This window comes from Bifidobacterium sp. LH_730 (assembly GCF_056355835.1).
In genome coordinates this window covers 57,672-173,014 of record NZ_JBKETB010000004.1, presented here as the reverse complement: position 1 = coordinate 173,014, position 115,343 = coordinate 57,672, and the positions used below count along the sequence as shown (strand labels likewise).

93 protein-coding genes, 5 tRNA genes and 2 pseudogenes (2 of these 100 cut by a window edge) are annotated in these 115,343 nt (G+C 64.5%); 32 read left to right on the top strand and 68 right to left on the bottom strand.

Features of this window, described 5'->3' with window-relative positions; translation table 11 throughout:
• The 4 genes from AC1AUD_RS07135 to AC1AUD_RS07120 form a co-directional block, all read right to left on the bottom strand.
• Positions 1-264, bottom strand: the 5' end (the start) of a protein-coding gene (locus AC1AUD_RS07135; RefSeq protein ID WP_476573442.1) for a tyrosine-type recombinase/integrase. It extends 978 nt beyond the left edge of the window; the window shows 264 of its 1,242 coding nt (coding positions 1-264); it begins with the start codon at positions 262-264; its stop codon lies beyond the left edge, outside the window.
• 166 nt (positions 265-430) lie between these two features.
• A complete protein-coding gene (ychF, locus tag AC1AUD_RS07130; protein ID WP_476573440.1) occupies positions 431-1,531 on the bottom strand; it encodes a redox-regulated ATPase YchF in 1,101 nt (366 codons plus the stop codon).
• Positions 1,532-1,689: 158 nt separating this feature from the next.
• The gene (gene proC, locus AC1AUD_RS07125) at positions 1,690-2,472 is read right to left on the bottom strand and encodes a pyrroline-5-carboxylate reductase (protein ID WP_476573438.1); all 783 of its coding nucleotides are present in this window, start codon (positions 2,470-2,472) and stop codon (positions 1,690-1,692) included.
• Positions 2,473-2,633: 161 nt separating this feature from the next.
• The gene (locus tag AC1AUD_RS07120; RefSeq protein WP_476573436.1) at positions 2,634-4,040 is read right to left on the bottom strand and encodes an alpha/beta fold hydrolase; all 1,407 of its coding nucleotides are present in this window, start codon (positions 4,038-4,040) and stop codon (positions 2,634-2,636) included.
• A 109-nt stretch (positions 4,041-4,149) separates the two neighbouring features.
• Between AC1AUD_RS07120 and AC1AUD_RS07115 the strand changes: the two genes are divergently transcribed.
• Both AC1AUD_RS07115 and AC1AUD_RS07110 read left to right on the top strand, forming a co-directional pair.
• Positions 4,150-6,783, top strand: coding sequence for a sensor histidine kinase (locus AC1AUD_RS07115; protein ID WP_476573434.1), 2,634 nt, complete (start codon positions 4,150-4,152; stop codon positions 6,781-6,783).
• Between the two features lie 54 nt (positions 6,784-6,837).
• Entirely contained in the window at positions 6,838-7,551 is a 714-nt protein-coding gene (locus tag AC1AUD_RS07110) for a response regulator (protein ID WP_476573432.1), read from the top strand.
• Between the two features lie 91 nt (positions 7,552-7,642).
• Here the strand turns inward: AC1AUD_RS07110 and AC1AUD_RS07105 are convergent, their stop codons facing one another.
• The 8 genes and pseudogenes from AC1AUD_RS07105 to AC1AUD_RS07070 all read right to left on the bottom strand — a co-directional run bounded on the left by AC1AUD_RS07105 (position 7,643) and on the right by AC1AUD_RS07070 (position 19,713).
• Complete coding sequence (locus AC1AUD_RS07105; RefSeq protein ID WP_476573430.1) at positions 7,643-9,385, bottom strand: FAD-dependent oxidoreductase; 1,743 nt, start codon at positions 9,383-9,385, stop codon at positions 7,643-7,645.
• Positions 9,385-9,948 carry an alkyl hydroperoxide reductase subunit C gene (gene ahpC, locus AC1AUD_RS07100; RefSeq protein ID WP_476573428.1) on the bottom strand — a complete coding sequence of 188 codons (564 nt, stop codon included), beginning with the start codon at positions 9,946-9,948 and terminating at the stop codon, positions 9,385-9,387. The genes AC1AUD_RS07105 and ahpC overlap by 1 nt, the downstream gene beginning before the upstream one ends.
• A 197-nt stretch (positions 9,949-10,145) precedes the next feature.
• Positions 10,146-10,622 carry a hypothetical protein gene (locus AC1AUD_RS07095; protein WP_476573426.1) on the bottom strand — a complete coding sequence of 159 codons (477 nt, stop codon included), beginning with the start codon at positions 10,620-10,622 and terminating at the stop codon, positions 10,146-10,148.
• The gene (locus tag AC1AUD_RS07090) at positions 10,612-11,550 is read right to left on the bottom strand and encodes a class C sortase (RefSeq protein WP_476573424.1); all 939 of its coding nucleotides are present in this window, start codon (positions 11,548-11,550) and stop codon (positions 10,612-10,614) included. Before AC1AUD_RS07090 ends, AC1AUD_RS07095 begins: the two co-directional genes overlap by 11 nt.
• A gap of 36 nt (positions 11,551-11,586) precedes the next feature.
• Positions 11,587-12,201, bottom strand: a pseudogene (locus AC1AUD_RS07085) (Cna B-type domain-containing protein).
• A gap of 636 nt (positions 12,202-12,837) precedes the next feature.
• Entirely contained in the window at positions 12,838-14,415 is a 1,578-nt protein-coding gene (locus tag AC1AUD_RS07080; protein ID WP_476573422.1) for a SpaH/EbpB family LPXTG-anchored major pilin, read from the bottom strand.
• Positions 14,416-14,536: 121 nt separating this feature from the next.
• Positions 14,537-17,986, bottom strand: a complete 3,450-nt coding sequence (locus AC1AUD_RS07075; RefSeq protein WP_476573420.1) for a SpaA isopeptide-forming pilin-related protein — start codon at positions 17,984-17,986, stop codon at positions 14,537-14,539.
• A gap of 473 nt (positions 17,987-18,459) precedes the next feature.
• Positions 18,460-19,713: a HipA family kinase gene (locus tag AC1AUD_RS07070; protein ID WP_476573418.1), complete on the bottom strand. Its 1,254-nt coding sequence runs from the start codon at positions 19,711-19,713 to the stop codon at positions 18,460-18,462.
• A gap of 170 nt (positions 19,714-19,883) precedes the next feature.
• Here AC1AUD_RS07070 and AC1AUD_RS07065 point away from each other — a divergent pair, with 170 nt between their 5' ends.
• From AC1AUD_RS07065 to AC1AUD_RS07050, 4 genes are all read left to right on the top strand, one after another.
• Positions 19,884-20,288 carry a hypothetical protein gene (locus AC1AUD_RS07065; protein WP_476573417.1) on the top strand — a complete coding sequence of 135 codons (405 nt, stop codon included), beginning with the start codon at positions 19,884-19,886 and terminating at the stop codon, positions 20,286-20,288.
• 85 nt (positions 20,289-20,373) lie between these two features.
• Positions 20,374-20,628, top strand: coding sequence for a hypothetical protein (locus AC1AUD_RS07060; RefSeq protein WP_476573415.1), 255 nt, complete (start codon positions 20,374-20,376; stop codon positions 20,626-20,628).
• Positions 20,629-20,639: 11 nt separating this feature from the next.
• Positions 20,640-20,963 (top strand): hypothetical protein, encoded by a 324-nt coding sequence (locus AC1AUD_RS07055; protein WP_476573413.1) that lies wholly within the window; start codon positions 20,640-20,642, stop codon positions 20,961-20,963.
• A 110-nt stretch (positions 20,964-21,073) separates the two neighbouring features.
• Positions 21,074-21,682 (top strand): toll/interleukin-1 receptor domain-containing protein, encoded by a 609-nt coding sequence (locus AC1AUD_RS07050; protein ID WP_476573411.1) that lies wholly within the window; start codon positions 21,074-21,076, stop codon positions 21,680-21,682.
• A gap of 416 nt (positions 21,683-22,098) precedes the next feature.
• Here AC1AUD_RS07050 and AC1AUD_RS07045 read toward each other — a convergent pair whose 3' ends face one another.
• Both AC1AUD_RS07045 and AC1AUD_RS07040 read right to left on the bottom strand, forming a co-directional pair.
• Positions 22,099-22,788 carry a Fic family protein gene (locus tag AC1AUD_RS07045; RefSeq protein ID WP_476573409.1) on the bottom strand — a complete coding sequence of 230 codons (690 nt, stop codon included), beginning with the start codon at positions 22,786-22,788 and terminating at the stop codon, positions 22,099-22,101.
• Positions 22,789-22,874: 86 nt separating this feature from the next.
• Positions 22,875-22,948 (bottom strand) — tRNA-Pro (locus AC1AUD_RS07040).
• 195 nt (positions 22,949-23,143) lie between these two features.
• On the opposite strand from AC1AUD_RS07040, the gene AC1AUD_RS07035 reads away from it, so the two are divergent.
• Complete coding sequence (locus tag AC1AUD_RS07035; RefSeq protein ID WP_476573407.1) at positions 23,144-24,286, top strand: ABC transporter permease; 1,143 nt, start codon at positions 23,144-23,146, stop codon at positions 24,284-24,286.
• Between the two features lie 15 nt (positions 24,287-24,301).
• On the opposite strand, the gene glgX is transcribed toward AC1AUD_RS07035, so the two are convergent.
• The 12 genes from glgX to AC1AUD_RS06975 all read right to left on the bottom strand — a co-directional run bounded on the left by glgX (position 24,302) and on the right by AC1AUD_RS06975 (position 40,262).
• Entirely contained in the window at positions 24,302-26,425 is a 2,124-nt protein-coding gene (gene glgX, locus AC1AUD_RS07030) for a glycogen debranching protein GlgX (protein ID WP_476573598.1), read from the bottom strand.
• 81 nt (positions 26,426-26,506) lie between these two features.
• Positions 26,507-27,160, bottom strand: a complete 654-nt coding sequence (locus AC1AUD_RS07025; RefSeq protein ID WP_476573596.1) for an NUDIX hydrolase — start codon at positions 27,158-27,160, stop codon at positions 26,507-26,509.
• Entirely contained in the window at positions 27,157-28,164 is a 1,008-nt protein-coding gene (locus AC1AUD_RS07020; protein ID WP_476573405.1) for a Nif3-like dinuclear metal center hexameric protein, read from the bottom strand. The genes AC1AUD_RS07025 and AC1AUD_RS07020 overlap by 4 nt, the downstream gene beginning before the upstream one ends.
• A 61-nt stretch (positions 28,165-28,225) precedes the next feature.
• The gene (polA, locus tag AC1AUD_RS07015) at positions 28,226-31,054 is read right to left on the bottom strand and encodes a DNA polymerase I (RefSeq protein WP_476573403.1); all 2,829 of its coding nucleotides are present in this window, start codon (positions 31,052-31,054) and stop codon (positions 28,226-28,228) included.
• A 9-nt stretch (positions 31,055-31,063) separates the two neighbouring features.
• Positions 31,064-31,834 carry an ANTAR domain-containing response regulator gene (locus tag AC1AUD_RS07010; protein WP_476573401.1) on the bottom strand — a complete coding sequence of 257 codons (771 nt, stop codon included), beginning with the start codon at positions 31,832-31,834 and terminating at the stop codon, positions 31,064-31,066.
• Positions 31,835-31,900: 66 nt separating this feature from the next.
• A tRNA-Leu gene (locus tag AC1AUD_RS07005) sits at positions 31,901-31,983 on the bottom strand.
• A 266-nt stretch (positions 31,984-32,249) separates the two neighbouring features.
• Complete coding sequence (gene pyk, locus AC1AUD_RS07000) at positions 32,250-33,698, bottom strand: pyruvate kinase (RefSeq protein WP_476573399.1); 1,449 nt, start codon at positions 33,696-33,698, stop codon at positions 32,250-32,252.
• A gap of 224 nt (positions 33,699-33,922) precedes the next feature.
• Positions 33,923-34,927: a TerC family protein gene (locus tag AC1AUD_RS06995; RefSeq protein ID WP_476573397.1), complete on the bottom strand. Its 1,005-nt coding sequence runs from the start codon at positions 34,925-34,927 to the stop codon at positions 33,923-33,925.
• Between the two features lie 39 nt (positions 34,928-34,966).
• Positions 34,967-37,078, bottom strand: coding sequence for an excinuclease ABC subunit UvrB (uvrB, locus tag AC1AUD_RS06990; protein WP_476573396.1), 2,112 nt, complete (start codon positions 37,076-37,078; stop codon positions 34,967-34,969).
• Positions 37,050-37,691: a dephospho-CoA kinase gene (gene coaE / locus AC1AUD_RS06985; protein WP_476573394.1), complete on the bottom strand. Its 642-nt coding sequence runs from the start codon at positions 37,689-37,691 to the stop codon at positions 37,050-37,052. The genes uvrB and coaE overlap by 29 nt, the downstream gene beginning before the upstream one ends.
• 96 nt (positions 37,692-37,787) lie before the next feature.
• On the bottom strand, positions 37,788-39,260 hold the full coding sequence (rpsA, locus tag AC1AUD_RS06980; RefSeq protein ID WP_476573393.1) for a 30S ribosomal protein S1: 1,473 nt from the start codon (positions 39,258-39,260) through the stop codon (positions 37,788-37,790).
• 111 nt (positions 39,261-39,371) lie between these two features.
• Positions 39,372-40,262, bottom strand: coding sequence for a bifunctional methylenetetrahydrofolate dehydrogenase/methenyltetrahydrofolate cyclohydrolase (locus AC1AUD_RS06975; protein ID WP_476573391.1), 891 nt, complete (start codon positions 40,260-40,262; stop codon positions 39,372-39,374).
• Between the two features lie 114 nt (positions 40,263-40,376).
• Between AC1AUD_RS06975 and AC1AUD_RS06970 the strand changes: the two genes are divergently transcribed.
• Genes AC1AUD_RS06970 through AC1AUD_RS06960 form a run of 3 tightly spaced genes read left to right on the top strand, consistent with a single transcriptional unit; the run spans position 40,377 to position 43,305 of the window.
• Complete coding sequence (locus AC1AUD_RS06970) at positions 40,377-41,468, top strand: metal ABC transporter solute-binding protein, Zn/Mn family (protein ID WP_476573390.1); 1,092 nt, start codon at positions 40,377-40,379, stop codon at positions 41,466-41,468.
• Positions 41,469-41,518: 50 nt separating this feature from the next.
• The gene (locus AC1AUD_RS06965; RefSeq protein WP_476573388.1) at positions 41,519-42,436 is read left to right on the top strand and encodes an ABC transporter ATP-binding protein; all 918 of its coding nucleotides are present in this window, start codon (positions 41,519-41,521) and stop codon (positions 42,434-42,436) included.
• Positions 42,433-43,305 (top strand): metal ABC transporter permease, encoded by an 873-nt coding sequence (locus tag AC1AUD_RS06960; protein ID WP_476573386.1) that lies wholly within the window; start codon positions 42,433-42,435, stop codon positions 43,303-43,305. The genes AC1AUD_RS06965 and AC1AUD_RS06960 overlap by 4 nt, the downstream gene beginning before the upstream one ends.
• 48 nt (positions 43,306-43,353) lie before the next feature.
• On the opposite strand, the gene ispF is transcribed toward AC1AUD_RS06960, so the two are convergent.
• Both ispF and AC1AUD_RS06950 read right to left on the bottom strand, forming a co-directional pair.
• Positions 43,354-43,842, bottom strand: a complete 489-nt coding sequence (gene ispF, locus AC1AUD_RS06955) for a 2-C-methyl-D-erythritol 2,4-cyclodiphosphate synthase (protein WP_476573384.1) — start codon at positions 43,840-43,842, stop codon at positions 43,354-43,356.
• 136 nt (positions 43,843-43,978) lie between these two features.
• The gene (locus AC1AUD_RS06950) at positions 43,979-44,572 is read right to left on the bottom strand and encodes a CarD family transcriptional regulator (RefSeq protein WP_476573382.1); all 594 of its coding nucleotides are present in this window, start codon (positions 44,570-44,572) and stop codon (positions 43,979-43,981) included.
• 141 nt (positions 44,573-44,713) lie between these two features.
• On the opposite strand from AC1AUD_RS06950, the gene glgB reads away from it, so the two are divergent.
• Genes glgB through AC1AUD_RS06930 form a run of 4 tightly spaced genes read left to right on the top strand, consistent with a single transcriptional unit; the run spans position 44,714 to position 49,277 of the window.
• The gene (gene glgB, locus AC1AUD_RS06945; protein ID WP_476573380.1) at positions 44,714-46,972 is read left to right on the top strand and encodes a 1,4-alpha-glucan branching protein GlgB; all 2,259 of its coding nucleotides are present in this window, start codon (positions 44,714-44,716) and stop codon (positions 46,970-46,972) included.
• Between the two features lie 13 nt (positions 46,973-46,985).
• Positions 46,986-47,726 carry a response regulator transcription factor gene (locus tag AC1AUD_RS06940; RefSeq protein WP_476573378.1) on the top strand — a complete coding sequence of 247 codons (741 nt, stop codon included), beginning with the start codon at positions 46,986-46,988 and terminating at the stop codon, positions 47,724-47,726.
• Between the two features lie 17 nt (positions 47,727-47,743).
• Complete coding sequence (locus AC1AUD_RS06935; RefSeq protein WP_476573376.1) at positions 47,744-48,811, top strand: sensor histidine kinase; 1,068 nt, start codon at positions 47,744-47,746, stop codon at positions 48,809-48,811.
• Entirely contained in the window at positions 48,753-49,277 is a 525-nt protein-coding gene (locus AC1AUD_RS06930; RefSeq protein ID WP_476573374.1) for a LexA family protein, read from the top strand. Before AC1AUD_RS06935 ends, AC1AUD_RS06930 begins: the two co-directional genes overlap by 59 nt.
• Here AC1AUD_RS06930 and AC1AUD_RS06925 read toward each other — a convergent pair.
• From AC1AUD_RS06925 to AC1AUD_RS06900, 6 genes are all read right to left on the bottom strand, one after another.
• Entirely contained in the window at positions 49,162-49,941 is a 780-nt protein-coding gene (locus tag AC1AUD_RS06925) for a ComF family protein (RefSeq protein WP_476573372.1), read from the bottom strand. The genes AC1AUD_RS06930 and AC1AUD_RS06925 overlap by 116 nt on opposite strands.
• A 46-nt stretch (positions 49,942-49,987) precedes the next feature.
• Positions 49,988-50,800, bottom strand: a complete 813-nt coding sequence (locus AC1AUD_RS06920; protein WP_476573370.1) for an HAD-IIB family hydrolase — start codon at positions 50,798-50,800, stop codon at positions 49,988-49,990.
• Positions 50,801-50,886: 86 nt separating this feature from the next.
• Positions 50,887-51,315 (bottom strand): metallopeptidase family protein, encoded by a 429-nt coding sequence (locus AC1AUD_RS06915; protein WP_476573368.1) that lies wholly within the window; start codon positions 51,313-51,315, stop codon positions 50,887-50,889.
• An 85-nt stretch (positions 51,316-51,400) separates the two neighbouring features.
• The gene (locus AC1AUD_RS06910) at positions 51,401-52,930 is read right to left on the bottom strand and encodes a DUF5719 family protein (RefSeq protein WP_476573366.1); all 1,530 of its coding nucleotides are present in this window, start codon (positions 52,928-52,930) and stop codon (positions 51,401-51,403) included.
• Positions 52,927-56,028 carry a glycosyltransferase family 2 protein gene (locus AC1AUD_RS06905; protein WP_476573364.1) on the bottom strand — a complete coding sequence of 1,034 codons (3,102 nt, stop codon included), beginning with the start codon at positions 56,026-56,028 and terminating at the stop codon, positions 52,927-52,929. The genes AC1AUD_RS06910 and AC1AUD_RS06905 overlap by 4 nt, the downstream gene beginning before the upstream one ends.
• Before the next feature lie 26 nt (positions 56,029-56,054).
• A complete protein-coding gene (locus AC1AUD_RS06900) occupies positions 56,055-56,354 on the bottom strand; it encodes a WhiB family transcriptional regulator (RefSeq protein ID WP_476573362.1) in 300 nt (99 codons plus the stop codon).
• Positions 56,355-56,642: 288 nt separating this feature from the next.
• On the opposite strand from AC1AUD_RS06900, the gene AC1AUD_RS06895 reads away from it, so the two are divergent.
• The 4 genes from AC1AUD_RS06895 (at position 56,643) to AC1AUD_RS06880 (ending at position 62,006) form a co-directional block, all read left to right on the top strand.
• Complete coding sequence (locus AC1AUD_RS06895; protein WP_476573360.1) at positions 56,643-58,121, top strand: LCP family protein; 1,479 nt, start codon at positions 56,643-56,645, stop codon at positions 58,119-58,121.
• A gap of 72 nt (positions 58,122-58,193) precedes the next feature.
• The gene (locus tag AC1AUD_RS06890; RefSeq protein WP_476573358.1) at positions 58,194-59,471 is read left to right on the top strand and encodes an LCP family protein; all 1,278 of its coding nucleotides are present in this window, start codon (positions 58,194-58,196) and stop codon (positions 59,469-59,471) included.
• 90 nt (positions 59,472-59,561) lie between these two features.
• Positions 59,562-61,661: an FtsK/SpoIIIE domain-containing protein gene (locus AC1AUD_RS06885; protein WP_476573356.1), complete on the top strand. Its 2,100-nt coding sequence runs from the start codon at positions 59,562-59,564 to the stop codon at positions 61,659-61,661.
• A gap of 66 nt (positions 61,662-61,727) precedes the next feature.
• The gene (locus tag AC1AUD_RS06880) at positions 61,728-62,006 is read left to right on the top strand and encodes a WhiB family transcriptional regulator (RefSeq protein ID WP_003835265.1); all 279 of its coding nucleotides are present in this window, start codon (positions 61,728-61,730) and stop codon (positions 62,004-62,006) included.
• Between the two features lie 128 nt (positions 62,007-62,134).
• On the opposite strand, the gene AC1AUD_RS06875 is transcribed toward AC1AUD_RS06880, so the two are convergent.
• Positions 62,135-63,619, bottom strand: a complete 1,485-nt coding sequence (locus AC1AUD_RS06875; RefSeq protein WP_476573354.1) for a sensor histidine kinase — start codon at positions 63,617-63,619, stop codon at positions 62,135-62,137.
• A 147-nt stretch (positions 63,620-63,766) separates the two neighbouring features.
• Between AC1AUD_RS06875 and trhA the strand changes: the two genes are divergently transcribed.
• Complete coding sequence (gene trhA, locus AC1AUD_RS06870; protein WP_476573352.1) at positions 63,767-64,657, top strand: PAQR family membrane homeostasis protein TrhA; 891 nt, start codon at positions 63,767-63,769, stop codon at positions 64,655-64,657.
• 58 nt (positions 64,658-64,715) lie between these two features.
• Here the strand turns inward: trhA and AC1AUD_RS06865 are convergent, their stop codons facing one another.
• The 9 genes from AC1AUD_RS06865 to AC1AUD_RS06825 form a co-directional block, all read right to left on the bottom strand.
• Positions 64,716-65,198 (bottom strand): GreA/GreB family elongation factor, encoded by a 483-nt coding sequence (locus tag AC1AUD_RS06865; protein WP_476573350.1) that lies wholly within the window; start codon positions 65,196-65,198, stop codon positions 64,716-64,718.
• Between the two features lie 128 nt (positions 65,199-65,326).
• Complete coding sequence (locus AC1AUD_RS06860) at positions 65,327-65,737, bottom strand: FKBP-type peptidyl-prolyl cis-trans isomerase (RefSeq protein ID WP_476573348.1); 411 nt, start codon at positions 65,735-65,737, stop codon at positions 65,327-65,329.
• A gap of 51 nt (positions 65,738-65,788) precedes the next feature.
• Positions 65,789-67,294, bottom strand: coding sequence for an L-serine ammonia-lyase (locus AC1AUD_RS06855; RefSeq protein ID WP_476573346.1), 1,506 nt, complete (start codon positions 67,292-67,294; stop codon positions 65,789-65,791).
• Positions 67,295-67,342: 48 nt separating this feature from the next.
• A tRNA-Leu gene (locus AC1AUD_RS06850) sits at positions 67,343-67,421 on the bottom strand.
• 64 nt (positions 67,422-67,485) lie between these two features.
• Positions 67,486-68,490, bottom strand: coding sequence for a Ppx/GppA phosphatase family protein (locus AC1AUD_RS06845; RefSeq protein WP_476573344.1), 1,005 nt, complete (start codon positions 68,488-68,490; stop codon positions 67,486-67,488).
• 56 nt (positions 68,491-68,546) lie between these two features.
• Entirely contained in the window at positions 68,547-69,116 is a 570-nt protein-coding gene (locus AC1AUD_RS06840) for a DUF501 domain-containing protein (RefSeq protein ID WP_476573342.1), read from the bottom strand.
• An 89-nt stretch (positions 69,117-69,205) separates the two neighbouring features.
• Positions 69,206-69,751: an FtsB family cell division protein gene (locus AC1AUD_RS06835; RefSeq protein ID WP_476573340.1), complete on the bottom strand. Its 546-nt coding sequence runs from the start codon at positions 69,749-69,751 to the stop codon at positions 69,206-69,208.
• 204 nt (positions 69,752-69,955) lie between these two features.
• A complete protein-coding gene (gene eno, locus AC1AUD_RS06830) occupies positions 69,956-71,248 on the bottom strand; it encodes a phosphopyruvate hydratase (RefSeq protein WP_476573338.1) in 1,293 nt (430 codons plus the stop codon).
• A 116-nt stretch (positions 71,249-71,364) separates the two neighbouring features.
• Positions 71,365-72,186: a formate/nitrite transporter family protein gene (locus AC1AUD_RS06825; RefSeq protein ID WP_476573336.1), complete on the bottom strand. Its 822-nt coding sequence runs from the start codon at positions 72,184-72,186 to the stop codon at positions 71,365-71,367.
• 161 nt (positions 72,187-72,347) lie between these two features.
• On the opposite strand from AC1AUD_RS06825, the gene AC1AUD_RS06820 reads away from it, so the two are divergent.
• Positions 72,348-73,328 (top strand): hypothetical protein, encoded by a 981-nt coding sequence (locus AC1AUD_RS06820; protein WP_476573335.1) that lies wholly within the window; start codon positions 72,348-72,350, stop codon positions 73,326-73,328.
• A 42-nt stretch (positions 73,329-73,370) separates the two neighbouring features.
• On the opposite strand, the gene AC1AUD_RS06815 is transcribed toward AC1AUD_RS06820, so the two are convergent.
• Both AC1AUD_RS06815 and AC1AUD_RS06810 read right to left on the bottom strand, forming a co-directional pair.
• Complete coding sequence (locus AC1AUD_RS06815; protein WP_476573334.1) at positions 73,371-73,859, bottom strand: N-acetyltransferase family protein; 489 nt, start codon at positions 73,857-73,859, stop codon at positions 73,371-73,373.
• A gap of 161 nt (positions 73,860-74,020) precedes the next feature.
• Positions 74,021-74,662 carry a hypothetical protein gene (locus tag AC1AUD_RS06810; protein WP_476573332.1) on the bottom strand — a complete coding sequence of 214 codons (642 nt, stop codon included), beginning with the start codon at positions 74,660-74,662 and terminating at the stop codon, positions 74,021-74,023.
• Between the two features lie 135 nt (positions 74,663-74,797).
• Here AC1AUD_RS06810 and AC1AUD_RS06805 point away from each other — a divergent pair, with 135 nt between their 5' ends.
• Positions 74,798-75,469, top strand: a complete 672-nt coding sequence (locus tag AC1AUD_RS06805; RefSeq protein ID WP_476573331.1) for a LuxR C-terminal-related transcriptional regulator — start codon at positions 74,798-74,800, stop codon at positions 75,467-75,469.
• A gap of 86 nt (positions 75,470-75,555) precedes the next feature.
• Positions 75,556-76,746 (top strand): hypothetical protein, encoded by a 1,191-nt coding sequence (locus tag AC1AUD_RS06800; RefSeq protein WP_476573329.1) that lies wholly within the window; start codon positions 75,556-75,558, stop codon positions 76,744-76,746.
• A gap of 312 nt (positions 76,747-77,058) precedes the next feature.
• On the opposite strand, the gene mfd is transcribed toward AC1AUD_RS06800, so the two are convergent.
• The 4 genes from mfd to AC1AUD_RS06780 all read right to left on the bottom strand — a co-directional run bounded on the left by mfd (position 77,059) and on the right by AC1AUD_RS06780 (position 85,418).
• Positions 77,059-80,601, bottom strand: a complete 3,543-nt coding sequence (gene mfd / locus AC1AUD_RS06795) for a transcription-repair coupling factor (protein WP_476573594.1) — start codon at positions 80,599-80,601, stop codon at positions 77,059-77,061.
• Between the two features lie 28 nt (positions 80,602-80,629).
• Positions 80,630-81,229: an aminoacyl-tRNA hydrolase gene (pth, locus tag AC1AUD_RS06790; protein ID WP_476573328.1), complete on the bottom strand. Its 600-nt coding sequence runs from the start codon at positions 81,227-81,229 to the stop codon at positions 80,630-80,632.
• Between the two features lie 238 nt (positions 81,230-81,467).
• The gene (locus tag AC1AUD_RS06785; RefSeq protein WP_476573327.1) at positions 81,468-81,977 is read right to left on the bottom strand and encodes an N-acetyltransferase family protein; all 510 of its coding nucleotides are present in this window, start codon (positions 81,975-81,977) and stop codon (positions 81,468-81,470) included.
• A 171-nt stretch (positions 81,978-82,148) separates the two neighbouring features.
• Positions 82,149-85,418, bottom strand: a complete 3,270-nt coding sequence (locus AC1AUD_RS06780; RefSeq protein ID WP_476573325.1) for a UPF0182 family membrane protein — start codon at positions 85,416-85,418, stop codon at positions 82,149-82,151.
• A gap of 99 nt (positions 85,419-85,517) precedes the next feature.
• Between AC1AUD_RS06780 and AC1AUD_RS06775 the strand changes: the two genes are divergently transcribed.
• On the top strand, positions 85,518-86,741 hold the full coding sequence (locus tag AC1AUD_RS06775; RefSeq protein WP_476573323.1) for a glycoside hydrolase family 3 N-terminal domain-containing protein: 1,224 nt from the start codon (positions 85,518-85,520) through the stop codon (positions 86,739-86,741).
• Between the two features lie 18 nt (positions 86,742-86,759).
• On the opposite strand, the gene nadD is transcribed toward AC1AUD_RS06775, so the two are convergent.
• From nadD to AC1AUD_RS06760, 3 genes are read right to left on the bottom strand one after another with little or no spacing between them, the layout of a single operon-like run.
• A complete protein-coding gene (nadD, locus tag AC1AUD_RS06770; RefSeq protein WP_476573321.1) occupies positions 86,760-87,461 on the bottom strand; it encodes a nicotinate-nucleotide adenylyltransferase in 702 nt (233 codons plus the stop codon).
• Positions 87,458-88,039 carry a phosphoribosylglycinamide synthetase gene (locus AC1AUD_RS06765; RefSeq protein WP_476573592.1) on the bottom strand — a complete coding sequence of 194 codons (582 nt, stop codon included), beginning with the start codon at positions 88,037-88,039 and terminating at the stop codon, positions 87,458-87,460. Before AC1AUD_RS06765 ends, nadD begins: the two co-directional genes overlap by 4 nt.
• A 17-nt stretch (positions 88,040-88,056) precedes the next feature.
• Positions 88,057-89,382, bottom strand: coding sequence for a glutamate-5-semialdehyde dehydrogenase (locus AC1AUD_RS06760; RefSeq protein WP_476573319.1), 1,326 nt, complete (start codon positions 89,380-89,382; stop codon positions 88,057-88,059).
• Positions 89,383-89,584: 202 nt separating this feature from the next.
• Between AC1AUD_RS06760 and thrC the strand changes: the two genes are divergently transcribed.
• Positions 89,585-91,072, top strand: a complete 1,488-nt coding sequence (gene thrC, locus AC1AUD_RS06755; RefSeq protein WP_476573590.1) for a threonine synthase — start codon at positions 89,585-89,587, stop codon at positions 91,070-91,072.
• Between the two features lie 125 nt (positions 91,073-91,197).
• On the opposite strand, the gene AC1AUD_RS06750 is transcribed toward thrC, so the two are convergent.
• The 3 genes from AC1AUD_RS06750 to AC1AUD_RS06740 form a co-directional block, all read right to left on the bottom strand.
• Complete coding sequence (locus AC1AUD_RS06750; protein ID WP_476573318.1) at positions 91,198-93,897, bottom strand: ABC transporter permease; 2,700 nt, start codon at positions 93,895-93,897, stop codon at positions 91,198-91,200.
• A gap of 24 nt (positions 93,898-93,921) precedes the next feature.
• Positions 93,922-94,839, bottom strand: coding sequence for an ABC transporter ATP-binding protein (locus tag AC1AUD_RS06745; protein WP_476573316.1), 918 nt, complete (start codon positions 94,837-94,839; stop codon positions 93,922-93,924).
• A gap of 306 nt (positions 94,840-95,145) precedes the next feature.
• Complete coding sequence (locus AC1AUD_RS06740; protein ID WP_476573315.1) at positions 95,146-96,462, bottom strand: O-acetylhomoserine aminocarboxypropyltransferase/cysteine synthase family protein; 1,317 nt, start codon at positions 96,460-96,462, stop codon at positions 95,146-95,148.
• A 193-nt stretch (positions 96,463-96,655) separates the two neighbouring features.
• Between AC1AUD_RS06740 and AC1AUD_RS06735 the strand changes: the two genes are divergently transcribed.
• A complete protein-coding gene (locus tag AC1AUD_RS06735) occupies positions 96,656-97,528 on the top strand; it encodes a bifunctional hydroxymethylpyrimidine kinase/phosphomethylpyrimidine kinase (protein WP_476573313.1) in 873 nt (290 codons plus the stop codon).
• 107 nt (positions 97,529-97,635) lie between these two features.
• Here the strand turns inward: AC1AUD_RS06735 and AC1AUD_RS06730 are convergent, their stop codons facing one another.
• The 3 genes from AC1AUD_RS06730 to AC1AUD_RS06720 form a co-directional block, all read right to left on the bottom strand.
• The gene (locus AC1AUD_RS06730) at positions 97,636-98,298 is read right to left on the bottom strand and encodes a hypothetical protein (protein ID WP_476573312.1); all 663 of its coding nucleotides are present in this window, start codon (positions 98,296-98,298) and stop codon (positions 97,636-97,638) included.
• 106 nt (positions 98,299-98,404) lie between these two features.
• Positions 98,405-99,925 carry a sensor histidine kinase gene (locus tag AC1AUD_RS06725; protein WP_476573310.1) on the bottom strand — a complete coding sequence of 507 codons (1,521 nt, stop codon included), beginning with the start codon at positions 99,923-99,925 and terminating at the stop codon, positions 98,405-98,407.
• Positions 99,922-100,623: a response regulator transcription factor gene (locus tag AC1AUD_RS06720; RefSeq protein ID WP_476573309.1), complete on the bottom strand. Its 702-nt coding sequence runs from the start codon at positions 100,621-100,623 to the stop codon at positions 99,922-99,924. Before AC1AUD_RS06720 ends, AC1AUD_RS06725 begins: the two co-directional genes overlap by 4 nt.
• A gap of 226 nt (positions 100,624-100,849) precedes the next feature.
• Here AC1AUD_RS06720 and AC1AUD_RS06715 point away from each other — a divergent pair, with 226 nt between their 5' ends.
• Genes AC1AUD_RS06715 through AC1AUD_RS06705 form a run of 3 tightly spaced genes read left to right on the top strand, consistent with a single transcriptional unit; the run spans position 100,850 to position 104,186 of the window.
• The gene (locus tag AC1AUD_RS06715; protein WP_476573588.1) at positions 100,850-101,269 is read left to right on the top strand and encodes a YraN family protein; all 420 of its coding nucleotides are present in this window, start codon (positions 100,850-100,852) and stop codon (positions 101,267-101,269) included.
• The gene (locus AC1AUD_RS06710) at positions 101,269-102,810 is read left to right on the top strand and encodes a YifB family Mg chelatase-like AAA ATPase (RefSeq protein WP_476573307.1); all 1,542 of its coding nucleotides are present in this window, start codon (positions 101,269-101,271) and stop codon (positions 102,808-102,810) included. The genes AC1AUD_RS06715 and AC1AUD_RS06710 overlap by 1 nt, the downstream gene beginning before the upstream one ends.
• Positions 102,810-104,186 (top strand): DNA-processing protein DprA, encoded by a 1,377-nt coding sequence (locus tag AC1AUD_RS06705; protein ID WP_476573305.1) that lies wholly within the window; start codon positions 102,810-102,812, stop codon positions 104,184-104,186. The genes AC1AUD_RS06710 and AC1AUD_RS06705 overlap by 1 nt, the downstream gene beginning before the upstream one ends.
• Here AC1AUD_RS06705 and AC1AUD_RS06700 read toward each other — a convergent pair.
• Positions 104,183-104,533, bottom strand: a complete 351-nt coding sequence (locus AC1AUD_RS06700; RefSeq protein WP_476573303.1) for an MGMT family protein — start codon at positions 104,531-104,533, stop codon at positions 104,183-104,185. The genes AC1AUD_RS06705 and AC1AUD_RS06700 overlap by 4 nt on opposite strands.
• Before the next feature lie 49 nt (positions 104,534-104,582).
• Between AC1AUD_RS06700 and AC1AUD_RS06695 the strand changes: the two genes are divergently transcribed.
• The 3 genes from AC1AUD_RS06695 (at position 104,583) to AC1AUD_RS06685 (ending at position 108,314) form a co-directional block, all read left to right on the top strand.
• Complete coding sequence (locus tag AC1AUD_RS06695; protein ID WP_476573302.1) at positions 104,583-106,520, top strand: FAD-binding protein; 1,938 nt, start codon at positions 104,583-104,585, stop codon at positions 106,518-106,520.
• A 69-nt stretch (positions 106,521-106,589) separates the two neighbouring features.
• Positions 106,590-107,612: a succinate dehydrogenase/fumarate reductase iron-sulfur subunit gene (locus AC1AUD_RS06690; protein ID WP_476573300.1), complete on the top strand. Its 1,023-nt coding sequence runs from the start codon at positions 106,590-106,592 to the stop codon at positions 107,610-107,612.
• Positions 107,613-107,645: 33 nt separating this feature from the next.
• Positions 107,646-108,314 (top strand): O-methyltransferase, encoded by a 669-nt coding sequence (locus AC1AUD_RS06685; RefSeq protein WP_476573298.1) that lies wholly within the window; start codon positions 107,646-107,648, stop codon positions 108,312-108,314.
• A gap of 29 nt (positions 108,315-108,343) precedes the next feature.
• On the opposite strand, the gene AC1AUD_RS06680 is transcribed toward AC1AUD_RS06685, so the two are convergent.
• The 8 genes and pseudogenes from AC1AUD_RS06680 to AC1AUD_RS06645 all read right to left on the bottom strand — a co-directional run bounded on the left by AC1AUD_RS06680 (position 108,344) and on the right by AC1AUD_RS06645 (position 114,398).
• Positions 108,344-109,126 carry an LOG family protein gene (locus AC1AUD_RS06680; protein ID WP_476573296.1) on the bottom strand — a complete coding sequence of 261 codons (783 nt, stop codon included), beginning with the start codon at positions 109,124-109,126 and terminating at the stop codon, positions 108,344-108,346.
• Between the two features lie 163 nt (positions 109,127-109,289).
• Positions 109,290-110,624: pseudogene (locus AC1AUD_RS06675) on the bottom strand (Na+/H+ antiporter NhaA); the annotation flags it as partial.
• Between the two features lie 147 nt (positions 110,625-110,771).
• A tRNA-Arg gene (locus AC1AUD_RS06670) sits at positions 110,772-110,845 on the bottom strand.
• Positions 110,846-110,879: 34 nt separating this feature from the next.
• Positions 110,880-110,953, bottom strand: a tRNA-Arg gene (locus tag AC1AUD_RS06665).
• A gap of 116 nt (positions 110,954-111,069) precedes the next feature.
• Entirely contained in the window at positions 111,070-112,413 is a 1,344-nt protein-coding gene (gene clpX, locus AC1AUD_RS06660) for an ATP-dependent Clp protease ATP-binding subunit ClpX (RefSeq protein WP_476573294.1), read from the bottom strand.
• A 144-nt stretch (positions 112,414-112,557) separates the two neighbouring features.
• Positions 112,558-113,262, bottom strand: coding sequence for an ATP-dependent Clp protease proteolytic subunit (locus AC1AUD_RS06655; protein ID WP_476573292.1), 705 nt, complete (start codon positions 113,260-113,262; stop codon positions 112,558-112,560).
• Between the two features lie 2 nt (positions 113,263-113,264).
• On the bottom strand, positions 113,265-113,849 hold the full coding sequence (locus AC1AUD_RS06650; RefSeq protein WP_476573586.1) for an ATP-dependent Clp protease proteolytic subunit: 585 nt from the start codon (positions 113,847-113,849) through the stop codon (positions 113,265-113,267).
• Between the two features lie 171 nt (positions 113,850-114,020).
• A complete protein-coding gene (locus tag AC1AUD_RS06645; RefSeq protein ID WP_476573290.1) occupies positions 114,021-114,398 on the bottom strand; it encodes a transcriptional regulator in 378 nt (125 codons plus the stop codon).
• A gap of 287 nt (positions 114,399-114,685) precedes the next feature.
• On the opposite strand from AC1AUD_RS06645, the gene AC1AUD_RS06640 reads away from it, so the two are divergent.
• Positions 114,686-115,343, top strand: partial view of a class I SAM-dependent DNA methyltransferase gene (locus AC1AUD_RS06640; RefSeq protein ID WP_476573288.1) — the 5' portion only. It continues 53 nt past the right edge of the window; the window shows 658 of its 711 coding nt (coding positions 1-658); its start codon is at positions 114,686-114,688; its stop codon lies beyond the right edge, outside the window.

Sequence of the window (115,343 nt, the reverse complement as noted above, 5' to 3'; positions counted from 1 at the left end):
AGTCCTGTAGTCCTCAAGCCAGCGCTCCACGTAATCCTTCAGATAGGGCGACTTCGCGCCGGGCATGAGGCCGGTGCGCTCCATCTCCGCCACCTTCGCCTCGAAGCGCTCGCGGGCCTCTGCCTTGGTCTTTCCCTTCGCCTCGATGCGTCTGGGCTTGCCCGTCGCCGGGTCGGCTCCGAGTTCGCGCCGGAAATGCCATGTGCCGTTCTTGTCACGGAACACGCTTCCCGCGCCCTTGGTGCGTCGTCTCGTCTCCGCCATGATGCCTCCGTTGTCTGCTCTGGAGGGCACCTTAAGGGCACCTTATCCAAGTGACAAACGGCCAGAAACGTGGAATAAACCGCCATTCCTGTTAAACGCAAAAACGGCGCATTTCCAACGCTCCGGAGACTGGAATCGTTGGAAAAACGCCGTTTTCAGAAGCTAGTTACTTGCCCTTGCTCACGTTGAATTTAAACTCGACGATATCGCCGTCGGCCATGACGTAGTCGCGGCCTTCCTGGCGGAGCTTGCCCTCCTCCTTGATCTTCGTCATCGAGCCGTCAGCGGCGACGAAGTCGTCGTAGGAGACGATGTCGGCTTTGATGAAGCCCTTTTCGAAGTCGGTGTGGATGACGCCGGCGGCCTGCGGGGCGGTGTAGCCCTTGTGGATCTGCCAGGCGCGCACTTCCTTCTCGCCGGCGGTGAGGAAGGTGGACAAACCGAGCGTGTCGTAGCCGACGCGCGCCAGCTGGTCGAGGCCGGATTCGGACAGGCCGGCGTCGGAAAGCATCTCGCGGGCGTCCGCCTCGTCGAGTTCGGTCAGGTCGGCCTCGAACTGCGCGTTGAGGAAGATCGCGGGCGCCGGCGCCACGGAATCGGCGAGCTTCTTCTTGAGCTCGTCGTTGGCCAGCTCGGCATCATCCACATTGAACACGTAGATGAACGGCTTGGCGGTCATCAGGTGCAGATCATAGACCGATTCCTTGTCGAAACGGCCCTCACGCGCGGCCTTGTCAAGCGTTTCGCCGGCCTCGAGGATGGTCTTGGCCTTCTTGACGGCCTCCATGTATTCCGGTTCGATCTTCTTGCCGCGCAGATCCTTCTCGAGCTTGGGCAGCGCGTTTTCGATGGTCTGCATATCGGCGAGGATCAGCTCGGTGTTGATCGTGTCGATGTCGTCGGCCGGGTCGACGTGTCCGTTGACGTGCACGATGTCATCGTCCTCGAAGGCGCGCACGACCTCGCAGATCGCGTCGGCCTCGCGGATGTTGGCGAGGAACTTGTTGCCCAGGCCCTCGCCCTCGGAGGCGCCCTTGACGATGCCGGCAATATCGACGAAGGTGACGGTGGCGGGCACGATCTTCTCGGTGTGCACGAGCTTGGCGAGCACGGGCAGGCGGTCGTCCGGCAGCGGCACGACGCCGGCGTTCGGCTCGATGGTGGCGAAGGGATAGTTCTCCGCGAGCACGTTGTTGCGGGTCAGGGCATTGAACATGGTGGACTTGCCGACATTGGGCAGTCCGACGATTCCGATGGTAAGAGACATGGTTCACAGCCTACATTCCCGCCACGTCAACCGTGGCGGTGTTCTGTTATGTCATCCTGAGCGAAGGCCGGAGGCCGGAGTCGAAGGATCCCGTGGTGCGAGATGCTTCGACTCCGCTCAGCATGACAATAGGGGCGCTCAGTGTGACAAGGAAGCGTTCAGCCGACGATGGCGTCGACGGCTTTGATGACGGCGCCACGGAACGCGCTTTCCTCGAGCGAGGCAACGCCCTTGATCGTGGTGCCGCCGGGCGAGCAGACGGCATCCTTCATCGCGCCCGGATGGTCGCCCGTCGCCAGATGCAGCGCACCGGTGCCTTCGATCATGCGTGCGGCAAGGCGATACGCGGCAGCGCGCTGCAGGCCGTGCTTGACGCCCGCGTCGCCCAGGGACTCCAGATACATATCGGTGAAGGCGGGCGCGCAGCCGGCGATGACCATGGCGATATCCATATGCGCGGTGTCGACGCGCTCGATGAGGCTGATCGGCGCGAACAGACGCTCGAAGGACTCCGTCTGCGCCCCGGTCAGCGTGTTGGCGGCCTCGGTGACGAGCACGCCTTTGCCGACAGCCATCGGCGTGTTCGGAATCGTGCACTGGATATGCGCATCCGCACCCAGCAACGCTTGGTAGCGTTCCAGATTCCAACCGGCGGCGATGGAGACGATCATCTTGGCCGGGTCGGCGAGCTGCGCCGCCAAGGGGCCGAGCACTGCTTCGATCTGATATGGCTTGATGGCCACGATGATGGTATCGGCCGCGGCCACGACTTCGGCCGCATCGACCAAGGAACGCACGCCGAGTTTGGCCGCGTTCTCCTTGAGCTTGTCGTAGTGCGCGGCGCAGGCGACGATATCGGTCGCCGGCACGACGCCAGACTCGACCCAGCCCTTTGCGATGGCCTGGGCCATGTTGCCGTATCCGATGAATCCGATGGTCATGTTTGAAATCCTTTCGTCATTTCCTCCCCTTGGAGGGGAGGTGCCGCGAAGCGGCGGAGGGGTAGATGATGCGTGTTGTGGCAATACGCGTGGGTCTCTCCCTCCGTCGCGCTGCGCGCGCCACCTCCCTCATCAGAGGGAGGATAAATGGCTATTCCAGCTTAGAAGAGTTCCTGCAGGTCGCCGCGGTTGAGGGCCTCTTGCCAGAGGCGGCCAAATACGACGGAGCCGTGCAGGCCGTCGTGTTCGAACTCGTTGGTGGTCCAGTAGTGGGAGCGGCCGATGCGGGAGAGCGTGTCGAGCTGCATCCCCGAATCGACGTACATATCGTCGAAGTAAACGGCGGACTGCAGCGGCACCTCGTTACGGGCGAGCTGCGCGAGGTCGTAGAGCCGCCCGAAATGCATGTCCTCCATGAGCAGGTCCATGGCCGGCTTGAACGGACGCAGCGCGGCTTCCTGTTCGAACATCCACGGGAACATCGCCTCGCCGGTGAACAGCAGCGGTCGTCGGCCCGCATCAAATTCAGGGTGAGTATCGCGCACACGCTGCGCAGCCCAGCGGATCGGGGACCATAGGTCTCCGTCGGCGTAGATGAACTCCTGCAGCGGCCAGTAGAGCGGACGCGAGGAGGTGGCGGTCATCACCTTGGCGAGGAATTCGTCGGAGAGCGGCGAATCCGCCGAGGCCGAACCGTCACCGTCGAGGAAGGCGGAGTCAAGAATCCAGTGGACGCGTTCGAAACTCGGCTTCATACCGAAGTCGGAGCCAAGGCACTGCAAACGTTCGACGGTGAATGGGTCACCGTTGGGCAGTAGCGGAACTTCGCGTCCATCAACAGACACCCAGTGCCCGTCCTCACCAAGCCGCACCTCGCCAGCGGCCGGCAGCCGGTAGGCAACGGCGGCCACGCGCTCGACATCCTGCGGATAGCGCTCGTAGAACTGCGCGGTTTTGCGCGCCATGCGCGGGAAGGTGTGCTCATAGACCTCGGTGGCGTCGGCCGGCACATGCGGGATGCCGCCGGTGGTGAACGAGGCGATGACGCTCTCGGGGAACAGGGAGAGGTAGCTCAGTGTGAGGAAGCCGCCATAGCTTTGTCCAAGCGTCACCCATCGACGTCCGCCGAATTCGGTCAAGCGCAGGTGCTCGAAGTCCCGCACAATCGAGTCGGCGAGGAAATGCTTGAGATACGCGGCCTGCGCCGCAGCGCCATCGTCGGAGTCGGCGAGCGCCGCCATAGTGTGCGTGTCGATGCGGTTGGAGCGTCCGGTGCCGCGCTGGTCGGGCAGGATCACGCGGAAATGCCTGATGGCCTCGGCGATCCAGCCATCGGAGGTCGGGTCGAGCGGGCGGGGCCCTTCGCCGCCGGGACCGCCCTGCAGGAAGACCAGCAGCGGCAGGTCGGCGCGCACGTTCTCGGGCGAGGTCAGCACACGGTAGAACAGGCGGATCGTCTCCCCGTCGAATCCCGCGCCGGGTTCGCGTCCGCTCCAATCCAGCGGCACGTCGATGGCATGTTCCTCGACGGCCAGTCCGGGCACATAGTAGGTGTGCAGCAGCGTCATATCCCTCCTATTCCTCGGGCGTTTCGTTCGCACTATAACTCATCCGCGCAACGAAATCGGCCTTGGGGATTATCGCGCGGACCCCGCGCGCCGGATTAGGCTATGAACCATGAATCCGTTCCGACGCGCCTTGGCATGGCTTGATCGCGACGTGCTGGCGGTGGACACGCTGCTGGCCGTCGTGCTGATGTTCCTCAGCGTGCCGTTCGCGGCGTCCACCACGGTGGGTTTCTCGGCCGGCCTGCTGTTCAACGCTTCGAACGCCGATCTGGTCTGGTGGACGCTGCCGACCGCCGTGCCGCTGGCGATGCGCCGTTGGCGTCCGCGGATGGCGGCATGGCTGTATGTCGCCGTCACGATACCCCATCTGTTCCTAGGACCGTTGATCACCTTCGGCGACATATGCTCGCTGATCATGCTGTATTCGGTGCTGGCTTATGGCGAGCGGCGCGGCTCGGGCCGTTTCGTCGTCGTGGCGCTGGCGATGGTCACGCTGACGTCCTTCATATGGTCGGTGGCGATCAATCTGGGCCCGATGTTCCCCGAGGGACGGGATTTCGCCCTCTGGCGGACGTCATGGCTGCCGACGGGCTCCACGATGCCGGTCTGTCCGGCGATGCAGGCCACGGCCGCCGTCCCCTATGCGGCGACCTGCGGCGAGAAAATCGTGCGTGACGCGGTCACGATGCTGCCGTTCATGGCACTGACGGTGCTGTCGGTGGCGGTGATGGGCTATTGGAAGCGTTCGCGTCTGGCGACGACGCGGGCGATGCGCGAGCGCAACGCCGCGATCGAGGCGCGACAGGACGAGGACCGTCGCATCGCGGCGTTGGCCGAGCGTGCGCGCATCGCCCGCGATATGCATGATGTGGTTGCGCATACGCTGTCGACGATCATCATCCAGTCGGATGGCGGGCGATATGCGGGCACGCATGATCTGGCACTGGCGCGCGACACGATGCATACGATCCGCCGCGAGGCCGTGCGCGCGAAACAGGATATGCGGCGCCTTTTCGGCACGGTCGGCACGACGTATGAGGTCGATCCGGCGACCGGTCCGGTCGATGCGTTTCATGCAGGCGCAGGCAGGGCAAACAGCGCCAACGCCAACGCCGCAGCCGTTGCAATCGGTATGCCCAGCGCTGCCAATGCATCCGAACCAACCGGCGCGCAGCCCTCGGACGACCGCATCGGATACCACGCCATATCCGCGCTGCTCGATGGCGCAGGCATTCCGGTGACGCGCCGGATCGACGGCCAGGCGCGCCCGGATCTGCTCTCCCCCGCCGCGGGCACTGCCGTATACCGCTTGGTGCAGGAGGCGCTGAGCAATGCGCGCAGGCACGCCGGACCGGGCGCGAAGGTGACGATCGATGAGCGATGGACCGGCGACGGTCTGTCGATCACGGTATCCGACGACGGACGCGGCGCGAAGTCAACCGTCGACGGGCACCAGCCCGGATACGGACTGATCGGCATGCGCGAGCGCGTCACGGCGGTCGGCGGCACGCTTGAGGCCGGCCCCGGTTCCAGCGGCGTGTTCCGGGTCGCCGCCGCCCTGCCCTTTGCACCCGGCGCGGCCACGTCCACCGTCAAGTTGGACCAGTCCGGGGACGGCCGCATGGACGACCCAACCACCGCACCAGCCGCATCCGCACACCGATCGATGGCGGAATTCATCGACCGCCTGCGCTCGATGCTCCGTGTGCTGCGGTCGCGTACCTTCGCCCAAGGCGACGACGCCGACGCCAACTGGATCGAACTGACCTCTCGCTGGACGGAACGCCATTATGTGCTGGTGGATATGCTGGAGGCGGCCTTCGTGGCCGTGATGTTCTTCCCCTCCACACTCAACGGCATGGCGGTTTCCGGCGACCCACTGATCTATATGCCGGGCTGGGGCGTCGTGCCTGCGGCGATAATCACCGCGGTGATACTGTTGCCGCTGGCGTTCCGGCGGCGTTTCCCGGAGGCCAGCGCGCTGGCGATGGCCGTGGCGGCGGCGTTGCAGCTCATGGTGCTGCCCTCGGTTCTGGGGTTGAATGTCTTCGCGTTGGTGTCGGTGTATTCGGCGGTGCTCTATGGCCGTCCCCAGGTACGGCGTTGGGTGATCGTGGCGCTGGCCGTCGATTCGGCGCTGTTCGGCGCGAAGGTGATGGCCGGATGGAACGGCTATGACACTCTTCTCGCCTTCATGGCGGGCTATGGCGGCGACGGCACGCGGCGCATGGCGATTCTGCTCAGCGCCGCGTTCCCGGGCGGCATGGTGTTCGTGATGGGCATGGGTTGCGTGGCGTCGGCGCTGTGGGCTCGTTCGCGTGGCTCGAACGCGTTGGTGCTGCGTCAGCGCGAGGAGGCGTTGCGGGCCGAACAGGAGCGGGTCAAGGTGCTGTCCGCCAATTTTGAGCGGGAGCGCATCGGAGCGGCGATCCAGGCCGAGGTCTCCGCCACGCTGGACACCGTTGTCATGCAGGCGGACGCGGGGCTCGCGCTGTTCGAGGGGCGAGGGCATGGTCAGACGGACGCGGACTCTCCCGCGCCCTCGCCTTCGCCGGAGGCGATCGCCGCGGCCTTCGAGGCGATCGGGCGGCGTGGGCGCGAGGCGTTGGCGCATATGCGCCAGTTGCTCGGCGTGCTGCGGGAAAGCGGCTTCTCCGACGAGGCGCATGCCGGCGCGCAGGCCTCTCCGAGGTTGGCCCCGGCCGAAAGCCTCGAGCAGCAGTTGGCGCGCGCTCAGGGTTAATTCAGGGTTTCGCTTCACTTTGGAGCCTGCTCAAGGCCGCTACAGTTGGAAGATATGAGCGATATGCAAAGGATTCGCGTGGCGATCGCCGACGACCAGGAGCTGGTGCGCGCCGGTTTCGCGATGGTGATCGGCTCACAGGCCGATATGCAGGTGGTCGGTCAGGCAGGGGATGGAGGCCAGGCCGTGGCGTTGGCCGAGCAACTGCATCCCGATGTGGTGTTGATGGATGTGCGCATGCCCGGCATGGATGGGCTTGAGGCGACCCGCCGCATCACGGCGTTGAACGCGGGCACCGACGAGAACACGGATGATGCGCGCCGCACGCGCGTGGTCATCCTCACGACCTTCGATCTCGACGAATATGTGATGGCCGCGATCAACGCGGGCGCCTCCGGATTCCTGTTGAAGGACACGGAACCCGAGACCTTGCTGAGCTCGATCCGCACCGTGTTCCAAGGCAACGCGATCATCGCGCCCTCCGCCACGCGCCGGCTCATCGAACGTATGGTGGCGAACGGCACCGCCGCCGCGCCTGCTCCCGAACCGAAGCCATATACGGATCCGGAACTCGACGATCTGACCGAACGCGAGCGCGAGGTGCTGGTCGAGATCGCGCATGGCCTATCCAATCAGGAGATCGCGGACAAACTCTTCATCTCCCTGCCCACGGTCAAAACGCATGTGGCGCATATCCTCGCCAAGATCAACGCGCGCGACCGTGTGCAGGCGGTCGTGTTCGCGTATGACAACCATCTCGTCAGCTAGGCACGCCGCATACGCCAATCCAATGCAAGTGAGGCCGTCCCCGTTTCGACAACAGGGGCGGCCTCACGATCAGAGGAGCCGAAGCAAAGGCTCAGGCGCCGATCAGGTCGAGCATCTGCGCAACGTTCTTCTTGCCGAATTCGACCTTCTGCTCGCCATTCCTGTTGATGACTATGCAGGGCACGCTCATCGCGCCATACTGGTCCTTGAGCTCCGGGAAGTGGGAGACGTCGTAGGCCTCTGCCTTCACATGAGCACTGCCGGCGGCGATGCGCTGCGAGGCGAGCACGGTCTCGGGGCACATCGTGCAGGTCAGGGAGACGAGGATCATGATGTCGGTCTCGTCGGTGATCGCGGCGATGCGCTGCTCGGAATCCTCGTCGAGCTGCTGGCCGGGACCGGCGGCGTTGTAGAGGCCGAGCACGAAGGAGTTGAACTCGTGTCCGGAGGGCACGCCGTGGAAGGCGAGTCCGGTGGGCTTGCCGTCGACGACGACGCGCACGCAGGGGCGGGCGCCCGGCAGCACGCCGGAGGCGTCGAAGCGGGCGCGGCCGTTGTCGTCGGCATCGGCCTGACCGGCCGCCTGCTCCACGACGACCTTGCCGTCGGACAGGCCCGCGACCTCGGAGACGAACTCCTTGAGACGGGCGGACAGACCGGTGCCGTCGAGTTCCAACGACAGCGTGACCGGACGCTCCATCTTGGAGAAGACCATCTTGAGCTGCTGCTTGGTCGAGTCGGAGAAGAGTTCGCCGGGCTTGCGCTCGTCGCCGCCACGCGAGGGGGCGGGCGAGGGCGTGGTGCCGGCCGGAGTCGATGCCTTCGCGTCGGCCTCATGCTTCTCATAGGCGGTGGCCGTCGGACGGGGCGGCACCAGACCGGTTTTCTCGCTCTTGGCCTTGGCCCAGCGCTCGAGTTCGACGGCGGCGATGGCGCCGTCGGCGGTGGCGGTGACGACCTGGCGCAGATTCTTCTGCCTCAGATCACCCGCCGCATAGACGCCGGGCACGGAGGTCGCGCCGAACTGGTCGGTGACCACGTAACCATGATCGTCGAGGTCGACCAGACCCTTGATCAGACCGGTGGCGGGCACATAGCCTGCGAAGACGAACACGCCGAAGCTGCCGCCGTCGGAGGGCTTCCAGATGGCGGGCTCATCGGTGTTGACGTTGCGGATATGCGCCTCGGCCAGACCTCCCTGACCGGCGATGACACCGTCGAGCACCGTGTTGTAGATGACCTCGATCTTCGGATTGTCCTTGGCCTGCTGGGCCACCGACGCGTCGCAGGTGAAATCGGGCTCGCGCACCAGCATCGTCACCTTCGTGGCGTATTTGGTGAGGAACACGGCCTCCTCCGCCGCGGCGAAACCGCCGCCGATGACGATGACCTCGCGGCCAGTGAAGAACTCGCCGTCGCAGGTGGCGCAGTATGCCACGCCACGACCGGCATATTCCGCCTCGCCCTCGAAGCCGAGCTTGCGCGGGGAGGCACCGGTGGCGACGAGCACGCCGAAGCATTTGAGGTCGCCTCGGCTGGTGTGCACGGTTTTGACATCGCCGTCGAGCTCAAGGCCGGTGACCTCGGCGGATTTGAACTCGGCGCCGAAGTCGGCGGCCTGCTGGCGCATGGTCGCGGTCAGAGCCTTGCCCGAGGTCAGCCCCACGCCGGGATAGTTGACGACCTCCTGGGTGATGGTGATCTGACCGCCGAAATCGGCCTTTTCGACGATCAGCACGCGATAGCGGGCGCGCGCCAGATACAGGCCCGCGGTCAGTCCCGCGGGGCCGCCGCCGATGACGACGACGTCGTAGAGATCCTTGGTATCGGTCATCAGAGCATACCCACAAGGTCCAAGCTGGGCTCGATGGTGTCGTCGCCGGGCTTCCAGTTGGCGGGGCAGACCTCGTCGCCGTGCTCATAGACGAACTGGGAGGCCTGCACGCGGCGCAGCAGCTCCTCGGCGTTACGGCCGACGTTGGAGGAGATGACCTCGTAGGCCACGACCTTGCCCTCGGGGTTGAGGATGAAGGTGCCGCGCTCGGCGGTGCCGTCGGCCTCATTGTAGGTGTCGAGGTCCTTGGCGAGGGTGGCGGTCGGGTCGGCGAGCATCGGGTATTCGATCTTGGCGATCTTCTCGTTGGCGTCGTGCCAAGCCTTGTGCACGAAGTGGGTGTCGCAGGAGACCGAGTAGATCTCGCAGCCGGCGTTCTTGAACTCGCCGTAATGCTCGGCCAGATCCTCGAGCTCGGTCGGGCACACGAAGGTGAAGTCGGCCGGGTAGAAGAAGAACACGGACCAGTGGCCGAGCACATCGGCCTTGGTCACATCGTGGAAGTCGTCGTTCTGGAAGGCCTTGGCCTTGAAGTCGCAGATCTCATGCTGGAGCATCGTCATGGTTGACTGTCCTTTCGGGCTGGGCATCGGCGGTGAAGTCCATTCCGGAGCCGACGCGATTCCATTTGCATACCCCAGCCTAGCCCCTCGGAATGCGAGCCATGGCCGATTTCGCCGTGACCTTATTCACAGATCAATATCATATCCATAATATGAGATAAAATATCTCATATTTAATTCATATGTCCACGGCCGCATCAGTCGCCGGATGTTTTGACGGCGACCTGCGGTTCGGAATCAGGACTCTCCCCCGGCTTCCCATTGTCCGCGAGCCGTTCGCGCAAAACCTCGATCTGTCGTTTCAGTTCGGCGATTTCAAGGGATTGCCGGCCAATGAGTTCGATGCAAAGATCCGCCTGCGAGCCGACGTCATCGACGCGTCCGTCATCCGCGACAGCATCCTGACGTCTCTCCTCACGGCGAGCGGGCATGACATCCGAGGCCTCGCGCCAGCGGGCGAAGGCGCGTTCGATGCGCTTGTATCCGATCAGTTTGGGGCTCATGCCGGCGTCCGCGAAGATCCGGCTCGGCGAGTCGCCGCCGGCATAGCGTTCCATGGCGTGCGTGCGGAACTCCATGGTGTAGTAGATGCGGCTGTCGGTCACCCGGGCCACGGCCGGCAGAGCCTCGAGATACCGGCGCGTCTCCGCGCTGAACGCAGTGCTATTCGCCATGATGGGCTCCTTTCATTGTGAGGGGTTCCGCGATATGACGCCCATGCCGCGGCGTGCCGAAACGCATATGTCGATATATGACCGCTCCCGCACCTATGAGAAGGAGGACGGCGAGGCCTGCGCCCGCGGCCAAGAGCAGGCGCCCCGGCCAGTCATAGTCGGTCGAGTCGGGCGCCACGGGGTTGGGGATGCGATGGCCGCGCACCAGCAGACGGTGCGAGTTGACGCCATACGGCGTGCAGGTGACCAGCGTCGCGTAGTCCTTGGCGGGGTCGACGGCCAGGTGCTTGAAATTGTCCGGCAGCACGACCTTGATCTGATCGACCTGGTAGGTCAGGGTTCTGCCGAGCACATGAAATGCGAATATGTCGCCTTTGCGCAGCTCATCCAAGCCGGTGAGCAGGCGGGCGCTCGGCAGTCCGGTGTGCCCAGAGACGACGGCATGCGTGCCCTTGCCACCCACCGGCAGACTGCTGCCCGGCAAGTGCCCGACCGCGATCTGCAGCACCGCGTCGTCTGTGCCATGGTAGATCGGCAGACGGGTCTTGAGCTTGGGAATCGTGACGTATCCCATGATGCCGGTGCCGGTCACGTCCAATATGGATTCATATGACCGCCGGTCCGCGTCGGAGGGGCGCATGGCGTCATACCAGCGCGCCATCTGGTCCGTCTGAGCGCCGGTTTCGAGCCGTTCGTTGTATTCGCGCGCCGCGCCCAGCAGTTGCCTGCGCTCCGCTTTGCCCATGTCCTCGGTTTGCCTGACATACGAGGACACCGCACGCGACTGATGCGCCCGGTTCCACCAATCCGCCACCGTCGGATACGCGATCAGCCCAAGGCCGACGATCAGCAACAGTACGAAGAAAGCGACCAGCCAGCGCGTGCCCCGCCCGCTGGGAACCGGCCTCGACCCCGACGCGGCTCTCATGACGAACCGCCTTTCCATGCAACCATGGGATCGCGCTCACCCACGCGTCTGTCCGCGTCCACGCGACGCTCTCAGCGCGATCACGCCGACGACGACCAGAGCCACGGCCAGCACGACCACACCTGCGATGGCCGAACCGGTCTTGCCGATCTCCTTGCCGGGAGTGCCAGGGGTTCCCGGCTCACCGGGCTTCCCAGGTTCGCCTGGTTCACCCGGTTCATTGGGCTCCTCCGGAGTGGGAGGTTCCTCCTCGTCATACGTGTTGACGATGGTGATGGTCGTGCCCTCACGATCGATGCTCGTCGTATAGCCATCGGGCACGGTCTTCTCGACCACCGTCCACTCACGGCCTTTGTCAAGATCGGTCCACTCGTGCGTCCAGTTATTCGACTCGTTGAGCTCGACCTCCTAGACCACCACGCCGTCCTTAAGCAGCTGGACGATCACCTTGGCGGGGCGCTTGCCGTCGGCGTTGTCGTTGTCCTTCCAGACCTTGACGACCTTGATATGCCCGTCCTCCTCGGGCGGTGTCGGCGGGTTGGGCGTGCAGCTGGTCTTCGGCTCGACTTTGACATTCGTACCCTCGGTCGTGTTGTCTCTGTCGGTGCTCGTCGGCAGCGAGACCAATAGCGCGCCGGAGTCACAGGTCATGTCACCGTCCGCGTAGCCGCCGTAGAGAATCAGATACAGACCGTCGGGCAGATTCTTAAACTTATGGACGCCATTGGCATCCGTCTCGCCCTTCTGCAGGGGCTCGACGTTGTCGCGCCGCACATAACCGGCCAACGTGTTCGCCAAATCGCGCAGCTCGTCCTGAGACATATCATTCAGCGACGGCCAATTCACCTTGTATCCTTCGAAGGCAACAGTGGGTTCGCCCTGCCAGTTCTTGTCCCACGTGGCGACCTGATGCAGCTCCACGCTCACACCGGGGATGGGGGTCTTGTCATGCTCGTAGGTGAACGTGATCGACCCGCCGCTGGCTGACTCCGCGGCCTCCGCCGTGGCGGTCGCAACAAAGCTCGTAAGCATCATGGCGAGAGCGGCGAGCAACGCCACCACACCACCGAGACTTCCCCGGTTTCTCCGGCCCTTGGACCATTCAGTCATAACCACTCTTTTCCCTCGAAACCAACGAATTGCAAATTCAACAGATTGAAGCCCATGCCCGGGCCGGAACCAAGCGGGCTCGACGACCCCGGCATGGAGGTTCGCCCCGTCATAACCCCGACGGGATCAGGGGTTCAGTTATCGATATTCAGCTGTCCCTAGATGAAATATCGTGAATCAACGCACATTCCGACGCTTGCGCAGGGTGATCGCCAAGCCGAGGGCAGCGGCGATCACAATGACCGCGCCAGTCGCATAGAGAATGGTCGTGCCCATGCCGCCGGCGGATGGCAGTTCGGAACCAGGCTTGTTCTCAATCTCAACCGTCTTGTCTTCGTCAGCGGCCGAATAATCATTCACATACACATTGCCTTTGCTGTCGATGACGATCTTGACCGGGTTCTCTAACTTGTCGTAGCCAGATGGGGCCTTGGCCTCAGTCAGGTAGTAAGTGCCGGAGTCCAGACCAATCAGGTGAATCTTTCCCGAAGCTGGAGTCGTGAACTCAGACGCCGCTTCCTCACCGGCTTTGGCGAGGCGATACTGGTCGACGCCATCCGCACCGGTCGGGCCCTTCACGAACTTCAACGTGTTGTCATCAGTGGCGGGGCTGCCAGTGGACAGCTTGAACGTCGCTCCAGCAAGCAGAATCCGATCATTCCCCTTCTGCGTGTATTTGAACACCTTGAACTCCCACACAAATGTGGTGGTCTTGTCATGCTCGGTCTTCTGGTTGTTGCCGTACTCCAGATATGTGTCGTTGGGATTGCCTGCGCCAGAGATAACTGCATCTTTGCTAACCGTGGCCGAATAAGTCACGACAATGTCGGTGCCTGCTAGATTAGCGACAAACGAGTCGGCAAAGCTCACGGTGAACGTATCCCCCTGGTCCGGGGTCTTCAGCAACTGCCATGTGTCCTCGTCTGCCTCTACTTCTGTGCCATTGACGTAAACCGTGACGGTGTTGTTGAACGTGAGTCCTTTGCTCAGCGTGTCATGAAGCCTATAGTTCTTCGCACCTTTCTTTACATGGATGATGGTCTTGAAGTTCACGGTATCGCCAATTGCAGCGTCGTTTTTATCGCCCCACTGATTACCTTCCTGAACTTGCTTGTCTATCGTCGGTCCATCATTTTTGTCCGTCGTGTCAGCGCTAGGCTGAGTGGTTGTCAGGCCTACCAGCGCTCCCGTGGTCGACTCAACGAGGTAGTAGCCGAGAGGCAGGTTATTGAAGCGCACAGATCCCATGCTTTCGCTGGAGTCCTGATAAGAAGCGTTTTCGGAATTTCCCTCGGTCGCGCCGACAGTGTAGTGACCGCTGTCCGCGATGTCTTTGCCATGTTTTTGGGCATAGGCGAGAGCAGCTTGGGCGAACGCCCGCTTGTCCGAGTCAGATGCCTGGATGCCATCCTCCTCCTTATTGGAATCTTTAATCCAAGTCACATAGCCATCGGCGTCAACGGAAACATAGGGATCAGCCGCATCACTGGTCAGAAAATCATCCCAACCATTGGCAGCCTTGTATTTGAACGCCGAATAATCCGCGTTCGTTTCCAAGGTCAGCATCTGGTAGACCCTGTATGTCTGTCCATCTTTCACTCTATGCACCGTCACCGAGCCGGTTTGTTCCGCAGCCGTCACCGCGCGGAACATCCCCGACTCGTCCGCACTGGCGGTGGCTGTCATCATGCCGCCGGTCAACAGCATCGCCACGGCCGCGGCAACGCCAGCCAAGGCTTTGAATATTCTCCTCATTGAAGTCTCTTTCTCTTGTTGGAACAATCTGCCTTGAATTGGGTGGATGCATAGGATTTGCCTATGGACAAAGGTTCATCCATCTCTCCCAGAAAATCCGGGTCTCGGAAACTCACCATGCTCACCACCGCCTGCGCGCATAGGCAAGACCGCTCAGGCTGATGCCGACAAGCAACAGTCCGCTCCACAACAGAGTTCTCGTGCCCATGCCTCCAGTGGCGGGAAGCTCGGGACCGGCATGGTTGGCGATTTGGATGGTGGTTGAGCCGGTGAACAGGTTGTTCAGCGAAATCGGTTTGTTTTGGGCATCAACAAGGTGCTGCTTGTTAATGCTTGACACACATCCCTTGATTCCCTCATCACCTGTCTGAATGCAGTAATCGTCGTAGTGCTGCGTGATCGACAGCGTGGACCAGCCGACATCGTTCATCAGCGTGACATCCTCATACGAGGGGCGCTGATCGGTCGAACCGGTGACACCGTATTCCAACAAGGCCGCGCTGTTCTTGTAGGACAGGTTCATGGAACCCGCGGAGGACTCGTCATTCCACGAATACTGCCAGCCTTTCTGCTGACTGTAGCTCGGCTCACCGCCTGTTCGCAGCTCGGCGATGATGTCGCTCAGCGTGGCATCGATCTGGTCGCTGGTTGCGAAACGCGCCATCGTCCTGACCAGCTGACCGACACCCGAACGCACACGCACGCCATCATTATCTTGACCAGCATCCGCGTAAACACCATCTGAAGTCACCACGACCTTGGTCAGACCGTCGTGCAACGTATACCCATCAGGAGCTTTGACTTCCTTGAGGTAATACGCTCCCTCCTCGAGCACCTTGCCATCGGAGGGGAATGCCGCGGCGCTGTCCATGATGTACTTGCCGTTGACGCTCAGCGACTTTTGGGTGGTGACCGTGTCATAGGGCCGAGCGTTATCGATGAGTTTGCCCTCCGAGTTCACCTGATCCGCCTTGTACAGCGCGAACTGCGCGGTGAGTTTCTCACCGCGTTTGGTGATCGGCTGATAATCCTCGTCGGTCTTCTGCACATACAGCGAGTTCTTGATATTCGGCACATGAAGGTTCACCGAGAACTTGCGCTGGTACGGCGCAGTCCCATTGGTGTCTTCGATGAAGAGCCGGTGCGTGTTCCCAGCATTCGCATCGGCCAGGGAACCGTCCGTGAAATAGTACGCCACGGTGTACTTCGTATTGCCTATGTCGCCACCGGTGCCCTTGAGCATGTTGTAATACGTGCTGATATCGCCCGGCAGCTCCTCGATATTGGTCTCATAGGAACCGCTGGAATTCAACAGGAAGCGATGTCCTTTTCCTTCCCTGGCCGCCTGGGCGATTGTGCCGATGTCAGTCACGCCGCTGCCTTCAGGTGCTGTCGTCCAACCGTTGAGTGAATCACCCGAGACGATCTTCCAATTATGCGTGTCATTGAGACCGGCCTTCCCAATCCCCTCGTATTTGAGCACCATGGCGAACAACGTGCCCTGCTTAAGGGATTCCTCGCTGATCTGCTCGCCCTTGGTGCCCACGGAACTCGCCTTATAGATGTCATGCGGCGCGGAGACCAACACACCCGCGTTGGCATAGGCACCGGTCTGCCATTCGTTGCCTTGCAGTGAGGTGACATAACCGCCGAACTCATTGGCATCCTCGGCGGGATGATATTCCAGCAGCACGTCCCCAGCCGAGCGATATCCCTGTGGAGGATTCACTTCGTGCAACCGGTAGCGAATGTAGCCCTTTTTGTCATACACCTCGTCGAAGGAAATGGGCGTCTCCGTCTGCGGATCGACCAACACCAAGGCACCGTTCTCATCCGTGGTGCCCTCGGCCACCAGCGTCTTTGCGCCGTCGACCCACGTGTCATTCTTGTCGTCATAGGTCTGCCCATACAGTTCGAAGGACACGCCCTCGATCGGATTGCCCACCTGATCGACCTTCACGATCTGACTCTCGGGCACCGTGACCAAGTTGAAGCGCAGCTTCATATTCGAGGCGAAGTTGCCGCGTTCCAAATAGAAGAACTTCAAGGTGTGGTACGTGTTATCGGCGAAGGTGTCCTTATTCTCAGCCCACAAGGCTTCGTTTTCAGCTCCAGCAGCCGTGAACTGGTCCCTGATTGTGGTGCGCGACAGCTCTTTGCCGTCTGGATTGCCTTCGTTCAGCTTGCTGTATGTGATGACATCGCCGGTCTTGAAGTCGATTTTGATCCTGTTGGCATCATGGATGCCACCGAGATCGCCCACGAGCACATCGTCGATGAAGATCCACACATCGTCGTCACCGGAGAACTCATAGCTCATGTCCTGCTGGGCGTCCTGCACAATGCCGTCCTTGGGCTGGACGAAACGGGTGGACATCGTCATGCCGAACCAATGGTTGAGCTTGGCATCTGTGTTCTTGACATTAGGATTCGCGACGAGTTTGCCGTTCTCGGTCTTGGTGCCGTCGAACACGGTCTGCGCGTCGTTGAAGGGGAAGAACTGCCCGTTCGGTATGGCATTGTTGTCAGTGTGCTTCATCACCGCCCAGGAGTCATACAGTTTGAACTTGTTAGAGGCCTCATCGTATGACGCGAAATTCTGCTGGCTGTCGTAGTAGTAATACTTGTCGTCATCCACCTGCAGCAAATTGCCGACATTGCGATGGGCCGCGCGATACGCCGACGACTCGCTCGAATCTGCGGGGTCAAACAGATAGGACAATGATTCGCCGTTCGTGCTGGCTAGTTTCGGCATTCCGCTGACGAGTTGGCGTTCCACGATGCCGGTTCGCGGGCCACCGCCGGAACCGGTCCAAGAGTTGATGCCGCACTTACTGTAATCAGGCGGATTGCCCATATTGCCACAACCACTGCCGCCATACACGAACTTAAAGTCATGTTCTTTGTCGATACCGATGTCAGAACCAGCCACCCAATTAGGCTGGCCATCGCCGCCATTCTTGCCGGTGTCGACCGAATCGCGGTTCTCCATCCAGTAGTCGAACAGATTGATGGTGGTGCCGGAGGGCGAGACGGTGTTCTTGACCGTGTGCTCGTCGAAGTTCACCTTCTGCTTGGTGTCTGCGGAAGAATCGGTGGTCTCGTCCGATTTCTCGCTGTCTGGCGTTGACGGCGCAAGCTGTTCGTTTCCGGAAGGCTGCGAATCCTCGGACGGTTCAGAGGACTCCCCCAGCTCCGTCGTCTTATCCGAGGACGGATCCTCGGGGTCTCCTTGTCCTTCGGAGCCGGACGGCTCTCCGGACTCCGTTTGTCCCGCGGAATCAGACGAATCTCCGGATTCAGTTGGATTCGTTGAATCAGTCTGCTCCCCTGTCTCAGCGACATCGGACTTGCCGGCGAGCGCGTTGTCGGCATCGCCAGCCGCTCGCTGACCGGTTTCCGTCGTCCCTTGAGCACCCCTCTGCCCAGTCTCGACGCCATATGCCGACGCACCGGCGACCATCGTGCCGCATAGCAGGCCTACCGTCACCGCCATGCTCACCGCATGAGAGAGCATGCGGCGGCCCGTCTGCTTTAAGCCATCGTCATGTTTCGATTGTCTAACTGACACGATCCCTCTTTCTCCGGGCGGAACAATCAGGGAACACCACACACCCTTGTTGCTTAAAACGGATACCCCCCCCCGGACATGACGGAGCAAAGCCTCCTGACGCATAACACGCCGGAAAAGCGCCAGCAATCCCCTGTATTTGAGCAGAATCTGCTCCCGCGTCCTCATCACGCACGACAACCGCGTATTCCCCCAAAGAGACCATAAAGGGATAACGCAACATGCCCCCATCACCAACACATCGGCGACGTCGACGACGCATTGGTTTATTTTTCACGCCATGCCCGCCACTATTAAGTTTTTGCGCGAAATGACCGATCGAGGAGTCAAGCCATGAGCATTTCAGACGAACAGCAAGACTGCGAGCAAGCGCAAGTCAGCCTTGCTAGAGAAACGAAAGCGAAAGCCGGATGCCCAAGTATCCTGGGGACCGGCTCCCGCGCTATCAGCCTTACGCGTGACTTATATGCGGCTCACACCAGCAGCGCTTCGTTGCGCAGCACCGGTACGTCGGCGATGTCGGCGGACAGCGTATCGAGCTGGTCGTTAAGCGACGCTTCGTCCACGACGGGGATGTCGAGCAACCGGCGCGCCGCCGCGTGCAGATATGCGTTGAGCGCGTCGATGCGCCCCGGTTCCATCGGATGCGCGGGGTCATCCTCCAGGGTCACATCCAGCGCACGGCGCAGCCATTCATGCTGAACCGGTCCCATGATCTGCCGCGCCTGCGATGCGAACGACATCGTGCTGTTCGAAGGCTGAAGTCGGTCCATCACTTCAGGTATCCACGCCCCGCCCTGCCAATCGGACCGCATATCGTTCTTGAACAGACCCATGTTGTGGTCGAACAACGGCGCCGGGCCAACGATCCGACCCGTGCGGTTGTCGCGCAGCAGTCCATGGTTGTTGGCATGCCGGTCCTGGTTCACGATCAGTGCGTCGAACACGAGCATCGTGCGCATCGCCTCGAACTCCCCCAGGGAAAGCGCCCGAGCGCATGCCAGAATCGCCGGGAAAGACGACAACCCGGTGGCGGCGTAGAACGGGACGAAGGACACGTCCCTGGTGTTCATGATCGGGCAGACCGAGGCGAGTTTGCCCTTCCACTGGGCCAGATGATAATTGACGGCCGGAACGCCGATCTTGGTGGCCAGCTGTGAGGCGAGATATTCGGAATACGGCTCCATGCCGGCGTTCGCATACCCCTCGCTGCCGGCCTTCCACAGTTCCAGTCCGCCGCGGCCGCGGCGCCATGCCTTCGGGAACTGACCATCGGTGGTCCATTCGCTCGACAAACCGATGGCATGTTTTTCACTGGAGGTATGGCCGGTGTAGGCGACGATGGCAAGCGTTTCATCAAGCGGGTTGTCGAACAGATTGATGTCGGCGAACCGCAGATCCTCGCCCGCACGCTCCACCCAGTAGGAATCGTTGATGGACAGCCCCTTGCATAGATCGATGATGCCGAGCGTATCCGAGATATCAAGCCCCGCCTGCCGCAGAATCTCGACGGCGAACCGGCGGTTCCGTGGAATCGTGCGGCGCTGCAGCCATGCGGTCAGCTTGTCATCATCGGGCTCGGGGGCCAGCGGAAACGGCAGACGGGCGCGTTCTCGCTCATCGAACCAGAGGACATGCGCGCGCAGCGTTCCGGCGAGCAGTCCCTCGCCGTAGGCAGCTTCGAATTCCAGCAAAGGCGTGTCATATAGCCGCATCACATATCGCATCAACACACTCCTTCTCCTTCGCCGGGACCGATTTTGCGCTTTGCCTGCCATCATAATCGCGCCTTGCGATGGAGTGCCGTCCGCTGCGGCTGGCGAGAGATGCGGCTAGACTGGATATCGAGGAGAGGGAGCGAGGGAACACTGAGGCGACGCTTTGCGAAGGAGATTCCATGGACGGCGAAAGACGTATTCCCATCGATTGGCGGCAGGTGCAGGCGTGCGCGACGCCGGGACGACGGTTCAAATCACGCACGGACGCCGCGGTCAAGTCCGTCTGCCCCAATGACGCGGAGATCTGGCGGGCGCGCGTCGTTACGCTCGATAAAAGGGACTGGCTGGCCGTCGTTTCCTCAAGCGTGGCCAATTTTCCGTGGGATATGCTCATCCAAGCAGCCGACTGCATCCGGCTCCAGCTATTCCCCGACGCTCTCTATATCGTCAAAGGCAATTCGCGCACGATGCTGGCGCATATCACCAGAAAAGACGTGCGTCTGCGCCCTCTCTCCGGCCCCGATCCGGCCGGCGAATACCGCGATGGTTCGCGCACGCTGGCGCAGGTCTACCGGGTGCAGTAGGCGTTTTTGATTTGTGGCTTATAGCCTTTCCTCCACCGATATATGACATATGCATGGTAGTCCTATAATGTGGTACCATATATGCATGTTCGAATGTGAGGAATCGGCCTTCAAGCACTGGTTCTCGCAGGCGCAGATCGATTACGTGATCACGCATGCAGTGGCGGTGTTTGAGGTCGAGTCGCGAAAACCCGGCGACCGCACCATGGCCTTCCTCGGGTACGTGGACGAGTCACGGGAACGTCGCGTGGAGGTGCTGGTCTCCCAGCGCACTCGAAAGGTGTTCCATGCAATGGACTGCCGCCCTGAGTGGCAACGGTTCTTCGACCAGGCGGAATGAAAGGAGCAACCATGGCACGCAACGATGAATGGTCCGAGCTGTCGGACTCGTATGCGCAGCATACCCCGAAGATCGTCGGCGAGGTCATCCGCCCCCGCAGGACGCTCACCGCAGAAGACCTGGACGATATCTTCGCGGGTCGTCCGCTTGCGGAACAGCCCCGACAGCAGGCGTCCGTAATGTGCAAGACCTATCTGACGCCGGACATGGCCTCCATGGCCGACGCGCAGGCCAAGAAAGAGCGCCTGTCCAAAGCGGCTCTGCTGCGCAAGGCGCTGGCGGCATACCTCAACAATCCCGCTGCGGCGGATGCCCGCATCCCACAAGCCGCATAATTACAAACCGGAACCGCGGGCTATTGCCTGCAACCTCGATCGCACCGGCCCCTCGCAAGAGGGGCCAGGTTGTTTTTCTCCCTAGATATGTATCGCCCAATCTTTTCGGAATGGCAGTCACACCAAGCATGACTACAAACGACAAGTACTCCTACGATGTGTTCATTTCCTATGCCTGGTCGAAAGAACAGTCGGAATGGGTGCGGCTGATTGCCTCCCATCTTCACCTCATGGACTTCCAGGTCGGCCTTGACAATAATCTTCCGTATGGGGATGATTTGATCGCCTTCATGAAAAGCCTCTCCGACGCTCGCCACGTTCTTGTGATCGTCGATCAAACCTATCTGGAGAGAGCTCAAAAGGCTGGAACGGGAGTCGCCACGGAATCCCAACAAATTCAAGATGTCCTTAATGAAAGGCCATCCAACTGGCTGAGCTTCATCGCAGTGGATAATGCCGATTTCTCCCTGCCGAATTGGCTGAGCAAGAATAATCCCAAGGGATTTAATTTCAACCAACGTAAGGATGGATTTCTCTACGATTCCCAGATTGAAGACTATGGCGTTGGATCGTTGATTTTCCAGCCGATAAGTCGAATGCAGAAGACCTCGCGCTCATTCGCAAGCGAATGTTGCGAGTCGAGCGTATCAAGAACCTTCGCGACCCGAACCGCTGGACGAATCCCAATCTCGAAGGCACCGTTCACTTCGAGTACCTGAAAGCATCCCATAACACTTTCACAATGGGCCATGGCATACATGAATTCCGTTTCAATGTTTCAGAATGCGGGAAACAGACCCTGTATGTGTATAACGACGATGTGCTAGCAGTGGACATTCTTCCGCAATCTCGCTCGATTGATGAAGCCGCTGGGAACATACAAGAGGGCAGACGTGTCATTGCCGATAAAGGACAGAGCGTGGTCCTCTTGAACGATGATGGATGTCTCTGCGTTATCCGCATCATTGATGTGCTCAACACAGGCGACCCTAACTCAACGTTTGTGGATTTCTCATACAAAATCGTTTGCGAGTAGGCAGAAAATGAGCTTCAAGATACCACTTACGAGAAGAAGTCCTGATTTCTCAATCGCATGAACAAATTCGGTAAAAGAGGGGTCGGTTGCTTTTAAAAACTATATGGACGCAGCGCGGCTCTCGGCTAGGGTGAGGCCGCCTGGGACGTGGCCGATTGCGTGCTCAGCCAGCCATGTGGAAAGCTGGGTGGAATCATTGGTTTCGTAATAGCGCAACAACTTGTCCGTGAATTCACGCTTCAGCGATGGGGCGATGGAGAACACGCCGACGCCGGCATTAATCAGCACATGGTTCGCCGCCATGATCGCAGTGCGTTTATTCCCGTCATTGAACCATTGGCCTCGCGTGATGGCAAGGAACGTCCGTATCGCACGTTCCTCGGGATCGTCGATACGAGACAACTCCGTAATGCAATCATTCGATGTGGCCAACGTCGGAATCCCGGGAATCCAATCGGTTCCCCCGATCCTCACCATAATCTGCCGCAACGCCCCCGGATCGCGCACAACGCCTCCGGAGCCCAGAAGACGGTTGTATTGGCAGACATACGCCCAATCCAGCGTCTGGGACACGTTGTCGAACAGAAACATCCATGCATGCTTGATATTGTTCACGACCACAATGTCGTTGACGGCCATGCCCTGCGGCGCACGCCCCTCGAAGATCTCCTCGGTGTCGGGGAACGTGATGCCATCGACCTCGATGTTCGAGGTCTTCCACACTAGGTCAAGAATGAGTCGCTTCGCCAATTCCACGGCCTCGTTGCGTTTTGCATCATTCTCATGCATCGAGTCTCCCCATCAGCGGTCATCAAGCAATAAAAACAAGAGCCTCCGGGTTTGAGCACTGTGAGGAGGCTTGGAGGCTACTGTTGTCGGGCTAGCCGGATTTGAACCGGCGACATCCTGCTCCCAAAGCAGGCGCGCTACCAAACTGCGCTATAGCCCGTTGTGCGCGAGGAACACGCGGTCCGAGCACGCACGAACAACCAGTATAACGCAACATCCGCCCCATCGACCCATTGGCGGTAAAATGGATTGTCGGCCTGCCGCCGGGCGGGCACGAACATGGGAAACACGGGGATGCAGGAACGATATTCCCGAGGAAATCCCAGCGGATAAAAAAGATACGAGGGAGGCCGGCATGGGGCGTCACCAACGGGCCGAGACCTCCGGTCTGATCTCCTTCTTCGTATGCGCCGTGATCGGCGCGATTTCGATGAACCTCTATATGGAGGCCGCGCCGGCCATCTGGCAGGTCACCCAGCGCCGGTTCATGGTGTGCTCGGGCATCGTCGCGGCATGCGGCGTCATCTCGTTCTGCCTGGGATACATGCGCCAGTCCCGTTCCCTGAACTTGAAGCACGGCTGGCTCGCGCCCGTGCGCCGCATCTTCGAGACGCTGTCCCTGTCCGTCGTCTACGCGGCGACGATATTCCTCTCCTCCTTCGCCCTGATCTCGGTGGCGGGCGACATCATGGGCAACGCGATGTTCGCCGGCTATCTGTCGAGCGTGTGCGCGGCCTTCGCCGGCATAGTCGGCTACATGACCTTCGTGCAGGCGGAGATGATGAACGCGAAGACGCTGGCCTCGCTGCTGCCGTTCTTCGTCGTCTCGGGCGTGTGCACGGCGGGATTGACGACCGACGACCCGTATTGGTATCACAACAACTTCTCCCAGCTGGGCGACCGCACGACCTTCGCGGCGCGCATGTTCAACTCCACGCTGATGCTGGCCGGCGTATGCATCATCATCGTCAGCTACTTCGCGATCTCCGAGCTGCTGACCACCGAACGCCTGCAGCGCCTGTGGCATGACCACACGCGCGAGGACCCGAACCGCGGCTATGAGATCCCCCATTTCATGACGCGCATCAGCGTGCTCGCCGCCCTGCTCATGCTCTCCGGGCTGGCGTTCGTGGGCATCGGCGCGTTCCGCTACACGCCGCACAACCTCCTGCACAATATCTGCGCCAAGGGCCTGCCCTTCGTGATGCTCGCGCTGTTCCTGGCGCTGCCATGGCTGGCGCCGCGCCTATCGAAGGCGACGATGGTGATCTCCGACCTCGGGGCGCTGGTGTGCGCCCTGTTCTGGGCGAATATGATGCAGGGCCGCAACACGCTGACCAATGTGGAGGCGGTGGCCGGGCTCATGTTCCTCGGCTGGTTCATCGTCTTCTCCCGCCAGATCGCGGCCATCGAAGCGGACCGCGTGGCCATGCAGCTGGCCCGTCTGCAGGCGCATGTCGACGAAGGCATCGAGTCGCGCCTGCCGGCGGATCGCTGAGCGGGATATCCGTCCCTACCGGCCCATCCGCTCCTGCCCCGCGCGTCCGGCGCTCATCAGGATCATCAGACTGCGCGACTGAGCCGTGATCGAGAACCCGGCCTCATAGGTCAGCTCCGGCCCCTTCGGATTGTAGGTGTCGACGACGAGCTGCCACTTGTCGCCGTAGCGTTCGTCGGGCAGTGTGAACTGGATCGGCTCGTAATGCGCGTTGAAGATGAGGATGAAGTCGTTGTCGACCATCCGGTTGCCGTACCAATCGGTCTCCGGGATGTCGGCGCCATTGAGGAACACCATCATCGAGAACGCGTGCGTGTTGCCCCAGTCGTCCATGTCCATGATCGAACCGGTGTGGTCGAACCATTCGACCTGCGGCACGGTGTCGGCCTGGTCCCCCGGCTCGCGCCCTTCGAAGAACCGGCGGCGGTGCAGCACCGGATGGTCGAGCCGCAGATGGATGAGCTTGGAGACGAAGGCGAACATGTCGCGACGGACCTCGGTCAGGTTCCAGTCGGTCCACGAGATCTCGTTGTCCTGGCAGTAGGCGTTGTTATTGCCCTGCTGGCTGCGTGCCACCTCGTCGCCGCCGCAGATCATCGGAACGCCCTGCGAAACGAGCAGCGTGGCGAACATATTGCGCATCTGACGGGCGCGCAGCTCGTTGACGTCGCGGATGTTGGTCGGCCCCTCGACGCCGCAGTTCCACGAGCGGTTGTTGGACTCGCCGTCTCGGTTGCCCTCGCCGTTGGCCATGTTGTGCTTCTCGTTGTAGCTGACGAGGTCGGCCATGGTGAAGCCGTCGTGCGCGGTGATGAAGTTGACCGAGGCGACCGGGCGGCGCCCGTTGACCTGGTAGAGGTCGGAGCTGCCCATGAGGCGCGAGGCGAATTCGGGCAGGGTCGAGGGCTGCGAGCGCCAGAAGTCGCGCACGGTGTCGCGGTAGCGGCCGTTCCATTCGGACCAGCTGGAGGGGAAGCCGCCGACCTGATAGCCGCCGGATCCCAGGTCCCAGGGCTCGGCGATGAGCTTGACGTGGCAGAGCACCGGGTCCTGTTCGACGATGTCGAAGAAGGCGGAGAGCTTGTCGACCTCCTGGAACTGACGGGCGAGTGTGGCGGCCAGATCGAAGCGGAAGCCGTCGACATGCATCTCGGTGACCCAGTAGCGCAGCGAGTCGGTGATCAGCTGCAGCGCGTGCGGCGAGCGCATGAGCAGCGAATTGCCGGTGCCGGTGGTGTCGAAGTAATGCCTGGGATCGTTGTCGACGAGCCGGTAATACGCCTGGTTGTCGATGCCGCGCATGGACAGGGTCGGGCCCATATGGTTGCCTTCGGCGGTGTGGTTGTAGACCACGTCCATGATGACTTCCATGCCGGCCTTGTGATAGGCCCTGACCATCGCCTTGAATTCGTTGACCTGCTCGCCGCGCTGGCCGGAGCTGGAATAGGCGTTGTGGGGCGCGAAGAAGCCGATCGTGTTGTATCCCCAGTAGTTCGTCAGACCCTTCTCCTGCAGGAAGGAGTCGTTGACGAACTGCTGGCTGGGCATCAGCTCGATGGAAGTGACGCCGAGGTGCTTCAGGTATTCGATGACGGTGGGATATGCCAGTCCCGCGTAGGTGCCGCGGATCTGGGGCGGCACGTATTGGTTGAGGTTGGTCATGCCGCGCACATGCGCTTCGTAGATCACGGAGTCGTGATACGAGATCATGGGGTGCTGGTCGTTGCCCCAGTCGAAGAAGGGGTTGACGACGACGGATTTCATCGTATGCGCGGTCGAGTCGAGGTCATTCATGCGGCTTGTGTCGTCGGGACTGTCGAACCAATACGAATACAGGCTTTCGTCGCCGTCGATATTGCCCTCGATGGCCTTGGCATACGGGTCGAGCAGGAGTTTGCTGGGATTGCAGCGCAGCCCTCGGTCGGGATCGTAGGGACCGTGGACGCGGTAGCCGTATCGCTGTCCGGGCTGGATGCCGGGCAGATAGTTGTGCCAGACATACGAGTTCTGCTCGTTCATCTCGATGCGGGTCTCGTTGTCGTCATCGTCGAACAGACACAGTTCGACCTTCTGCGCGACTTGGGAGAAGAGGGCGAAGTTGACTCCCGCGCCATCGTAGCTTGCACCAAGGGGATACATGGATCCGGGTCTGATCTGCATGCTTCTAAGTATGGCACGATTCGCGTGCGCTTGTGGGTTTTGCGGTCCCTTCGGCGTTCTTCAGTCGATTCCGGCGCGTTGCCGGCGCAGTCGTTCGCGTTGGATCGCGATGATCGAATTGGAGGCGGTCACGTCGAGCGCCTTGAGTCCGGCCCAGTCGATCCACCCGGATGCGACGTGTTCGTCACGGTCGAGATCGAGGGGCACGCGGCGCCATGCGTCCATATGGATGACCATGATGTGGGCGAGTTCATCGGTCATGCCTTCCGAGGACCAGCAGTCGGCGACCTGTTCGATTCGGTATCGTCCCGGTTCCGGCGCGACGCCGGTTTCCTCGGCGAGCTCGCGCAACGCGGCTTGTTCGACCCCCTCCCCCGCGTCCATGAGACCGGCCGGCAGTCCATAGGCGAAACGGTCGCAACCGATGCGGTATTCCCTCTCGATCAGATACCGGTCCGCGGCCGTGTCGTGGACGAGCATGACGACGCATGGCGCGTGCCGGAGCACCTGCCGGCGGATCACAGGTCCCTCGCGTCGCGTGCCGTCGGCGTCGGGCGTCGCGGGCAGCCGCAGCGTCATATCCTCGACATGGAATATCGCGCCGGTATAGACGGTGTCGCATGACAGCACTTCGACGGCGCCGTCCATATCGATGCCGTCGGCGGTGTGATCCAGCGCGCCGTCGATGTTCCTCTCCTCGCTCACGCCGCCTATGCCTCCTTGGATACCGAGGCCAGCATCGGCGCGGCCGTGGCCTGGCCCGCCTCGACGATGCGACCGGGCTCAGGTTTTCCAATGCCTGCGGGCGTGATGGAGAAATCCCACGGATCGGTGACCATTTGCAGCCATACGGCTTCCGGCCGCTCCCCGGTGGCCGTTTCGATGGCGTCGGGCACATCCTGCAGCGCGTAGGAGAACCACATGGATTCGATGGCCGAGTGAGGCGTATTGATCAGGGCGGGGCGGGCGATGCCGTCATATGCCGCCGAGGCCGCTACCGGCGCATGTCCCACCGTGATGCCGGCGGCGCGCAGACGCGCCTCGTGCCGGGCCTGTTCCATGGCGTCGGTGGCCGGATGATGCCGCAGATCGCTGGTCACATAGACGTCGGCGCCGCTGGCGCGGGCCTCGCCGAACAGGGAGTCGCCCGAACCGGGCAGCAGGGCCACGGTTTCGACCGGCATATCGGCGTCCCCCGCCACCTGGATGCCCATGGCGGTGCGCATAGGCAGCGCCTCGTAGACACGTTGCGCGAAGTCGCGCAGGGCCATGGGCTCGCGCAACCGCCCAATGCGACCCAAGCCCACGGGATGCGCGGCGGATGGGTCGTCGATCGGCACCAGCGGGCGCTGGTCGATCAGGCCGAAGCCGTCGGCGGCGGCCTGGCCGACACCGCGCCACGAGGCGTCGGCGTTGGTGTGCCCGACCCACAGCGCGCAATGGCCTTCGTTGAGACGGCGCACGACGTCGCCATGCGGCCCCAGTCCGCTTACCTCGTGCACGGAGCGGAACAGCAACGGATGATGCGTGACCAGGAGGTCCGCGCCCCGCTCAAGCGCCCGTTCGACGATCGCGACCGTCGGGTCGGCGGCGAACACGATGCGCGTCACGGGCGCGGACAAATCGCCCACGATGAGTCCGGGCGCATCCCATTCCTCCGCGTATCGCAAGGGATACAGCGTTTCGAGCGCGGTGACCGCCTCATGCAGTGTGACCATGGTGTCTCCCTTCCGTATGCTTTCCGCGTGTGCGCTTTAAGCGGGCGGATGCCCGACCGGCTCAGTGCGCGGCGAGCTGCCAATCGGCGCCGACGCCAGTGGACACGTCCAGCGGCACGTCGAGCGACACGGCGTGCTCCATCGCATCCCGGATGACCCGTGTGGCGGTTTCCTCCTCGCCGGGGGCGATCTCGACGACGAGTTCGTCGTGGATCTGCAGGATGATGCGGCTGTTCATGCCCGCGTCCCTCAACCCGTCGGCGGCGCGCAGCATCGCGATCTTCATGATGTCGGCCGCGGTGCCCTGGATCGGCGCGTTGAGCGCGGCGCGCTCGGCGGCGTCGCGCGCGTTGCGATTGGACGACTTCAGCGCCGGGAAATAGCGGCGCCTACCGAACATCGTCTCGGTGTATCCGCGTTCGCGTGCGTCGGCGACGCAGGACTCGAGGAAATCATGGACCTTTCCGAAGGTGGCGAAGTACTTGGCCTTGAGCGTCTCGGCCTCATGCGGCGCGATCTTCAGCTGTTGGGCGAGTCCATAGGTGGACAGGCCGTAGGCCAAGCCATAGCTCATCGCCTTGACGTGGCTGCGCTGGTCGCCGGTGATCTCGTCGACCGGCAGGCCGTAGACGAGGCTGGCCACATACCGGTGGAAGTCGGCGCCGGAGCGGAAGGCCTCGATCAATGCCTCGTCGCCGGACAGATGCGCCATGATGCGCAGCTCGACCTGCGAATAGTCGCAGCTCATCAGCGATTCGAAGCCCTCCCCCGGCACGAAGGCGCCGCGGATCTCGCGTCCGGCGGCATTGCGGTTGGGGATGTTCTGCAGATTCGGATCGGCGGAGCTCAGACGCCCCGTGGCGGCCACGGTCTGTTCGAAGGTGGTGTGGATGCGCCCGTCGGCGGGATTGGTCGCTTCGACAAGCGTGGCGACGATCTGCTTGAGCTTGTTGGTCTCGCGGTGACGCAGCAACGCGCCGAGGAAACCGCTGGCGCGTTCGTCGTCGGCGTAGGCCACGTAGAGATCCTGCAGCGCGGCCGCATTGGTCGTGTATGAACCGGTTTTGGTGCGGCGGGATGGCTTGAGTCCCATATCCTCGAACAGCACGTGGCTCAGTTGCTTGGGGCTCTGCAGGTTGATCCGGGAACCCGCGCACTCCCAGGCGATCTCCTGCGTCTGCCTCGCATCGGCGGCGAAGCCCTCGTGCATGTCAGCCAGGCGGTTCTGGTCGACCTTGGCGCCCTGCTTCTCCATGTCATGCAGCACGCGGGACACCGGCAGTTCGAGTTCGCGCAGCAGGCGTCGCTGGCCGGTGGCGTCGACGCGCGGCGCGAGAGTGCCCGTCAACGCATCCACGATGGCGACGCGCTTGGTCTCGCCCTTGTCGGCGTCCTCGGCATCGGCCTCCCCCTGCTCGTCGATGTCCAGCAGACCCTGCGTGGCTCCCCCTTCGCTTTCCTCCACATGCACGTCGAGGAAATGCGAGGCCGCCTTTTCCAAACTATCCGCATGGAAGTCGGGCTGCACCAGGTATCCGGCCAGCTTGGTGTCGAAGGCGGGGGCGGGCAGGGCCAGTCCCGCCGCGCCCAGCATATGCATATGCTCCTTGACGCCGTGCACGGCGAGCGAGCCGGCATGGCCGTCGAGCATGGATTGCAGTGCGTCCCTGACCTCGGGCGCGAATGGCGCGGCGATGGCGATGGCATGGCCGTCGGCCATGACGAACAGCGTCTCAAGAGTGGCCTGTCCGGGTTTCGCGGTGCCTCGGGCGTTGATCGTCCAATGCGGGGTGGTGTCGGCGGCGCAGGAGCCGTTCTCGGCAGATTCCCGGTCGCCGGCAGGCGTGATATCGTCGGCCGCCGGCAGATGCGCATCGGCCCAGGACTGGATGGCCCCGGCATCGGCCGCCTGGTCCACCACCGGCACCGCGATGCCCTGTCGGCTGTCCTTCGCCCCATCCAGAGGCTGCAAGGCCGGCTTTTCGCCGCCGTTGAAGACCCGGAGCACACGCGAACGGGTGCGCGGACCGAATTCCAGATCGGCGAACAGCCTGTTGGCCTGGTCGGCGTCCATATCGCCAAAGCGCAGGTCCTCGACCTTGACGCCAAGCTCGACATCGCGCACCAGCGCGTTGACGCGGCGGTTGAGCCGGACCTGGTCGAGGTTCTCGCGCAGCGCCTCGCCCTTCTTGCCGCCGATTTCCTCGGCATGCTCGATGATGCCATCAAGTCCGCCGTAGAGGTTGATCCATTTGGCGGCGAAGCCATCGCCCACGCCGGGCACACCGGGGATGTTATCGGCGCTTTCGCCGCGCAGAGCCGCCAGATCGGGATATTGGGCCGGGGTGACCTTGTATTTCTCCACGACGGCTTGCGGCGTCATATGCTTCAGGTCCTTGAAATGATGCCCGGGGTAGAGCACGGTGATGTGCTCGTCGATGAGCTGGAAGGCATCGCGGTCGCCCGAAAGCACCAAGGTGTGATATCCGGCGTCCTCGCCCATCGTGGCGAGCGTGCCGATCACATCGTCGCCCTCATATCCGGGTTTCTCGATATAGGTGACGCCCAATGCCGTGAGCATGCGCTGGATCAGCGGCAGCTGGCTCAGCAGTTCCTCGGGCGCCGCCTCGCGCGTGCCCTTGTATTGCGGCAGCATCTCGTTGCGGAAGGTGCCGCCCTTGACATCGAAGGCGACGGCCAGCAGATCGGGATGCTCGGCTTCGATCACCTGCGAGAGCATCGAGGCGAAACCCCATACGGCATTCGTCGCCTGGCCGGCGGCGGTGCTGAAATTCTCGACCGGAAGCGCGAAGAACGCGCGGAACGCCAGCGAATGGCCGTCAACGACCAGCAGCGTTCCGCGCGTTCCCTTGTTGTCTGTGCTCTCCATGCCCAGGCGTCAGCGCTCGTCGTGCTCGGGCTTGGGATCGCCATACTTGGCGATGATCGCCATGGCAAGGCGCTTCTTCGGGATGCGCTGATCCATGGAGGTCTTCTGGATCCAGCGGAAGGCGCCCTGCTCGGAGAAGTCGGCCTTGTCCATCAGCAGACCCTTGGCGCGGTCGACGAGCTTGCGCTCCTCAAGCGTGTCCTGGGCCTTGGCCAGATCGGCCTGCGCCTTGGCCAGCTCCTCCTGGGTGGCCTTGAGCTTGTTCTCGCCGCGTTCGACCGTGTCGAGCAGGTCGTTGATCTCCGCGAAGCGGCCCATCGCCACCTCGAGGGCGGGCAGCAGCTTCGACTCCTCGTAGGGCTTGGTCACATAGGCCATGGCGCCGGCGCCGGTGGACTTCTTGACCAGATCGGGCTGGGAGAAGGCGGTGAGCATCACCACGGGCGCGATGTTCTCGTCGCAGATGATGCCGGCGGCGGTGATGCCGTCCATACGCGGCATCTTGACGTCCATGCACACCACATCGGGACGCTTCTCACGGGTCAGTTCGACGGCTTCCTCGCCATTGGCGGCCTCGCCGACGACTTCGTATCCGTTGTCCTCGAGCATGCCCACCAAATCCATGCGGTTCACCGATTCATCCTCGGCGACGACGACGGTAGGCTTGCGATTGACGTCCTTGGCCTTGACGGCATCGCCATCCCCTTCGGCGACGGCCTGCAGTTCCTCAGCGGTGAGCACTTCGTCCACAGGTTCGTTCGTCGTCTTGCGCGCTGCCATGCTTACCTCTTTTCATATCAGCCCGTCGTCATTTGACTTCCCCGACATCGGGCGTTGAATCCATCGTGCCGCTGGCCGGACTCGAACCGGCACGGGTTTTGGCCCGGAGCATTTTGAGTGCTCTGCGTCTACCATTTCGCCACAGCGGCTTGGAACAGAGCCAGCATAGCACATGGTGCGGTTAGCGCGGCCGATATGCGCGTTGGCGAGTCGGATATGTCGGATATGGACGTGTTTGATATGGTGAATCCCCGCCTTCCAAGGGGAAAACGGGGATTCGAAGTTATAAAGAACGAATACCACGGACAGTGGTTACGTTCTGTTATAAGGATGGCTCCGGCGGGATGGAAGCCCACTGGGCTTCCATCTTTTCCGCCTCGCGCGACTGATTAGTGCAATTCCTACGGAATTACGATCAGTCGCAGGCTCCAACCGTGTGGACGTAGATGGAGTCGGTGCGTCCCGGGTTGTGGTCGCCCTGGGCGGAGCTCAGGATGACGATCTTGTCACCGTCGTTGACCTTACCGGCGTCCTTGAGGACCTTGTCGGTGAAGATCATGAGGTCCTTACGGGACTTGTCATGATAATCCTCGGTCACCAGCACCGGATCGGTGCCCCAGGAGAGGTTGAGCCAGTGATAGGTGTGCTCATTGTTGGTGATGCCATAAATCGGGGCGGCCGGACGCTCACGGGAGACGCGGTGCACGGTGGCGCCGGTCTGAGTGTAGGCCACGATGGCCTTGGCGTTCAGCTTGTCAGCCAGGTTCACGGCAGCGGAGGACACGGCGCCGGTGGACGACATATCGAGGTCCTTCAGCTGCGGGATGCGGGCGAAGCCGTGCTCGGTCGCATAGTTGGAGATGCGGTCCATGGTCGCGACAGTCACGTCGGGGTACTTGCCCACGGCAGTCTCGTTGGAGGTCATGGTCGCGTCGGCACCGTCAAGCACGGCGTTGGCGCAGTCGGAGGCCTCGGCGCGGGTCGGCACCGGGTTGTTCACCATGGAGCCGAGGACCTCGGTGGCCACGATGACGGGCTTGGCATACTGGCGGGAGAGCTCGATGATGCGCTTGGTGGCCAGCGGGACCTCCTCGAACGGGCACTCGACGGCCATGTCGCCACGGGCGGCCATGATGCCGTCGAAGGCCTTGACGATGTCCTCGAGGTTGTCGAGGGCCTGCGGCTTCTCGATCTTGGCAACGACCGGCACGCGGCGGCCTTCCTCGTCCATGATCTCGTGGGCGCGATCGATGTCGGTGGCGTAACGCACGAAGGACATGGCGATGATGTCGGCGCCGATCTTGATGCCCCAGCGCAGATCCTCCTCGTCCTTCTCGGTCAGGGCCGGGGTGCTCACAGCCACGCCGGGCAGGTTGATGCCCTTGTGGGAGGAAACCGGGCCGGCGACGACGACCTTGGTGTACACGTCGTTGCCCTCGACCTTGGTGACCTCGAGACGGACCTTGCCGTCGTCGATCAGGATCGGGTCGCCCGCGTGGCAGTCGCCCGGCAGGCCCTTGAAGGAGGTGGAGACGCGGTGCTCATCGCCGACGATCTCGTCGGTGGTGATGATGAACTCCTGCCCCTCCTTGAGGAACACCTTGTCGGTGCCATCGGTGCAGTCGGCTTCCTTCACCCAGCCAGTGCGGATCTTCGGGCCCTGGATGTCGACGAGAACGGCGACGTTCTTGTTCAGATCCTTGGCGGCCTTGCGGATGTTCTTGTAGCACTCCTCGTGCTCCTCGAAGGTGCCGTGGGAGCGGTTGATGCGGGCGACGTTCATGCCCGCCTCAATCAACTTCTTGATGTTCTCATAGGAGTTGCTGGCGGGACCGAGGGTGTCCACGATCTTGGCTTTGCGCATGTAATGCCTGCCTTCTTGTTATCGACCGGCAGCCCGGGTGGCGGCCGGATTCCATGAGTCAGTCTACTAGTCTTTTGCGCGCTTTGCTACTTTTTCCCCGGGTGTGTTGTGAGCGCTAACAGTTCAACAATAAGAACGCCCCGGGCGATGCGCTTCCATCACCCGGGGCGTTCTCGTTCGCTGTTGGTGGAGCTGGGCCTTCTGTTCCAGCTCAGTCAACGGAGTCAGCGGGTCTCGTCGATCTGCTTGGATTCCTTGCCCTCGACGGCGCGCATGCGCAGCACGCTGGCAAGCGCCGCCGAGCCGATTGCCACGACGATGACGGCAAGCGAAAGCCAGGTCGGCACCTCGGGCACCCAGGAAACTGGCTGTCCGCCGTTGATGAAGGGCAGCGAATTGCCGTGCAGCGCCTCCATGATGAGCTTGACGCCGATGAAACCGAGCACCACGGACAGGCCCATCGGCAGATAGACGAGCTTGTCGAGCAACGCGCCGAGCAGGAAGTAGAGCTGCTGCAAGCCGAGCAGGGCGAAGACGTTCGAGGTGAACACGAGGAACGGATCCTTGGTCAGGCCGAAGATCGCCGGGATCGAGTCGAAGGCGAACATCACGTCGGTAGTGCCGATGGCGAGGAACACGATGAGCATCGGGGTCCAGTAGCGCACGCCGTTCTTCGTGGTCCGCAGCTTCTCGCCATCGTAGGTATCAGTGATCTTGACGACCTTGCGCATCATGCGGATCAGGCCGTTCTCATGGTATTCCTCGTCCTCCTCCTTGCCGGCGACGAGCTTGACGGCCGTGACGATAAGGAAGGCGCCGAACAGGAAGAACACCCAGGTGAAGCGTTCGATGATGGCGGCACCGATGAGGATGAATATGCCGCGCAGCACAAGCGCGACGGTGATGCCGATGGACAGGACGAACTTCTGGAGCACCTTGGGCACGGCGAAGTTCGACATGATGATGACGAAGACGAAGAGGTTATCGATCGACAGACTGTATTCGGTCAGCCATCCGGAATAGAACTCGATGGCGGGCTTGTGCCCGGCGAAGAACCAGATGCATCCGCCGAATATCAAGGCCATGGCCACGAAGAAGGCGATATGCTGCACGCATTCCTTGGTGGAGGGCACATGAGGGCGGCGTCCGATGACAAACAGGTCGACGATGAAGAACAGTGCGATCACCACAAAAGTGATGATTTCAAACGCAAGCGGTGTTTCGGCCATGGCTCACCAGCATAGGGAAACCGCCGGATTTTGCCCAGATCAGCCCTTTGCCTGCGTCATGGCGCGCAATTCCTTCTTTAGGTCGCGGATCTCGTCCCTTAAGCGGGCGGCGAGTTCGAACTGCAACTGCTCGGCAGCGGTGTGCATCTGTTCGGAAAGCTGACGGATCAGATCGGCCAGGTCCTGGGCCGGCAGCCCGGCTCTGAGGATCTCCTCATGGCGCTTGTCCGCTTCCCCCAGGTCGAGGACCGGCACGCCCAGATGCGTGTTTCCGGCCTTGCCGGCGTTGCGGTAGCCGCCTTCGAGCAGCGTCTGGGTGTCCACATCCTCCTTGGCGAGCATGTCGTTGACATCGCTGATCTTCTTGATCAGGGGCTTCGGGTCGATGCCATGCTCAGTGTTGTAGGCGATCTGCCGCTCGCGGCGGCGGTTCGTCTCGTCGATGGCCTGGTGCATGGCCTCGGTGATCTGGTCGGCGTACATGAGCACCGTGCCGTCGACGTTGCGCGCCGCGCGGCCGATGGTCTGGATCAGCGAGCGATAGGAGCGCAGGAAACCCTCCTTGTCGGCGTCGAGGATGGCCACCAGGCTCACCTCCGGCAAGTCCAAGCCCTCGCGCAGCAGGTTGATGCCGACGATCACGTCGATCTTGCCCTCGCGCAGCTCGCGCAGCAGCTCGACGCGCCGCAGCGTGTCGACATCCGAATGCAGGTATTCGACCTTGATGCCGCGTTCCAGCAGATAATCGGTCAGGTCCTCGGCCATCTTCTTGGTCAGCGTGGTCACCAGCGTGCGTTCTCCGCGTTCGACGCGCGCCTTGATCTCGCCGAGCAGGTCGTCGATCTGCCCGTCGACCGGCCGCACCTCGATCCTGGGGTCGACCAGTCCGGTCGGGCGGATGATCTGTTCGACCACTCCGTCGGACAGGCCCAGCTCATAGTCGCCGGGCGTGGCCGACAGATAGACGGTCTGGCCGACGCGGTCGAGGAACTCCGGCCATTTGAGGGGGCGATTATCCATCGCCGAGGGCAGGCGGAAGCCGTGTTCGACCAGCGTGCGCTTGCGCGAGGCGTCGCCTTCGTACATCGCGCCGATCTGCGGCACGGTGACGTGGCTTTCGTCGATGACCAGCAGGAAGTCATCGGGGAAGAAATCGAGCAGCGTATGCGGCGGCGTGCCGGGGGCGCGCCCGTCGAAATGCCGCGAGTAGTTCTCGACGCCGGAGCACACGCCCACCTGCGTGAGCATCTCGAGGTCGTAGGTCGTGCGCATCTCGAGGCGCTGCGCCTCAAGCTGCTTGTCCTGTTTCCTGAGCTCCGCCAGCCGTTCGTCCAATTCCTCTCGGATCGTCTTCAACGCACGTTCCATGCGCGCGGGACCGGCGACATAATGCGAGGCGGGGAAGATATGTACTTCGCTCTCGTGGGCGATCTCGTCGCCGGTCAGCGGATGCAATGTCGAGATGCGGTCGATCTCGTCGTCGAAGAACTCGATGCGCACGGCAAGCTCCTCGTAGACCGGGATGATCTCGACCGTGTCGCCGCGCACGCGGAAGGTGCCGCGGGTGAAGGCGATGTCGTTGCGCTTGTATTGCATGTCGACGAAGGTGCGCAGCAATTGGTCGCGGTCGATCTGCTGGCCTTCCTTGAGGAAGAGCATGCGCCCGGCGTATTCCTCCGGCGTGCCGAGGCCGTAGATGCAGCTGACCGTGGCGACGACCACGCAGTCGCGGCGCGTGAGCAGATTCGCGGTGGCGGCGTGGCGCAGGCGCTCCACGTCGTCGTTGATATTCGAGTCCTTCTCGATGTAGGTGTCGGTCTGCGGGATGTAGGCCTCGGGCTGGTAGTAGTCGTAGTAGCTCACGAAATAGCTGACGGCGTTGTCGGGCATGAGCTCGCGGAATTCGGCGCACAGCTGCGCGGCGAGGGTTTTGTTCGGCTCGATGATCAGGGTCGGGCGCTGCAGTTTTTCGATGAGCCAGGCCGTGGTGGCGGTTTTTCCGGTGCCGGTGGCGCCCATGAGCACGACGTCGTTCTCGCCGTTCTCGATGCGTTCGGCGAGTTCCGCGATGGCGGCCGGCTGGTCGCCGCTCGGACGATAGGGCGATTTGACGACGAAGGGTTTATTCGTCCGCTCGATGTTGAAGCCCATGACTTTCCTCCTCATGCCATTCCCGGACCAGTCTATCAAGGGTTTCGAACGTGTGTTCGACGGGAAGCGAGGTGTCGACGATCACATCGGCGATGGTCTCGCGCTCGGCGCGCGTGGACTGGTGGCAGATGCGGTCGGTCGCCTGCGCGCGCGTCATGCCACGCTCTGCGGTCATGCGCGCGATGCGCTCCTCCTCAGGAGCCTCCACAGTGACGATATGGTCGAAGGCGAACGGAATCTCGCCTTTGGCGATCACTTCGGCCAACAGCGGCACGTCATGGACGATGAGTCGCGCCTCCGGATGCGCTCGCTCGATCTCGGCAGCGGCCTGATATATCAGCGGATGCTCGATGGCGTCGAGCCGTTCGCGCGCGCCGGGCTCGGCACTGGTCCCGAAGATATGCTCGGCGACCCACGCGCGGTTCAGGGTGCCATCGGCGTGCAGCGCCTCGGAACCGAATGCGGCGGCGATACGCGGCAGCGCCGCTCCCCCGGGCCGAACCACTTCACGGGCCAAGGCGTCGTAATCCACCACCAACGCACCCAATTCACGCAGACGCCGTGCCGCCGTGCTTTTGCCCGCCGCGATGCCACCGGTCAATCCGATCCGCATATCCGCTCCGTTTCATTCGCAACTTGCATATATAAAGGAAACCCGGCACCGGATGGACCGGGCCGGGTTTCAGCAGTCAGCTAACGCTGGGCGAACTCACTTGCCGAGCAGCTGGTCGCGCAGGGCGGCGAGCTGATCGGAGTCGGCGAGCGTGCCGGCGGAGGTGGACTCGGAGGAGTAGTTGGACACTTCCTCGACCTTCTCCTCCTTGGGGCCCTGGCCGTCGGCGGCAGCGGACTCGGCCGCGTGCTCGATCTCCTTGGCCACGAACTCCTTGTGCTGCTCCCACAGGTCGTGGGCGGCCGCGTACTGGGCCTCCCACTCCTCGCGCTGCTTCTCGAAGCCGGCGATCCACTCGTTGGTCTCCGGGTCGAAGCCCTCGGGGTACTTGTAGTTGCCCTGCTCGTCATACTCGGCCGGCATGCCGTAGAGCGCCGGATCGAAGTCCTCGGAAGCCGGGTCGACGGAGTCGTTGGCCTGCTTGAGGGACAGGGAGATGCGGCGACGATCGAGATCGACGTCGATCACCTTGACGAACACGATCTCGCCCGGCTTGACCACGGTCTCCGGGTTCTCGACGTGACGGTTGGCGAGCTCGGAGATGTGCACCAGGCCCTCGATGCCGTCCTCGACGGAGATGAACACGCCGAACTGCACGATCTTGGTGACCTTGCCCTTGACGATCTGGCCGGGGACGTGGGTGCGGGCGAAGCGCTGCCACGGATCCTCCTGGGTGGCCTTGAGCGACAGGGAGATGCGCTCGCGGTCCAGATCGACGTCCAGCACCTCGACGGTGACCTTGTCGCCGACCTTGACGACCTCGGACGGGTGGTCGATGTGCTTCCAAGACAGCTCGGAGACGTGGATGAGTCCGTCCACGCCGCCAAGATCGACGAACGCGCCGAAGTTGACGATGGAGGACACGACGCCTTCGCGGATCTGGCCCTTCTTGAGCTGCGAGAGGAAGGTCTCGCGCACCTCGGACTGGGTCTCCTCGAGGTACTGGCGACGGGAGAGGACCACATTGTTGCGGTTCTTGTCGAGCTCGAGGATCTTGGCCTGGATCTTCTGACCGATGTACGGGGACAGGTCGCGCACGCGACGCATCTCGACCAGCGAGGCCGGCAGGAAGCCACGCAGGCCGATGTCCACGATGAGGCCGCCCTTGACGGCTTCGATGACGGTGCCCTCGACGACGCCGTCGGCTTCCTTGATCTTCTCGATGTCGCCCCAGGCGCGCTCGTACTGGGCACGCTTCTTGGACAGGATCAGACGGCCTTCCTTGTCTTCCTTGGTGACGACAAGGGCCTCGACGGTGTCGCCGACCTCGACGACCTCGTCGGGATCGACGTCCTTCTTGATGGAAAGCTCGCGGGAGGGGATGACGCCCTCGGTCTTGTAGCCGATGTCGACGAGGACCTCGTCATGATCGATCTTGACGACCGTGCCCTCGACCAGATCACCATCGTCGAAGTTCTTGATGGTGGAATCGACTGCCTTGATGAAATCCTCCTCGGTGCCGATGTCGTTGATGGCGACCTTGGTGATTTCGGTGTTGTTCTCTGCCATGTAAATACTATGGTTTCTAATAGTTGGTTGGATATTACTCGATCTTCAGTTATTTTGCACGCCCACTGATGGACATACAAAGATAAAGATTATCAGTGCCCGGGGTCAAATTTAGCCCCTATTAATCCGGGCGTGTCGCTCCGCCATTTCGACGACGTTTTTGAGGAGCATGGCTCGGGTCATGGGGCCGACGCCTCCGGGATTGGGGGTGTAGGCGTAGGACTTGTCGTAGCAGGCCTTGTCGATGTCGCCCTTGATGCGGTAGCGGCCGGCCTCCTCGTCGAAGACGCGGGAGACGCCGACGTCGACGAGCACGGCGCCCTCCCTGACCATGTCGGGGGTGACGAAGCCGGCGGAACCCATCGCGGCGACGATGACGTCGGCGCGGCGGGTGTGGGCGGCGATGTCGCGGGTGCCGGTGTGGCACAGGGTGACGGTGGCGTTGATGTCGCGGCGGGAAAGCATCAGGCCGATGGTGCGGCCGATGGTGATGCCGCGGCCGAGCACGCAGATCTCCTTGCCGTTCAGGTCGATGTCGTAATGCGCAAGCAGATCGATGACGCCGCGCGGCGTGCAGGGCAGCGGCGTCTCGGGCGCGGCGCCGACGTGCAGCACGAGTTCGCCGAGGTTGGCCGGATGCATGCCGTCGGCGTCCTTGGCCGGATCGACCAGGGAGATGATGCGGTTTTCGTCGACCCCGGCGGGCAGGGGCAGCTGCACGATGAAACCGGTGCAGGCCGGGTCCTCGTTAAGCGAGCGCACGGCGTCGGCGATCTGCTCATAGCCGGCGTCGGCCGGCAGGTCACAACGGATCGAGCGGATGCCGATCTCCTCGCAGTCGGCGTGCTTGCCGGCGACGTATTTCATGGAGCCCGGGTCCTCGCCGACCAGCAGCGTGCCAAGTCCGGGCACGATGCCCTGCGCCTTGAGGCGCGTCACGCGCTCGGCGAGGTCCGCCTTGATCGATGCGGCCACGGCCTTGCCGTCGAGCTTGATGGTCATGTGAGATTCCCTTTCCCCTGGCGAGCACTGCCAAGCATTGTAGGCTAAGGTTGGTCGTTGACAGGAGGTCCCCTTATCGGTTGTCGTTATGACCCGTTCAAAGAAGGCGTAATTATGGACGTTCGCAAACTCCGTTTCACCCGTGTGGCGGCCGCCGTCGTGGCGGTGCTGACGTTGGCTGCCTGCGGCACGACGCAGCAGGCCGAGCCAAGCGACAAACAGGCCGAGCCCGCCCCCGCCCCCTCGGGGCCGATCTCGGTGGTCGCCTCGATCAACCAATGGGGTTCGCTGGCGCAGGAGATCGGCGGGGATGACGTCGAGGTCAGCTCGGTGCTGGGTTCGACCGCCGTCGACGCGCATGACTTCGAGCCGAAGACCTCGGATCTGACGGCGTTGTCGAAGGCCGATGTGGTCGTCGTCAATGGCGCCGGATACGACTCCTGGGCCACGAAGGTGCTGTCGAAGGATTCGACGCTGGTTTCGGCCGCCGACATGGTGGGCGCCGTGGAGGGAGACAACCCGCATCTGTGGTTCTCGAAGGACGCGCGCGCCGACATGGCCCAGGCGCTGGCCGACGCCTTCTCGAAGGCGCGGCCGAAGAAGGCCAAGGCCTTCGCCTCGCGCCTCGAGGACTGGCAGGAGAAGCAGAAGCGAGTCACCGATTGGATGGCCGACTTCGCCAAGGACCACAAGGACCTCACCTACGCCGCCACCGAACCCGTGGCGCACTATCTGATGTCCGACCTCGGCCTGTCCGACGTGACGCCGAAGGGCTATGCGCAGGCGATGGCCTCGGGCGGCGAGGTCGCCCCCGCCGATCTGCAGGATTTCCAGCAGGTGATCGAGGGACGCGAGGCGAAGCTGCTGGTCAATAATCCGCAGGAGGCCCCAGACGCGACGAATATGCTCACGGGCACGGCCGGCCGCTCCGATGTGCCGGTGCTGGATGTCACCGAGCAGATGCCCTCCGACGCCGGATCGTTGACCGCGTGGATCGAATCGCTGATCGACGCGTTGGTCGAGGATGTCGATCCCGGATATGGCACGCCCTCCTCCCCCGCCGAAGACGATACGGACGGGGAGTCCGATTCTCAGATGCCGTCGAACGAAGGACAGACGGATCCGGGAGCGACGCCTTCCAACGAAGGGCAGACCGATCCGGGCGCCGTTCCCTCGAATGAGGGACAGACCGACCCGGGTAGATAAGCCCTTCTTATTGAGAACGATTGTCAATACCATTTGACATCATCGGACGCATGACCGATACCAGCGAACCATGCGTCGTGTTCCGCGACGCCGCCGTGACGCGCGGCGGGCGCGTCATCTGGCGCCACGGCGACTTCGCCATCCCCTCGGGATCGGTGACCGCCATCGTCGGCACCAACGGCACCGGCAAAACCACGATGATGAAGGTCGAACTCGGCCTGATTCCGCTGTCCGAGGGGAAAGTCGAGGTGCTCGGCGGCCCCGCGGGAAAGGCCAACCATCGCATCGGATACGTGCCGCAGAGCTATGCCTCCGACATCGACGCGAATATCACCGCCGAGCAATCCGTGCTGCTGGGACTGACCGGCACGCGCTTCGGCTTCCACCCGGTGACGCGCGCGCAACGCGCCAAGGCGCGCGAGGCGCTTGACTTCGTCGATATCGCCGACAAGGCCTCCTATCGGCTCAGCGAGATGTCGGGCGGCATGCGCCAACGCGTCGCCATCGCGCAGGCGCTGGTCTCCGATCCCGAGCTGCTGATGCTCGACGAACCGCTGGCGAACCTCGATCTGGCCTCCCAGCGCTCGGTCGTGCATGTGCTCGCCCGTCTCAACCAGGAGCTCGGCGTGACCATCCAGGTCGTGGCGCATGATCTCAACATGCTGCTGCCGATCCTGACCGGCGCGGTGTATCTGCTCGACGGGCACCCGCATTATTCGGCGATGAACGATGTGCTCGACTCGCATCTGCTCACCCATCTCTACGGCACCCGTGTGCAGGTGGTGACGACGCCGCAGGGCGATATGTTCGTCACACCCACGGCCGACGAACCCGCCGCCGCGCCGGCGGACATGCATTCGGTCGGCGAGGTGGCGGCGTTCCATCGGCATGAACACGGGGACGACGGCAGGACACGACGCGGCGTGCGCGACGCCGGCGCGCCCCAAGGAAAGGAGACGCTGGCATGAACGCGGCGATGACGATGGCGCACGGCGGAGGCTCCCATATCGATTTCTCCTTCGATCCCGGCTGGCTGGACACACTCACGGCCCCGTTCATGACGAACGCCTTCCTCGCGGGCCTGTGCATCGCGCTGGCCGCGGGGGCGATGGGATATTTCACCATCGTCCGCAAATCGACCTTCGCCGCGCACGCGCTGGCCCATATCGGCCTGCCGGGGGCGACGGGCGCTGTGCTGCTCGGCCTGCCGGTGTCGCTGGGCATGGGCGTGTTCGCGCTCGGCGGAGCGCTGGTCATCGGCGCGCTTGGCAAGCGGGTGTCGGAACGCGAGATCGCCACGGGCACCGTGCTGGCCTTCGCCACAGGCCTCGGCCTGTTCTTCGCAAGGCTGTCCTCGTCGGCATCCTCGCAGATGCAGTCGATTCTCTTCGGCTCGATTCTGACTGTCACCGACGCGCAGATCGTGGGATTCGCCATCTTCGATGCGCTGCTGCTGGCCGTGCTGGCGGTGATCTACCGACCGCTGCTGTTCAGCTCGCTTGACGAGCAGGTGGCGCAGGCCAAGGGCGTGCCGGTCGGGCTGATGAACGTGGCGTTCATGGCGATTATGGCGGGCGTGATCACCATCGCCGTGCCGGCCGTGGGCACGCTGTTGATCTTCGCCTTGGTCGTGACCCCCGCGGCAGCGGCCAATCGACTGGCGTCCTCGCCGTTCGCGGCGATGGTGGTGGCCAGTCTGCTGTGCCTGGCCTCGATCTGGGGCGGACTGCTCATCGCCTCGATGTTCCCCGCTCCCCCGAGCTTCGTCATCGTCGCCCTGTCGACGCTGTTCTGGGCGCTGGCCCGTGTGGCGGGCCGCCGCGTGAACCGGCCGTAGGGCAACCGGTTCACGGCCGGGAACTCGACCGCCTCTTCGGGCTCCGCCCTACCGTTCCTCGACCAGCGCCGTCGCGATGGCGGCAAGGCCTTCGCCCGCGCCGGTGAAACCCATGCCATCCGTGGTGGTGGCGGTCAGCGACACCGGGCAGCCGACGGCTTGGTACAACGCCTCCTGCGCCTCGTCGCGGCGTGGCGACAGCTTCGGCCGGTTGCCGACGATGCTCACTGACGCCGATGTCGGCTCGAATCCGTGCGCGCGCAGATGCCCGGCGGTGCGGCGGAGCATATCGGCTCCGTGCATGCCGGCTCCCTCGGAATGGGCTCCGACGCCGAACAAGACGCCGATATCCCCCAGACGCGCGGCGGACAGCAACGCGTCGATCAGGGCGTGGGCGGCCACGTCGCCGTCGGAATCGCCCTCGATGCCCTCTCCCCCGGCAAGAACGCCTTCCCATTTGAGGCCGGCCAGCCAGAGCTCCCGGCCCGAGCCGGGAGCCGCGAACCGATGGGCGTCGAAGCCCTGCCCTATCAGCATATGGTCTCCTTCCAAGTCCGCGAAACGCAAAGACCCGCAGACCGCACGGATATGGAACCGCCCGCGACACCATGGCGGGTCCGGGCGGTTCATCAAGACTTGCCGGCGCCGCGAAACCCGCGGCACCGATCCGACGTCACTTCTTCTTGGACTTCTTCTCGGCCTCGACGCGGGCCAGTGTGTCCGCGGCGGCCTCGGCCGGGGCCTCGGTGTGATGCTTGTCATCGCCGGGCTGCGGCTCGGCGTATCCGAGGTTGACGTCAAGCAGACGCTGCGCGTCCTCCTCCTCGATTTTCTCGCTCAGCGAAATCTCCGAGGTCAGGATGGCGCGCGCCTTGGTGAGCATGCGCTTCTCGCCGGCGGACAGACCGTGCTCGTCCACGTCGCGCTGCGCCAGATCGCGCACGACCTCGGCGATTTTGTTGACGTCGCCGGTCGCGATCTTCTCGACGTTGAGCTTGTATCGACGCGACCAGTTCATCTCCTTCTCGATGATCGGGGTGCGCAGGATCTCGAACACCGTGGCGACCTCGTTCGCGTCGACGATGTCTCGCACGCCGACCTTCTTCGCGTTCTCCACGGGCACATTGATGACCAGTCCGTCCGAGGACAGCACCGACAGCTGCAGGTATTCCCTCGTGACGCCCTTGACCGTCCGCTCGGTGATGGCCTCGACCTTCGCCGCGCCATGACGCGGATAGACGACCATATCGCCGACCTTATAACCCATGAATCCTCCGGTGAGCCAATCGCAGAAAAAACCTTGTCGATTATGCCATGGAGTGAGGACTCGCCTGATGTGAGCGCTCACGACACCCAAGAACACGCGCATACCTTGCGCGGACCCCGAGCGGGCCTAGACTGTGAAAGCATGACTACACACATGAATACCAATGACAACGCTGTCATCGTTCCGGTCAATCAGTCCGATCTCGACCGGGTGAGCAACGCGGAGCACCATGATCCGCACTCCATCCTCGGCGCGCATATGGCCGAGGCACCGCACGCCGACCAGACCACCGTGCGCGTCCTGCGCCCGATGGCGCGCACCGTCACCATCCTCACGCAGGACGGCGAATACGAGGCGCGCCATGAATACAACGGCGTGTTCGTGGCCGTCGTGCCCTCCGTCAAGACGGATCAGGGATATTCCGTCCCCGACTACCGCATCAAGGTCTCCTACGCGGACAACGGATTCGTCTCCACCGAGGACGACCCCTACCGCTACCTGCCCACCATCGGCGAGATGGACGCCTATCTGTTCGGCGAGGGACGCCACGAACGCCTGTGGGACGCGCTCGGCGCGCATGTGCGCCGCTATGACGACCCGATGGGCAATGAGCACGGCGAGGCCGGCAAGCCCATCGTCGGCGTCTCCTTCGCCGTCTGGGCACCCAACGCCCACGCCGTGCGCGTGATCGGCAACTTCAATTCGTGGGACGGTCGCCGCCATGCCATGCGCTCGATCGGCTCGTCCGGCATCTGGGAGATCTTCGTGCCCGGCATCGGCGCCGGCGAGGTCTATAAGTACGAGATCCTCAACGCGAACCACGAATGGGTGCAGAAGGCCGACCCGATGGAGCGTTCGCATGAGATTCCGCCGGCGACCGGCTCCGTCGTCGTCGAATCGACGCATGAGTGGGGCGACGATGAGTGGATGGAGCGCCGCGCCGCCACGGACCCGCACGCCGGCCCGGTGTCGATCTACGAGCTGCACGCCGGCTCCTGGCGCCGCGACGTCGACAACTACCGCGAGCTGGCGGACAAGCTCGTCCCCTATGTCACGGAGCTCGGGTTCACCCACGTCGAGTTCATGCCGCTGACCCAGCACCCCTTCGAGGGATCCTGGGGATATCAGGTCACCGGATACTACGCGGTCGACTCGCGCCTCGGCTCCCCGGACGACTTCAAGTATCTGGTCGACCGTCTGCATGAGGCCGGCATCGGCGTCATCATGGACTGGGTGCCCGCGCACTTCCCGAAGGACGCCTTCGCGCTGGGCCGCTTCGACGGCACCCCGCTCTACGAGGACCCGGACCCCACGCGCGGCGAGCATCCCGACTGGGGCACCTATGTGTTCAACTTCGGGCGCCGCGAAGTGCGCAACTTCCTCGTGGCCAATGCCTGCTTCTGGCTGGGCGAATACCATGTCGACGCGCTGCGCGTCGACGCGGTCTCCTCGATGCTCTACCTCGACTACTCGCGCGAACCCGGCCAGTGGCATCCGAATATCTATGGCGGCCGCGAGAACCTCGAGGCGATCGACTTCCTCAAGGAGGCCAACGCCACCGCCTACAAGCTCAATCCCGGCATCATGATGATCGCCGAGGAATCTACCGCCTATCCGGGCATCACGGCGCCCACCGACGCCGGCGGCCTTGGATTCGGCCTCAAGTGGAACATGGGCTGGATGCATGACACGCTCGAGTATCTGCACGAGGAGCCCGTCAACCGCAAGTGGCACCACAACGAGATCACCTTCTCGATGGTCTACGCCTATTCGGAGCACTATGTGCTGCCGATCAGCCACGACGAGGTCGTCTATGGCAAGGGCGCGCTGTTCGGCAAGATGCCGGGCGACGACTGGCAGCGCTATGCCGGCGTCAGGGCCCTGTTCGCCTATCAGTGGGCGCATCCGGGCAAGAACCTCACGTTCATGGGCAACGAGCTGGCGCAGTGGGGCGAGTGGAACCACAACGCCTCGATCGACTGGGACAGCCTCAACTGGGCCGAGCACCGCGGCGTCAAGGACATGGTCGCCGATCTCAACGCGTTCTACAAGGCCAACCCCGCCTTCTGGGGGCAGGACTTCACGCCGGACGGCTTCCAGTGGCTGACCAGCGACGACGCCGACCACGATGTGCTTTCCTTCCTGAGGATCGGCCCGAACGGCGAGACCGTGGCCGTGGTCGTCAACTTCTCCGGCGAGGCGTGGTCCGGTTATCAGGTGCCGCTGCCGCGCGGCGGACGCTGGACCGAGGCCTTCACCACCGACGACCTCAAGTACGGCGGATCGAACATCCATAATGGCACTTTCGAGGCAGATGCCGGCGAGTATCATTCGCGTCCGGCTTCGGCGCGTCTCACGATTCCGGCGTTGGGAGCGGTATTCTTGAAGCCGATCGACTGAAAGGCTTTCATCTATGCTCAACGTTTCCGCACGTCAGACGACGACCCCCCGCACCGTGCTCGTGGTCGAGGACGAGCCCACGCTGGCCACCGCCATCGCGCAGCGCATCACCGCCGAAGGGTGGAGCGCGCGCGTGGCCGGTGACGGCGCCACCGCCGTGCAGGCCGCCACGCAGCTTCGGCCGGACCTGGTCATCATGGACATCATGCTGCCGGTGATGGATGGCTTGGAGGCCACCAAGCGCATCGTTGCCGAGCGCCCGGTGCCGGTGCTGATCCTCACCGCGCGCGACGACGAGGCCGACAAGGTCATCGGGCTCGGCGCGGGGGCCGACGACTACATGACCAAGCCGTTCTCGATGCGCGAGCTGATCGCGCGTTGCAAGGCGCTTCTGCGCCGCGTCGAGCGCGCCAAGGTCATCGCCAAGAACTCGGAGAACGAGAAGATCCTCGACTTCGGTTCGCTGGTCATCGACCCGGCGCAGCGCATCGTCACCGTGGACGGCGAGGAGGTCCATCTGACCCCCACCGAGTTCGATCTGCTGGCCACGCTCGCTCGCAGGCCCAAGTCGGTGCTGACGCGCGAGAAGCTGCTCGAGGAGGTGTGGGACTGGGTCGATGCCTCGGGCACCCGCACCGTCGATTCCCATGTCAAGGCGCTGCGCCATAAGCTCGGTTCCGACACCATCCGCACCGTGCATGGAGTGGGGTATGCGTTCGAGCCGCCGACCGACGCCGACGGACACGAGGCGTGAGGCCGGCGCAAGAGCATATGACCACGGCATCACACGGACGGGTCCCGGGCGCGCGCAGGGATCATGCCCGTCCGCTTCGCATCCTCACCTCCCTCAAACTCGAACTCGGGGCGCTGATCGTCATCTCCACGGCCATCGCCTTCGCGATGTGCTGGTTCCTGCTCAAATTCGGGTGGAGCGGATGGATCGCGATGCCGCTGACCCTGGCGGTGGCCCTGTCGATCACCTATTTCTTCTCCCGGGGGTTGACCGCTCCCCTGCGCCAGATGCGCGACGCCGCCGAAGCCATGGCCGAGGGCGACTATTCGGTGCGCGTGGCCGTCGATCCGACCCGCACCGACGAGGTGGGCCAGCTGGCGAGGTCCTTCAACGAAATGGCGGGCGAGCTGGCGCACGCCGATCAGATGCGCCGCGACATGGTGGCCAATGTGAGCCACGAGCTGCGCACCCCCGTCTCCGCGCTGCAGGCGATGGTCGAGAACATGGCCGACGGAGTCACCGAGCCCACGCCGGCCAATCTCGAGGGCATCCTCGGCCAGACGCAGCGCCTGAGCGACCTCATCGCCTTCCTGCTCGACCTGAGCCGCATGGAGGCCGGGGCCGCGAGCCTGAACATCGAACGCTTCGATTTCGCCGATTTCCTCGATGACACCGTCGAGCCCCTGGAGATCGCGGACGGCGGGCATGCCCATCAGATACGCCTCGACGTCGCCCCGGGCATCATGGTCGAGGGGGATCAGGACAGGCTGCGCCAGCTGTTCACCAACATCATCGGCAATGCGATCAAGCACTCCCCCGATGGCACCGCCGTCCTGGTCGAGGCGCATGAGGACCCGGACCAGGGCACGGTGGTCACCAACGTCGTCAACTTCGGCTCGCAGATCGAGCCCGAGGACCGCTCCGACATCTTCCGCCGCTTCGTCAAAGGCAAGACCGGGCCGGGCACCGAGTCCGGGGGCACCGGGCTGGGACTGTCGATCGCCCGCTGGGCTGCGCAGCTGCACGGCGGCTCGGTCCGCGTCGTGGATGACGAACGCGGCGCCGACTTCGAGATCACGCTGCCCAAATACCATATCGCCGACTGATCCGGCGTGTCACGGGTCCAGTCCGTCGCGCATACTGGAATCGAACATTTGTTCGACTTCAATGGGGAGGTATGCGATGCATGCGACGGAGACCAGGCGGATCCGGGACGCGGCGCGGCCGAAAAAGGAACGACCGGATGACACCTTTCTAATCACCGTGGCCGGATGCGCCATGCGCGCCCGTGGCATCGACGATGGCGACCTGCTGGTGGTGGACCGCTCGCTCAAGGCCGCCCCGGGCGATGTGGTGGTCGCCGTGATCGGCGGCGAGCTGACGGTCGGCACTCTTGCACGCGGGGACGAAGGTCCCATGCTGCTGACGGGCGGGCGGGGCCGGCAATGGCCGGATTTCACCCCGGGAGAAAACGGCGATCTGGTGATATGGGGCGTGGCGACGGGAATCTATCACGCGTTGCGTCCCTCGGGTCGTCCCGCCCGCGGGTCGAGGACAGGGCGAGGCCCATGACCACATGGGCGCCGGCCTCGTTGAGCACGGCCGCGCACTGACGCATCGTGGCGCCGGTGGTGACGATGTCGTCGACAAGAAGGACGTTCTCGCCGCGCACCAGACGGGAATCGCGCACGACGATGTGCCCGCCGATGCGTGCCGCGCGCCGGGAGACGGAGGTGGCGTGCACCGACTTGCCGCGCACATGCCTCGAGGACAGGATGGCGGCGGCCTTCGCCTCGAAGCCGCGGGCATTGAGTCCGCAGGCCGTGGCACGGGCCAACGGAAGCATATGGTTCCGGCCCCGTCGGCGCATGGAGCGCGGCGATGACGGGGCCGGAATGACGAGGATGCGGGAACGCGGTGCTATGGGGCCGCCGCATGCTTCGGTTGGCGGGCACAGCATGCGCCCGGCAAGGCCGGCCAACGCCAGCCCGAGGGGACGGTCGCATTCGGCCTGCCCATGGTCCTTCCATGCGAGGATGGCATGGCGCATGGCTCCCTCGTAGAGACCGCAGGCGACGACGCCGTGGTCGAAACCGGGGACGCGACGCAGGACCGGACGGTCCATCAAATCCAGACACGAAGGGCACAGCGCGGCGTCGGGCGCCCCGCAACCGGCGCATCCGTGCGGCAGCAGCAGCGACAGGATGTCACGCATCCAGATTCCCGGCAGTTCCATGTCACGACGATACCTCCGGGTGCGTATCGGCAGAGCCCCGCCCAAGCTATCCGACGTCGTGCGAAAGACTGGCCAGGAAACGGTCGCACAGCAGCGCGGTGTCCTCGGGGCATGACACGCGAATGGGCGTGGCTCCGGCCTCGGCGGCCGGATAGTCGTTGCCTCCGGGCTCCATGCGATCGCCGACGAACACGATGCATTCCACACCGATGCCGAGTCGTTCGGCCAACGCATGCACCGCATATGCCTTGTCGATGCCTCCCAGGGAGACGTCGACGCTGGTCAGTCCGGCGGCTCTGACGGTCATCGAGGGCAGGTCACGGGCCACGGCCTCGGCGAGCTCGCGTTTGCGCGTGCCATCGGGATCCCACCGTTGCTTCCATTCGATCGGCGCATCCTGTCCAAGCGCGGAATAGGTGAACTGACCGCCGCGGTCCTCGAAACGATTCCCCCATGCCCTCTCGCTCCATGCTCCGGTCTGGCGGGCACGTCGCTCGATCGATTCACGCGCGGCACGACGCTCCCGTTCGTCCAACCGGTGCTCGTAGACGGCCGTCCACCGGCCGTCGTGCCACCGGTAGTAGCTGGTGCCCGAGGTGGGCATCACATGCAGTCGGGAACGGTCGGCGCCCTCCCCGAGCACGTCGAGGACCTGGCTGGTCACTAACGCCCGGCTGCCGCCCGATATCACGGCCACGTCGATCAGAGAGGTCAATGCCTCGAACCGCTCCGTCATCCCCTCGGACATCGGGCGACGGGACACGGCGAGGGTGCCATCGAGGTCGAAGGCCATGACGCGCGCCTGCGCGCACAGGGCATCGCAGTCCACGTCACGCCAGGAAGGCACTTCAATCGCCATGTCTTCTCCTTATCCGTCGTTTCTTCGCGGGACCCCGGGCCCAAAGACCGTGCCGAAGGCGTATATCACCCCAGGCGCCCGTTTTTTCACAGCCCCCACTCGGGGTCTATCTCCTCGGGCCGGCGGCCATACAGATCGGCGATGCGCCCGACCAATTCGTCGCGGATCGCCCATTGCAGTTCGTCACGTCCGCGCGCACGCGATTGGATCGGCATGCGGTAGAGCACGATGCGCGCCGGCACTCCGTGCGCGGCGGGGAAGGCATGCGAAAAGGAGTTGGGCTCGTCCTCCCATGGCGCCGGATCGGAGGGCGGCACATCCTCGACGGCGAATTGCAGGGGCCGCACCAGCTGCGGCCATGCACCGGCCAAACGGCGTATCTGCGCGGCGACCATATCGTCGAACATGCCGGAACGCGTGCGATAACGCGGCAGCCGCGTGCCGAACATCGGGGCCCGCACACCCCGGCCATGGCGGTTGCGGTAGACCCGGGATTCCCAAGGAACGCAAAGCATGGCTCCATTATGCCAAAGCCCACGGCGAACGCGCGCGCATCGCCATGCCGTCTCGGGGCAAAGCAGGCCATGGCGCGCCGCAGCGTCAGCGCACGATGGAGGGATCGCGGCTGGACCATATCCTCTCGGAGCGCGGCGTCAGCGGGGAGGCGTCCACATGGGCGACGCCCGACACACCCGCCTTGTCAAGATCCCGTCGGGTCAATCGCGCGGACCACGCCACCTTTCGATCCGGATCATCAAGCGTCACGGAGGCGATGTCGTCGCCGAGATCGGAGACGGCGATGCGCGCGGAGGCGTTCGCGGGCAGCGTGACCTCGCGTTCCGAGCGGCGTTCGCCATCGGGCCCATACGCTTTGAGCGTGGCCTTCACGTCGCCATTGTCAAGATTGGCGAAGGTCAGTTCGCCCTCGGCTCCGTCGGGCAGTGCGATGGCGGATGCCTCGGCGGACGCGGCGGCGTTCATGGACGTGAAGTCGGCCTGTCCGTCCTCGCCGGCGCGCGTGACTTCGAGCATGGCGTCGACGGGCCCTTCGCCGGCCACGCACAACGCCATCGCGTCGGCGGGGGCCTTGCCCAGATCCATCGACGAGACACGGCCCGCCTCGAGGTCGATGGTCTTGATGCGGCGCAGTCCCTGCTCGGTCACCCAGGAAAGCGTGGCCGAGGTATCCTGCGCCGCATGGGCCAGCAGCCGCACCGCGTCGCCGGAGCTCACCGAGGGGATGATCGAGGTCGCCGTTGCCTGGGCGAGCGGCACGACGAAATCGGAGCCCTTCGAGGTCAGTCCGTCCATGCGCACGGCGCGCACGAACGCGGACACCGGCGTCTGCTGGCTGTCGACGGTCACATAGAGGCCCTCCTGATCGACGGTCGCGGCGGACAGATCCATCGTCGCCTCGCCATGCGCGGCCACGGTCAATGTGCCTCCGGTGGCGGATTCCATGCGCGCGCCCGAGGCCGACCCCCACACGTCCACTTCGATCGACGTGGGTTTGGACGAGGGATTGGCGACGACGAGCTGCTGCGTGGTGCCGGTGCGCGTGTCGGAGACCAGGAAGGCGTGGCTCAGGCTTGGAGCGATGCAGGAGGCCGCCTGGATGCCCTTGAGGTCGCCGGTCGTGGCCCACGAGGCCATCGACGAGGCCGAACCGGTGCCTGTGGTGCTTTCCAGCAACCGCACGTCGAGCACGTGGGAGTCGGAGCCGACGGCGCCGGCCAACGAGACGGATGCCGCGCCTTCCTCCATGGTGGCCGCGAGATCGTCGCCTTGGTCGGCGTCCGGGTCGAGCGACGCCACGGAAAGCTGGAACACGGAGCCGAAGGCCGCGTATCGGGCGGTCGAGGCGATGTCGCCGGCCGACGCACGGAACTCGGCGTCGCCGTATTCGCCCGCGTCGGGCAGCGCCATCTGGGCCGGACAATACGAATTCAGCTGCATGGCGCTGACCTGTTCTCCCACGGCCGAGGTGCCGGCCGTGGGACGGTCGACGATCGAGCGAGCGGGGCGTGCCACGACCAGCGCCGCGGCCATGGCGACCAAGACGACCGCCATCGCCGCGGCGGCGGCGACACGCGATTTGCCGCCGGTCCGCCTATGTGTCGAAGCGCTCATGCTTCCTCCCAACCCCGACGCGGCCTGGGCGCCGCCACCAGACAATACAAGGCGATGATCACGCCGGCCAACGCAAGCCAGGCACGGCGCCATCCGCTGGCCTGCCAATGACGCTGGCCCTTGTCGTCGACGCCCGCACCCTGCCCCGAGGCGGTGAGGCGGTAATAGGTGCCGTCGTCGTTGGAGACGACGGACTGCGTGCCGTCCGAGGCGGTGACATTGGCCGTGAGCCGGTCGGCGGCGTCACGTCCGTCCTCCTCGCGTGCGCCAACGACATATATGCCGCCGAAGCCGAGATCCGATATGGATGCGATGGCCTGCGAATCGGCGTTCGACAGCAGCCTCGCCGCCGCGCTCGCCAACGTCGAGTCCGCGGCGCCGGGATGGCCCGAGATGATCTGCGAGCGCACGGCGGCGGAGGCATCGATCAGGTCGCCGCGTGCCGTGCGCATGACGGCGTATCGCACGGAGTTCATGTCCTCCGCGAACAGGGCGAGCACGCGGTTGTCGGGATCCTGCGACAGATAGTCGACGGCCACCATCGGCAGACCGCCGTCGGAAACCCCCGGACGGGAGACGTCGGCGCGCACCATGCCGTTGACGCCCCAGAGCGCCGTCCCGGCGACAAGCACGGCCACCAGGCACACGCGCCCGACGCGAACGACGCCGGTCCTGGCCTTCGAGCCCACGGAGGTGGCGACGACCTCATCGCCGGAGGAACGCAGCGCCACGAACCGTTTGACGGCGCCGCCGGCCACCAGACACACACAGGAAAGCAGCCCCATCACCGTCATGGACAGCCCCGGCAACGCCGAACCCGCCACCGGTCCGTCGACGGCGATGTCGACGGCGACGCGCGTCGAGACCACGGCCGTCATGGCGCCGGTCAGCGAGACGACCCACATCATGCGCGACACACGCAATGCGAAGGGAAGGACCAACGAGACCAGCGCGAGCGCCGCAAGCACCGCGAGCACCGCAAGCGATGCCCAGCCCAATCCCCGCAGGACCTGCGGCGAGACCGCGTCGGAGGCGTCCAACCCGAAGGCGCGGACCGACAGATCCGCCAGACTCAGCGCGGACGGGCTTCCGTTGGAGGAGACGGATGAGACGGTCGCATCACCGAACAATTGCCGCCACAGTCCGTCGCCGCCATGGCGCACGACATTGACCAACGTCGGGGCGATGACGAAGGCCGCCGGCACAGGGACAAGCAGCAGCATCACACGATGCCGCGAGAAGAGCAGAAAGACCAGGAAGGATGCCAGCAGCGGCAGCAACAGCTGGGGCTCGGCGGCCACCGGCGGCACGAAGCACAGCGCCGCAAGCGCCGCGCACTGGACCGAGGCATGCGGCACCGCGGGGTCCTCGGTGTGATACATGCCCACGGCCCGGAAGACGAAGGCGAAGGCGGCGGGCAGGAACACCATGACGGCAAGCATCGGCAGATTCGCGTCGGCATAGAGTCCCAGGGCCAGTCCAAGCGAGGCCCACAGCAAGCCGCCGGCCACACGGACCGCATCGGAGCGGGTGAACACGCCGGCAAGGGCCCAGAACGCCATCGCGCTGGCCGGCGCGGCGGCGAAGAACATCAGCGTGGTCGCGGCGGCGACATGCCCTCCCGTGACCAGCGAGGCAAGCATCAGCACCATCAGCCACGGCGCCGGCGCGGCCGGCAGCCCCGTTCCCTGGCCGAAGGACCACGGCGTCGTGGCCGCGGAGACCAGCTGGCTGAAGTCGGCGCCCGTGGCGAGCAGCCGGTCCGAATGAAGGGAGCCACCGGAGAAGGCGGCGACGAACACATCCCAGAACATCGCGACGACGACGGCGAAGCTCGCCAAGGCCATGGCCAGGGCAGCCGTCCATCGACGCGTGCGCCTCATGCGCAGATGGGCCTTGGCCAAGGGGCTCAGCAACACCACGCCGCGCTGATCGGCGAAGGCACGCCGGCGATCTCGATACTGGTCGAACTGCTGGCGGCTCACCTGCAACTGGGACAGCCCCGAGAGAGGGACCTTCGTCTGGCGCGCCACCAACCGGCGCGCGCGCAGGGCCATCGGCATGCCCAACAGGGCGCGCCACGGCATCGTCAGTTCGCACCACGCGGCATAGGGCCGCTTGCCGAACAGACACACGACGGCCATGACCAGGGAGCGCAGCAGACGCCACACCCATAATGGCGCCCAGCGCCACATGGCCACGTCGGTATAGAGGTAGCGCTGCGCGGCTGACAGACGGGACATCGTCGTGTCGATCGGATGCCGCTCGACCAACGGTTCGCCCGTGCGCGTGCGGACGCCTTCGAATCGGGCGCGACGATGGGCCACACGCGCCTGCGGAACCACGACGACGCGCCCGCCGCACTGGCATACGCGACGACCGAAGTCCCTCGACTCGCCATATGAGGAGAACCACGGGTTGACCCCCACCGTGCGCCAGGTGTCCATCGGCACCAGCGCGCCGGCCAGAGACACCGAGAACACGTCGCTGCGGCCGTCGTATTGCTCCTGGTCCGGCTCGCCGTCGACGACGAGGCCGACGGCACGATGCCGGAAGGCATAGCGTCCCACATCGTGCAGGAACCTTCCCTCCCAATCGAGCTGCTTGGCGCCGAGCAGGGAGGCCGTCGGCGTGTTGCGCCACGCCTCGAGCAGTCTCTCCAGGCAGTCGGAGTCGGCCGGCCTGGAATCGTCGTGCAGCAGCCACAGCCCCCGGGTTCCGGGAGCGAGCCGGGCATAGTCCAGCGCACGGGACACGGCGTCGCCGAAGGAACGCGCGCCCTTGGCACGCACCAGCTGGACGGAGACGGTTGTGGTCACGGGCATGCGTTCCATCGGCCCCGACGGAGAGGGTGTGACGTCGAATCCCATGCTCGCCGGCTGCGAGGTCAAGCCCGTGCAATCGGCGATGACGATCACTCCGGGCAGCACGTCCTGGGTCAGCACCGCATGAAGCGTGGACGGCAGGAAACGCAAATCGGACTCCACGACAACCACCGCGGCGATCGAGGAATCGACGTCCTGCCGATGCGAATACGGACGCGAGGACAAGGCCTCGGCGAGGACCTGCCTCAGTTCGCTGTTGTCTGTGGAACTCATACGATCCAGTGTAGCGAGCGGCGCGGCTACGCGCGCTCCCGGCGCTCGCGCTTGTAGCGCCGGCGCTCACGCTCGCTCATGCCTCCCCAGATGCCGAAACGCTCGTCATGGTCGATGGCCCATTGCAGGCATTGCTCGCGCACCTCGCACTGCGCGCACACGCGCTTCGCATCACGCGTCGAACCACCCTTCTCCGGGAAGAACGCCTCCGGATCGGTCTGCGAGCAAAGCGCCTTGTGCTGCCAGGACAGATCCCCGTCCGGCCTGAACAGCCCCCACAGCTCGCGCAACGGCTCTTCGGCGGAATCGTCAACGACACCCCACATACGTTCCTCCTTGCCGCGGCTCGTACATCCGTCCATTTTCCGAAAACCAATTACACACGTGTCATTTGCTTTCGTCAAGTCAGGGCCGTGTCAATACTCCCCTTTCGGGGATGCTGTGATATAAGGGCGGGCCGACGCGCCGACGCCGCCCGCGTGCGGGGATTTGGTAAACGTCGCTCCCCCGCATACGACTCTCCCGGCCCACGTCCTGCGCCCTGCCTTACAATCGTCGCAGCAACAGACCCCGAGGAACAGCAGGCGGACGCACCGCCCGAAGGAGGCGGCGATATGGCGAATGCGCGCCACGACACCGGCGATCTGCCGAATCTGACCGGATTGGGGGGCGCCCGTCCGCACCATAGCGCGGGATACCGAGTGCGCCACCGCGCGCGCACCATCATCGTCTGCCTGATGGCGGCCGCCCTGGTCTTCGCCGGCACAGTCGCCGCGGCCGTCTGGACCGACATCGGCTCGGCCGTCAAGGACGGCGAGCTCAAGCTCAACCTCAGCGGATCGAGCAAGGTCGACGAATCACTGACCGATTTCAACGCCGGCAAGCCGGTCAACATCCTGCTCATCGGACAGGATTCGCGCGAAGGCGACGGCAATTCCTCCATCGGAGGTTCCCAGGCCGACGTGCAGGGCCTGCACAACGCGGACACGACGATGGTGATGCAGATCGCCGCCGACCGCAAGACCATATCCCTGGTGTCGATTCCCCGTGACTCGCTGGTGGACGTGCCCAGCTGCGAGACGACGGCGGGCACGATACCGGCGCAGTACGGCGTGCAGTTCAACGCGATCTTCCCCAATGCCTATGCGATGGGAGGCCTCGCATCGGCCACCAGCTGCACGCTGAGCGCCGTCAATTCGCTGACCGGACTTGACATCGGCAACGTCGTCGTCGTCGACTTCCAGGGGCTGTCGGGCATGATCGACGCGCTCGGCGGCGTGGACCTATGCATCCCCGAGGCGATCCAGGACTACAACACCGGGCTCAACCTCGCCGCCGGCATGCAGCACCTCGACGGCATGGCCGCCACCCAATACGCCCGCGTGCGCTACAGCGTGGGCGACGGCTCCGACATCATGCGCACGACGAGGCAGCAATACCTGATCAAGCAGCTGCTCAACGAGGCCAGGAACAAGAACCTGTTCACCCAGACCGGACAGCTCTACCAGCTCGCCAAGCAGGCGCTCCAGTCTCTGAACATCAGCTCCGGCCTGGCCGACATCTCCACGCTCGCGGGTCTGGCGATGAGCCTCAAGAACCTCGACTCCAACGGGCTCCAGGCGCAGACCGTGCCGATCATGCCCGCGCCCGAGGATCCGAACCGAAGGGTGTGGACCTCCGACGCGGATGCGCTGTGGGCCAAGATGCGCAAGGGCGAGCCGATCTTCGAGCAGACCAAGCACGATTCCTCCAAGGATTCCGACGTGCCCGGCGACGGCACCTCCGACACGCAGACGGATGGCACCGGCACGTCGGACGGATCCACTCCGGACGGCACGACAAGTGACCAGACCACCGTCCCGTCCACCGGAGATCCGCTCTCCGGGGACATCGCCTCGCGTATCCAGGGGCTCTCCCCCGATGCGACGACCGGATTGATCTCCCTCGACGACGGCACGCTCGTCGATTCGGAGACCAAGGGCATCGTCGACCCGCAGTCGGGCGCGATCCGCGACTCGACGACCGGCGAGTTCATCGGCATGGCGGACCGCTACCTGAACACCACCGTATGTGCCGTTCCTGCGCAGAAGTGACGATGACACGGAACGCACACACACGCGGCATGTAGAAATACCCCAGATCGAACACGAACATGGGGAGGACGCATGAGCCAGTCAGCGGAGGGCATGGGACCGAAGGACAATCCCCCCAGCTTCCTGCCCTCCGCCTCCGCCAGGCGTCCCCGGCGCACCACCGCGGCGGACGACGCCTCGACGCCGCCGAGCTTCACCCCGTCCTCCCCGAGGCAGACGCCCGCCGCGATACCTCCTTCGCCGCAGCGCTCCCGGCGCACCGCCGGCTCCTCGACGCGGGTGACGGGCGAACGTCCCGCCGCCGTTCCCCGTTCCCAAGGCACGCATGCCCCGCTGGCCGCGTCCTCGCCCATGCCCGTCACCGGGCGCCCCGGCGCCACCGCCGCGGCAAGGCCGAGACGACGCCATATGGCGCTCAAGATCGTCGCGGGGCTGTTGGCCGCGCTGCTGCTGGCGGCGGGCCTCGGACTTTTCTCGGCATGGCGATGGATCGACGGCCAGCTCACGCACGAGGACTGGCTCACCACCCATGCCGACACGGCGGCGGAAAGCTGGCTGCTGCTCGGCTCCGACGAGCGCGACGGCACGGCGGGCGGCTCGGTGGCGGACGCGCCCGGATACCGCACCGACACGATACTTGTGCTCACCAAGCCGAAAAGCGGCGCCAGCTCCCTGATCTCCATCCCGCGCGATTCGCTGGTCGAGGTCGACGGCGGCTATATGAAGATCAACGCGGTCGCCCAGCTGGCCGGCCCCGAACGGCTCACCGAGCAAGTCGAGCAGATCACCGGGCAGAAGATCGACCATGTCGCCAAGATCCGGTTCGGAGGCCTGCAGCAGGTGGTCGACGCGCTCGGAGGCGTCGAACTGTGCTACGACCAGACCGTCTCCGACCCCGATTCCGAGCTCAACTGGCAGGCCGGCTGCCACATGGCCGACGGGCACACGGCGCTGGCCTTCTCCCGCATGCGCTACGCCGATCCGCAGGGCGACTTCGGACGCGCCCAGCGCCAGCGGCAGGTCATCTCCGCCATCGTCAAGAAGGGCGCGTCCAGGCAGACGCTCACCGATATCGCCAAGGTGAGGAATCTGATCTCCACCGGACTGGCGTCCGTCAGCGTCGATGAGAAGACCGATCCGCTCACCTTGGTCAGGATGGCCCTCGCCTTCCGCGACGCCTCCGGCGACAAGGGCATCAGCGGCAGCGTCTATTGGACCGATCCCGGATACTATGTCGACGGCGTCGGATCCAGCGTGCTGCTCGACGACCAGCGCAACCTCGACCTGTTCGATCAACTGGCCGAGGGCACGCATGGCCCCGGACAGGTCGGCACGCTCGCCGAGGGCTGACTCCGCGCGGATTGTGGATAACCCCGGGCCTCCGACCACAATGGCCCGGCGCGCTTGCCCCGTCGCTTCGTTCCGTTCCACACTGGAGGGATGAGCAACGACGCATCGTCTCCATCCCAACGCGCCATGGTCCGCGCCGGTCCCGGCATCGCCGTCCCGAACGGCGTCACGGGCCGTCGCCGGCCGGGAGCGCGGCCGTTCTCCCCTTCTTCCGCCACCGGCGGTCCACGACGACGTGGGAGACGTCGCGATGGTCCGGATCCCATCGAACGTGACCCGCTGCGGCATCTGACCACGTTGGCGCTGCTCGCCCCGGCGGTCGCCCAGGCCGCGTTGCTGGCGGTCATGCTGGTCGAGGGACGATGGATGTTCGCGGCGACGGTGGCGCCGGGACTGATCGGATGCCTGGCCTCCGTGGTGCTGTCGATGGCGCAGCGCAGGCGGCAGGCCGAGTCGGATGCCCGGATTGCCTCGGCCTTTGAGGATTCCGGAAGCGGCGGGGTCCCGTCCCCGCCGAACGCCGCCGACATGGCCGCCATGATCGGCGCGTTGCCTTCGGCGGGTCTGGAGGAGCTGCTGGGCTGCGCCGACGATCCCCTGCCCTGGCGGACCATCGCCAGGCGCTGGCTCGCCGCATGCGCGTCTGCGGACACGCGCGCAGGCTTCGCGGCGCCGATCGGCATGGGACCGGATGGCGTGGTGGCCCTCGATCTGATCCGGCAAGGGCCGCATGCGCTGGTGGCCGGCACGACGGGCTCGGGCAAATCGGTGCTGTTGCAGAGCTGGTGTCTGGCGCTGGCCGCCGCGCAGCCCCCGGAGCGGCTGCGCTTCGTTTTTCTCGACTTCAAGGGCGGATCCGCCTTCCGCCCCCTCGAGCGGCTGCCGCATGCGGCGGGCAGCGTGTGCGACCTCGATCTGAAGCATGCGACGCGCGCCCTCAGGGCCATCGAGGGCGAGCTTGTGCGCCGCGAACGTTTGGTCGCGCGCACCCATGCCGGCGACATATCCGCACTCGACGATCCTCCGCCCCGCCTACTGATCGTCGTCGACGAGTTCCACGCGCTGCACGCCCAGCTGCCCGACTATGTGGATCGTCTCGTGCGGATCGCCGCGCTCGGGCGGTCGCTGGGCATGCATGTGATCGCCTGCACGCAGAATCCACTCGGACAGGTCAGCGCCGACATGAAGGCGAATATGTCGCTGAACCTGTGCCTGCGTGTGCGTGACGGATTGCAGTCCTCGGAGCTGCTGGGCTCGTCGTGCGCGGCCTCGATCAGCCCGTCCGTGCCAGGAGGCGCGTTTTGCTTCGACGGCGAGGACATCGCGCCCCTGCGTTGCGCCGCGCCGCGCGACATCGACGCGCTGGCGCGCCATATCCGACTGGCCGCCCGCTTCCATGGCAGCGAAGGCGCCCGGCCGCTGTTCACCGCTCCCCTGCCGCGGATCGTTCCGTTCGACTCGATCCTCGCAGCCGGCACACCGACCGCGCAGGATGCGAACGCGCATATGGGCCGGGCCACGGACACGCATCCGGCGCCGCCTGCCCTGCCCTTCGGCATGGCCGACGACGGCGTGTCCCTGCGCACGGCGACGATGCCGATGGGATGCGGCAACATCGCGGTGATAGGCGCCCAGGGGCGGGGCAAAAGCACGCTGCTGGACACGCTGCGCGCCGTCGCGCGAGACGTGCCCGGGCTGGCCGTGCGCGTCAGCACGCGCGACCGGGACGCATGGCGCACCGTCGACGACCATGTGAGCGCGCCGATGACGCGCCGCTCCGCGTCCGACGGCCCGCCGACGCATCCGCATCTCATATGGCTGGTCGATGACGCCGATCCGCTGCTCGACCCGTTCGCCGACGATCCGATGTCTGCCCGGCTGACGCGGGCGATGGCCGATCCCCGGGTCACCGTCGTGCTCGCCCTCGTCACGCCCCGGCATCTGAAGGTCCCCGAGCATTGCGCGATGCGGCTCGTGTTTCCCACGGGCGAACGCCCGGTGGATCTGATGAACGGGGTGCCCTCGGATGCGCTCGCGGAATTCGACCACGACGCCCTCATGCTGCCGGGGCGCGGCGTGTGGCTCGCCCGCGGCCGCGCGACGCCGGTGCAGTGCGCATCCGCCCGCGCCGACCGAACGAAGGATGCGGGTGCGGTGAAGACACGGAGATTCCCTCGGCGAAACCCTTGAAAAGTCGTTCGGTTCGTGATTATCTATATAGCGAATCGGACAGTTGAGGCGAGAGGATATCCCACGATGAGCAGTGCATTCGACTGGCGCGCCAAGGCCGCCTGCCGCGACAAGGACCCCGAGTTGTTCTTCCCCGTGGGCAACACCGGCGCGGCCTACCAGCAGATCGAGGAGGCCAAGGCCGTCTGCCGCACCTGCAAGGTCATCGACGCATGCCTCAAGTGCGCGCTGGACACCAACCAGGACTATGGCGTGTGGGGAGGCCTGAGCGAGGACGAGCGCCGCGCCCTCAAGCGCCGCGCCATGCGCGCCCGCCGCTCCCAGGCGATGCAGATGCAGATCTGAAGCGCCTGAGCGCCGCAGGTCCGGCATATGTGACACAAGCGAGGAGCCTCCCCTGCGTGGGGAGGCTCCTCGCTGTTATCGCAGGTGCCCGTGGGACCGGTGCGGCCCAACCGCCCGGCTCGGCCCGCTCACTCCTGTGCGGCGCGCAGCTTCATATCGAGCGTGACGCGGGTGCCCCCCTCGCGCCGCGGCTCCCAGTTGACGGTGCCGCCGAAGTCGTTGGTCACGAAGGTGTTGATGATCTGCGTGCCAAGCCCCGAGCCGGAGGACCGCGCCATGCCGGCATGTTCCTCCGATCCCAGACCAGTGCCGTCGTCCTCGACGACGACGTTGAGGTTCGCGCCCGAACGGCCCACGGAGATCGTGATGTGCCCCTCGGAGCGCCCCTCGAAGCCATGCTCGACGGAGTTGGTGATGAGCTCCGTCAACACCAGCGACAGCGGGGTCGCGTCCTGGGCGGGCATCATGCCGAATTTGCCCATGAAGTCGATGTCGATGCGCTGGTCGCGCATGGTCGCCAGATCGACGGCCATCTTGAGCAGGTTCGCGATGACCTTGTCGAAGTCGACGACCTCGTCGGCTGTCTGGCTCAGGCCCTCGTGCACCATGGCGATGGTCTGCACGCGGCGCTGCGCCTCCTTGAGCTCCTTCTTGACCTCCTCGCTCTTGGTCTTGCGCGCCTGAAGCCTCAGCAGCGCGGAGACGGCCTGCAGATTGTTCTTGACGCGGTGGTGGATCTCGGAGATCGTCGCGTCCTTGGTCTGCAGCTCCTTCTCGCGGCGGCGCACCTCGGTGACGTCACGGCACAGCACGATGCCGCCGGTGCGGCCGTTCGCATCATACAGCGGCAGCGAGCGCATGGAGACGGCGGAGCGGTTGGCGTTGAGCTCGGAGTCGGCGGCGGCCTTGCCGGACAGCACCATCGGCAGGGTCTCGGGCAACGGGTCGTTGGTGTGCAGCAGCTGCGTGCCGATCTCGCTCAGATACTGCCCCTGCATCACCGACAGCAGACCCAGGCGTCTGAAGCAGCTGATCGCGTTGGGCGAGGCATAGCGCACGACGCCGTCGACGGTGAGCACAATGAAGCCGTCGGCCACGCGCGCGTTGTGCCGCTGGCTCATCACGGAGTCGACGAAGGGGAACTGCCCGCGCGGAATCATCTCGTAGAGCTGCTTGCCGGCGTTGATCGACTCGGACTCATAGCGGCCGTTGGATTCGCGGGTGGCCATGCTGGTCTCGCGCACGACCAGACCCAGGGTCTTGCCGTTGTGCTTGACGGGCGCATACACATTGCACACGGTGGATTTGCCGATGGAACGCAGCACGGTGGAGCGGAAGAGCACGTCGGAGCGCATCGCCGCGTCGAGTTCGACGCCCATGTCGTCGGGCATCGTGTCGCCGACCACGTCCTCGGTCCTCAGGGTCATCACAGTCGAGGGCCGGCATTGCTCGGCCACGACATAACGCCCGTCGCCGTTCTGCACGATGAGCAGCAGGTCGGCGAAGCTCAGGTCGGCGATGACCTGCCAGTCGGCGACGAGATGATGGAGCCATTCGCGGTCGGAGTCGTCGAAATCCGGGCGCGTCGCGAGAATCTGTGAGAAATCAGCCATATGCCCATCATACGCAGGGCAAGGTCCCACACACGGCCTTGGGCGGGCGTGGCTTGACTTCACACAAGGTTACGGTATCGTAGCTTACGGTTTCGTAACCCAGTTCCGTCCATGCGACGGACGCAGGGACGACGCGGGAGGTAGGCTATGGTCGATACGGTCCACACGGATGGGACAAGGGATGACGGCGCGACGCACCCGGAGCGGAGGCATGCCGTCGGCCTTGCGACGCTCGAGGAGTCCCGTCACAAGGCCGACGCGGCCCGCGCCGAGGCCGTGCGGGCGAAGGCCAGGGCCCGGGCCGCGCGCATCCTGGCGAAGGCCGAGGCCCGGGCCGCGCGCATCGAGGGACTGGCATCCACGGGCCGCGTCCGGCGCATCCGTCTCGATGTGCACGGCCGCCCCAAGCCCATGCTGCGCGGATGGATCCACGCCCTGGCGGCCCCGCTGGCGCTGGCCGCGGGCATCGTGCTCATCTGCCTGGCCCCCGGGGCCGGCCTCAAATGGGCGTGCGCCGTGTTCATGGCCGCTTCCCTGGTGCTGTTCGCCAACTCCGCGGCCTATCATCTGGGTGACTGGAGCCCGCGCGTCACCGATGTGCTGCGCCGCATCGACCACGTCAACATCTTCCTGCTCATCGCCGGCACCTACACACCCGTCTCCTTCGCATTGGAGCCGTTCTGGCGCAATGTGATCATCATCTCGATGTGGGCCTGCACGGCCGTGGCCATCGGCATCCACGTCGTGTGGATCAACACGCCCCGCTGGCTCTACACGGTGGTCTACATCGTCTTCGGCATCTACGGCGTGGCCTATATGTGGCTGTTCTGGACCTCCCCCGCCGCCGGACCGGCGGTCGTGATATTGCTGGCCGCCGGAGGCGCATGCTATATCGCCGGCGCCATCGTCTACGCGCTGCGCCGGCCCGACCCATGGCCGAGGATCTTCGGTTTCCATGAGATCTTCCACTGCGGCACCGTCGCCGGCTACGCCTGCCATATGGTCGCGATCTACATGGTGATCGTGGCCCTCATATGACGGATGGGGACCGGCCCCGCTGGAGCCGGTCCCCATCCGCATCCGGAAAGGAATCCCCTTAAGCCTCGAGCGGCTTGGAATCCTTGATGACGACGCTGATCGCGCGGCCGTTGGGAGCCTGGTAGCTCACGGTGTCGCCGGCCGCATGGCCGTTGATGGCCGCGCCGATCGGCGACTCGGGGCTGATGATCTCGTGGTCGGTGGCGATGGCGAGGTCGCGCGTGCCGAGCACATAGACGCGCTCGCGGCCGTTGATCTCGATCGTCACCAGCGAGCCGTCGCCGACCTTGCCGGCGGGCGGGGCGGTGAGGATCTTCGCGTTGCGCAGCTTGACGGTCAGCTCGTCGATGCGGCCCTGGTTCTTGCGCTGCGCCTCGCGGGCGGCCTGGTATCCGCCGTTCTCGGACAGATCGCCCTCGGCGCGCGCCGCGGAGACCTTGGCGAGGATCTCATCGCGGTATTCGCCTTCGCGCCACTTCAATTCCTCGGCCATCTTGTCGTAGGCCTCCTGCGTGAGCAGGATGGTCTTCTCTTCGGTCATATTCGTTTCCTTCCTGGTTAAAGCGTGACTGGGGCAATAGTCTAATACGCCCCGGGCGGCGCGGCCATGTTTCGCGCCCCAAGAAAAAAGCGCCGGACTCGCCGGCGCTTCCCTGTCAGGGCAAAAAATCAGCGGGTCGAGATGATGTCGACGACGAACACCAGCGTGTCCGTGCCACCGATGCCGGCCTGCGGCACGCCCGCGGGGCCATAGCCGTATTCCGGCGGGATGGACACCACCAGACGCGAGCCGACGTTGTGGCCGGGAACCGTCTGGTCCCATCCGCGGATGACCTGTCCCACGCCGATGCCGAAGCTGGCGGGCTGGTGACGGTCGAAGCTCGAATCGAAGGGCTCTTCCTTGCCCCACACGACGCCGTGATAGTTGACGGTGACGGTGTCGCCGCGGCGCACCATCGGGCCGTCGCCCTCCACCAATTCCACGGACTTGAGGCCCTTGGGGGCCTCGGGCGTCGGGAAGTCGATGACCGGACGCGCACCGAATTCGGCGTTCACCTGCGGCATGGTCGTATCTGCCATTGTCTCCTCCTTGTCAGCGCTTACAGCACACAATGCCACATAGCCTACCACTCAGCATTCGACGACGTTGACGGCAAGCCCGCCTTTCGAGGTCTCCTTGTATTTGGCCATCATGTCCTCGCCGGTCTGTTTCATCGTGCGGATAGCCTGGTCGAGGGACACGACATGCGTGCCGTCGCCAAGCATGGCCATGCGCACCGCGTTGATGGCGGTGTTGGCGGCCATCGCGTTGCGCTCGATGCAGGGGATCTGCACAAGCCCGCCCACCGGGTCGCAGGTGAGTCCCAGATGGTGTTCGATGCCGATTTCGGCGGCGTTCTCGATTTGTCCTGGTGTGCCGCCCATCGCCGCAGCGAGTCCGGCCGCGGCCATCGAACAGGCGACGCCGACCTCGCCCTGACAGCCGACCTCGGCGCCCGAGATCGAGGCGTTGCGCTTGAACAGGTATCCGATGGCGCCTGCAGTGAGCAGGAAGGCATCGACGCCCGCCTCGTCCGCCGTGTCGACGAAATGCCAGTAATATCCGAGCACCGCGGGGATGATGCCGGCCGCGCCGTTGGTGGGGGCGGTGACGATGCGGCCGCCGCCAGCGTTTTCCTCGGAGACTGCGAGGGCGAACAGATCCACCCAGGCGGCGTCGGAGTTCTCAAGCGCGGTTTCGATACGTTTGCGGTCGCGCCCGAGCACATCGGCGTTGCGTGCCAAGCGGGCGTACATGCCGGGCGCGCGCCGGGGCACATCGAGTCCGCCGGGCAGGATGGCGGCGGTGGATGAACAGCCTCGCTCGATGCAGTCACGCATCACCGTCCACACACGCTTCAGGTAGTCGCGCACCTCTTCAGCCGAGCGGCAGGCGGTTTCGTTTTCCCAGACGAGACGGGCGATGGTTTTGCCTTCGCGCGCGGCCATGGCCACCAATTCGTCGCAGCTGTGGAAATGGTGCGGGGCCTCGGGGGCGAACTCGGCCGCGCCATCGTCCTGATTCGCGGTGTTGGCGGTGGCGTCGCGCGGTTCAGCATCCGCTGCGTCCGATGCTGCGCCCGCTGTATCCTCCGGGCGCTCGTGGATGCCGATCAAGCGGTCATCGCTCCGCCCCTGGCGCACAAAGCCGCCGCCGATCGAATACCACACCTGTTCGTCCACGACACCACCGTCGGCGTCGAAGGCCTCGAAGCGCATGGCATTGGGGTGCGCGGCCATGCGCCGCCAGCGTTCGAAGGCCATGTCCGTCTCATAGTCGAAGGGGATGCTGCACGCGCCGGCGAGCCGCAGGGTGCCGGAGTCTTCGACGAGCGAGCGGATGTCAAGCAGCCGGTCGGTGTCCACGGTCTCGGGATGCGCCCCCTCGAGGCCCGCCATGACGGCGCGGTCGGTGCCATGCCCCAAGCCAGTCAGGGCCAGCGAACCATAGAGGGTGACGCGCAGTCGGGCGATGTTCCCCAACAACCCGACGCCCCGCAATGATTCGGCGAATGCGGCCGCCGCGCGCATCGGCCCCACCGTATGCGAGGAGGACGGGCCGACGCCAATCGTGAACATATCGAGCACACTGAACATGGCTCACACTCTAGCGCACTCCCCCGGCCCTCCCAAAGCCGCCAAAAGTGCCCCCGGCGGGACTCGAACCCGCATGCCGTAGCGATGGATTTTAAGTCCACTGTGTCTACCATTCCACCACGGGGGCGCGCAGCCATTGTACATGCTACAAGGGAACCAGCCGGCTCAATGCCGGCGCATGTCGAGTGACCTCAGCGCGCGGCGAGCAGACGGCGGCCGTAGTCGAGCACGATGCCGTCAAGCAGGCCGTGCTCGCTGGCGATGAAGGAGTCGATGGGCGTGCCATGGTCGGCTTCGGCGGCCGCGCTCACCTTGGCGAGCACACGGTTCCACACCACCGCGCCGCCGCCGACCACATCCACACGCCCCGGATGGATCGTGCGATAGGTGAGGCGTTCGGCACGCGGCATCCGCAGGAAGCGGTCGTCGACCGCATACGCGTCGGCAAGGCTGACGCGACGGCCGTCGACCTGCGTGTGGTCGTATTCGGTCAATCCCATGCTCAGCGCCGTCATCGTGGTGACGGTGCCCGACACGCCGATGATGGTGCGGGCCTTGCCTGCGGGCACAGTTTCGAGGGCCTTGTCGATATGCCGGTCGACATCCTCGATGGCGGCCGCGATCTGCTCCTCGGTGGGCGGGTCATTGGTCAAGTGGCGTTCGGTCATGCGCACCGATCCGATGTTCATCGAATACGCGGCCTCGACGCGGGTGACCGGCGTGGCGACGCCATCGCCGCCGAGAACCAGCTCGGTCGAGCCGCCGCCCAGATCCACGACCAGATAAGGCGCGTCGAGCGAGGCACAGTCGACGACGCTGGTGGCGCCCAGGAAGCTCAGATCGGCTTCCTCGGTGCCGGGGATGACCTCGGGGCGCACGCCGAGAATCGATTCGATGCCATCCTCGAACTGTTCGCGGTTGGCGGCGTCGCGCGTGGCCGAGGTGGCCACGAAACGGATGCCGTCGACCGGATGCTCGGCGAGCACGCCGGCGAATTCACGCGCCGCCTCATAGGCACGTTCAAGCGCGTCTTCGGCGAAACGATGCGTTTTGTCGACATCCTGCCCGAGGCGCACGACGCGCAGGATGCGCGGCACGACCTCCTCGACGCCCGTCTCGCTGACGCGCACGATCTTGAGTCTGATGGAATTGGTGCCGCAATCGATGCCTGCGACCGTCACCTGTCCGTCGGTCATATGCTTCCTTCCGTCCTTTCCACTCCTATGCTCTCGTTCCGCCCGCGATCCGACGTCTATTCGACGCCGACCGTGCAGCGGCAGACGGTCGGATCGAATTCATCGCGAATGCGTTCAAGCGTCAGGTCACCGATCGGATTGACACCCGGGCCCATGACCAGTGTCTGCGCCAGCAATGCGTGCAGGCATTTGACGCGCACCGGCATGCCGCCGGCGGAGATGCCCTCGATATGGCTTTCATCGTCGCCCAGACGAGTGGCAAGCTCGTGGCGGAAGGCCAGATACCACTCATGGGCACGCTGATAGGCAGTCCTCACCTCGTCATCGGCCGCCAACAGCTCGTTGTATTCCTTCATCGCGCCTTCGGCCTCGACGTGGGAGATGGCTTTGACGGCCTCGGGACCGGTCAGATAGCAGGTGGTCGGGAAGGGGATGTCGCCGGGCAGCATTGGGCGGGTGACGACGGCAAGCGGCCTGCCGCAGACGCAGCGCGCACCGACCGCGACCATGCCGCGGGGATAACGCCCGAGCTGGCGTTCGACCAAATCGATATCCTCGGCCGACGCCGGTTGGGCTAGCAACCGGTCAACTATCGTCGAGACTTGTTCCTGCGTCGTTTCGCTCATGCCGCCGCCTCCGTGTCATGGTATGGAATTGTGGTGGTGTGGAATGGAATGGTTATGCGCCCCATGTCCAGCGCGCGGTGCGCGCACTATCAGTGCGCATTGCCGTCTTGTCCAGCATCCGTTTTTTGTTCGTCACCGGTGTCGCCACCGGCATCGGATTTGGATGTGGTTCCCGTCGTCTGTCCGGCGGCGCCTTGGTCGGCCTTTTCGAAGCTATATGCGAGCTCAGTGTACCAAGGCAGGGATTTCGTATCGTCGCCCTTGGTTCCGCTGCCGGCTTTGTCGTCGGCTTGCTCTCCGGTGACGGCCTGCGCGTTCAGCACGCGAATGGCCTGTTCGCCAGGAAAGACAAAGCCAAGGCGTTCGCGCGCCTGGGCGGTGACATAGGCGTCGTCGTTCCAACGCTCGATCTCGTTCTCCAGCTTCTGCTTGCGGGCGATCAAGGCCGCCTCGTCGCGCTTGAGTCCGTTGAGTTCGGAGAGATTGAGCGCGTAGGTGTGGAAGGTGGAAACCAGCTGGATGGCGCCGAGCGCGATGATGAACAGCGCCATGAAGAAGGCGATCGGCCCCGCGCTGCCTGCGGAGGATGGTTTGCGACGCTCCGCTCCCCTGTTTCTGCCGGTCCGTCTGCTCATAGTCGATAAAAATACCCGCCGCGCGCGACTTGCGCATGCGGCGGGTGGTTTGGTGAAGTCACGGGAGGAGTCGCGTAGTCCGTTGTATTCAGAATGCCGTTAGTGGAACTTTCGTTTTGTTATAAGGAAAGCTCCGTCGGCACGGGGCCCCACTGGGCCCCTCTACGGCCTCCTCGCGTGATCAGACCTGCTGAGCGGGTCTGATCACATGTACTTCTTGCAGGCCTTGAAGGCGCTGTAGCCGGCGTACTGAGCGGTCGAGCCGAGCTCGTCCTCGATCTCCAGCAGGCGGTTGTACTTGGCAACGCGCTCGCCACGGGCCGGGGCACCGGTCTTGATCTGGCGGGTGTTCTTGGCGACGGCCAGGTCGGCGATCGTGGTGTCCGGGGTCTCGCCGGAGCGGTGCGACACCATGGAGGTGAAGCCGTTGGCGGTGGCCAGCTCGATGGCGTCGAGGGTCTCGGTCACGGAGCCGATCTGGTTGAGCTTGACCAGCAGGGAGTTGGCGGCCTTGAGGTCGATGCCCTTCTGCAGGCGCTTCGGGTTGGTGACGAGCAGATCGTCGCCGACGAACTGGAGGCGGTCACCGAGCTTGGCGGTGATGTTGCTCCAATCCTCCCAGCCTTCCTCCTGGAACGGATCCTCGATGGAGACGATCGGGAACTCGTTGATGATCTCCTCGTAGAAGTCGGTCAGGTAGGAGGCGTCGCGGTCGGCACCCTCGAAGTGGTACTTGCCGGTCTCCTTGTTGTAGAACTCGGAGGCGGCGGCGTCGAGGCAGATGCCGATCTGCTTGCCCGGCTCGTAGCCGGCGGCGGCGATGGCGTCCACGATGTACTTCAGGGAGTCCTTGTTGGAGCTCAGCTTCGGAGCGAAGCCACCCTCATCGCCGAGGCCGGTGGCCAGGCCGTCCTTCTTCAGGACGTTCTTCAGGGTGTGGTAGACCTCGACGCCGGCGCGCAGGGCCTCGGAGAAGGAGTCGAAGCCGTAGGGGGAGATCATGTACTCCTGGATGTCGGTGGCGAAGTCGGCGTGCGCGCCGCCGTTCATGATGTTCATGTTCGGCACGGGCAGGATGTGGCCGTTGGTGCCGCCGATGTAGCGGTACAGCGGCAGCTCGGCGGACTCGGCCGAGGCGTAGAGGGCGGCCAGGGAGACGCCGAGGATGGCGTTGGCGCCGAGGCGGCCCTTGTTCGGGGTGCCGTCGAGCTCGATCATGAGGTCGTCGAGGGCGCGCTGGTCGGAGGCGTCCATGCCGATGATCTTCGGGGCGATCTCCTCGTTGACGGCCTTGACGGCGTTGTAGACGGACTTGCCGCCGTAGACGGACTTGTCGCCGTCGCGACGCTCCCAAGCCTCGGCCTCACCGGTGGAGGCGCCGGAGGGAACCAGGCCCTTGCCCTGAGCGCCGTCTTCGGTCTCCAGGTAAACTTCGACGGTCGGGTTGCCGCGGGAATCGAGGATCTGGCGCGCGTAGACGCTTTCAATTGCTGCCACAACTACTCCTTAAAATTAGGTTGTGAAATGACAGTCCTAAGAATAGTGCTTTTTGTGGACTATGTGAACAACACGCCGAAAAACGGTTGTTAGCGCTCACAATTTTTGCGAGGAGCCTACGAACGACGGTTGACGAACCAGTATCCGAGCGCCACGAACACCACGCCGCCGACGATGTTGCCGGCCGTGGCCGCGGAAAGGTTGAACAGGATGCCCGGCACGTCGAGCGCGGCCGCGCCGGCCGCCTCGGCGCCGAAACCGAGCGCCTTGGCCGCCAAGCCGATCGGCAGGAAGAACATATTGGCCACGCAGTGTTCGAAGCCCATGGCCACGAAGCCGGCGATGGGCAGCAGGATGCCGAGCACCTTGTCCCCCACGGAGCGCGCGGAGAAGCCGATGCGCACGGCCAGGCACACGAGGATGTTGCACAGGATGCCGCGCACGAACAGCGTGCCCCAGCCGGGCGTCACCTTGCCGGCGGCCACGGCCACGGCCGTGTCGCCCACGAGTCCGCCGTTGAGCGCCATCGTGCCGGCGGCCGCGATCAGCCCCACCAGCACCAGCGCGCCGACGAGGTTGCCGAACCAGACGATCACCCAGTTGCGCAGCATGGCCGGCCAGGAGATGCGGTGCGCGGCCAGGTCGGAGGCCATCAGCGAGTTGCCGGTGAACAGCTCGGCCCCGCAGCACAGCACCATCACCAGCCCCATGCAGAACGCCAGCCCGCCGAGGAAGCGCTGCGGCCCCCAGGTCAGGTTCGGATCGGAGGTGACGATGAGGAAGAACAGCGCGCCGAATCCGATGAACAACCCCGCGAACATGGCGGAGACGAAGGCCTTCGCCCCTGTCAGCCGGGTCTTGTTCTCTCCGGCTTTCTCCACGGCCTCCTCGGTTTCCGCGGGCGTGAGCGCGTTGATGTTGATGACGGGAGCTGTCATCGATCCCCTCCCCCATTGAGCTAGGTCCTTCGGACGGATATACCAGCATGAAGTCTACCGGTTCCCACGGCCCGTTGCGAGAGCGGGCCCGTCAGGAGGATAATGAAGGTGATAGGCGGATTCGACGGCGAATCCTCACATATCCGGGAGGGGGTTGTGCCATGGATAAGAGACTGTTCCACCGGATGGGCGCGGCGGCTGGCGCGGTCGCGCTGAGCCTCACGATGGCGGCATGCGGCGAGAACGACGAGGTCGGCACGGCATGCGAGGGACGGGATTCCAACACGGCATATGACTGGCCGTCGTATGACTCGCTGCGGGATATGGAAGAGCAGGCCGCCGCGATGCATTATGTGCGGATCCTGGGCTGTTCGGCGCCCAAGAGCTCGGACGCAGGATATGACACGACGATCCGCGCCGAGGTGCTGGGTTCCATCGCAGGCGGAGCGGAGGGTGGCAAGGCGGCGGACAAGGATAGCCAGACCGAGATCAAGGGGTACACCGCGCCCGACGACGCCCTGCCGCTGACGGTGGGCAACACCTATGTGATGTTCGTCAACGAACGGGGATATCAACTCGCTCCATCGCAATCGACGTTCCCCGTGGACGACAAGACGGCAATGGACTTGGGGAACTCCGTCAACCGCGGCGGCACGATGTCTTTGACCAACGATATGGCCATCCGGCTGGGCATCATCGAGGGAGCGACGCCGCGGACAGACGAGGAGCGCAGGTGGAAGCAGATCGTGGATAGGGCCGTCGGATACGATCCCATCCATGGCGGCACCGAGGACGACGCCGAGGGAATGACCGTGAGCTCCTCGTGGTGGTCGGCGCCGTACACGGCCTCGGACGGCACAATGGCGCAGCCGAGCTCACCCGGCCTGAGCAACCTGTCCCCATGGCCGGCGGGCGTCTACACGCTGACCGCCTACTGCATGGGCGAGGGTTCCTTCGACTATGAGATCACACAGGGCGATAGAACGACCCACCATGCATTGGCCTGCACAACCGACGCCTTGGCGCAGACGGACCTCACGATCACCACCGTCGACGAGCATGAGGAGTCCACGATCCGGTTCACGCCGGCCGAGGACACCCGGGCCGCCGCCGGATTCACGGCCATACGTTCCGATGAATGAACACACGATGAGCCCGGATGCACCGGGCTCATGGCTCCAACCTCACAGCAACTGTTCCAAACAGGTCTTGTATGGGGTCAGCCCCATGCGCTCGTAGAACGCCTGCGCGCCCGGATTGCATGCCCACACGTTGAGCGTGAGATTGTGGCAGCCATGCTCGCGCGCGAAGGCGAGCACATGGCGGTAGAGGGCCGAGCCGACATGCGTTCCGCGCTCGCTCTCGTCCACGCACAGGTCGTCGAGGTAGAGCGTCGTGATATCGGTGAGGATGTTGTCGTGCGGATGCCGCTGGAACTGGCAGAAGGCATAGCCGAGGATGCGCCCGGACGGCTCGCCGGCGTCCATCACGAACACCGGCGTCTCATCGTCGGCGATGACGCCGCGCAGCTCGCCATCCGTGTATTTCGTCGCATTGGGTTTGAACAGGTCGGGCCTGCCCGCCTGATGCACATCCGCCACCTGCCGCAGCAACCGGTGCAATTCGGGGATATCGTCGGCCGCCGCCCGTCGAATCACAGTCTCACAAGCCATATCGTTGATGCCATCCTTCACTGGGGACGCATGGGTGCGCCTCATATCGACCGCACACCATCGGCATTATCCGGCCCATCTTGACGAAAGGACCGAACGAAGCCGTGACAATTGAGTTTCGCAGACAGTTTAATTTCAAAGCAGGAAGTTCGGCCCGGGCGTCACCTGTTTTGAAGAACGCTCCACATCTCCAACACATACGGTGGGAACAGCTTCTCCAATTTGGGCGAATCCTGGAAGCCTCGTGCTTGCTCCCATGTGGCATCCTCGTTGCCGAGGACGAGTAGGTCCCCGGATGTCCCATACCCAATCGAAATGCGTTCAGGGCTAAGGCCATCGGGCACAACTTTCCCGACGTCCGTATCATGCATAGCAATGGCATACACCGTCGCGCCGGTTGCGTTCGGCTCACATTCGGCGATCCAGACGCCAACAGTTCTGTCGTCATATCCGATCTTGGACACATCATGTCGCTGCAGCACCGCTTGCCTCGTCACAGCAAACACATCCCCTGCCCGCGTGCCGCATATGTTGTCAGAACCTTCCCAAATCAGCCGCCAATCCTGATACCGGTTCTCCCCCTGTTCGAGATACACGGTCTCGTACCACATTCCTCGCGAACGATGAACCTGACTCTCGCCCTCCTGTCGGGACAAAGTAATCGCAAAGACGGGAGAGCGCCAATGGACATATTGCGCGCAGTCGACCACAATCAGCGCAGCGAGTCCGAATACCATGAGCAGCATCACACACAGTGTTTTCCATAAACCTTTGCGAAACGGACCATCCCTCTTCACCGTCATCCCTCCCCACGCTTCCTTGCGCCGAATCGTCACAGCACCATCATTATGCGACGCTGCACACGCATCGCAAAAGGCAGTAAAGAGTTTCTTTAGCTCGACCCGCAACGGCTCGGCGCGAACACTACACTGAACGATATGAAGGGGCCGAATCCAAGAAACGGAATCGACATCGGGTTGGTCGATAACGATCCATATGCCCGCATGTTGCTGCAGACGCATGTGGAACGGCTGGATGCGAGCTTCCGCGTGATATGGGCGGTCGCCAACGGGGCATCCGCGATTCACCACTGCCTGTTCGGTCGCAAGCCACAGGTCCTGGTGCTGGATATGTCCCTGAATGACATGGATGGCCCACAGGTTTGCCATGCCATCCGCGAGCGCACATCGGCAATCGGAATCGTCGGCATCACGGCGCTTGATCCAGAGGATTACAGGTCTGCTCTCGCTCAAGCCGGAGCGCAGGCTTTGATTGCCAAGAACGATATCCCGACTCGGTTGTGGCCAGCGATTATCGAGGCTGTGGAAGGAAGGGCCGTCGATTCAACGAGCGGAGAGGATTCTCCGTTCCTTTCCTCGTCCCAAGCTCACTTGGCGCTGTCTGCCGACACAGAGGGCGACCGCTTAAGTCCACAGGAGATAACTGTTATGAGGCTCTATCGTCGCGGACTGTCCACCAAACAAATAGCCGCCAAGCTGGGCATCAGTTCCTCGACCGTGTATGTGCATGTCCATCAGGTCATGAGGAAAACCGGCGCTTCATCCCGTCAGGAGGCTCTGCACATATGCGTATCAACGCACGTCATATGAGATCTGGCACGAGCATTCCGAGACTTCGTATCCGGGAAACACTTACTCAGCGCCGTCCGTCCATGCCGATATTGCTAATCGCATCCATGATTGCGACATTCAATATCATCGATACCGCACGTCTGATGGTCGGGCCATGGGCAACTGTGTTCGGCCCGCGTCAGGCATTGGTGTCAATCGTCATTGTCATTCTCACCATTAGCCTTGCGTGGATGCCAATCCATGGAGCCCTTGCCATCGTAAGCGTGTGGATAATCGCGGCCTGCATACCGCCGACAGCGTTCACCGTAAGCATGTCGCTGACGCTCAACCTATTGTTGACGATTTCACTGATTGCCATTTGGAACGCCGCTGCCACCATGGCGTTGGTCACCGTCGGCATGTTGGCGACGGCTGGCATCGGCGTTGCACATGGCGATCTGCATCTGGAGAACGGCTATGGATGGCTCCTGTTGCTGCTGCTTGTCGCGGGAGCGAATTTTCCGTTGATGATCATGGCGCTCATGCAGCACCACGCTCAGATTGAAAAGATCCATGATCGTGAGAGGGAGCGACGCCGTCGGTTGCGCGTCATCGTCGGTCTGCATGATGACGTGGCTAATCGTCTCAGTAATCTGTCGCTGCGGCTTGACCGTGAAATCAACCGTGGAACGAGCGCGAACACGTCAATTGGTTCCGGCAACCGGTCGCTCAGCCCAAACGATGCCACCAATTCCTCGGTTTCGAGCGATTCATCGCCAGTGCTTCGTGACATGCTGCAAGAGGTGGATGCAGCTTTGGCCAGTACACGCCGAATCGTGTCCTTGCTGCGCGACGAGGCTTCGCAAAATCAATCCGATATTCCGGTCGACAATGCCGCTTCGCGGCACCGCACCTCGTGGCCCCATGACCTGCGACGGACCCTAGAACATGAGCAACGCCGACTGGAAGAGTTGGGGATCCACGGCACAATGCTTATCGACGGCACGTTGTCCCGACACATGTCACGCAGAACCATGGCCACGCTGCTTCCGTTTCTCCGCGAGCTATGCGCCAACGTGGGCAAATATGCTGACAGGGACAAAGGTTATGTGCTGTCCTTGCAGGAGAAGGACAGCATGATCGTGGTTTCATTGTGCGATGTTCCGCGGCAAAACGACTCTGCCTCGAACAACGCAAGCGCCTCGACGGGAATCGGCATCGCCCACCATGCCGCCGTCTTCGAGAGGCTTGGCGGCGACATCAGGGTCACGCAGACCAAGGACCAATGGTCGCTGGTGGCGACCCTGCCGGTTTGACGGCCGCAGGCTACCATCAAACGCTTCAAAAGCATCGATTCGACATAGGCGAACCATAGGCCCCAGCTGTTTTGTGTACTTGGACGCAGTTTTGTGTATCCATTTTGGGGAACCGACGCTCACAATGCCTGATTTCCCGCAAGTCTCCAAGCGAGATTTCCCAATGCAATACACAAAAGATGGCCTAAGTACACAAAACCTTCGATGTTCTCTCCCTAATGGAGAAAACATCCATACTGCGGTGGCTTGACGCGCTGGATGAGGCTCAAGTCGCACGTCAAGCCAACCGCTAGACCGGCACGAAAAATCCGCCTAGACGTTTCTAGCTCCAGGCTTCCATGCCAAGTCCTCCAGCAGGTCGAAGGTCCACTCGATGACTCCGGCGGAGGGCATGGGCGCGCCACCCAAGGATGCGCCGAACGGCGCGGGGATGAGCCAGGCGTGCGTGACCGGCCGGTATTGCGAGCCTTTGTAGATGCGCCCGATGCGCATCTGCAGCGACTCGGGCGGGTCGATCCTGCCCACGCGCACGTTCTTGCCTTGTGCGACGATCTCGCTCAATCCCAAGGTCCGCGCCTTCTCGCGCAGGCGGGCCACATCGAACAGCGCGTCGAATTCGGCCGGCGGCCGGCCATAGCGGTCGGTCAGTTCCTCTTTGAGATCGGCCAGATCCTCCTCCGTGCGGGCGGCGGCGAGCTTGCGATAGACCTCCAAGCGCAGTTTGTCGGAGTCGATGTAGTCGACCGGGATCGAAGCCTCGATGGGCAGGTCGATGGTGACGGCCACCGGTTCGACGCGTTCGGGTTCCTTGATGCGTTCCACGGCCTCGGAAACCATGCGCACGTAGAGGTCGAAGCCAACGCCCTCGATGTGGCCGGACTGCTGGTCGCCCAGCAGATTGCCAGTGCCGCGCAATTCCAGGTCCTTCATCGCCACGTCGAAGCCGCTTCCCAGCGCCGTGTTCTGCGCGATGGTGGCGAGGCGGTCGTGCGACTGCTGGGTCATCGGCTTGGACGGATCGTAGAGGAAATAGGCGTAGGCGCGCTCCCGGCCTCGGCCGACGCGCCCGCGCAGCTGGTGCAGCTGCGAGAGGCCGAAGCGGTCGGCGTGGTCGACGATCAGGGTGTTCGCGTTGGAGATATCCAAGCCCGTCTCGATGATCGTCGTGCACACGAGCACGTCGATGTCGCGGTGCCAGAAGTCGCGGATGATGCCGTCGAGCTGTTTCTCACCCATCTTGCCGTGGGCGATGCCGACATGCGCCTCGGGAACCAGCTGGGCGATTTTCGCGGCGGTCGAGGAGATCGAGTCGACGCGGTTGTGCACGTAGAACACCTGTCCCCCGCGCAGCAGTTCGCGCCGGATCGCGGCGGTTACCTGCGCGTCCTCGTAGGCGCCCACATAGGTGAGCACAGGCAGGCGGTCCTCGGGCGGCGTGGCCAGCGTGGACATCTCGCGGATGCCGGTGACGGCCATCTCCAGCGTGCGCGGGATCGGCGTGGCGGATAGGCTCAGCACGTCCACGTTGGTGCGCAGCGCCTTCAGCGTCTCCTTGTGTTCGACGCCGAAGCGCTGTTCCTCGTCGATGATGACGAGCCCAAGGTCTTTGAACTTGATCTTGGGATTGAGGAGCTTGTGCGTGCCGATGACCACATCCACAGTGCCGGCGCCAAGTCCCTCGATCGTCGCGTTGATCTCCTTCGTCGTCTGGAAGCGGCTCATCGCCGCCACGTTGACCGGGAAACCCTCAAAACGCTCGGAGAAAGTCTCGTAATGCTGTTGCACAAGCAGCGTGGTGGGCACGAGCACGGCCACCTGCTTGCCGTCCTGCACGGCCTTGAAGGCAGCGCGCACGGCGATCTCGGTTTTGCCGAAGCCCACGTCGCCGCAGATAAGGCGGTCCATCGGAACGGGCTTCTCCATGTCGGCCTTGACCTCGTCGATGGTGGTGAGCTGGTCGGCGGTCTCCTGATAGGGGAAGGCGTCCTCGAGCTCCTTCTGCCACGGGGTGTCGGGGCTGAAGGCGAAGCCCGCGGTGCGCTGGCGGGCCGAATAGAGCTTGACCAGATCGTCGGCGATTTCATTGACGTGCTTCCTGGCCTTGGCCTTGGTGGCGGCCCAGTCGGAGCCGCCGAGTTTGTTGAGCTTGGGGGCCTCGGCTCCGATGTATTTGCTGATCTGGTCGAGCTGGTCGGTGGGGATGAAGAGTTTGTCGGCCGGGGCGCCGCGTTTGGAGGGCGCGTATTCGATGACCAGATATTCCCTGGTGGTCGCGTTCTCGCCCTTGCCGATGGTGCGCTGGCGCATCTCGACGAAGCGCCCGATGCCATGCTGTTCGTGCACGACATAGTCGCCGGCCTTGAGTTCCATCAGGTCGATGGCCTTGCGGCGGCGCTTGGGCGTCTTGGCCTGTCCTGCCGCGGAGGTGCGACCGGTCAGATCGCGTTCGGTGAGCAACGCCACCTTCGCCGTGCGGTCGACGAAACCATCGATGGCACCGGAGCGGACGATTCCGAAATTGGCGACGCCGGTTTCATTAATCGCGCGTTTGAGACGGGCGAGCGTGCCGGCCGCGGCGGCGGTGACGGTCACCGCCATGCCGGCGTCCAACAGTCCTTCGATGCCGGCGCTGGCCTTGGCCTCGTCGCCGCGGAATTCGCCGGGGCTCTGCGCATCCAGTTGCACGTGTCCGGGGACGGTTTCGTCGACGTTGAAGCTGGTCAGCGCGATGACGGAGTGATCGGAATATCCCAGCGCGGCGATGGTTTCGGCATAATCGAGGAAACTGGCTTCGTCGAAGCTGATGGGCGCGCCGGAGCCATGCCCGGCGGCGGCGACATGCCAGCTGGCGGCGAGGAATTCGTTGGCCGTTTTGGCAAGGTCTTCGGCGGAGCGGCGCAGCTTCTCCGGATCCGACAGCAGTATCGCGGCCTTAGCGGGCAGCATCGCCGCGACGGGCTCCATATCGTCGACGAGCGCGGGCATCAACGATTCCATGCCTTCGACGGGTATGGCGTCGGCGATGGATTGCAACATGTCCTCGGCGTTGGGAATCTGCCCGATCAGGGACTTCGCGCGCGCGCGGATGCCGTCGGTCAGCTGCAGTTCGCGGCACGGCGTGGCCCAGATGCGATCGAGCCCATCGCCATAGGTGCGCTGGTCGGAGGAATGGAACTGGCGTATCGTGTCGATCTCATCGCCGAAGAAGTCGATGCGCACCGGATGCGGCGCGGTGGGCGGGAACACGTCAAGCAGCCCGCCGCGCACGGCGAATTCACCGCGGTCCATCACCAGGTCGACGCGCGTATAGGCGTTCTCGACCAGACGTGCGGCGGCCTCGTCAAGCGGCAATTCGAGACCGGCCTCGAAGACCAGCGGCTCCACGTCGCCCAATCCCCGCACCACCGGTTGGATCAGCGAGCGGATGGGCATGACGAGGATGCGGATCGGACCGAACATCGGATTTTCGGCATCCGGATGCTTCAGGCGGCGGAAGACGGCCATGCGGCTGGCAACGGTGTCGGCGCGGGGGCTCAGGCGCTCATGCGGCAGCGTCTCCCAGGCTTCGAGCTGTGCGATGTCACCGGGGTCGCCGGGCCACCAGGAACGCAGCGCGGCCACAGTTTCCTCGGCCTCGCGGCTTGAGGCGACGACCATGACGACCGGGGCTTTCTCTGCCATCGCCATGGCCAGGGCCGTGCGGATGCCGTTCGGCGCGCCCACGGTGATGATGCCGTCGGGAGCGGCCTCGACCTCGCCTGTCGCCAACCGGGCGAAGGCCGCGTCCGAGCGCAATGACTCCAGCAGGCCGGCCAAAGATCCCTCGGCTCCGCTCCGCTCCGCTCGGGATGACATGGCGGAAGCCTCCCGCCCGCCCATATCCTCACCGGCCATTGAACTTCTCCTGGGTTTTGGCAAGCCCGTGGAAGATGATCTCCTCGGCCGCGTCCGCGCCGTCGGCGAGGAATTCCGGCAGCTGCTTCCTCTGGTCGGGCCCGAAGCCGCCGAGTACCCAATTGACGGTGTTGTCATGCGCGTTGGCGCCGCGGCGCGAATGGCCGACCCCCATCCTCACACGCGCGTACTTCGGCGTGCCAAGGGATCGATCGATGGACTTGATGCCGTTGTGTCCGCCGGCCGATCCACCGGCCTTGACCTTGATGCGGCCGAAGTCCAGGTCCATGTCGTCATGGATGACGACCACGTGGTCCGGCTCGATCTGATAGTAGGCGCTGATGGAGGCCACCGCGTTGCCCGAATCGTTCATATAGGTCAGCGGCTTGGCGAGGAAGAACTTCACCGTCCGCCCATCGAGGTTCATCACGGATTTGCCGAGCATCGCCAGTCCCTTGTGGTCGGCGAAGGAGACGGACCACCGTTCGGCCAGCACGTCGGCCGTCATGAAGCCCATGTTGTGACGCGTGTCCTCATACTTCTTGCCCGGATTGCCCAGTCCGGCGATCAGCCAGAAATCGGATGCCATCGTCCCTCCTGCGTCTTGTCTATTCATCGTGCGATATCAAAAACCAAGTAAGCATTGTATCGGTTGACTGCGAACAGCAAACAGTTGGCGGATGGGCGCAACGGTTGGCGTCGCCATCCGCATAGGCCACGCATAGAACGCCTCGATATCAAGGCATGGCATAGGGCATGTCGCCATAGGAGCGCCAACTGTTGCGCCCATCCGCCAACTGTTGTTCTCAGGGCAGTGCAGCAGACCCTCACAGGTCAAGGAACCAATAGGTCAGATCGTGCATGCCGGCGGTGGAGCGTGAGGCGTTGGGCAGGAACCCGAAACGGGTGAAACCGGCATGGTTCACCAGCGCGGTGGAGCCAGCGTTGTTGGCGAAGATCACGGCGATAAGCTTGCGCATGCCGCGTCGACGCGCCTCGGCGATCAGGAAGTCGAGCATGGCGCCGCCAACGCCGTGACGGTGCCGGTCACGGGCGACGTAATACGCAAGATCGCCCACGCCGTCGTATCCGGGGCGGTCGTAGAACACACTCAGCGCGCAGAAGCCGACGACCGATCCCCTGTCGCCGCATGGGGATTCATCGTTGCCATCGGGCGTTTCCTCGGCCACGAACACGGCATACGGCGGCACATGGGATTCGACCCACGCCCTGCGCTGGTCGAGCGTCTGCGGCACGAGATCGGATGTGGAGCCGCCGTCTTCGATCGCCTCGTTGTAGATGCGCGTGATGGCGGGGATATCTGAATCCTCGGCCATTCGGACGTTGAGCATGAGTATCCCCGTTCGGTTTCGCCATCACACACTTGTCATCCTGAGCGGAGGCCTGCAGGGCCGGAGTCGCAGGCTCTCAGAGCCGGGCGGGCAAGATCCTTCGACTCCGCAGCTTCGCCGCTTCGCTCAGGATGACATTGGCTGTGGCAGCCAATGTCACTTGTCGAGTTCGAGGGCCTTGTTGAGGGCGTCCTCAAGCTGCTTCTGCGCCTCGCCGTAGGCGGTCCAGTCGCCGTTCTTCATGGCGGACTGGCTGTCCTTCATGGCTTGGGCGGCGTCATTCAGCGCCTGCTGGAGCTCAGGGCTGCGTCCGGCGCCCGTCGACGGAGCGGAGGGCTCCGTGGAGCTGCCGCTGCCTTCGGCCTTGCCATCCGAGTTGTCGGAGGCCGTCGAGTCACCGGATGCCTCGTCCTTCGCGGACTCATCGCCGGTATCGGCATCGGCATCGCCGCCGGGCGCGTTCTCGGCGTCGCCCGCGGAGGCGCCGGAGTTGCCGCCGAAGACCTGGTCAAGCGCCTCGTCAAGCGTGTTGGCGAAGCCCACCTGATCGCCGAAGGCCACCAGCACCTTCTTCAGCAACGGGAACGACGTGGAACCGGAGGACTTGACGTACACGGGCTGCACATAGACGAGTCCGCCGCCCAGCGGCAGCGTCAGCAGGTTGCCGCGCACCACATTCGTCGAACCCGATTGCAGCAGGTTCAGCTCCTTGGACACATCGGCGTTCGCATTGAAGTTGTTCTGCGCCTGGCCGGGGCCCGGCACGTTGGAGTCCTTGGGCAGCTCCTGCAGGCGGATCGTGCCGTAGTTCGGCCCGATCACGCCGGCCTTGTTTCCGGCGTCGGAGTCGACCGACAGGAAGCCGGTCAGGATCTCACGCGTGGAGGTGCCGGCCGGGATGTAGGTGGAGGTCAGCGAGAACACCGGCTGCTTGGTGCCGCCGGTCTGCAGCGTCAGATAGTAGGGCGGCTGCAGGATGTCGGCCTGCTGCGCCTGCTGGGATTCGGTCGGATCGACCGGCGTCTGCCAGAAGTCCTCGCCGGAGTAGTACTGCGAGGCGGAGGTGACGTGGTACTTCGACAGCAGCTCGCGCTGCACCTTGAACAGGTTCTCCGGGTAGCGCATATGGCTCATGAGGTCGCCGGAGATCTCCGAGAGCTGGTGGTACTGGCCCGGGAAGATCTGCTCCCACGCCTTGATCACCGGATCGCTCTGGTCCCACACATAGAGGTCCACGGAGCCGTCATAGGCGTCGACGGTGGCCTTGACGGAGTTGCGGATGTAGTTCGCCTGCTGGCGGTTCAGCCCCTGCACGGTCTGCGAACTGACGGTGGTGGAGTCCTCGGTGGCCTGCCCCAGATCGGTCATCTGCGAATACGGGTAGGCGTCGGAGGTGGTGTAGCCGTCGACGATCCACTTGACGCGCCCGTCCACGACAGCCGGGTAGACGCGTCCGTCGAGCGTCAGATACGGCGCGACCTTGGCGACGCGTTCGCGCGGCGAACGGTCGTAGAGGATCTGCGAGTCGGAGGTGACGCGGTCGGAGAAGAGGATCTGGTCCGAGCCGAAGCGGATCGCATAGAGCAGACGGGAGAACAGGTTGCCCACGGAGGGGCCGCCGTCGCCGTCGAAGGTCGTCAGAGCGCCGTCGGAGCCGGTCGGATAGTCGAATTCCCACGGATCGGTGCCCTCGGGGGCGCCCACGATGGAATATTCGCTCATCTTCGGGGAGAAGTAGATGCGCGGCTCGTACTTCTGCTCCTCGGTGAGCTTGCCCTGCGTGGGGATGCCGTATTCGAAGAACCGCGGCTGGCCGTCGGCGGTCACCTTGTTGCCGTAGGCGGCGACGACGCCGTAGCCGTGCGTGTAGACGGTGTGGTCGTTGACCCAGTTGCGGTTGTCGTTGCCGGCGAGGTCGAGCTCGCGCGCGGCGATGACGGTGTCCTGGCTGACGCCGTCGATGTCGTATTTGTCGACGGCCAGCGAGTCCGCGAAGGTGTAGTACTGCTTGGACTGCTGCAGCTGCTTGAAGGTCGGCGAGACGACCTGCGGGTCGAGCAGACGGATCTGCGCGGTGGTCTCGGTCTCCCCCGCCAGCGCGCCGGATTCGCCCTTGGTGGAGGCCTGGTAGTTCTCGGTCTTGAGTTTGTCGAGGCCGTAGGCGGCGCGCGTGGCGTCGATGTTGCGCTGGATATAGGTCGATTCCATCTCCTGCGCGTTCGGGTTGACGCGGAAGCGCTGCAGCACCATCGGCCAAACGACGGTCAGCACCAGACCGACGACCACGACGGCGGCGATGGCGACGACCGGAGTGCGCCATGCCTTGAGCGCGGCGGATGCGGGCACGGCCGCGCCGGAGGAGGACAGGGCCTTGGTGCACATCAGCCAGACGGCCAGCACGATGCCGAGGAGGGCGATCAGGCCCGCCATGACGAAGGTGACCGGGATGGTGGCGTGGACGGTGGTGTATTCGGCGCCGGTGATGCGTTCGCCGGCCTGCGTCAGATGCGAGAACACGCCGAAGGCCATGCGCACGGCGAAGGCGAGCATATTGAGCAGCAGCCAGATGGCCAGCTGACGGCGGGCGCGTTTGGTGACCGCGAGGATGCCGCGGCCGCCGGTGGGCATGGTCAGGCGGATGCCGCCCATCATCACATGGGTGACCACGGAGAAGACCAGGCCGACGATCAGCAGCATCGAGACGGCCGAGAGCACGAGGTTCAGGCCCGGCAGCACGAACACATAGAAGCCGTTGTCCAGTCCGAACTGCGGATCCTTGGTGCCGAAGGACTGGGCGTTGAACATGAGCAGGATCTCGGACCAGTTCGCATTGAACTGCGCGCCGAACACCGCGCCGACGATCAGGGAGATCACGACGGCCGCGCGGCGGGCGTTCTTGGAGCTCACCGACTTGCCGACCTCGACCACGTCGCCCTTGATGCGGATCGTCGAGCCGTCGGAGGAATCGGGGCGCGCGCGGATCGCCAGCCACGCGGAGACGAAGCCGACCACGGCCATGAGCAGCGCGTAGGCGACCCATAGGCCGATCTTGACGCCCAGCTGCGTCCAGACCACCGATTGGAAGCCGAGCTGGCCATACCACATGAGGTCGGTGATGAAGCGTGACAGTCCGAAGAACAGCGCCACGACGACGAGCAGCGCCACGACGACGCCGATCAGCACCTTCGAGCCACGCGACATGCCGGGGCCGGAGGGACGGGAGGGCTTGCGCGGGATGCGCGGCATCGCCGGCCCGCGGGGCGGCATGCCGGTGCCGCCGGGGCGTCCCGGGCCCGCGGACTGCCGTCCGTCGCCATCGGTCTCGACGTCGAGGATCACGGGATCGTCGTCGGCGCCGCGGCGCGCGTTGGAACGGCGGGGGTCCTCATTGGGATCGAACATTCCCAGAATATCGAAGAAAGACATGTTTCAAGCCTATCGAAAGGGCCTCACATCCCTCTTAGGGCAGAAAACCAACGCCTCTCCCCACGCCCATTCCAGCCCGGCCTAGGGTAAGTGAGTGTGATGGCGAAGAGACGATTGGCGAAAACCATGGCGGCGATACTTGCGGTGGTGCTCGCGCTCGTCGCGGCATGGGTGTGGTTGACGCCGGATCGCACCGACGACGCGACACACGACACGGTTGATGAGCATGCCGGAGACTCCCCCATCATGACCTTGGAGCGAGCCGAGACACCGGCTCCCGATATGTCGGCGCAGGGGCGGGCGCGACGCGCGGTGGCGGCCATGACGCTTGAGGAGCGGGTGGGGCAGCTGGTGATGGTGCCGCTGTTCGCCGGTCAGGATCCGGCCTCGCTTGCCGACGCGGTCGGCGCGCGGCATGCGGGTTCCGTGCTGTTGCTGGGCAATTGGACCTCGAGAACCTCGGGCGTCAGGGCAGCGGTGGATGCCGTGCGCGCGCTTTCCGGTTCCGGCGCCGGTCTTGTGGTGGCCGCCGATCAGGAAGGCGGTCTGGTCCAGCATTTGCAGGGCCCCGGCTTTGATGCGATGCCCTCCGGGCTGGCACAAGGAGGCATGGCGGAAGGCGACCTGCGGGCGCAGGCGGGCGTCTGGGGCTCGCAGCTCAAGGCCGCCGGCGTCGATGTGGATCTGGCGCCGGTGAGCGACACGGTGCGCGTGGCGCGCGCATCGAATGCGCCGATCGGCGCCTTGGGTCGCGATTTCGGCCTCGACGCGGCGGGCAATGCCTCCCACGCCTCGGCCTTCGTCGAAGGCATGCGCGATGCCGGCGTCGGCGCGGCGATCAAGCATTATCCGAGCCTCGGCGCCGTGACCGGCAACACCGATTTCACCGCCGAGGGCATCCTCGATGTGACCACGACGCTCGATGGCGAGGAGGCCGGCGTCTTCCACCGGGTGATCGACGAGGCGCAACCCTCGATGGTGATGATGTCGCTGGCGACGTATCAGGCCATCGATCCGAGCGCCCCGGCGGCGTTCTCCCCCACGATCATCTCCGATCTGAGGCAACGCAGGGGTTATCAGGGCGTCGTCATATCGGATTCGCTGTCGGCGGCGGCCTTGGGTTCGATTCCCGTCGATCAGCTCGGCGTCCGGCTCGTCGAGGCGGGCGGCGATCTCGCCTGCATCGGCGAGAGCTCCTATGTCTCGCCGATTCTCGATGGACTGAACGCCCGGGCGGCCTCGGATCCGGCCTTCGCCGAACTGGTGACGCGCTCGGCCGAACGTGTCATGACGCTCAAATACCAGCTCGGCTTGGCCTCCTAATGCAACGGAGACCCGTCTTCAGCGACGGTAGAGGCCGTGTTTGCCGATGTATTGGACGACGCCGTCGGGCACGAGATACCACACGGGTTCGTCGGCATGCGCGCGACGACGCACGTCGGTGGACGATATCGCCAGCGCCGGTATCTCCAGGGTGTCGACCTTGCCCTCGGGCAGGCGCACGCCATCGGGCCTCGAGTATCCGGGGCGCGTGACGGCGACGAAGTGGGCGAGCTCCCACATGCGCCCGGCGTCCTTCCATTCCATGATCTCGGCGACGGCGTCGGCGCCGGTGATGAAGAACAGCTCGGCGTCGGGATGCTCGGCGCGGATATCGCGCAGGGTGTCGATCGTGTAGGTGATGCCGGGGCGGTCGATATCCACGCGCGACACCGTGAACTTGGGGTTCGAGGCGGTGGCGATCACCGTCATCAGATACCGGTCCTCGGCGTTGGTGACCTGCTTGTCGAGTTTGAACACCGGCCGGCCGGTGGGCACGAAGATCACCTCGTCGAGGTCATAGACCCACGCCACCTCGGAGGCCGCGACCAAGTGGCCGTTGTGAATCGGATCGAAGGTGCCGCCCATGATGCCGATGCGCGGGCGGGCATGCCAGTTGCCGCGCGTGGAACGACGCCCGGTGCCCGGCGTGAGCGTGGGCACGACCTCCTCGTCCTCGGACAGGTCGGACATGCGCCGCTGCGCGCCCTCCGAAGCGATCATGCGCCGCCCTCCCCACGGGTCTCGGCGTCCTCGGCGCGCGTCTCGGCCTCGATGCCGTCGGCCGTGGCGTCGTCTCCGCCATCCGGGTCGATCTTGCCCATGTCCTCGTCCCATTCGTCCTGCACGACGCGGCGGATCTCGGCGAAGGTCGGCAGCGGGAATCCGGGCTGGTAGAGGCCGCGGACCTCGGCGACGCGTTCGGTGACGCGCACCAGGGTGTCGGTCATGCCGTCCACGTCGCCTTCGCGTTCCATCGCGCCGAAACGTTCGATGTATTGCTCCATCACCCGCATCTGCTCGCCGACGGCGGCAAGCTGCCGCTCGTCGAGGTCCATGACCTCGGGCGAGTCCTCCGCCGGCCAGCCGATGAGCACGGCGTCCGCGTATTCCAGCGAGGCTCGTTGGCTTGCGGAGGCGATGCCGTCCTCGATCTGCACAAGGAAGACATAGCGCACGATGCTCAGCCGCTCCGCCGCGATCTTGAGTCCCGCCTTCGGATCGGCCAGATCGAGATCGGGCCTCAAGGCGCCGATGCCCATCGTCATGCCCTTGCGCACCTCGCCATCCGTGGCGTGCATCGCGTCGTTCATTCCGGTCATGCCCTCACCTGTCCCATGCCATATCCGATCCATTTGCACGTCGTCATTTCCCTCAGGCCCATCGGCCCCCGGGCATGCATCTTCTGCGTGGAGATGCCCAGCTCGGCGCCGAAGCCGAACACGCCGCCGTCGGTGAAACGCGTGGAGGCGTTGACCATGACCACGGCCGAGTCGATGCCGGCGGTGAACCGTTCAATCGACGTGTAGTCCTCGGAGACGATGGACTCCGTGTGCCCGGTGGAATGCGCGTTGATATGGGCGATGGCCTCGTCCAGCGAATCGACGATTTTGACGCCCATCTCAAGGGCGAGATATTCGGTGTCCCAATCCTCGTCCATGGCGCGAACCAGAGATCCTTCGACTCCGCGGCCATCGCCGCTCCGCTCAGGATGACATCTCGAAAGAATCCCATACGCCCGCTCGTCGGCATGCAGCAGCACGCCACGATCCCACAGCTCCTCGGCCACACGCGGAAGGAAGGAGCCGGCCGCATCGGCGTGGACGAGCAGTTTCTCGGCGGCGTTGCACACGCCGACCCGCTGCGTCTTGGCATTGACCACGATCGGCACGGCCTTGTCCGGGTCCCCGGTGCGGTCCATGTAGATGTGCACGTTGCCGGCGCCGGTCTCGATCACCGGCACCCGGGAATTCTCGACGACGGCTTGGATCAGCCCCCTGCCGCCGCGGGGCACCAGCACATCGATGTGGCCGCGCGCCTCCATCATGGCGGTGGCGCCGTCGCGGCCGAAATCATCGACCGAGGCCACGAGGGCCGGATCGAACTCCAGGGAGGCCAGCACGCGCCCCACGACCGCCAGCGTCGCGGCGTTGGTGCGTTCGGCGGCGTGCCCTCCCCTGAGGATCGCCGCGTTGCCGGATTTGAGGCACAGGCTGGCCACATCGACGGTGACGTTGGGCCGGGCCTCGTAGATCATGCCGATCACGCCGAGCGGCACGCGCACCTGCTGCAAACGCAATCCGTTCTCGAGGTTGTATCCGCGCACGACCTCCCCCACGGGGTCGGGCAGCGTGGCGACGTGACGCACGCCCTCGGCCGCGGCCTTCACGCGCGCGGCGTCGAAAAGCAACCGGTCGAGCTTGCCCGCGGCCATGCCGTCGGCGCGCGCGGCCTCCATGTCATCCGCGTTGGCGGCCTCGATGCCCTCCGCCCCCTCGTCCAGTGCATCGGCAAGCGCCATGAGCAGATCGTTCTTGCGTCGCGTGGATGCCTGCGCGAGCGCCCGCTGCGCCGTGGCGGCCGCGTCGGCGCGCGCGTTCACGGCTTCGACGGCCCGCCTCATATGATTCGTCTCGTCGGTCATGTTCCTAAAATACCGCCTTTGCACGATAAGGGAGGGCAGATCCCCGCCCCGCGGCCGCCGCCATGGATGACGGGGACGTTCCCCATGCTCCGCGCGCAGGGCATCGATGGCGGCTTTCCGCCCCTCCTTTGCGTCTCCCCATATCCCAGCCGGCCGTTAGACTGGGGTGGTATTCGCGTCGCATATCACCAACCTAAGGATTATCGTGACCACGTTCCATTCCACGCGCTCCACCACCGACTCGCTCACCTCGAAGCAGGCCATCCGCCTCGGACTGGCCGACGACGGCGGTCTGTTCGTCTCCGACCAACTCGGCGAGACGAAGGTGCCGATCGACGACCTGGCGTCCCTGTCCTATCAGCAGATCGCCGCCCGTGTGCTCGGCGCGCTGCTGCCGGATTTCACCGAGGAGGAGCTCGGCGAATGCATCGCCGAGGCATACGGCGACCAATGGGCCGACGAGCGCATCACCCCGGTCAAGCCGTTGGGCGAGGACTGGGTGATGGAACTGTTCAATGGCCCGACCTCCGCCTTCAAGGACGTGGCCCTGCAGATCCTGCCCCGGTTCATGGCGCGCACCACGCCGGCTGGCGGCGACGCCGACGAACGGATCATGATCCTGACGGCCACCTCGGGCGACACCGGCAAAGCCGCGCTGGCCGGCTTCGCCGATGCCCCGGGCACCGCGATCACCGTCTTCTATCCCGCCGGCAAGGTCAGCCAGGTCCAGGAGCTGCAGATGAGCACGCAGGCCGGCTCGAATGTCTCCGTGGCCGCCGTCGAGGGCAATTTCGACGACGCGCAGACCGCCGTCAAGAACATCTTCGCCGACCATGAGCTGGCCAAGGAACTGGCCGGCGCATCGCACACCGTGCTCTCCTCCGCCAACTCGATCAACGTGGGCCGTCTGGTGCCGCAGGTCGTCTACTATTTCTCCGCCTACGCGCAGCTGCTGGCCAATCAGACGATCAACGTGGGCGACGAAATCGAGTTCGTCGTGCCGACCGGCAACTTCGGCGACGTGCTCGCCGGATACTACGCCAAGCTGCTCGGCCTGCCGGTCAAGCATCTCATCGTCGCCTCCGACAGGAACAACGTGCTCTTCGACTTCCTGACGACCGGCACCTACAACCGCCAGCGCCCGTTCTTCCAGACGATTTCGCCGTCCATGGACATCCTCGTCTCCTCGAACCTCGAACGCATGCTCTACTACATGTCCGACGGCGACACCCGTCTGATCTCGATGCTGATGAACGACCTCAAGCAGTGGGGCGCCTACGAGGTCCCGGACGAGCTGCTGGCCAAGATCCGCATGATCTTCGGCACTGGCTGGGCCGACGAGGACCAGGTGCGCGAGGCCATCAAGGATTGTTGGGAGAAGAACCACTACGTCATCGACCCGCACACGGCCTGCGGATATTTCGTCTCGCAGATGATTCCGCGCGATCCGCTGGTGCCGCGCGTGCTGCTGAGCACCGCAAGCCCTTATAAGTTCCCCCGCGTGGTCGACGAGGCGCTTGGATTCGAGGCGGACGGCACCGACTTCGAGTGCATGGACGAGCTCGCCCGCCGCACCGGAACCGTTCCGCCGGCCGCGCTGCGCGGCCTCGAGACCGCCGACGTGCGTTTCGACGACGTCATTCCGATCGACGGCATGAAGGGCTACGTGCGCGCCGTCGCCGAGCGCTGAGTCTTCCGTCCCCTCATATTTGCATGAAGGTCCTTCTCCTGCGGGAAGGACCTTCATGCATTTTGTACCGTCCAGGGCGCGCCGCGACGGGACCGACGGGGAGGCACGCGCCGCCGGTGGAGGGGCTAGGCTTCGGCGAGTGCCTCGACCGGTGGCGTCCTCACCGCCCGGCGCGCCGGGAACACGCTGGCCAGCAGGGCCGCGAGCGCCGCGATGCCGAGCACGGCGGCGTCCATTCCCCATTCGACGGGGAAGGCCACGGCGCCGTAGAAGCTGAACACCATATAGGCCCCGGCCCAGCCGAACAACGTGCCCATGACCACTCCGGAGAGCCCCGCGACCATGGAGATGAGCAGCGCCTCGACCGCCAGCGAACGGCGCAACTGCCCGCGCGTCATGCCGATCGCGCGCAGCGTCGCCGATTCACGGGTGCGTTCGATCACGGACAGCGACAGGGTGTTGGCCACGCCGATCAGCGCGATGAACACGGCCACGGCGAGCAGCGCGACGAGGAGCAGCATCATCGAATCGATCGTCGATTCCCATTGCATGCGTCCGGCGATCGGCCCGCCCAGGCTCACGCCGGGCGCGTCGGCGATAATCTGCTGGATGTCGCCGTAGATGTCGTTCGCGCTGCGTCCCGCCTCCCCGTCGACGCGCAGCAGCAGCATATGTCCGTCCGTTGCAAAACCGCCGTCGGCGAAGAGCTCGTCGGAGACGAAGGCGACGGCGTCGTAGGCGTCGGACACACGCCGGTAGTCGGCCTGCGTGACTGTCAGCGACAACTTGGTTCCGCTCGCGTTTCCATCGGATGTTCCGGCATCCGTCGACGCTTCCGCGGATCCGGTTGCGGCGGCAGCGCCGATACGCACGTCGACGGTGCCCCCGGTTAGATCGAATCGTTTGCCGTTCAGCGCCGAATACGTGGGGAACAGCGCCGTGGAACGATTGACGCGCGCCCCGTCGAGGTCGGCTCGCACGACGCGCCCAAGTTCGTCCGTTCCCGTCACGCCCACGAACAGCGCGGAACGATCCTGTCCCTTGGCGTCGGTGAAGCCGCCGACGGCAACAGGCGCGTACACGCTGCCCTCGATGCCATCGACCGCGGCGATCTTGTCGGCGGTCGCCTGGTCGAGGTCGCCGCTGACGATCATATCGACCGAGTATCGGGTGGCGAGCGCATCCCCCATCGTCTCCTTGGCGCTGGCCGCGCCCGTGGCGATGGTGGAGACGAGGGTGACGCCGATCAGCAGCGCGGCGCCGGTCGCGGCCACACGACGCGGGTTCTTCTGCACATTGGCGTGCGCGATGGCGGCGCTTGGCCCCAGATGCGCGACCAGCCAGCCGAAGCCTTTGATCAGCAGCGGCAGCCATGCCACCGCGGTGAGCGTCAGGCCGAGGAACACGAAGGCGCAGCCCGCGATGGCCGTGAGCAGCACCATCGAATACCCGTCGTCCATATTCCGCCCGCCGTCGACCGCGCCATGCACCCAGCTCAACGCCCAGACCGTCATCGCGGCACCGCCGACGACGAGCAATGCGCCAAGGGCGAGGCGCACCCGCCCTGCGCGACGTGCGCCTTCGGCCAGTTCGATCGGCCGCAGCGCCTCCAATGGCGTGACCGAGGTGGCGGTGCGCGCGGACGAGAGGGAGGCCAGCACGGTCACCAGCACGCCGAAGGCCAGCGGCACCACGATCACGGGCCAGGTCATGATGAACCGTGCCTTGAGTCCCATACCCTCGAGCAGTCCTCCATTGCAGGCGAACGCCATGAAGCCGGAACCCGTCCCGATGCCGAGTCCCGAGGCCGCCAATCCCAGCAGGCAGGCTTCGAGCAGCACGGAGCGATGCAACTGGCCCTTCTTCGCGCCGATGGTCCGCAGCAGGGCGAGCGTGCGGCGACGCTGCGCGACCAGCACCTGGAAGGTGTTGGCGATGACCAGCGCGGCGACCAGCATGGCGATGACGCCGAAGCCGAGCAGGAACACGGTGGTGATGCTGGTGCCGCCGATGTCGTATTGCGCGATCGCCTCCGCGTCGACGGCGGCGCGATCCTGGATCGTGAAGTATTGCGGCAGCAGGGTTCGAATCTCCTTGGTGGCGGCCGCCGCCTTGTCCGCTTCGATGTCGAAATAGACCGAGCTCGGACTGATGTCGCCGAAGGTGGCCGCGCCGAGAAAATGCGCCAGTTCGGCGTCGGAGAGCACTCCCGCGCCGCCGTAATACCCGTATATGCCGGTCGGATCGTCGGTGAGCCCCACGACGCGCAGATTCCTCGCCGCCGGCGTTCCCTCCGTTCCGCCGTCGCCTCGCGAAGCGTCGGCGCTGGCCTTGACCTCGTCGCCGACGCGCACGCCGAGGCGGCTAGCAAGATCTGCCGGCAGGGCAATCTCGCCGTTGTCGATCGGCTGCGTTCCCTCGGTGACGTCGACCGTAAGCAGCTTGGCGTCGGGCGAAGTGCTGGTGACCACGACGGTGCCGCGTTTGCCGTCATGCCCGATTTCGAGCGTAAGCGGCTGCGCGTCCGCCCTGACGCCGACGACGCCATCGATGGCGCGCATCCGGTCGAGATGCAGGTCGTCGACGGTGCGGCGGTATATCCGGTCCGTTTCCTCCGGCGTCAGATCCTCCGGTATCTTGCCGACGGAGACGATGTGCGTGGCCCTTGCATAGACGGCGGTCGCCTGGGTTTTCAGGGAGTCGCTCATCGCATTGGAGAACAGCAAGGTCGAGGTGATGAACGCGGTGCCGATGAGGATGGCCAGTCCCGCGGGGATGAGCATCTTGAGGCTTTTGCGCATGAGTTGCAATGTGATCGAGAACATGTCGGTCTCCTATCCCAAGGCAGGTCAGCGCGAGCGACGCGCGCGACGCGACGCGGCGGCGTGGGCGGGCCCGTCCGACGCGATGCGCGGGGCCGGGGCTGGCGGAACGGGCGGAACGACGCCGCGATGCAGTCCTGCCATCGGATCGCCTGCGCCGGAAGCGACATGGACGGCCCGTTCGCGTTCGGCCATCAGCAGCTCGTTCATGCGTTCGGCGGTGGGGTTCGCCTCGTCGGCGACGATGCGCCCGTCGGCGAAGACGATGGCACGGTCGGCATACGCGGCCGCCGCGGCGTCATGCGTGACCATGATGACGGTCTGCCCCAGTTCCTTGACGGAACGCCTCAGGAAATCGAGCACTTCGGCGCTGGACACCGAGTCGAGGTTGCCGGTCGGCTCGTCGGCGAACACGAGCGATGGCTTGGCGATGAGGGCACGGGCGATGGCGACGCGCTGCTGCTGTCCGCCGGACAGTTCGTTGGGCCGATGCGTCAGCCGTTCCCGCAATCCCAGCGTGGACACGAGGCGTCCGTACCATTCGCGGTCCGGCTTGGCGCCGGCCAGCGTCAGGGGCATCAGGATGTTCTGCTCGGCCGTGAACATCGGCAGCAGGTTGAAGCTTTGGAAGACGAAGCCGATCCGGCGGCGGCGCAGCAGGGTGAGTTGGTTGTCGTTCATCGCGGTGATGTCGGCGCCCTCGAACATGATGCGCCCCGAGGTCGCGGAGTCGAGCCCCGCCAGCGTGTGCATCAGCGTGGATTTGCCGGAGCCGGACGGCCCCATGATCGCGGTGAACCGCCCTTTCTCGAAACGCACGTCCACGCCGCGCAACGCGTGCACCTGCGTCTCGCCGCGACCGTAGTCCTTGGTCAGGCCGATGGCCTCGATGGCCGTGGGATAGGTGACGGCGGATGGCTGGGGAATCGTCTGTGGAATCGTCATGTCTGGCGCCTCTCTCTTGGGCCCGGGGCATATCCCGGGCGATGATCCCAAGCTACGGCGCCGTGCCCGCGCTTCCCATCGTGCGTGAGATGGAAGACCTCGTCCCACATCATCCCTAAGAATGACGATTCCCCGCTCAAGCGAGACGCCACATCCTTGCCGTCCTTGTCGCCGGCGTCGCCATCGCATATACGCGAAGACCCCGCGTCGCATGACTCGACGCGGGGTCCCGTTCCTTGGAGTAAGCCCCCTATGCCCGCGGCATCCCCTTCGCGGGCTTGGGATTCGACCGGTTTCCCCTACCGGTTACTTCGCCAGGCCGGAGGCGCGGACGGCCTCGAAGCCGACCTTGAGATCGTCGAGGATGTCCTCGATGTTCTCGGTGCCGATCGACAGGCGAATCGTGCCCTGGTGGATGCCCTGGTCCTCGAGCTCCTCGAGCGTCTCCTGGGAGTGCGTCGTGGAGGCCGGATGAATCACGAGGCTCTTGGCATCGGCGACGTTGGCCAGCAGGCTGAACAGATGCAGGTTGTCGATGAACACGCGCGCCGCATCCTTGCCGCCCTTGATGTCGAAGGTGAAGATCGAACCGGCGCCGTTCGGGAAGTACTTCTTGTAGAGCTCGTGGTCCTTGCGGCCTTCGATGCTCGGGTGGGAGACGGACTCCACCTCGGGCACGGTCTGCAGATACTCGACGACCTTGAGGGCATTCTCGACATGACGCTCGACGCGCAGCGACAGCGTTTCGGTGCCCTGCAGCAACAGGAAGGCGGCGAACGGGGAAAGCGTCGCGCCGGTGTCGCGCAGCAGGATGGCGCGGATGCGGGTCACGAAGGCGGTGGAGCCCAGCGCCTCGTAGAAGTTGAGGCCATGGTAGGAGGGATCGGGCTCCGTCAGTGTCGGGAACTTGCCCGGCACGGCGTTCCAGTCGAAGTTGCCGCCTTCGACGATCACGCCGCCCAGCGTGGTGCCATGGCCGCCGATGAACTTGGTGGCCGATTCGACCACCACATCCGCGCCGTGCTCCAACGGGCGGAACAGATACGGGGTGGCGAAGGTGTTGTCCACGATCACCGGCAGATGATGCTTGTGCGCGATGGCGGAAATCGCCTCGAAGTCCGGCAGGTCGGCGTTCGGGTTGCCGAAGGTCTCGAAGTAGACGAGCTTGGTGTTCTCCTGGATGGCGTCCTCGAACTCCTGCGGGTCCTCCGCGGAGACGAAGGTGGTGGTGATGCCGTCGCGGGGCAGCGTGTGGCGCAGCAGGTTGAAAGTGCCGCCGTAGATGTTCTTCGCGGCGACGATATGATCGCCGGACTGCGTGATGTTGCGCACCGCGTATTCGACGGCGGCGGCGCCCGAGGCAACGGCCAGACCGGCGGTGCCGCCTTCGAGCGCGGCGATGCGGTCCTCGAACACGGACTGGGTGGAGTTGGTCAGGCGGCCGTAGATATTGCCGGCGTCGGCCAGTCCGAAGCGGGCCTCGGCGTGGTCGAAGTTGTGGAATACGTAGCTGGTGGTGGCGTAGATCGGCACGGCTCGCGAATCGGTGGCCGGATCAGCCTGTTCCTGGCCGACGTGCAGCTGCAGGGTTTCGAAACGATACTTCTTGTTGGCTTCGGTCATGGTTCCTTCTCCTTGGGGTTGGTTTTCCGTTCGTTGTGCGGATTGGTTACGACCCTAGGCCGCGACGGCCCATGACACGAGGGGTCCGCTATCGCCTCTGCTTATGGCCTCTTCAAAGCCGAAGCCACCGCCCCGTTGTCGGCCCGGCGGCTAGAGTCAGAGATGATATTTCGCTTTGTGAGAAGGAGCAGCGATGGATGACGTCACCCTATTCGATCGAAATCCCGACTATATTCCGCGTGTGGCCGCGGTGCACGATATGTGCGGCTACGGCAAGTGCTCGCTGACGGCCGCCATTCCGATTCTGTCTGCCGCCGGCTGCGACGTGTGCCCAGTGCCGACTGCCCTGTTCTCCGCGCATACCAAGTACCCGGTGTTCACCTTCCATGACACGACCGACATCCTGTCGGATTATCTCGACGCCTGGCGCAAGGAGGACGTCGAGCTGGACGGCGTGTATTCCGGGTTCCTCGGTTCCGCCGAGCAGGTGTCGCTGATCCAGCGTCTCTACCGCGAGTATCCGGGTGCGCTGCGGCTGGTGGATCCGGTGATGGGCGACGGCGGGGCGATGTATCCGACCTATACGCCGGAGCTCTGCGCGGCGATGGGCGCTCTGGCCGATGGCGCGGATGTGCTGATGCCGAACCTCACGGAGGCCTCGATCCTCACCGGCCGCGATTATCCCGGCCAGGAACTTTCCGATGCCGAGGTCCGCGGCATCCTTGACGCGCTGTTGAATCTCGGCGCGAAGAACGTGGTTTTGAAGGGCATCGACCGTGGTGACGGCCTGCTCCGCAATTACGTGGCCTCGGCCCAGACGGATGTCGACGGCAAGGTCGAACTCGCCCATGAGAAGCTGCCGTATATGATCCACGGCACGGGCGATGCCTTCGCCTCCGCGCTGTGCGGCGCGGTGCTGGCCGGGCGCGGTCTGGCCGAATCGGCGCGCATCGCGGGCGAGTTCGTGCGTCATGCGATGGAATCCACGCGCAACCAGCCGCATTTCGAGGAGCGCGGCGTCAGCTTCGAACTCAATCTGGGCGAACTGACCGGATTGGTGGGCTGAGCGAAGCGAAATGCCCTCGGGCCGGGGTTTCCCGCGGCCCGAGGGCATTCTTTTTGTTTGCAGGCCGCATATCGGCCCAATCCACCGGTTCAATCCACCGGTTTCCTCTACCGGTTCAACGGATCGACAAGGCAGTCATACCAGAGTTGGTATCGTTCGGCATCGTTGATATTATCCGGCTCGAATTGCTGCTCGAACTGTGACTTCCGGTCCGCATCAGCCATGAGTTCCTCCGGGGATCGTTGAGTTTCGCCGCCGCCACTCAACGCGGCGTATTCATCCTCGGTCAGCGAATTGGCGACGCCATCCAGGAAGCCGTTCCGTTTGAAGCAACGGTAGGTTTCGCGCGCCATGGCCTCGGCGTCGAGGTTATCGGGATTGGTGTCCATCATGGACCAGATGCCTTGCACTTCGTCCCAATCGGTGCTCTCCCCGCATTCCTGACTGACCTTCTGGAATTCCTCGGTGCTAAGGCCGCCCCTCAACTGCGTCACCGAGGTGCCGTCGGCATTGGCTTGCAGGCCGTATGGCGCCAGGCATGCGTTGTATGCGTCGTTGAGTTCGGCAAGCTCCGCGTCGCTGACCTTCCCGTCGCGCAGGATCCCTTTGCCGAGATCGGTTTTCGCACGCCCGTAGGCACCTTCCAATTCCTTGGCATATGGGCCGGAGAACGCGGGCTCTCCTTCCTCGGCCGACGAGGCGCCATCGGATGCGGTGGGCGCGCCGCACGCGCTCAGGCCGAACAGCACCGCCGCCACGCATACCGCCATCCTTGACGCCCTTGCCCCGTTCATCATCATCGATTCCCTTCCCATCATTGCGGCATTGTCGTTTTCGAGCTTAGGCTCCGCTTCGTTCGCTCCCCCAACGGCCCTGTCATCCTTGCGATGACATCATGTCCTCGCTGGACGCGACGTCAAGCCGTTTCCCGTCGCCGCGCACCGGGATACGGGCGTAGACCACCCATTCGCCGTCCTCCCCGGTGGCGTTGAGTTCGCCGCCGAGCGTCTCGATGAGCTCGCGATGAAGCCGCAGTCCCGCCCCATGCGAGGCACCCCGCGTCGTCTCCGTCACTTCCATGGTTTCCGCGTCGTCCGTCTGCGTCGTCCGTTCCGCGATGGGGTTTGTTCCCATGATTTCGATGGAGTGCTTCCCCAGCGTGACGACGATGTGATACGCGCCTCCGCCCGGCGTCATATGCCGTGTGATGTTCGCGGTGATCTCGCCCAGCAGCCGTTCCGCGGCACGCACGGCCATCGGATCGGCGTCGGCGGGCAGCGCGCCGTTAAGCGACGCATCTCCCGCAAAGCCAAGCCTTTCCAGTCTCATCCTCGACCTGCGAAGCGCTTCGGCAAGGCCGCCCTTTCCGTCATGGCTTTCCCCCAGCTGCCCGTCCGAACGCAACCCGAAGCGGGCCTTCGAATCCGCCTCGGGACGCATGTCGGTTCCCGACGCCGTACCGGCCAATCGGACCGTGTCGCTTGTATCCGCTGCATCCGCACGCAGCAGATCGATGACCTTGTGCACCTCGTCGAGCACGGCAAGCGCCTGATCGTTGACGAACCGCCAATCGCGCCGTTCGTCCCGAACGATCGAGCCCAATGCTTCGGACGCGTCTTGCGCGTCATACGGACCATACGGGTCATTCGTCCCATCCGCCCCATCCGCTCCGTCGTCATCGGCCGCATCATCCGGCAACTGGCGCAGCCTGCGCTGCGCGGTCAACGCGATATAGCTCAATCCCCCGCTGGCCGTGTCGTGGATGCGCGAGGCAAGCTCCGTGTTGCGTTTGAGCTCGTCGAGTTCCCACTGCCGGCGTTCCAAGGCCATCGCCCGCCGTTCGGATGCGTCGCGTTGGGCGCGCCATCGGAACGACACTCCGATAAGCGTGGCAAGCACGAATGAGCCGACGTAGTTGACCATCTCCACGCCGATGGCCGAAAGCGCCGTATATGAGTCCATGAACGCCGGCACACATTGCGAAACGGTCACGATGCCGCAGGCAAGCACCGCCCATCCGAGGGCGCAGTCGTGCCCGATGAGCACCAGCGCGATCCACATGCCCCACAACGGGCTCGGGCCGGATAGGTCGAGCACGAAGGTGCGCGCCACGATAAGCGCGATGATGCCCCAGCTCGCCGCGCGCGGCCAGAACGGGGTGAGCGCCGTCAGCACCATAAGCGCGACGGACAGCACCTGTGTCTCGACGAACACCGGCGGGATCAGCGACCATTCCACCGCATTCGCCACGATGACGACGACGGCCAGCAGCATGCGGAAGGCGCGTGCCAGCAGCCATGCCATCGCATCCCGACCATTCGGCAGGTGCCATCCACGACCATATGGCAGAGATTCACCAGCTGCATCCCCGTTGTCGCCATGCGGCGCACCGCTCATCGTTCGCCCTCCCCCGCACCGGTCCACAATGCGATGGCGCTGCCGCGCGAGGAACAGCCGAGCTTCCTCACGGCGCGGGCGATATAGGTCTTGGCCGTGGGTAGGCCGACCCCCATCTGCGCGGCCACTGCAACGGTCGGCAGGCCCCTGGAGCACAGGTTCATGGCCTCGGCCTCCCTGTCGGAAAGCAGGAACTGGCGCGGCATGGGCTCGCGCCGAAGCCGCTCATGCGCGGCACGCGAGGTCTCGAACACGACGGACGGCATGCTGGCATTCCATATGCCACCGAGGGCAAGCGCGCGAATCGCTTCGATGATCGGGGCTTCGACGGATTTGGGCACAATGCCCTGCGCGCCGGCCTCGGCCGCCTTGGCGGCGTAGACGGCCAGCGAGAACGAGGTGACGGCGAGCACGGCCACACGGGCGGAGCGCGTCCGGATCGCGCGCGTGACGCTCAGGCCGCTCAGCTCCTCCATCGACATGTCGGTCAGCAACACGTCGGGCGCGGTGCGCGAATCGAGGCAGCGATCGACGGCTTCCCGCCCCGACCGGGTGCGGAAACGCACGCTTGCCTCGGGCATCAGCTCCTTTATGGCGCGGGAGAGGAAGGCGAGCGCGAATTCGTCGTTGTCCAGCAATCCTATGGTGACGATCGGCCGCGTGACCGGACGCCTCTCCTCCTCGTCGACATCCGCCATGGCCAACCTCCCCCATGTGTTCCTGCGGTTCCCACGATAGTCCCGTGCGTCCATGGGCATGGCGGCGTATCGTCATCCCTGAGATGACAGACATGTGGATAACCGGTTTTCCATCCACAGGACTTGTCCACAACACGCCGAGGCCATGGCCTCCGACCACAACGACCGGCCGGCCTTGCCCGCGGCAAGCGGCGCGGTGTCCACTGGAAGCATGGATACGCAGACAATGACATTGCCCGGGGCCATGGCTTCGGATGGCCTTTCCCTTCCCATGCGCAGCGCAGCGCTTCATCCCCGGCAACTCGGGGCGCTCGGCGAGGCACACGCCGCCGCATGGCTCGAACGACGCGGATGGACCGTGCTTGACCGCAACTGGCGGTGCCGTTATGGCGAACTCGATGTGGTGGCCATGGATCCGCAGCGCCACATCGTCTTCATCGAGGTCAAGACCCGGCGGACCGTGCGCCATGGCACACCGCAGGAGGCCGTCACTTCGGCCAAGCAGACGAACCTGCGCCGGGCGGCGGTCCAATGGCTGATCGACCCCGCGCACCGCATCCCGCATGACGGCGTGCGTTTCGACGTGATCTCCATCATGATGCAAGGCGACCAACCCCAGGTCCTCCACATCCCGGGGGCGTTCTGATGGCGATCGGCAAGGCCCTGTCCGTGGGACTGATCGGACTCAAGGCCTTCGTCGTGTCCTTGCAGGCCTTCATCAGTCCCGGACTGCCGTATTTCTCGATCATCGGATTGCCGGACACTTCGTTGTCCGAGGCGCGCGAACGGGTCAAGTCCGCCTGTCAGGCCAGCGGATTCCGATGGCCCGAAACCCGGGTGACGGTGAATATGTCGCCCGCCTCGATGCCCAAACGGGGTTCCTCGCACGATCTGGCGATCGCCGCGGCCGTGGTGAGCGCCGCCGGCGTAATACCGCATGAGTCGCTCGCCGACACCATCGTCATGGGCGAGGTGAATCTCGATGGAACGGTCCGGCCGATCAACGGCATGCTGCCGATCCTGCTGCATGCCCGCGAGCGTGGCATCCGCCAAGTGATTGTTCCAGATGCCAATATGGACGAGGCCTCGCTGGTGGACGGGCTCGATACGGTGGGGGTTCGCCATGTGGGCGAGCTCATCGAACTGATGGGCGGCGCCGCGCGCTATCGGCGTCCCGACGGCGCGGGTTTGGATTCGTCTCCCGACCTAGACGACGCGTTGATGCCGTCCCCTCCTCCCGGGGACATGGCAGAGGTGATCGGCCAGGACACGGTCAAATGGGCGTTGCAGGTGGCTGCGGCGGGCGGGCACCATCTGCTGATGACCGGCCCTCCCGGTTCCGGCAAGACCATGCTGGCCTCGCGCATGCCGGGCATCATGTGTCCGCTTGACGAGGCCGAGCAGCTGGAGGTCGCTTCGATCCGTTCGTTGTGTGGCACGCTGCCCCTGCATGGCATCAGCGACGAGCCGCCCTTCGAGGCGCCGCATCACACCGCCTCCACCGCCTCGCTGGTGGGCGGGGGTTCCGGGCTGGCACGTCCGGGCGCGATCACGCGCGCGCACCGGGGCGTGCTGTTCATGGACGAGGCGCCAGAGTTCTCCACGCATGCCTTGCAGACGTTGCGCGAGCCCTTGGAGTCGGGATATGTGGCATTGTCACGGGCCAAGGGATCGACCTATTATCCGGCGGCCTTCCAGCTGATCATGGCCGCCAACCCATGCCCCTGCGGGTATTCGTATGGCACCGGCGAACGCTGCCGGTGCAAGGAACGCGAACGGGTGCGCTATTTCGCACGCCTGTCGGGGCCGATACTCGACCGCATCGATATCCAGGTGGAGGCGCCGCCGGTGTCTCATATCACGGCGGGAAGCGTCGCGGCCGAGCCACAGGAATCGAGCGCGGCGATGCGCGAACGCGTGATACAGGCGCGTGCCGCGGCCCGGGAACGGTTCGCGGCGCAGGGATGGGGTTGCAATGCGCGCGCCTCGGGCTCATGGCTGCGGGCCCATACCTCGGCGAAGGCGGTCGCCTTGGTCAACGACGCCCTTCAATCGCAGCGGCTGACCCTGCGCGGCGCGGACCGGGCGATGCGCTTGGCCTGGACGCTGGCCGATATGTCCGGGCGCATGTCGCCGGGCCCCGGCGAGATGGCCCAGGGCATCCAGATGAGGACGAAGTGGTCGTGATGGATGCCGACACGTTGGCCAGGGCGACGCTCACCTATCTGATCGAAGGCGCCGATGCGCTGATGTTCGCATCGCTCAAAGGCGCCGGCAACGCCGAGGCATTGCTTGGCTTCATCATGGATTGCCGTCCCGGCGCGCCGGAGGAGCGCGCGGCCCGCAACCGAATCGACCAGGTCTTCGCCGCGGGACTTTCCCGATGGGGAGGACGGGTCGATGCCAAGGCCATGGCCGCGTTCCATCATGCGCTCGACGGTTGGCATCGCCGCCTCGACGCACTGCCTTCGTTTGAGGAGGACCAGTTGCGCGATTGGTTCACGGCGGGCGGCAGGCAATGGATCATCGGTCCCAAAAGCCCGCATTGGCCCGCCCAGCTGGGCGACCTGTCCACACGGCGGGACTGGGCGTCGCCCCTGTGTCTTTGGGGTCTTGGCGACCCGGCGGCGCTATCGAGCTGTCCCCGACCGGTGGCGGTGGTCGGCTCGCGTGGGGCAAGCGATTATGGCCGATCGGTGGCCCGTCAGATCGGCATATGCGCGGCATCCCAAGGGCATCTGGTGGTCTCCGGCGGCGCGATGGGCGCGGACGCCGCCGCGCACTGGGGTGCGCTGGAGGCGATGCGACGTCATGGCGCGCAGGCGGCCGGGCGCACGGTGGCGGTGTTCGCGGGCGGGCTCAACCATATCGGCCCGCACAGCAACCAGCGTCTGTTCGATGCGATCACGGCATCGGGAGGCGCCCTCATCAGCGAACTATGCCCCGGCACGATACCGGAGGCGCGCAGGTTCCTATTGCGCAACCGCATTATCGCGGCCCTGGCTTCGAGCGTGGTCGTCGCCCAGGCCCGCGTCCGGTCGGGAGCGCTGAACACCGCCCATTGGGCCAACGAACTGCATCGGGAGGTATATGCCGTTCCCGGCGATGTCACGGTGCCCGACAACGCCGGATGCAACCGGCTCATCGCCCGTGCCGAAGCCGGCATCCTCGCTTCGCCGGACGATATCGCCGAACTATGCCATCCCCGTCACGCCCCGGTTATCACCGCATCCATGCCGTCTGATGAAACCGCCAGGACGGACGAGGACCGCCAGACACCGAAGAACGGCAACGCCCCGGCCAACGATATCCATCCGGGAAACGGCGACGACGCCTCCCCCGCCGATTCGGCGGACGCCATATGCGCCGCCATCCGCGGATGCGCACGGCGAGGCATGCCCGCCACACCGGATGCCATCATCGGGTTGCTGCGGGAGCAGGGCACGCCGGAGCCACCGACCATCGCCTCGCTGCTCGGCGAACTGGGCCGTTTGGAATTGGAGGGCCGGATCGTCTACGAACACGGCGAGCTACGCGTAGCGAACCGCAACCGCGAAACCTAGGCCTGCCACTGGCAGCGGGCAAGGTCGACGCGCCATCCGTCGGCCCCGGCGTTCGAGCCGTCGTCATCGGCGGGCGGCAGGAAGGCGACGCCCTCGGCCTCCAACAGGGCACGCTGCTCTCCGGGGCCTCCGAAGGCGAAACCGGGGGCCAGGGACCCGTCGCGGAAGACGACGCGATGGCAGGGAATGACGCCGGGCTCCGGATTGGAATGCAGCGCGAAACCGACGAATCTGGCGGACCGCGGCGCGCCGGCCAACGCCGCCACCTGCCCGTAGGTCGCCACCATGCCCTCGGGTATGCGACGCACCACGTCATACACACGCTGATTGAAACTCACCTCGCTCATACGGCCATTCTGCCATGCGACAACCACCCCCTGTGCGAGAATCACAGGTATGAATCCCCAGCAGTTGGAAGATATGTATGACGCGGTGATCGTCGGCGCCGGCGCGGCCGGTCTGTCGGCGACGCTCGGGCTCCTGCGCTCCCCCGCGGCGCGCGGAATGGGCGAGGACGGACGCTCCCCGAAGATACTGGTGATCTCGAAATTGCAGCCGTTGCGCTCGCACACCGGTTCGGCCGAGGGCGGCATCGCCGCATCCCTCGGCAACGTCGAGGACGATGACTGGCAGTGGCATTATTACGACACCGTCAAAGGCGGCGACTGGCTCGTCGATCAGGACGCGGCGAAGCTGCTCGCGCAGTTTGCGCCCGAGACCGTGGTCAATCTGGAGCGGCAGGGCGTGGCCTTCTCCCGTCTTGACGACGGGCATATCGCGCAGCGTCGCTTCGGCGGGCATACGCGCGATTTCGGAGGCGAGCCGATCAAGCGCGCGGCCTATGCGGCCGATCGCATCGGCCATCAGATCCTGCACGCGCTGTGGCAGCAGTGCGTGGCCCAGGGCATGCAATTCGCCGAGGAATGGTATGTCACCGATCTGGTGCTTGCCGATGGACAGGCCGGGCGTCGCGCGGCCGGCGTGATCGCCTTCGACACGCATGCGGGCAGCCTGCGCACCGTGCGCGCGCGCAATGTGCTGCTGGCGACGGGCGGCGCGGGCAGGCTGTTCCACACCACGTCGAATTCCTGGGATCTGACCGGCGACGGCATGGCCTTGGCTTTGGGTGCGGGATTGCAGCTGGAGGACGTCGAGTTCGTGCAGTTCCATCCCACCGGCCTGGCCCACACCGGCATCCTGCTGTCGGAGGCCGCGCGCGCCGAGGGCGGCGTGCTGCGCAATGCGGATGGCGAGGCGTTCATGGAGCGATACGCCCCCGGACATGCGGATCTGGCGGCGCGCGATGTGGTGAGCCGTTCGATCGTGGCCGAGGTGGATGCGGGCCGCGGCGTCGCCGATCCGAGGGATCCGGATGGCCCCAAGGACTGCGTGTGGCTGGATATGACCGGCATCGACGCGGAGCGCATGCACCGCGTGCTGCCGCAGGTCGTCGAAACGATCCGCGACTATGCCGACCTCGACCCGGCCAAGGATTGGGTGCCGGTCAAGCCGACTGCGCATTACACGATGGGCGGCATCCCGGTGACCACGGATGGCGAGGTCTATCGTTGGGCCAATGGCGAACGCCATATCGTCGAGGGCTTGTATGCGGCGGGCGAATGCTCCTGCGTGTCCGTGCACGGCGCGAACCGCCTGGGCGGCAATTCGCTGCTCGACGCCTGCCTGTTCGGCACCAGGGCCGGTCAGGCGATCGCCACGCGCATCGCCGCCGCGGCCGATGCGACCGGGACGACGGCCGAGGCTGATGACGAGGCGTTGAAGGCCGCGGCCGATGCAGCGGCCTCCTCGCGCGAACAGGATCTCAAGGCGATGCTTGCGGAAGCGGGCTCCTCCGCCGATGCCGCCGACACCTCCGAAGCCACCGAGACCGTCGAAGCCACCGAATCCACCGGAGACTCCGGCGACGACTCCGCCGCCCAAGGCAATCCCTATGCGCTGATGGCCGAACTCGGCGCCGTGATGGAACGCGCGGCCGCCGTGCGCTGCGACGCCGCATCGCTGGCAACGGCCGCCGCCGAACTACGCGACGACCTCATGCCGCGAGCCGCCGCGCTCGCCGCGCATGACAAGACGGCCGCCTTCAATCAGGAGATCACCGCGATATGGGAGGTCCGACATCTGACCACGCTCGCCCAAACGGTGCTCGGCGCCTGCGATGCGCGGCATGAATCGCGAGGAGCGCTGCGCCGCACCGATTTCCCGCAGCGTGACGACGAGCGCTATCTCGCCCATTCAATGACCGACGCCACCGGCGCGGTGGACTGGCAGCCGGTGCATATCGTCGACTATCCGCCGAAGCAGCGGGAATACTAGGCATGGCAGCAGAGAGGACAATGCCGTGTGGCACAATGGACACGCCCAAAAACGCTTTCGGGAGGATGCATGAGTGAGATGACCGCGTCGACGACGGTGACGCTGCGGGTGCATCGCTTCACGCCCCGCGCCGAACGTGAGCGCGACCGCGCCCGTTCCTCCAGCCCCTTCGCCCGCAAATCCTCGCCCTTCGGCGGCGGTGCGTCCGCGCGTCGGCGCCCGCGCGGCAAGCAGTGGGTACAGGAGTATGTGGTTCCCGCCAGCCCGCAGGACACGGTGCTCGACTGCCTGCTCGCGGTCAAGCGCACAATCGACCCCACGCTGGCCTTCCGCTATTCCTGCGGACATGGCATGTGCGGCTCCGATGCCGTGTCGGTGAACGGCGAGCCGACGCTGCTGTGCACGGCCACGGTGCGCGACTGGGCGCGCCCCGACAACGCCAGCGATAACGCGGAAGATTCCGCCGAAAACACCGATGATGGGTTCCGCCGCACAGGCGCGGCTTCAAACCGCGACCCCGGGACCGAAATCTCCGAGGTCGGCGACGTCCCCTCCGATGACGCATATGACGATGGCGATGGCGATGCCGACGCCGATTCGCTGCCCACGCACGGCTCGCTCGGCGTGATCGAACTCGCGCCGCTTCCCGGCTTTCCCCCGCAGCGCGATCTCATCGCCGACATCGAACCGATGCTCGACCAGATCCGCAAGCTGCGCCCCTGGCTCGAGGCGGATGGCGCGCTCGCCACGACCAAGGACGGCAAACTCGACGTATTCGAATACCTGCAGCACCCCGACCAACTCGCCAAATACGAGATGCTGAGCAACTGCATCGCCTGCGGCGTGTGCGAGGGCACCTGCCCGGTCTATGCCGGCGGCGACGCCTTCGTCGGCCCGGCGGCGCTGGTCTGGGCAAGCCGTTTCGTCAACGATTCGAGGGACGGGGCCACCGACCAACGTCTCGATGCGATCGACACGGCCGACGGCGTGGCCGCCTGCCAGTCGGTGCGCGCCTGCTCGCGCCACTGCCCGCGCGGCATCGACGTGGGCGAGGAGATGTGGCAGATCGTCGCCCGGGTGCGCGAACGCTAGGACACGGCCAACACACGCAGGAAGAGGAACGAGATGGATAGGAACGCTTACACCAACCAAGCCAAGGCGTGGGAATACGCCGAGCGTCGCGCCGCCGCGCATTGCCCCAAGGCCGCTCAGGACGCCCGCCACGCGGCCGAGCAGGCCGGCGTGCCCGTGGGTTCCGCCGCGCAGGACGCCTTTCTGGCGATGCTGGTGCGTCTGACGGGCGCTTCCTCCGTCATCGCCGTGGGCACCCGTTCGCTGACCGAGACGATGGCCTTGGTCGAGGGCCTTGACGGCGCGGGGCATCTGACGGTCGTGGACTCCTCCGCGCAGGGCGTGGATCTGGTGCGCAGGACCTTCGCCTCGCAGGCGGACACGGCGACGACGCTGCGTGCGGTGCATGCGCAGGCCGCCGATTTCCTGCCCCGTCTCAACGGCGAGGACTATGACCTGATTGTGGTGGCCGGCGACGGGGCCAGCTACCGCCCGGTGTTGGACCAGGCGTCGCGACTGTTGCGCAATCATGGCGCGTTGGTCATGCTCGATGTGCTGGCCTTCGCCGACAGGAACGCGAAGGGCGGCGTGACGAATCCCGCCGACCGGAGCGACAAGGCCGTGGCCATGCGCGTCTTGCTGGACGCACTTGACGAGGCGACGGACTTCGAGACGACTTTGATTCCCGTCGGCACCGGCCTGTTGATCGCCCGCAAACGCTGAGCGGGTCAGAGCCGGGGATCCGGGCCAGGTCAGGCGGCGATGCCGGAGACGGCGACATCGACGGCCTCGTCCACATCGTCGGTGACGGTGACCAACCTCGGATCGAGGCTTGATATCATGCCTGAATCCCTCACCGGCCCCTCGAGCCAGTCGAGCAAGCCCTGCCAATAGTGCGAGCCGAAGAGCACCACCGGCATGGACGTGACCTTGTGCGTCTGCACCAGCGTGAGCAGCTCGAACATCTCATCAAGCGTGCCGAAGCCTCCCGGGCACACGATGACGCCCGAGGAATACTTGACGAACATCGTCTTGCGCACGAAGAAATAGCGGAAGCTCATCCCGAGGTTCACATAGTCGTTGAGCCCCTGCTCGTGCGGCAGCTCGATGCCGAGTCCCACGGATTTTCCGCCGGCAAGCGCCGCGCCGCGATTGGCGGCCTCCATGATGCCCGGCCCTCCGCCGGTGATGACGGCGGCGCCGTGTTCGGCGATAAGACGCCCCATGCGCATCGCCGCGCGGTAATCGGGGTCGTTGGCGAGGGTGCGGGCCGAGCCGAATACGGAGACGGCGGGCCCCAGCTCGGCGAGCGCGCCGAATCCGTCGACGAATTCGGCTTGGATGCGCAGCACGCGCCACGGATCCATATGCAGCCAGTCGGTGTCCTGGTCCGGCTTGAGCAAGCTGGCGGTGGAGCTGTCCTCCGGAATCATATTGCCGCGCAGGATCACCGGACCGCGGTGGTAGGTCTCCCCCAACGGATTGGGTTCGCTTCCCCGGATGTCGTCTGCTTCCCTGTCTGCGATCGTCATCATCGTTCCCCTATCAGTGGTGGCGGCGGGCCTTGCGCGTCTTGTCCCGGTCGGGACGCCGGTGGACGGACATGAAGCGGCGTTTGCGCGGCGCGGCGACGGGTTCGGCCTTGCCTTCGCGGCGGGCCTTGATCGCGGCGAGTTGCTCGGGGGTGAAGGCGTCGATGTTGACGCTCATCGTGCCATCGGGCAGGATCGTCGCGTGCTCCATCAGGAGCTCCTCGGTTTCGGCCGCGAGCTTGGCGGCGGCGGCCTCGGCCTCGTATCCCTTGGATTGGCGGGCCAGCAGCGCGCCGGAGATGGCGGCGGCCAGCAGCGAGGCGACGAGCACGCCGAATCGCGCCTCGGCCGACAGATCGGGATCCTGATAGGCCAGCGAGGCGATGAGGAACGACACGGTGAAACCGATGCCGCAGGCGCAGGCGGCGGGTGTCAGATCGCGCACCTTGAGGCCTCGGGGCAGGCGCAGTCCGCCCACATGCGTGCACAGCCATGCGGTCGCCACGATGCCGAGCGGTTTGCCGATCACCAGCGCGACGATGATGCCGACGACGACCGGCGAGATCATCAGCGCCGGGGTGAGCGAATTGAAGTGGACGCCGGTGGCGAACAGGGCGAAGATCGGCAGCGCGACCAGGGCCGACAGCGGCTGCAGCTTGTCATGGTAGCGTTCGGCGCGCGGCGACTTCTCGCCGTGCATTTCACGCGAGGGCGTGAGCAGGCCGACGAGCACGCCGGCCAGGGTGGGGTGGACGCCGGCCTCGAACATGAACACCCAGGCGAGGATGCCGACCAGTCCGGCCGCGATCCACGGCACCTTCTTGAGGCGCACGAGATAGGCCCAGGCGGCCGCGCACACGGCGATGCCGACGAACCACCACCAGCCGGACAGCGAGGAGAAGAACACGGCGATCAGCACGATGGCCAGCAGGTCGTCGACGGTGGCCAGTGTCATCAGGAACGCGCGGATCGAACCGGGCAGTGCCTTGGCGAACAGCGCGAGCACAGCCAGCGAGAACGCGATGTCAGTGGCCGTGGGAATGGCCCAGCCCTGGGCTATCGAACCATAGTCATAGACGCCGCCCGAGGCAATCTGCTGCAGGCCGGGGCCGGGCGGCGCGAAGCGCGAGAACAGCGCCGTGGCCGCCAGGAACAGCACCGGAGGCACGAGCATGCCGCCCACCGCGCAGATCATCGGCACCGCCGCGGCCTTCGGATTCGACAGGGAGCCGGTCGTCAGCTCCTGCTTGAGGTCGAGGCCGACGATTAGGAAGAACACAGTCAGCAGGCCATCCTGCGCCCAGTGCCCGATCGGCAGGTCGATGTTCGTCCAAGGCACGGCGATATGCGTCTCGGCCACCGTTTCGAACATATGCGCGGTGGCGGGCAGATTGGCGAGCACCAGACCGACCAGCGCGAACGCGAGCATGATGAGGCCCGATATGCGGTCGGACGCTGCAATATGCCTGATTGTCGCCCACGCCGATCTGCGCTGTCCCATCCGTCGCTCCCTTCGCCCCGCTTTGGTCTCCTTCTATCGTATCGGAACCGTCGGGACCTTTTCGTTCGCTGTCAGCTGGCGCGTTGGTTATGAGACCCCCAGAATTGGAAAAGCCCCTCGTGACCAAAGTCTCCGAGGGGTTCCGTGTGCGCCGGACAGGATTCGAACCTGCGACCTGCTGATCCGTAGTCAGCTGCTCTAATCCGCTGGGCTACCGGCGCATGCCGACTGTTTTACTCCGATCGGCTCGGAGTGTGCGCCGGACAGGATTCGAACCTGCGACCTGCTGATCCGTAGTCAGCTGCTCTAATCCGCTGGGCTACCGGCGCATGTTGTCCGTTTCAGGCAACTCGAATAAAGTACAACGAGTCCGCGACTTCACGCCACACGGCGTGTCGTGGCGGTTACGCAGACCGCGCGCCATGCATATCCCGCCGCGCAACCGTCACGCGGCAAGTCGCCGAGGACGGCGTTCGCCGCCATGGCCGGAAAGCCCGGCCTGCGCGCCGGAACGCACCAGGGTGGGCGCGCCGGTGCCGTCGACGGCCGGCGTGTCCACGATGACGCATTCGACGTCATCCATGCTCGGCAGGCGGAACATCGTCTCCTCGAGCGTGCGTTCGATGATCGAGCGCAGGCCGCGGGCGCCGGTTCCCTGCCGCAGCGCCGTGGAGGCGATCGCATGCACCGCGCCATCGGTGAATTCGAGACGCACCCCGTCGACGGCGAACAGCTTCATGTATTGCTTGGTCAGCGCGTTGGCCGGCTCGGTGAGCACCAAGGCCAGATCGTCCTCGGTCAGTTCGTCGAGCACGCTGATCACCGGCAGGCGGCCGATGAACTCGGGCAGCAATCCGAATTCGGCGAGGTCATCGGGCCCCGCCTGCTCAAGCAGCCGACGCTTGTCGATCTCATGGTCATGCCAGGCCGCGCCGAAGCCGCTTTCCCGGGCGCCGAGCCGTTCGGAGACGATGTCGGTCAATCCGACGAAGGCGCCGCCGCAGATGAACAGGATGCCACGCGTGTCGATCTGCACGGTCTGCTGCTCGCGGTGCTTGCGCGTGCCCTCGGTGGGCACCGAGGCGATGGTCCCCTCGAGGATCTTGAGCAACGCCTGCTGCACGCCCTCGCCGGACACATCGCGTGTGATCGACGTGTTCTCCCCCGACTTGCGTGCGATCTTGTCGATCTCATCGATATAGACGATGCCATGCTGCGCCTTCGCGATATCGCCGTCGGAGGCCTCGATGAGCCGCTGCAGCACGCTTTCCACATCGTCGCCGACATATCCGGCCTCGGTGAGCGTGGTGGCGTCGGCGATGACGAAGGGCACGTTCATCACCTTGGCGAGCGTCTGCGCCAGATAGGTCTTGCCCACTCCGGTGGGGCCCATGAGCAGGATGTTGGATTTGGCGACCGTCACCCCCGCCAACGGGTCGGCGTGGCGCCCCGCGTGCCGGCTTTCCAATTGGCCCGCGGATTCGTCGAGCTCCATATTGACGCGCTTGTAATGGTTGTAGACCGCGACGGACAGGGCGCGTTTGGCCGCCTGCTGTCCGATGACATACCGGTCGAGGTAGGCGTTGATCTGCATCGGCTTGGGCAGGCTCAGCGCGTTGACCTCGGCGTCCTTCTTGCGCTCCTCGGAGATGATGCCGACGCATAGCTCGATGCATTCGTCGCATATCGACGCGCTGGGGCCTTCGACGAGCTTCCTGACCTGATGCTCGGTTTTGCCACAGAAGGTGCATTGCGGCACATCGTCGCCGTAACTGACCACCCTGCCCATGCCGGTCTCCCTTCGCGTCGTGCGCACGGTTTCGCGGGACTTCGTGGGAACGCAACCGTTCCGTTTTCTCCCGGATATACGATACCCTCGGCGCGAGCGCGCCGAGGGCATTGTCATCCCGGCATCCCGGGGTTTTCACGAAGTCTACTGACGGTGTTCGAGCACCTCGTCGACGATGCCGTATTCCTTCGCCTCGGGGGCCGTGAGGAAGGTGTCGACCTCGATGTCCTTGCGGATGCGCTCGACGTCCTGGCCGGTGTGCTTGGCCAGCGTGTTCTCGAGCCATTCGCGCATGCGCAGCATCTCCTTGGCCTGGATCTCGATCTCCGTGGCCTTGCCGAAGCCCTGGTCGATGGCCGGCTGGTGGATGAGCACGCGCGCGTTGGGCAGCATGAGGCGCTTGCCCTTGGTGCCGGCGGCCAGCAGGATCGCGGCGGCCGAGGCGGCCTGGCCCAGGCACACGGTCTGCACATCGGGCTTGATGTATTGCATGGTGTCGTAGATCGCGGTCATGGCGGTCATGGAGCCGCCGGGCGAATTGATGTACATCATCACATCGCGGTTCGGATCCTGGGACTCGAGCACGAGCAGCTGGGCCATCACATCGTCGGCCGAGGCATCGTCCACCTGGATGCCCAGGAAGATGATGCGGTCCTCGAACAGACGCGAATAGGCGTCCGAGGTCTTCATGCCATAGGGCGTCTTCTCGGTGAACTGCGGCATGATGTAGCGCGCGCTCGGCGCGGCGAACGCGGCCTCGCGGCGTTCGCGCGTCTGGAATCCGACGACTCCCGCCGGGCCCGCCAGCCGTTCGGCGCGGGCGACGAACTGCGCCTCTTGGCTTGCCATCGTCACTCTCCCTTCCTCATCGAATCGCGCGTGGTGATGATCTGGTCCACGAAACCGTAGTCCAGGGCCTCCTGCGCGGTGAACCAGTGGTCGTATTCGTTGTCGCGGTAGATCTCCTCGACGGTGTGGCCGGTCTGCTCGGCGGTCAGCTCGCTCATGGTCCTCTTCATGTCCATGATGAGCTCGGCGTTGATGCGCACATCGGTGGTGGTGCCGCCGATGCCGCCGGAGGGCTGGTGCATGAGCACGCGGGCGTGGCTGGTCAGATACCGCTTGCCCTTGGTGCCCGAGCTCAGCAGGAACTGGCCCATCGAGGCGCACATGCCCAGGCCCACGGTCGCCACGTCCGGCTCGATGAGCTGCATGGTGTCGTAGATGGCCATGCCCGCGGTGATGGAGCCGCCGGGCGAGTTGATGTAGAGCCAGATGTCTTTCTTCGGGTCCTCGGCGGCGAGCATGAGCATCTGCGCGCAGATGCGGTTGGCCATGTCGTCCTTGACCTCCTCGCCCATCCAGATGATGCGGTCCTTGAGGAGTCGGTTGAAAATCGGATCCTGGGGCCCGGCCGGCATATCCTCGCCCGCCATGACCGGAAGCGGTGCAAAATCGCTCACTTGGGTCTCCTTCGTATGATGCAAAACACATCAAGACTACCGCCCTCAAGCGACGGGGCGGCGAGGCGCGCCGGACCTTCGGCCGCGGGCGGAACTCGCCCATTTCGTCCGACTCCAGTCGACTTGTGGCGATCCTCTGGAAAGCTATTCCAAGGTATCCAGCACGTCGTCGATAAGCATGCGTTCCTGCGCGCCGCCATCGGATAGCCTCGGGAAGCGTCGACGCGCGTTCGTCGGGCTCGCGTCGGCGGCGCGCGCCACATTGGACTGGCTCACCCCGTGCGCGACCGCCTTCTGCGCGAGTCGGTCCACCAACGAGTCGGAGACCTGCCGCATGCGTTCGGCGACCCATAGCTGCGCCGTCTCCTGGCTCAGCCCGTAATCCTCGGCAAGCTCGGCGGAGGCCTCCTGCACGGCCGCCCACAGCACCATGAAAGGCTTGCGATAGTAGGCGATCTGCTCCTCGTTCGCCTCGCCGGACAGGGTCTCCAATCCCCTGCGGTCGTCGCCGTTGCGAGTCATGCGCCCTCCTTTCCGCGCCCGGATCCGTCACTACCGTATTGTTCATATGCGCGCGACACCTAAGATGCCCCGGCACTCCATGCCGTTCCATAATGGGAATCGTCCCAAGGTCGAGACCGCGGATGAGTGGTATAGTCAGGCCCGGGCTGGGGGCGCGTTCACGCTGAGATCTTCGGAGACCCTTGGAACCTGTGAGTCAATGCTCGCGTAGGGAAGCCATGCCATTGCGGCGCATATGTGGCCCCGGCCTGATTCATTGAATGAATATCAGGAAGGGGATTTCCACGATGAGCAAGGCGAAATTCGACGGCTATGCGGCGACGTATGACAGCTGGTTCATGGCCAATGAGAACGTGTTCCTGAGCGAGCTCAAGCTGCTCAAGTCGGCGCTTGATCTGACCGAGGGCGGGCGCATGCTGTCAATCGGCTGCGGCAGCGGCCTGTTCGAGAAGGCGCTCAAAGACGAATACGGCATCGAGGTGACCGAGGGCGTGGAACCGTCGGGCGATATGGCCGAGATCGCCGAGAAGCGCGGCATGAGCGTGCAATTGGCGACCGCGGAAACCGCCGAGCTGCCTGCCGAGGCATATGATGTCATCTACTTCAATGGCAGTTCAAGCTATATTCCCGATCTCAAGCTCGCCTACGGCAATGTGCTCAAGGCATTGAAGCCGGGCGGCAGCCTGGTGTTGCTCGACGTGCCGAAGGAAAGCGGCTACGGCCTGCTCTATCTGCTGGCCGGCAAGCTGGACGACTATGGCGCGCCCGAACTGGCCGACACCGCGCCGGCGATGCCCTATCCGCTGGAGCTTGTGCACACCGCCTTCTGGCACACCACCGAGGAGAAGAGCGCCGTGCTGCGCGATGAACTCGGTCTGCATGACCTCCAGTACCGTCAGACATTGGTCGCCAGCCCCGTCTATACGAATCGCGAGGTCGAGGAAC

Coding starts and splice junctions, on each gene's coding strand:
- ychF (WP_476573440.1), bottom strand. CDS start 1,531: ATGTCTCTTACCATCGGAATCGTCGGACTGCCCAATGTCGGCAAGTCC.
- proC (WP_476573438.1), bottom strand. CDS start 2,472: ATGACCATCGGATTCATCGGATACGGCAACATGGCCCAGGCCATCGCA.
- AC1AUD_RS07120 (WP_476573436.1), bottom strand. CDS start 4,040: ATGACGCTGCTGCACACCTACTATGTGCCCGGACTGGCCGTCGAGGAA.
- AC1AUD_RS07115 (WP_476573434.1), top strand. CDS start 4,150: ATGAATCCGTTCCGACGCGCCTTGGCATGGCTTGATCGCGACGTGCTG.
- AC1AUD_RS07110 (WP_476573432.1), top strand. CDS start 6,838: ATGAGCGATATGCAAAGGATTCGCGTGGCGATCGCCGACGACCAGGAG.
- AC1AUD_RS07105 (WP_476573430.1), bottom strand. CDS start 9,385: ATGACCGATACCAAGGATCTCTACGACGTCGTCGTCATCGGCGGCGGC.
- ahpC (WP_476573428.1), bottom strand. CDS start 9,948: ATGACGATGCTCCAGCATGAGATCTGCGACTTCAAGGCCAAGGCCTTC.
- AC1AUD_RS07095 (WP_476573426.1), bottom strand. CDS start 10,622: ATGGCGAATAGCACTGCGTTCAGCGCGGAGACGCGCCGGTATCTCGAG.
- AC1AUD_RS07090 (WP_476573424.1), bottom strand. CDS start 11,550: ATGAGAGCCGCGTCGGGGTCGAGGCCGGTTCCCAGCGGGCGGGGCACG.
- AC1AUD_RS07080 (WP_476573422.1), bottom strand. CDS start 14,415: ATGAGGAGAATATTCAAAGCCTTGGCTGGCGTTGCCGCGGCCGTGGCG.
- AC1AUD_RS07070 (WP_476573418.1), bottom strand. CDS start 19,713: ATGCGATATGTGATGCGGCTATATGACACGCCTTTGCTGGAATTCGAA.
- AC1AUD_RS07065 (WP_476573417.1), top strand. CDS start 19,884: ATGGACGGCGAAAGACGTATTCCCATCGATTGGCGGCAGGTGCAGGCG.
- AC1AUD_RS07060 (WP_476573415.1), top strand. CDS start 20,374: ATGTTCGAATGTGAGGAATCGGCCTTCAAGCACTGGTTCTCGCAGGCG.
- AC1AUD_RS07055 (WP_476573413.1), top strand. CDS start 20,640: ATGGCACGCAACGATGAATGGTCCGAGCTGTCGGACTCGTATGCGCAG.
- AC1AUD_RS07050 (WP_476573411.1), top strand. CDS start 21,074: ATGGCAGTCACACCAAGCATGACTACAAACGACAAGTACTCCTACGAT.
- AC1AUD_RS07045 (WP_476573409.1), bottom strand. CDS start 22,788: ATGCATGAGAATGATGCAAAACGCAACGAGGCCGTGGAATTGGCGAAG.
- AC1AUD_RS07035 (WP_476573407.1), top strand. CDS start 23,144: ATGGGGCGTCACCAACGGGCCGAGACCTCCGGTCTGATCTCCTTCTTC.
- glgX (WP_476573598.1), bottom strand. CDS start 26,425: ATGTATCCCCTTGGTGCAAGCTACGATGGCGCGGGAGTCAACTTCGCC.
- AC1AUD_RS07020 (WP_476573405.1), bottom strand. CDS start 28,164: ATGGTCACACTGCATGAGGCGGTCACCGCGCTCGAAACGCTGTATCCC.
- polA (WP_476573403.1), bottom strand. CDS start 31,054: ATGGAGAGCACAGACAACAAGGGAACGCGCGGAACGCTGCTGGTCGTT.
- AC1AUD_RS07010 (WP_476573401.1), bottom strand. CDS start 31,834: ATGGCAGCGCGCAAGACGACGAACGAACCTGTGGACGAAGTGCTCACC.
- pyk (WP_476573399.1), bottom strand. CDS start 33,698: ATGCGCAAAGCCAAGATCGTGGACACCCTCGGTCCCGCCAGCAACTCC.
- AC1AUD_RS06995 (WP_476573397.1), bottom strand. CDS start 34,927: ATGGCCGAAACACCGCTTGCGTTTGAAATCATCACTTTTGTGGTGATC.
- uvrB (WP_476573396.1), bottom strand. CDS start 37,078: ATGGGCTTCAACATCGAGCGGACGAATAAACCCTTCGTCGTCAAATCG.
- coaE (WP_476573394.1), bottom strand. CDS start 37,691: ATGCGGATCGGATTGACCGGTGGCATCGCGGCGGGCAAAAGCACGGCG.
- rpsA (WP_476573393.1), bottom strand. CDS start 39,260: ATGGCAGAGAACAACACCGAAATCACCAAGGTCGCCATCAACGACATC.
- AC1AUD_RS06975 (WP_476573391.1), bottom strand. CDS start 40,262: ATGACCATCAAGCTCGACGGCAAGGCCGTGGCCGCATCGATCAAGGCG.
- AC1AUD_RS06970 (WP_476573390.1), top strand. CDS start 40,377: ATGGACGTTCGCAAACTCCGTTTCACCCGTGTGGCGGCCGCCGTCGTG.
- AC1AUD_RS06965 (WP_476573388.1), top strand. CDS start 41,519: ATGACCGATACCAGCGAACCATGCGTCGTGTTCCGCGACGCCGCCGTG.
- AC1AUD_RS06960 (WP_476573386.1), top strand. CDS start 42,433: ATGAACGCGGCGATGACGATGGCGCACGGCGGAGGCTCCCATATCGAT.
- ispF (WP_476573384.1), bottom strand. CDS start 43,842: ATGCTGATAGGGCAGGGCTTCGACGCCCATCGGTTCGCGGCTCCCGGC.
- AC1AUD_RS06950 (WP_476573382.1), bottom strand. CDS start 44,572: ATGGGTTATAAGGTCGGCGATATGGTCGTCTATCCGCGTCATGGCGCG.
- glgB (WP_476573380.1), top strand. CDS start 44,714: ATGACTACACACATGAATACCAATGACAACGCTGTCATCGTTCCGGTC.
- AC1AUD_RS06940 (WP_476573378.1), top strand. CDS start 46,986: ATGCTCAACGTTTCCGCACGTCAGACGACGACCCCCCGCACCGTGCTC.
- AC1AUD_RS06935 (WP_476573376.1), top strand. CDS start 47,744: ATGACCACGGCATCACACGGACGGGTCCCGGGCGCGCGCAGGGATCAT.
- AC1AUD_RS06930 (WP_476573374.1), top strand. CDS start 48,753: ATGACGAACGCGGCGCCGACTTCGAGATCACGCTGCCCAAATACCATA.
- AC1AUD_RS06925 (WP_476573372.1), bottom strand. CDS start 49,941: ATGGAACTGCCGGGAATCTGGATGCGTGACATCCTGTCGCTGCTGCTG.
- AC1AUD_RS06920 (WP_476573370.1), bottom strand. CDS start 50,800: ATGGCGATTGAAGTGCCTTCCTGGCGTGACGTGGACTGCGATGCCCTG.
- AC1AUD_RS06915 (WP_476573368.1), bottom strand. CDS start 51,315: ATGCTTTGCGTTCCTTGGGAATCCCGGGTCTACCGCAACCGCCATGGC.
- AC1AUD_RS06910 (WP_476573366.1), bottom strand. CDS start 52,930: ATGAGCGCTTCGACACATAGGCGGACCGGCGGCAAATCGCGTGTCGCC.
- AC1AUD_RS06905 (WP_476573364.1), bottom strand. CDS start 56,028: ATGAGTTCCACAGACAACAGCGAACTGAGGCAGGTCCTCGCCGAGGCC.
- AC1AUD_RS06900 (WP_476573362.1), bottom strand. CDS start 56,354: ATGTGGGGTGTCGTTGACGATTCCGCCGAAGAGCCGTTGCGCGAGCTG.
- AC1AUD_RS06895 (WP_476573360.1), top strand. CDS start 56,643: ATGGCGAATGCGCGCCACGACACCGGCGATCTGCCGAATCTGACCGGA.
- AC1AUD_RS06890 (WP_476573358.1), top strand. CDS start 58,194: ATGAGCCAGTCAGCGGAGGGCATGGGACCGAAGGACAATCCCCCCAGC.
- AC1AUD_RS06885 (WP_476573356.1), top strand. CDS start 59,562: ATGAGCAACGACGCATCGTCTCCATCCCAACGCGCCATGGTCCGCGCC.
- AC1AUD_RS06880 (WP_003835265.1), top strand. CDS start 61,728: ATGAGCAGTGCATTCGACTGGCGCGCCAAGGCCGCCTGCCGCGACAAG.
- AC1AUD_RS06875 (WP_476573354.1), bottom strand. CDS start 63,619: ATGGCTGATTTCTCACAGATTCTCGCGACGCGCCCGGATTTCGACGAC.
- trhA (WP_476573352.1), top strand. CDS start 63,767: ATGGTCGATACGGTCCACACGGATGGGACAAGGGATGACGGCGCGACG.
- AC1AUD_RS06865 (WP_476573350.1), bottom strand. CDS start 65,198: ATGACCGAAGAGAAGACCATCCTGCTCACGCAGGAGGCCTACGACAAG.
- AC1AUD_RS06860 (WP_476573348.1), bottom strand. CDS start 65,737: ATGGCAGATACGACCATGCCGCAGGTGAACGCCGAATTCGGTGCGCGT.
- AC1AUD_RS06855 (WP_476573346.1), bottom strand. CDS start 67,294: ATGTTCAGTGTGCTCGATATGTTCACGATTGGCGTCGGCCCGTCCTCC.
- AC1AUD_RS06845 (WP_476573344.1), bottom strand. CDS start 68,490: ATGACCGACGGACAGGTGACGGTCGCAGGCATCGATTGCGGCACCAAT.
- AC1AUD_RS06840 (WP_476573342.1), bottom strand. CDS start 69,116: ATGAGCGAAACGACGCAGGAACAAGTCTCGACGATAGTTGACCGGTTG.
- AC1AUD_RS06835 (WP_476573340.1), bottom strand. CDS start 69,751: ATGAGCAGACGGACCGGCAGAAACAGGGGAGCGGAGCGTCGCAAACCA.
- AC1AUD_RS06825 (WP_476573336.1), bottom strand. CDS start 72,186: ATGACAGCTCCCGTCATCAACATCAACGCGCTCACGCCCGCGGAAACC.
- AC1AUD_RS06820 (WP_476573335.1), top strand. CDS start 72,348: ATGGATAAGAGACTGTTCCACCGGATGGGCGCGGCGGCTGGCGCGGTC.
- AC1AUD_RS06815 (WP_476573334.1), bottom strand. CDS start 73,859: ATGGCTTGTGAGACTGTGATTCGACGGGCGGCGGCCGACGATATCCCC.
- AC1AUD_RS06810 (WP_476573332.1), bottom strand. CDS start 74,662: ATGACGGTGAAGAGGGATGGTCCGTTTCGCAAAGGTTTATGGAAAACA.
- AC1AUD_RS06805 (WP_476573331.1), top strand. CDS start 74,798: ATGAAGGGGCCGAATCCAAGAAACGGAATCGACATCGGGTTGGTCGAT.
- AC1AUD_RS06800 (WP_476573329.1), top strand. CDS start 75,556: ATGATTGCGACATTCAATATCATCGATACCGCACGTCTGATGGTCGGG.
- mfd (WP_476573594.1), bottom strand. CDS start 80,601: ATGTCATCCCGAGCGGAGCGGAGCGGAGCCGAGGGATCTTTGGCCGGC.
- pth (WP_476573328.1), bottom strand. CDS start 81,229: ATGGCATCCGATTTCTGGCTGATCGCCGGACTGGGCAATCCGGGCAAG.
- AC1AUD_RS06785 (WP_476573327.1), bottom strand. CDS start 81,977: ATGGCCGAGGATTCAGATATCCCCGCCATCACGCGCATCTACAACGAG.
- AC1AUD_RS06780 (WP_476573325.1), bottom strand. CDS start 85,418: ATGTCTTTCTTCGATATTCTGGGAATGTTCGATCCCAATGAGGACCCC.
- AC1AUD_RS06775 (WP_476573323.1), top strand. CDS start 85,518: ATGGCGAAGAGACGATTGGCGAAAACCATGGCGGCGATACTTGCGGTG.
- nadD (WP_476573321.1), bottom strand. CDS start 87,461: ATGATCGCTTCGGAGGGCGCGCAGCGGCGCATGTCCGACCTGTCCGAG.
- AC1AUD_RS06765 (WP_476573592.1), bottom strand. CDS start 88,039: ATGCACGCCACGGATGGCGAGGTGCGCAAGGGCATGACGATGGGCATC.
- AC1AUD_RS06760 (WP_476573319.1), bottom strand. CDS start 89,382: ATGACCGACGAGACGAATCATATGAGGCGGGCCGTCGAAGCCGTGAAC.
- AC1AUD_RS06750 (WP_476573318.1), bottom strand. CDS start 93,897: ATGTTCTCGATCACATTGCAACTCATGCGCAAAAGCCTCAAGATGCTC.
- AC1AUD_RS06745 (WP_476573316.1), bottom strand. CDS start 94,839: ATGACGATTCCACAGACGATTCCCCAGCCATCCGCCGTCACCTATCCC.
- AC1AUD_RS06740 (WP_476573315.1), bottom strand. CDS start 96,462: ATGACCGAAGCCAACAAGAAGTATCGTTTCGAAACCCTGCAGCTGCAC.
- AC1AUD_RS06735 (WP_476573313.1), top strand. CDS start 96,656: ATGGATGACGTCACCCTATTCGATCGAAATCCCGACTATATTCCGCGT.
- AC1AUD_RS06730 (WP_476573312.1), bottom strand. CDS start 98,298: ATGGCGGTATGCGTGGCGGCGGTGCTGTTCGGCCTGAGCGCGTGCGGC.
- AC1AUD_RS06725 (WP_476573310.1), bottom strand. CDS start 99,925: ATGAGCGGTGCGCCGCATGGCGACAACGGGGATGCAGCTGGTGAATCT.
- AC1AUD_RS06720 (WP_476573309.1), bottom strand. CDS start 100,623: ATGGCGGATGTCGACGAGGAGGAGAGGCGTCCGGTCACGCGGCCGATC.
- AC1AUD_RS06715 (WP_476573588.1), top strand. CDS start 100,850: ATGACATTGCCCGGGGCCATGGCTTCGGATGGCCTTTCCCTTCCCATG.
- AC1AUD_RS06710 (WP_476573307.1), top strand. CDS start 101,269: ATGGCGATCGGCAAGGCCCTGTCCGTGGGACTGATCGGACTCAAGGCC.
- AC1AUD_RS06705 (WP_476573305.1), top strand. CDS start 102,810: ATGGATGCCGACACGTTGGCCAGGGCGACGCTCACCTATCTGATCGAA.
- AC1AUD_RS06700 (WP_476573303.1), bottom strand. CDS start 104,533: ATGAGCGAGGTGAGTTTCAATCAGCGTGTGTATGACGTGGTGCGTCGC.
- AC1AUD_RS06695 (WP_476573302.1), top strand. CDS start 104,583: ATGAATCCCCAGCAGTTGGAAGATATGTATGACGCGGTGATCGTCGGC.
- AC1AUD_RS06690 (WP_476573300.1), top strand. CDS start 106,590: ATGAGTGAGATGACCGCGTCGACGACGGTGACGCTGCGGGTGCATCGC.
- AC1AUD_RS06685 (WP_476573298.1), top strand. CDS start 107,646: ATGGATAGGAACGCTTACACCAACCAAGCCAAGGCGTGGGAATACGCC.
- AC1AUD_RS06680 (WP_476573296.1), bottom strand. CDS start 109,126: ATGATGACGATCGCAGACAGGGAAGCAGACGACATCCGGGGAAGCGAA.
- clpX (WP_476573294.1), bottom strand. CDS start 112,413: ATGGGCAGGGTGGTCAGTTACGGCGACGATGTGCCGCAATGCACCTTC.
- AC1AUD_RS06655 (WP_476573292.1), bottom strand. CDS start 113,262: ATGGCAAGCCAAGAGGCGCAGTTCGTCGCCCGCGCCGAACGGCTGGCG.
- AC1AUD_RS06650 (WP_476573586.1), bottom strand. CDS start 113,849: ATGGCGGGCGAGGATATGCCGGCCGGGCCCCAGGATCCGATTTTCAAC.
- AC1AUD_RS06645 (WP_476573290.1), bottom strand. CDS start 114,398: ATGACTCGCAACGGCGACGACCGCAGGGGATTGGAGACCCTGTCCGGC.